Below are 112648 nucleotides of genomic sequence, written 5' to 3'. Positions count from 1 at the left end.
CGAACGGATGGCGTTGACGATGACGATACCGAACACCAGCGCACCGAGGGTATCCATGGTCAGGTAACCATTGATGAAGCCCTGGGAGAACGGCGCGGCGACGTAAGCAGGCTGCGCTTCACCGATACCACCGGCTGGCAGCATGAACGCGGCGATACCGAGCGCGGCCAGGGCGATGATCTTCAGCGGTGCGAGGAAGCGGCCGACGGTGTCGAGCAGCTTGCCCGGGTACATGGACACCGCCAGTACCACCAGGAAGTACACCAGGCTGTAGATGAACAGGGCCAGCGGGCTTTCACCGGTCAGCGGTGCAACACCTACTTCGAAGGATACGGTGGCGGTACGCGGGGTGGCGAACAGCGGGCCTACCGAGAGGTAGCACACCGCCGCCAGCAGGCCGCCGGCGACCTTGCCGATCGGGCTGCTCAGGGCATCCATGCCGCCGCCGACCTTGGCCAGGGCAATGACAGTGATGACCGGCAGGCCCACAGCAGTGATCAGGAAACCCAGCGCCGCCATCCACACGTGTGGACCGGATTGCAGACCGACGATAGGTGGGAAAATGATATTGCCCGCGCCGACGAACAAAGCGAACGTCATAAAACCAAGTGCCAGGATGTCCTGGCCTTTCAAAACTTTCATTAAGGAAATACCACACTGCTGAAATCGGGATTTAGAGAGGGATTTCCCCTTGGGTGAGGGAAATGCTGCCTGGCTGGATGAGCCAGACCCGTTTAGCGTGTCGTTCCCTTTTGGGGAGCGGGCACAAAATGAGTGCATAGGTTAACGAATTTGACACAGAAACGCACTGCTGCAGGGCTGCTTGTCCGATGTGTGAATATGCGTGTCGCTTGCGCGACAGCTCCAAGCCGCAAGTTACAAGCCGCAAGCTTGCCGCAACACCCTCTTGCAGCTTGAAGCTTGTCGCTTGAAGCTGCTGCCCAGTAAACAAAAAAGGCCACCCGAAGGTGGCCTTTCTTGTTTACTGGGCAGTGATTACTTCTTCACTTCCCAGCCAGTCAGCTCGGCCAGGGCCTTGCCGATGTCTGCCAGCGAACGCACGGTTTTCACACCAGCGTCCTGCAGCGCAGCGAATTTCTCGTCTGCAGTGCCTTTGCCGCCGGAGATGATGGCGCCAGCGTGGCCCATACGCTTGCCCGCAGGAGCGGTAACACCAGCGATGTAGGAAACTACAGGCTTGGTCACGTGAGCCTTGATGTAGGCAGCCGCTTCTTCTTCAGCCGAACCGCCGATCTCGCCGATCATAACGATCGCTTCGGTCTTCGGGTCTTCCTGGAACAGCTTCAGGATGTCGATGAAGTTGGAGCCCGGAATCGGGTCGCCACCGATACCGACGCAGGTGGACTGACCGAAACCGGCGTCAGTGGTCTGCTTGACCGCTTCGTAGGTCAGGGTGCCGGAACGCGAAACGATACCGACCTTGCCTGGCAAGTGAATGTGACCTGGCATGATGCCGATCTTGCACTCGCCCGGAGTGATGACGCCTGGGCAGTTAGGGCCGATCAGGGTAACACCCAGCTCGTCGCACTTGACCTTGGCATCGAGCATGTCCAGGGTAGGAATGCCTTCGGTGATGCAGACGATCAGCTTGATGCCGCCGAAGGCAGCTTCCAGGATCGAGTCCTTGCAGAAAGGAGCCGGAACGTAGATGACCGACGCGTCAGCGCCGGTAGCTTCTACGGCTTCTTTCACAGTGTTGAACACTGGCAGGCCCAGGTGGGTGGTACCACCCTTGCCTGGGGTCACGCCGCCGACCATCTTGGTGCCGTAGGCGATGGCTTGCTCGGAGTGGAAAGTACCTTGCGAGCCGGTGAAGCCCTGGCAGATGACTTTGGTGTCTTTATTGATCAGGACGCTCATTACTTGCCCTCCGCAGCTTTGACAACTTGTTGAGCAGCGTCGGTCAGGCTGGTTGCCGCAATGATGTTCAAACCGCTTTCTGCCAGTACTTTAGCACCCAGTTCAGCGTTGTTACCTTCCAGGCGAACAACAACCGGTACTTTAACGCCGACTTCTTTCACAGCGCCGATGATGCCTTCGGCAATCATGTCGCAGCGAACGATGCCGCCGAAGATGTTGACCAGAACGGCCGCGACATTGCTGTCGGACAGAATGATCTTGAAGGCTTCGGTAACGCGCTCTTTGGTAGCACCACCACCTACGTCGAGGAAGTTGGCTGGCTTGCCGCCGTGCAGGTTGACGATGTCCATGGTACCCATGGCCAGGCCAGCACCGTTGACCATGCAGCCGATGTTGCCTTCCAGGGCCACGTAGTTCAGCTCGAAGCTGGCAGCGTGGGCTTCACGAGGGTCGTCTTGCGACGGGTCGTGGAAGGTTTTCAGCTTAGGCTGACGGTACATGGCGTTTGCGTCGATGTTGATCTTGGCATCGAGGCAGTGCAGGTCGCCGTCGGCCTTGATGACCAGCGGGTTTACTTCCAGCAGGGCCAGGTCGTGTTCTTTGAACAGCTTGGCCAGGCCTACGAAAATCTTGGCGAACTGAGCAACTTGCTTGCCTTCCAGACCCAGCTGGAATGCCAGTTCACGACCCTGGAATGGCTGAGCGCCAACCAGTGGATCGATAGTAGCCTTGATGATCTTCTCAGGAGTCTCGTGAGCGACTTTCTCGATGTCCACGCCACCTTCGGTGGAGGCCATGAACACGATACGGCGGCTCGAACGGTCGACTACAGCGCCCAGGTACAGCTCTTTGGCGATGTCAGTGCAGGATTCGACCAGGATCTTGGTCACTGGCTGACCGTTGGCGTCGGTCTGGTAGGTCACCAGACGCTTGCCCAACCATTGCGCAGCGAACGCCTTGGCGTCTTCCTTGCTGCGAACCAGCTTGACGCCGCCCGCTTTACCGCGACCACCGGCGTGGACCTGGGCTTTGACAACCCACTCGGTGCCACCGATCTTGTCGCAGGCTTCTGCGGCAGCTTCAGGGGTGTCGACTGCGAAACCCTTGGAAACTGGCAGGCCGTATTCAGCGAACAGCTGCTTACCCTGATACTCGTGAAGATTCATGCTTTTTACCGTCTTCGTTAGGTACTGCGCTTCGGCGCTGCGCTCCGTGGGAGTGCCGCGCCACCTGTGACCACTTGCCCCCGGTATGCTCCGGGAGTTCGAGTCCGGCGGACTTTCCGCGGTGAGTCATGCACGCAAGACTCACGACGGGCCACCCGCCGTGGTTTCTTATTGTTTAACGCTTCTTACGGTTGGCGACGTGAATGGCACCGCCATTCACAGCCAGCGCGGCTTCATGCAGCGCTTCGGACAGGGTCGGATGGGAGAAAACCATCATGCCCAGGTCTTCGGCGCTGGTGCCGAATTCCATTGCGATTGCACCCTGCTGCACCAGTTCGGCAGCCGATGGGCCAATCACGTGTACACCCAGAACGCGGTCGGTCTTGGCATCGGCGATGACCTTGACGAAACCACCGGTGTCGTTGGCAGCCATCGCACGGCCGCTGGCCGCGAACGGGAAGGTGCCCACGTTAACCTCAACGCCTTCGGCCTTCAAGGTCTGTTCGGTTTTACCGACCCATGCGATTTCCGGGTGGGTGTAGATAACCGACGGGATCAGGTCGTAGTTCATCTGGGCTTTGTGGCCCTTGATGCGCTCGACAACCATGATGCCCTCTTCCGAGGCCTTGTGCGCCAGCATCATGCCACGAACCACGTCACCAATGGCGTAGACGCCCGGTACGCTGGTCGCGCAGTGATCGTCGACGAAGATGAACCCACGCTCGTCGATGGTCACGCCGCTGTCGGCAGCCAGCAGATCGGTGGTCACCGGGCGACGGCCGACCGCAACGATCAGCTTGTCGAAAGTGATTTTCTGCTCGCCATTGGCGTCGGTGTAGGTCACTTCGACCTCAGCGCCGTTGACCTTGGAGCCGGTCACGCGAGCGCCCAGCTTGATGTCCAGACCTTGCTTGGTCAGGGTTTTCAGCGCTTCCTTGGAGACAGCGGCGTCAGCGGCCATCAGGAAGGTGTCCAGGGCTTCCAGGACGGTGACTTCAGCACCCAGGCGAGCCCAGACCGAACCCAGTTCCAGACCGATTACGCCGGCACCGATAACGCCCAGGCGCTTCGGTACGGCCTGGAATTCCAGGGCGCCGGTGGAGTCGACGATGACGTTCTGGTCGACCGGAGCCGGTGGAATGTCGATCGGACGCGAACCGGAGGCCAGGATGACGTTCTCGGCTTCGATGATTTCGGTGGTGCCGTCAGCCTTGGTGACTTCGACCTTCTTGCCAGCCAGCAGCTTGCCGTGGCCCTGGATCGAAGTTACGCCGTTGGCCTTGAACAGGGTGGCAACACCGCCGGTCAGGTTCTTGACGATGCCGGCCTTGCGGCCAACCATCGCGGCGACGTCCATCTTCACTTCACCGGTGGAGATACCGTGGACGTTGAAGCTCTCTTTGGCTTCCTTGTACTTCCAGGAGCTGTCCAGCAGCGCCTTGGAAGGAATGCAACCCACGTTCAGGCAGGTACCGCCGAGGGCCAGCTTGCCTTCGCCGTCAGTGTACTTCTCGATACAGGCAGTGCTCAGACCGAGTTGCGCGGCCTTGATGGCAGCTACGTAGCCGCCAGGACCTGCGCCAATCACTACCACATCAAATTTTTGCGACATTCAGAAAATCCTCTTTAAAGCTGCAAGCGATAAGCTGCAAGCCACAAGTTCAAGCGCAAACCGTTCAGGCTTGCCGCTTGAAGCTTGCAGCTTGCAGCTGCTCAATCAGATATCCAGCAGCAGACGAGCCGGGTCTTCCAGCAGGTTCTTGATGGTCACCAGGAAGGTCACGGCTTCTTTACCGTCGATCAGACGGTGGTCGTAGGACAGTGCCAGGTACATCATCGGACGGATCACGACCTGACCGTTGACGGCCATAGGACGCTGGATGATGTTGTGCATGCCCAGGATCGCGGCCTGTGGCGGGTTGACGATCGGGGTCGACATCATCGAACCAAAGGTACCACCGTTGGTGATGGTGAAGGTACCACCGGTCATTTCGTCGATCGACAGTTTGCCATCACGGGCTTTCTTGCCGAAGGTGGCGATGCCGTTCTCGATTTCAGCCAGGCTCATCTGCTCGGCGTTGCGCAGTACCGGTACCACCAGGCCGCGGTCGCTGGAAACGGCAACGCCGATGTCCGCATAACCGTGGTAGACGATGTCGGAACCGTCGATCGAGGCGTTGACCGCCGGGAAGCGTTTCAGCGCTTCGGTGGCAGCCTTGACGAAGAACGACATGAAGCCCAGGCGGACGCCGTTGTGGGTCTTCTCGAACAGGTCCTTGTACTTCGAACGCAGGGCCATGACTTCGGTCATGTCGACTTCGTTGAAGGTGGTCAGCATGGCCATGTTCGACTGTGCTTCTACCAGGCGCTTGGCCACGGTAGCGCGCACGCGGGTCATCGGCACGCGCTTCTCGGTACGGTCGCCAGTGGCGACAACCGGGGCAGCGGCAGCAGCGGCTGGCTTGGCGGCAGGTGCGGCAGCCGGAGCGGATTTCTTCGCTTCGATGGCAGCAACCACGTCTTCCTTGGTGATGCGACCGTCTTTGCCGGTGCCCTTGATGCTGTTCAGGGCGATGCCGTTCTCTTCGGCCAGCTTGCGAGCAGCTGGCGCGCCGATGGCGTCTTCGTCGCCAGCAGCGGCGGCAGGAGCAGCGGCGGCAGCAGGAGCTGCAGCAGCGGCAGGCGCGGCAGCTGCAACGCCACCTTCCTGGATCGAACCCAGGACTTCGTCGGACAGGACGGTCTCGCCCTCGCCCTTGACGATTGCACCCAGTACGCCGTCAGCGGTAGCCAGTACTTCCAGGACAACCTTGTCGGTTTCGATGTCGACGATCAGCTCGTCACGCTTGACGGCTTCGCCCGGCTGCTTGTGCCAGGTGGCAACGGTGCCATCGGCAACCGATTCCGGGAAAGTAGGGGCTTTGATCTCGATAGCCATTATCAGTGGTTCCTTAAATTCGGTTTCTAGTGCGCGATGGCATTAAACGGTGAAGGCATCTTGCAGCAGTTTTTCCTGCTGCTCGGCGTGCATCGAAGCGTAACCACAAGCGGGTGCTGCCGAAGCATCACGACCGGCGTACTCGAGGACCAGGTCCTTGTTGTGACGGGTCAGGATACGACGCATGTGGTGTTGGCTGCTGTACCAGGCGCCCTGGTTCATCGGCTCTTCCTGGCACCACACCACATCCTTGAGATTGGTGTACGGCGCGAGGATTTCGACCAGGTCGTCTTCAGGGAACGGATACAGCTGCTCGATACGCACGATGGCGATATCTTCGCGGCCTTCGGCACGGCGTTTTTCCAGCAGATCGTAGTAGACCTTGCCGCTGCACAGGACCAGACGAGTGACGTTTTTCGGATCGAGGGTATCGATTTCCGGGATCACGGTCTGGAACGAGCCTTCGGCCAGTTCTTCCAGGGTCGAGATGGCCAGCTTGTGGCGCAGCAGCGACTTCGGCGTCAGCACGATCAGCGGCTTGCGCAGCGGACGGATGACCTGACGACGCAGCAGGTGGTAGATCTGAGCCGGAGTAGTCGGTACGCAAACCTGGACGTTGTGCTCGGCGCACAGCTGCAGGTAACGCTCCAGACGTGCCGAGGAGTGCTCAGGCCCCTGCCCTTCATAACCGTGTGGCAGCAGCATGGTCAGACCGCAAAGACGACCCCACTTGTGCTCGCCGCTGGTGATGAACTGGTCGACAACTACCTGGGCCCCGTTGGCGAAGTCGCCGAACTGCGCTTCCCAGATTACCAGTGCGTTTGGCTGGGTGGTCGAGTAGCCGTATTCGAATGCCAGGACCGCTTCTTCGGACAGGAACGAATCGTACAGGTCGAAACGTGGCTGGCCTTTGTAGAGGTTCTGCAGCGGGATATAGGTGCTGGCGTCCTTCTGGTTGTGCAACACCGCGTGGCGGTGAGAGAAGGTGCCGCGGCCGATATCCTGACCGGTCATGCGGATCGGGTGACCTTCGAATGCCAGGGTGGCGTAGGCCATGGTTTCGGCGTAGCCCCAGTTGATCGGCAAGCCACCGGCCTGCATCTTCTGGCGGTCTTCGTAGATCTTCGAAACCTGGCGCTGAACCACGAAGCCTTCCGGCAGTTCCAGCAGCTTGGCCGACAGTTCCTGCAGGGTCTTGAGGTCGAAGCGGGTGTCGTGACGCGCGGTCCAGGCGTGGCCCAGATACGGACGCCAGTCAACGAACAGCTCTTTGTTCGGCTCTTTGACCAGGCTTTTTACCACATGCAGGCCGTTGTCCAGCGCGTTGCGGTACTCGTCGACCTTGGCCTGGACGCGCTCGGCGTCAAGACGACCCGATTGGGTCAGGGCGTCGGCGTACAGCTCGCGGGTGGTGCGCTGCTTGGCGATCTGCTGGTACATCAGCGGCTGGGTGCCGTTCGGCTCGTCGGCCTCGTTGTGGCCGCGACGACGGTAGCAGACCAGGTCGATGACCACGTCACGCTTGAACTGCATGCGGTAATCGACGGCCAGCTGGGTCACGAACAGCACCGCTTCCGGATCATCACCGTTGACGTGCAGGATCGGCGCCTGAATCATCTTGGCGACGTCGGTGGCGTACTCGGTGGAACGCGAGTCCAGCGGGTTGCTGATGGTGAAACCAACCTGGTTGTTGATCACGATGTGCACGGTACCGCCGGTCTTGAAACCGCGGGTCTGCGACATCTGGAAGGTTTCCATGACCACGCCTTGACCGGCGAATGCCGCGTCACCGTGGATGGAAATCGGCAGTACCTTGTCGCCAACGGTGTCGTTGCGACGGTCCTGACGGGCACGTACCGAACCTTCAACCACTGGCGAGACGATTTCCAGGTGCGAAGGGTTGAACGCCATGGCCAGGTGAACTTCGCCACCGGCGGTCATCACGTTGGACGAGAAGCCCTGGTGGTATTTCACGTCACCGGAGCCCAGCTCGACCTTCTTCTTGCCTTCGAACTCGTCGAACAGATCGCGCGGGTTCTTGCCGAAAGTGTTGACCAGCACGTTGAGACGGCCGCGGTGGGCCATGCCGATGACAACTTCCTTGGTACCGTAGGAACCGGAGCGCTGGATCAGCTCGTCCAGCATCGGAATCAGGCTCTCGCCGCCTTCCAGGCCGAAACGCTTGGTGCCCGGGTATTTGGTACCCAGGTATTTTTCCAGACCCTCAGCGGCGGTGACGCGCTCGAGCAGGTGGCTCTGAATATCCGCGGAGAAGACTGGACGCCCACGCACGCTCTCCAGACGCTGCTGGAACCAGCTGCGCTGCTCGGAGTCGACGATGTGGGTGAATTCGGCGCCAATGGTGCGGCAATATGTCTGCTGCAAAGCGTCGAAGATTTCGCGTAGGCTCGCTTCCTCTTTGCCGATGAACAGGTCGCCGGCACGGAAGGTCGTATCAAGATCGGCATTGGTCAAGCCGTAATGATTGATCGACAGGTCTACTGGCGCAGGGCGCTGCCACAACCCCAGGGGGTCGAGCTTCGCGGCTTGGTGGCCGCGCATACGGTAGGCCTGGATCAGTCGCAGAACTTCAACCTGCTTCTTCTCGTGTTCACTGCTCACGCTCCCGGCGGAAACCGGTTGGGCGCGGCGCTGGTTCTTTGCCAGCAGTACGAAATGGTCGCGGATTGTAGAGTGCGATACATCGGTAGCGGTGCTGCCTTCGGCGGGCAACTTCTGGAAGTAAGTGCGCCACTCTTCTGGCACAGCGTTAGGGTCGTGCAGGTAAAGCTCGTAGAGCTCTTCCACATATGCAGCGTTACCACCTGAAAGGTGGGCGCTATCCCACATGCGCTGCATCACGCTTTCTTGCATGCTTGGTCACCCTCGGTTAGGGGACGGATCGGCAAGAGCCACAGCACGCCTGGAAAAGTCCTAATGCAGCGACCCAACCAAGCCACCAAGGATCCTACAGATTTTCCGGGTACCAGCCCGGAAGCCCCTGCTGGTCTCATATCTTCATAGGTAAAAGCTTGGGCTTTGTGGGCCCGAGCTCGGGTTTCACCTTGGTGCGGGCAAGGGCCCGCACCTTGGCGTACTACGGGTACAACACTTTTAAAATCAGGTACCGCTTTGCAGCAGCATGTTACGTACGTGACCGATGGCCTTGGTCGGATTCAGACCTTTAGGGCAAACGTTTACGCAGTTCATGATGCCGCGGCAACGGAACACGCTGAACGGGTCATCCAGCGAAGCCAGACGCTCCTGGGTCTTGGTGTCACGACTGTCGGCCAGGAAACGATAGGCCTGCAGCAGTGCAGCTGGACCGAGGAACTTGTCCGGGTTCCACCAGAACGACGGGCAGGAAGTCGAGCAGCAAGCGCACAGAATGCACTCGTACAGACCGTCCAGCTTTTCACGCTCTTCCGGCGACTGCAGGCGCTCGATGGCCGGAGCCGGCGTGTCGTTCTGTAGGAATGGCTTCACCTTCTCGTACTGCTTGTAGAAGATGCTCATATCGACGACCAGGTCACGAATGACCGGCAATCCAGGCAAAGGGCGGACGATCAGCTTGTTGCGCTTGACCACAGCCGAAAGCGGCGTGATGCAGGCCAGACCGTTCTTGCCGTTGATGTTCATGCCATCGGAACCGCAAACACCTTCACGGCAGGAGCGACGATACGAGAAACCTTCGTCCTGCTCTTTGATCAGTGCCAATACATCGAGAACCATCAGGTCCTTGCCGCCGGTATCGACCTGGAACACCTGCATCTTGGGTGCCGAGTCGGTATCGGGGTTGTAACGATAAACTTCGACTTGCAACATTGTGGCCACCCTTAGTAAGTCCGGACTTTAGGCTCGAACGCCGGAACGGTTTTCGGCGCGAAGTTGACGGCGCGCTTGGCGACGCGCTTCTCACCCGGGAAGTACAGGGTGTGGCACAGCCAGTTTTCGTCGTCACGGTCTTCGAAGTCTTCACGGGCGTGCGCACCGCGGGACTCTTTACGGACTTCTGCAGCGATTGCAGTGGCTTCAGCGACTTCCAGCAGGTTCTGCAGCTCCAGCGCTTCGATACGCGCGGTGTTGAAGGCCTGGGACTTGTCGTTGATCTTGACGTTGGCGATACGCTCGCGCAGACCGGCCAATTGCTCGATACCCTTCTGCATGTATTCGCCAGTGCGGAATACACCGAAGTAGTTCTGCATGCAGCTCTGCAGCTCGCGACGCAGGGTAGCCACGTCTTCACCGGTGTTGCGCTCGTTGAGCTTGTTCAGGCGGCTCAGGGCAACATCGATGTCGGTGTCGCTGGCGTCGAGGTATTCGATACCGTCGCTCAGCGCTTTTTCCAGGTGCAGGCCGGCAGCACGACCGAAGACCACCAGGTCGAGCAGCGAGTTGCCGCCCAGGCGGTTGGCACCGTGAACCGATACGCACGCCACTTCACCTACCGCGAACAGACCCGGGATGATGTGATCAACGCCATCGGCGTCCTGGGTCATCGCCTGGCCATGGATGTTGGTGGCAACGCCGCCCATCATGTAGTGGCAGGTTGGAACAACAGGAACCGGCGCGACCACAGGGTCGACGTGAGCGAAGGTCTTGGACAGTTCACAGATACCTGGCAGGCGGCTGTGCAGTACTTCTTCACCCAGGTGGTCAAGCTTGAGCATCACGTGGTCGCCGTTAGGGCCACAGCCGTTGCCGGCGATGATCTCTTTAACCATGGAACGGGCCACAACGTCACGACCAGCAAGGTCTTTGGCGTTAGGCGCGTAACGTTCCATGAAACGCTCGCCGTGCTTGTTGATCAGGTAACCGCCTTCACCACGGCAACCTTCAGTGACCAGTACACCAGCGCCGGCGATGCCGGTCGGGTGGAACTGCCACATCTCGATATCCTGGACCGGAACGCCTGCACGCAGGGCCATGCCGATACCGTCACCGGTATTGATCAGGGCGTTGGTGGTGGAGGAGTAGATACGGCCTGCACCGCCAGTGGCCAGAACGGTGGCCTTGGCCTTGATGTACAGGGTTTCGCCGGTCTCGATGCAGATTGCGATCACACCGACGAACGCGCCTTCCTGGTTCTTCACCAGGTCAACTGCGTAGTACTCGTTGAGGAAGGTGGTACCTGCCTTCAAGTTGCCCTGGTACAGGGTGTGCAGCAGCGCGTGACCGGTACGGTCGGAAGCGGCGCAGGTACGGGCGGCCTGGCCACCTTTACCGAAGTCCTTGGACTGACCGCCGAACGGACGCTGGTAGATACGGCCTTGTTCGGTACGCGAGAACGGCAGACCCATGTGGTCCAGCTCGAACACGGCAGCAGGGCCTTCCTGACACATGTATTCGATAGCGTCCTGGTCACCGATGTAGTCGGAACCCTTGACGGTATCGTACATGTGCCAGCGCCAGTCATCGTTCGGGTCGGCCGAAGCGATGGCACAGGTGATGCCACCCTGGGCCGATACAGTGTGCGAACGGGTCGGGAAGACCTTGGTGATCACGGCAGTCTTGTGACCGCCCTGAGCCAGCTGCAGCGCAGCGCGCATGCCGGCACCGCCACCACCAATGATGATGGCGTCGAATGTAATCGTAGGAATGTTAGCCATGAATCAGATACCCCAGAGAATCTGCACACCCCAGACGAAGTACGCGAACATCGCGACACCACATACCGCCTGGAACAGGAAACGTACGGCAGTCGCCGACTTGCCCAGCGCCATCGGCGTCAGGTAGTCGGTGGCAATGGTCCACATGCCGACCCAGGCGTGAGCGCCCAGGGCTACAAGGGCCAGCAGACTGAAGATACGCATCGCGTTGTTGGAGAACAGAGCGTGCCACTGGGCAAACTCGATGCCCGGGTGCGCGACCAGGTATCCGATCAGGAAAATGAAATAAGCCGCGAGAACGACCGCAGAAACGCGCTGCGCCATCCAGTCATAGAGGCCCGAACGCGAGAGGTTCGTGACGTTGGTTACCATATCCAAACTCCTGCCAGCACGATCACCACCACGGAGACGGCGATGATAATTTTCGAGCCCAGTCGGCCGCCTTCCAGCGTTTCACCGATGCCCATGTCCATGATCAAGTGGCGCACACCGGCTACCAAGTGATACAGCAAGGCGGACAGGAGGCCCCATGCCACGAACTTGGCCAGCGGACTGGTCAAGCATGCCTTCACCTCGGCGAAACCTTCCTCCGAACCCAGGGATTTGCCCAATGCATAAAGCATGAAGCCAAGGCCCAGGAAGAGGATGATGCCGGAAACACGGTGAAGAAATGACGTAACGCCGGTAATGGGGAGTTTGATGGTCCTTAGGTCTAGGTTTACAGGTCGTTGGCTTTTCACGGCTTTTTTCACACTGAAGAGCCCCTAGCAAGCAGGGCAAAGTTGTTGGTAAGTGTACTGGTCAGGTACCCACCACCCAGGGAGTGACGACCCCAGCAACACGGGCTTGCAAGCCCCTGGCGGTCGGGGGCCGATTATAGACAGTTAGGCTACTAATGACAACGCAGACACCTAGCCCAAATAGCGCATTGCCTTTAGCCAACAAAAGGCGTAAACGGGCGGTAATTTCGAGGAAAAACAGCGCCCAAAGCCCTTTACAACCGTGCTTTAGGCAAATTGACATTCGAATTTATCTCACTATAGTGGTGCGGGCCCTGCGTGGGGGGTCTGTCTGATGATTTCAAGCATTAATAGGAGGCCACATGGCTGACAAAAAAGCGCAGTTGGTCATCGAGGGCGCAGCCCCCGTCGAGCTGCCCATTTTAACCGGCACCGTTGGTCCCGATGTTATCGACGTTAGAGGGTTGGGGGCCACGGGTCACTTCACTTTCGACCCTGGTTTCATGGCGACCGCATCCTGCGAGTCGAAGATCACTTATATCGACGGCGACAAGGGTATCCTGCTGCACCGCGGCTATCCGATCGAGCAACTGGCCGAAAAATCCGACTACCTCGAGACCTGCTACCTGCTGCTCAACGGCGAATTGCCGAATGCCGAGCAGAAGGCCCAGTTCGTCAGCACCGTGAAGAACCACACCATGGTTCACGAGCAGTTGAAGTCCTTCTTCAACGGCTTCCGCCGCGACGCCCACCCGATGGCCGTCATGTGCGGCGTGGTTGGCGCCCTGTCGGCGTTCTACCACGACTCTCTGGACATCAATAACCCGCAGCACCGCGAAATCTCCGCGGTTCGCCTGGTCGCCAAGATGCCGACCCTGGCGGCGATGGTGTACAAGTACTCCATGGGCCAGCCCATGATGTACCCGCGCAACGACCTGTCGTACGCGGAAAACTTCCTGCACATGATGTTCAACACCCCGTGCGAGATCAAACCGATCAGCCCGGTACTGGCCAAGGCAATGGACCGGATCTTCATCCTCCACGCCGACCACGAGCAGAACGCATCGACCTCCACCGTCCGTCTGGCCGGCTCGTCGGGCGCCAACCCGTTCGCCTGTATCGCTGCCGGTATCGCTGCACTGTGGGGCCCTGCCCACGGCGGCGCCAACGAAGCCGTGCTGACCATGCTCGATGAAATCGGCGATGTCTCGAACATCGACAAGTTCATCGCCAAGGCCAAGGACAAGAACGATCCGTTCAAGCTGATGGGCTTCGGTCACCGCGTTTACAAGAACCGCGACCCGCGCGCCACCGTGATGAAACAGACCTGCGACGAAGTCCTGCGCGAGCTGGGCATCAAGAACGATCCGCAGCTGGAACTGGCCATGCGCCTGGAAGAGATCGCCCTCACCGATCCTTACTTCATCGAGCGCTCGCTGTACCCGAACGTCGACTTCTACTCGGGGATCATCCTCAAGGCGATCGGCATTCCAACCAGCATGTTCACCGTGATCTTCGCCCTGGCGCGGACCGTCGGCTGGATTTCGCACTGGAAAGAAATGCTCTCCAGCCCTTACAAGATCGGCCGCCCTCGCCAGCTGTACACCGGCTACGAGTCGCGCGACATCGTCAAGCTGGAAGACCGCAAGTAAGCCCTTGGGCCGAAAACGAAAAAAGGCTGCCTTCGGGCAGCCTTTTTTATTGCGCTTTCATCGCGGTTAACGCCCCTGCAGGAGCGGGCTTACCCAGCGATTATCCAACAGTTAACCAATAGCCCCTGCTCGCCACAACTGTACTTACTATTTCTCAGCCTTCGCCTTCAACGCCTTCAAAGTATTGAACGGCGCATCCACCACAAACTTGTTGGCCACCATCGACGGCACGCTGCCGCCCGGCTCGGTATGCACCTGGTAAGTCACCTCGGTACCACCGTCTTTTGGCTGCAGCTTCCAGAAGCCATCAACCTTGGCCACCCGCACGAAGCCCTTCTCTTCCGGCAGGTATTTCGGCACACCTTCAAGCTTGCGGGTCAGGCTGCCATCGGCGGCCTCGGTAGTGGTGACATGCATGACCGAATCACGCGCAGTGACCGGCCACGGGGTATTGAACTGAGTGTAGGTCCAGCTCTGGTCACCCTCGGATTTCAGCAGCTTCTGCGACTTGCACTCATGGATCCAGGCGCAGGCACCGGCGACATCTTCCTGCAGGGCCCTGACCTTCGCCAGCGGCGCCTTGATAAAGGTTACCCCGCGATAGGCCTTGTAATCGGAACCGGCCACCTCACTGAGCTCGACCTTGATCCCGCCTTCGTTCTTGGCTTGCTTCCAGTCCTCGGCATGAGCCAGCGGCACCAGCACCGCACCAAGACCCAAAACCAGTGCCACTTGCTTAAACGATCCCATTCTCTTGTTCCTTATTGTCGAAGACCCGCGTTTCAAGCTGCCGTCATTTGCTCCAGCCATCCCAGGATCCTGATTGCCTCGTCGCGGTCGTTGCCGCAGGTGTCGGCCTCCGCCTTGAAACCACCGCACACCGCCGGACGCTCGGGCTTGCCGAACAAGCCACAGAGATTGGCAACCGACAGATGCAGGCAGCGCTCACCGGCAGGCTTGCCCTTGGGCATGCCCGGTATCGGCGAGCTGATGGAGGGCGCAATGCAGCAGGCGCCACAACCTTCACGGCAATTCATGACAACAGAATCCTCGGAGTAACAAATGATGAATGAACCCGGATAGTAACCGCTTAAACAGGTGTTTGAAATTGCTCGCAGGATGAAATATCAGCTTGAACGTGATGACCGAACAGTCAGTTCCACGCTACTGCTTGAACTCGAACTCGATTGCCGCACCCTCGACATCCTTGCGACTTTCGTTGCGCAGTTGCAGTTGCATTTCGTTGCTGATCAGCCGGCCATTGAGCTGGAACGGGCTATCGGACGGCGGCTTTTCACCGAACAGGTAGGGCAGCAAGGGCTTGGGCAGCGGCGCCTGCTCCTGGGTGTCGGGCTTGAGTTCCTTGACCATGCTGGAGGGCAGGCTCAGGTCGAGCTTGGCCTTGGGCAAGGGTGCCGGTGCCGCTTTGGCGTTTTTACGCGGGGTACGCTTGGTGGCCTTGGTGGTTGCCTTCTTGCGTACCGGTGGCGCTTTTGCCTGCTTTGGCTTGACCGCAGGCTTGGCGCTTTTCGTTGCAGGGGCTTTGCCGGCTGGCGCAGTTTCGGCCACAGCTGCCGAAGAGCAAGCCAAGCCACCGAGCAGGCACAGGGACAACCCGATACAACGCAACGCTTTCATAGGCACCGACGATTATCCCTGAAAATGCTTATGCTCCCCGTTCCTGACACGACTGGCAAGCCTAGAAAAAAGCGCCCGAGGCGGACTCCTGGCACAGTTGGCTGGCCAGCATGCCCAGGGTCATCACCGCCCGCTCCGCTTCACGGCTCCACGGGATGCCACAGTTCAGGCGAATGCAGTGGTTGAACTGCTCGGTGTTACTGAAGATCAACCCCGGGGCGATACTGATGCCCTGCTGCAGCGCGCGCACATGCAACTCCTGGGTATTGACCCGCCCCGGCAGGCTGACCCAGAGAATGAAGCCGCCAGTTGGCCGGGTCATCTGCGTGCCTTCCGGGAAGTGCTGCTGTACCGCCAATTGGTAGGCACTGAGATTCTTCCGGTACTCCTGACGGATGTAGCGCAAGTGCCGGTCGTAACCGCCATTCTCCAGGTAGGACGCCACCCCCATCTGCGTCACGCTGCAGGCTGAATGGGTGGTGAAGGTCTGCAAACGCTGGATTTCCGCCTGATACTTGCCAGCGACCATCCAACCGATCCGCACACCTGGCGACAGGGTCTTGGAAAAGCTGGAGCAATAGATCACCCGCCCCAACCGATCAAAGGCCTTGAGCGACTTGGTCTTGCCCTGCTCGAACATCAGTTCGCCATAAATGTCGTCTTCAACGATCTGAATGTCGAAATCCGAGGCCAGGCGCAGCAACTGTTTCTGCCGGTCTTCCGGAATGGTGCCGCCCAGCGGATTGCTCAGGCGCGCGGTCAACACCAGCGCCTTGATCGACCACTGGTTGGCCGCCAGCTGCAGCGCCTCGAGGCTGATACCGGTGGACGGATCACTGGGGATTTCGATCACTTTCAGCCCGAGCAGGTCGGCCAGCTGCAGCAAGCCGTAGTAGGTCGGCGACTCGGCGGCGATCAGGTCGCCCGGCCGGGTCAGCACCCGCAGCGACATCTGCAGGGCATCGACGCAGCCATGGGTGACCACCACTTCACTGGGGTCGACCACCACGCCGGCATCGCGCATGCGTATGGCGATCTGCCGACGCAACGGCTCGAAACCCGGGCTGAACATGTAGCTGAAGGCCCGCGGGCTATGAAAGCGGGTGACCTTGGCCAACTGCTGGTGCAGCGCCCGCACGGGCAAATAATCGACATGGGGTACCGCCGCGCCGAAGGGGAACACCCCGTCGCGCCGAGCTTCGGTCAGAACCTGCTGGATGATGCTGCTGCGCGTCACCAGGCCGGGGCGCTCGACCCGGGCGATGTCCGGCGTCTGCGCAGTCAGGGCGGGTGTCTGGTGTACGTAGTAGCCGGACTGCGGCCGCGCGCGAATCAGGCCCTGGTCTTCGAGGTTGGCATAGGCCTGCAGCACGGTGGCATGACTGACATTGAGCTGCGAGCTCATCTTGCGCACCGACGGCACACGCTCACCTGGCTGATACACACCGCGGCGAATATCTTCGGCCAGTTGCTGGGCGATGCGCTGGTAGAGCAACAGGTTGGTCATGATCAGTTCTCGACACGCAGGCAATGTAGTTGTTTTTGTACGGCTGTTTCGAGCAAGAATACCGGAACAGTTGCGAAGTGTACTGGGACAGATTGCAGAATAGTCGACAATACAGTTGCGTGACAGAGGCAGGGGTGTGCCATTTGTCACAACCAGGGTGGGGATGTTGAGGCTGCGAGCTTATCCATTCGATGTGGCGCCGCTGCTGGCCCCTTCCGCCCTTACGGCGGGTCCCTTTTGTTCTTGGCAAAAGGAACCAAAACCGCTCGCTCCCGCATACGGCCCTACGCTGCGCTCCGGGTTCCTTCGCTACGGTGCCTCCTGAAGTCGCGAAGTTACGGGCGGCGCCTGCACTGGCGTATCTGCGAAAGCAGATGTTGGCGCAGCCAGGCTGACGCAGGAGCGGGACAAGCCCGCTGGTAAAACGAGTACCAACTTGCTTGATCTTGATCTTGATCTTGATGTTCATGCACGCATTTCCAGGCGCCGCGAAAAGCGACTTCAGGAGGCCGAGCGTAGGTGCCTGTAGGGGCGGTGCGCAGCACCTTCGGCGTCAGCCGAAGACGCGAGACGTAGACTTGGCGTAGCAAGTCGTAGGCCGCGATGCCCCGGAAGGTGCCGTAGCGAGGGGACCCGAAGCGCAGCGTAGGGCCGTATGCAGGAGCAAGCGGTTTTGCCTACCTTTTCCCAAGAGAAAAGTAGGCCGCCGTAAAGGCGGAAGGGGCCGGCAGCCGCACCACACCGAATGGATAAGCCCGCAGTTTCAAAAACCCAACCCAAGCTCCTGAAGAGCCATAAAAAACCCGGAGAGGGACACTCACCGGGTTTCTTCATCTATTACTCAGCGTGCGGCGCCGAGCTTGCCTTTTTCGTCGGAGAAGACGATCTCGACCCGACGGTTCTGCGCCCTGCCCCGCTCCGAGGCGTTAGCCTCGACCGGATACTGGTCGCCGTACCCTTCGACCTGGATGCGCTTTTCATCGACACCCAGATCGATCAGCATGTCGGCCACTGCCTGAGCCCGATCACGGGAGAGCTTGAGATTGTCTTCCGGCGCACCGGTACTGTCGGTGTAACCCTCGATACGCACGACCCGCTTGGGGTTGAGCTGGAGGAACTGCACCAGCTTGAGCACGGTACGGCTGGCGGAGTTCTTCAGCTCCGCATGGCCGGTATCGAACAGCACGTCGCCCAGGGTCATGACCAGACCACGGTCGCTCTGCTCAGTGGCCAGGCTGACGATCTGCGCCTCCAGCCACTTGCCCTGCTGCTGTACGCTGGCAAGCTTGGCTTCGCGCAGGGCCAACTGCAGGCGCTGACGCTCGAGCTCAAGTTTGGCCAGGCGCTCCTGATTGAGGACCAGGTTGCTGTGCTCGCGGGCAATGTCGCTGTAGCGCTGGCTCAGGTAGGCATAGTGGCGCACATCGGCACCGGTCCCCAGATAACTGGACAGGCGCTCGGCACGGGCCAGCGATTCACCGGCACGGATCACGTCACGCGGCGCACTGCGCAACACGTCGGAATCGTCCTTGACCGTCTGGAACTTGGCCGTGGCCTCATCCAGCGCCGTCTCGCTGCGCTGGCTGGCGCAGCCCTGCAGGCCCACTACCCCGACCAACAATAATGCCGCCAAAGGTTTGATCGAACTCACCGCTGCTCTCCCAACTGTTTACGCAGGCGATTGACCCGCGACTGCAGCAAGTCCAGCTGCTCCTTGCTCTTGACCGTCAGCACCTGGGCCTCGGCCAGGCGTGCATCGAGCTCGGCCTGCTCGGCGCGCATGCGCGCGTCGCGATAGGATTCGCTGGTCATGTTGGCGCGGGCGCGGGCCAGTTTGTCTTCAGCCAGCTTCAGCTCTGCCACTTCATCGGTGGCACCAACGGCCTTGGCCTGCTCCAGCGCCTGTTCGGACAGGCGTAGCTGTTCATTGGGGGCCGGGTCATTGGCGCATCCGGCCAGTGCCAGCAGCGCCAGGGCGGCGAATAGTGAATGAGTTCTCACGCAATCTTCCTACTGTTTAGGGGCATCCAGCGGTGCCTGCATCTGCGCTTTCCAGCGCTCGACATTACGTTGCAGTACCGCTTGGGACACGCCGGAGGCCGGCAATTCTGTCAGTTTTTTTGCCAGTTGTCCGCGTAACCAGGCGTCATTGCATGCCGAATTATGCGACAGCGCCAGGTACAGCCCAGGGCGGTCCAGGGGCAAGCCGCGGGCAATCAGCTCGTTGCTCATGCCCAGGGTCTGGGCCATGGCCATGCCGGCGTAGCGACCGGCCAGCACATAGTCGACCTGGCCGAGCAGCAGTTTCTGAAATGCCTGGGTCAGGTTCTGCGCCGGCGCCAGCTTCAACTGACTCTTGGCGTAGGCGGAAAATTCGGGTGTCAGCCGGGCTTTCTCCGACACACTGCCTTGATGCTCGTGCAAATCGGACAAGGTGTTGTAAACCAGTGGCGAATCGTGACGAGTCCAGACCACGTATTCATTGCTCAGCAACGACGGGTGAACATAGTCGACGGTGGTCAGTTCGGCCACCGCGAAGGGTGAATCGATCAACAGATCGACGCGCCCGCTGCGCACCTCTTCCAACGCCTGACTGCGGGTACCGCTGTCGAGGACTTCAATCTTCAGGCCCAACTCGCCGGCAACCTGCCTGAACAGGTCGACGTTGGCGCCAATCAGGTGCTTGGGATCCTGCGGGTCGCGCCATGAATACGGCGGGGCATCGGGGCTTCCGGTGGCCACCAGCCGCTCGCATTTACCCACCGCCCAGGCCTGCAATGGCATCAGCACCGCAGCAGCCACCAGCGCCGTGTTTATCCGGCCACGCCATCCCATGCAACGACTCCCTGATCTTTTTAGCCCGAATGAAAAAGCCCGGTCCGCCGGGCTGTGCAAGGCTGGCCTGCACAGCCCGAACGGACCGGGCTCTTTTATAAGTGAAGCGGCTGGATTAAACCAGCTTCTCCAGCTCAGGGATGGCTTCGAACAGGTCAGCCACCAGGCCGTAGTCGGCCACCTGGAAGATCGGCGCTTCTTCATCCTTGTTGATCGCAACGATCACTTTGGAGTCTTTCATGCCGGCCAGGTGCTGGATCGCGCCGGAGATACCGACGGCGATGTACAGCTGTGGTGCAACGATCTTGCCGGTCTGACCGACCTGCATGTCGTTGGGTACGAAACCTGCGTCGACCGCAGCGCGCGAAGCGCCAACGGCTGCGCCGAGCTTGTCGGCCAGGGCGTACAGGTGCTTGAAGTTTTCACCGTTCTGCATGCCGCGACCGCCGGAAACGACGATTTTGGCAGCGGTCAGCTCAGGACGGTCGGACTTGGCCAGCTCTTCGCCAACGAACGCCGATTTGCCAGCGTCGTGGGCAGCAGCGACGGCTTCAACAGCAGCCGAACCACCTTCGGCGGCAACGGCGTCGAAGCCGGTGGAACGCACGGTGATGACCTTGACGGCAGCGTTCGATTGCACGGTGGCAATGGCGTTACCGGCGTAGATCGGACGCTTGAAGGTGTCAGCCGATTCAACCGAGATGATCTCGGAGATCTGGTCGACGTCCAGCAGCGCGGCAACGCGTGGCAGGATGTTCTTGCCGTTGGAGGTGGCAGGTGCCAGCACGTGGCTGTAGCCCTTGCCCAGCTCGGCTACCAGCGGCGCGACGTTCTCTGGCAGCTGGTGAGCGTAGGCGGCGTTGTCGGCAACCAGGACCTTGGCAACGCCGGCGATCTTGGCGGCAGCTTCAGCGACGCCACCGACGTTCTGGCCAGCGACCAGCACGTGGATGTCGCCACCGATCTTGGCGGCAGCAGCAACAGTGTTCAGGGTGGCCGGGGCAACGGCACCTTTTTCGTGTTCAGCGATAACCAGGATAGTCATTTAGATTACCTTCGCCTCGTTCTTCAGTTTCTCGACCAGTTCAGCAACCGACTTGACCTTGATACCGGCGCTGCGGGCAGCCGGCGCTTCGACTTTCAGGGTCTTGTTGGTGGAGGCGGTAGAAACGCCCAGCGCGTCTGGAGTAACGGTCTCCAGCGGCTTCTTCTTGGCCTTCATGATGTTCGGCAGCGACGCGTAGCGTGGCTCGTTCAGGCGCAGGTCGGTGGTGACGATGGCTGGCAGGTTCAGCGCAACGGTCTGCAGACCGCCGTCAATTTCACGGGTGACGTTGACCTTGTCGCCAGCAACCTCGACCTTGGAGGCGAAGGTGCCCTGGGCGTAACCGCTCAGCGCAGCCAGCATCTGGCCGGTCTGGTTGTTGTCGCTGTCGATGGCTTGCTTGCCAAGGATTACCAGCTGCGGTTGCTCTTTGTCGACCACTGCCTTGAGCAGCTTGGCCACGGCCAGCGAAGTCAGCTCTTCAGCCGATTCGACCAGGATGGCGCGGTCGGCACCCAGTGCCAGGGCAGTACGCAGTTGCTCCTGGGCAGTGGCCGGGCCGACGGTAACGACGACGATCTCGCTCGCAACACCCTTCTCTTTCAGGCGTACGGCTTCTTCTACGGCGATTTCGCAGAAGGGGTTCATGGACATCTTGACGTTAGCAAGGTCGACGCCGGAGTTGTCCGCCTTGACGCGAACCTTGACGTTATAGTCGACCACTCGTTTGACAGCTACAAGAACCTTCATGGATTCCTCGTTACTCTCCGGTGAAAAGAATGTCGCCTGGGGCAAACCCGGCGATTGCGCGTGGGTACAAGGGCACCTCTAAAAACGATCACAGGTGGACGAATTTAACCCTGACCCAGCAGTCTCGATTCGGCCTGTCAGTTGCAAAACCCGTGGGGCATTATTTGTCGTGGCGTGTAAACTCCACTACAAAGCGGGTTGTGGCGTAACTGCCCTGCTTTTCGCCTGGTTTTTAGGGGTGCTCCTGCATCCGACGGTCAGCCTACGGCGAGCGCAAAACCGCTCGTATCTTGACCGTAACGCCCAATCCGGTCAATACGGCAAACCGGTCAGCTTCAAGCCGCGCTTCTTTGATTTTACTGGCCTGCGGCAAATTCAAACAAACGTTTGTATTGGACCCCGCGAGTGGTGTAGATATAATGCGCGGCCAAGAGAAAGCGGTGTAGTCCGTCATCGCTCGAGCTACAGCCCGAGCGTCTGAAAAATGACCGCCTGACACCCGCCAACAAAGAAAAACCGATGAGCCTTGAGTAGGAGAGAACCTGTGGAACGCGAATACATGGAATTCGACGTGGTCATTGTCGGCGCTGGCCCGGCTGGCCTGTCCGCCGCCTGCCGACTGAAGCAGAAGGCCGCCGAAGCCGGTAACGAAATCAGCGTCTGCGTGGTCGAGAAAGGCTCGGAAGTCGGCGCCCACATCCTCTCCGGTGCGGTGTTCGAACCGCGCGCCCTGAACGAACTGTTCCCGGACTGGAAAGAGCTCGGCGCCCCGCTCAACACCGAAGTCAAACGCGACGACATCTATGTGCTCAAGGATGCTGGCAGCTCGATCAAGGTCCCTGACCTGTTCGTGCCCAAGACCATGCACAACGAGGGCAACTACATCATCTCCCTGGGCAACCTGTGCCGCTGGCTGGCCCAGCAGGCCGAGAACCTGGGCGTGGAAATCTACCCGGGCTTCGCCGCCCAGGAAGCACTGTTCGACGAAAACGGCGTGGTCCGCGGGATCATCACCGGCGACCTGGGTGTCGACCGTGAAGGCAATCCCAAAGAAGGCCTGTACACCCCGGGCATGGAGCTGCGCGGCAAGTACACCCTGTTCGCCGAAGGCTGCCGGGGCCATATCGGCAAGCAACTGATCAAGCGCTTCAACCTCGACAGTGAGTCCGACGTTCAGCACTACGGTATCGGCCTCAAGGAAATCTGGGAAGTCGACCCGTCCAAGCACGAGCAAGGCCTGGTGGTGCACACCGCCGGCTGGCCGCTGGACGTGATAAGCGCCGAGAACACCGGCGGCTCGTTCCTCTATCACCTGGAAAACAACCAGGTGGTGGTCGGCCTGATCGTCGACCTGTCCTACAGCAACGCCTACCTGTCGCCGTTCGATGAGTTCCAGCGCCTCAAGCACCACCCGGTGATCAGCAAGTACCTCGATGGCGGCAAACGCATCAGCTATGGCGCCCGCGCCATCAGCAAAGGCGGCCTGAACTCGCTGCCGAAGATGGTCTTCAACGGTGGCGCGCTGATCGGTTGTGACCTGGGTACCCTGAACTTCGCCAAGATCAAGGGCAGCCACACCGCGATGAAGTCCGGCATGCTCGCCGCCGAAGCGGTGGCCGACGCCCTGCTGGCCGGCAGCGAAGGCGGCGACCAGCTCAACAGCTACGTCGAAGCGTTCAAGGCCAGCTGGCTGCATGAAGAGTTGTTCGCCAGCCGTAACTTCGGCCCGGCCATGCACAAGTTCGGCCCGATCTTCGGTGCGGCGTTCAACTACGTCGACCAGAACTGGTTCGGCGGCAAGCTGCCGTTCACCCTGCGCGACACCAAGCCGGACTACGCGTGCCTGAAGCTGGCCGCCGACTCGAAAAAAATCGACTATCCAAAACCGGATGGCAAGCTGAGCTTCGACAAGCTGAGCTCGGTGTTCCTCTCCAGCACCAACCATGAAGAAGAGCAGCCGTGCCACCTGAAACTGGCCGATGCGAGCATCCCGATCGGCACCAACCTGCCGCTGTACGACGAGCCGGCCCAGCGTTACTGCCCAGCGGGCGTGTACGAAGTGGTCACTCAGGAAGACGGCAGCAAGCGCTTCCAGATCAACGCCCAGAACTGCGTGCACTGCAAGACCTGTGACATCAAGGACCCTTCGCAGAACATCACCTGGGTCACCCCGGAAGGTGCCGGCGGCCCGACTTACCCGAACATGTAAGTCTGCCGGTAAATAAAAAAGCCCCCTCGCCGTTGTGGCCAGGGGGCTTTTCAATGGCCGCAATTCAGCAGCGTACAGCTTCGTCCTCGAAGGTAGTCGCTTCTCGCGCACCGAAGTACATCGCCGTCAGCAAGCCCACCGCCCCCATGATCAGACAGAAGCCCACGCACACCCATGGGCTCCACGGCATCAGGGCAATCAGCAGCAACGGAGTGGTACTCGCCCACAAGGCGTAGGCAATGTTGTAGGTGAAGGAAATGCCCGACACCCGAATCTGCGCCGGAAACAGCCCGACCATCACCGACGGCACTACCCCGACTACCCCACAGGCCAGGCCGGCCAAGGCGTAGGCCGCGCCGGTCCAGCCCCAACCACCGACCAGACTGGCATAGAGGCCGGCAATACCCAGTGGCAGCAGCAGGCTGTAGATCATCAAGGCACGCCAGGCGCCGATACGGTCGACCAGCAAGCCTGCCAGCACGCAGCCGATATTGAGGAAGACGATGCCCATGCTGCTCAAGGCGAAGGTGTGCCCGGCGCTCATGCCAAAGCGCTGTTGCATCACCGTCGGGGTGATGACTACCAGCACCACTACGGCCGAGGTCAGCACGCAGGTCAGCAGCGCCGCGGGGATCAAGGCGCGGCGATGTTCACGCAAGACGGTACGCAAGGGAAAAGCGGGCGGCTGCTCACGCCGCTCGCGCAAGGCCAGGAACACCGGTGTTTCGCTCAACCAGCGGCGCAGCCACACACCGATCACGCCAAACACGCCGCCGAGCAGAAATGGATAACGCCAGGCGTAATCGAGGATTTCCTGCGGGCTGAACAGTTGCGCCAGCGCCGTGGCGGTCAGGGCGCCGAGCAGGTAGCCGAAGGTCAGCCCCGCCTGCAGGAAGCCCAGGGCATAACCGCGCCGCCCGGCTGGCGCATGCTCGGCGACGAAGGTCCAGGCGCTTGGCACCTCGCCCCCTACCGCCGCGCCCTGAAGGATGCGCAAGGCCAAAAGGATCAGCGGCGCCGCGTAGCCGATATCGGCGTAGGTGGGCATCACACCGATCAGCAGGCACGGCAAGGCCATCATCAGGATACTCAGGCTGAACACCCGCTTGCGTCCCAGGTGGTCGGCAAAATGGGCCATCAGGATGCCGCCCAGCGGCCGCGCCAGGTAACCGGTGACGAAGATGCCGAAGCTCTGCAACAAACGCAGCCATTCGGGCATCTGCGGTGGGAAAAACAACTGGCTCAAGGTCAGGGCGAAGAACACGAAGATGATGAAATCGTAGATCTCCAGCGCCCCGCCCAGGGCTGCCAGGCCCAGGGTCTTGTGGTCGCTGCGCGACAGCCGCAGCGGGCGCGCAGGGTCAGTGGCAGTCATAGAGGTATCCGCAAGTGATCGGAGCCTGCGCGATCGCACGCGTCAGGGCAAACGCCAGAGGATAGCAAAAGCCGCCCGGCCATACCCAGCGCAAAGGCCGGTCCAGGCTCAGGATTGACGGGAAAACGCGGTCTGGGCGAAGTTCATCCGCCGCGGGGCATAGCCCTGGAGGGGGGCGTGCTCGGGGATGCCGGGCAGGCGCCCGATCACTTGGGGCGAGTCGATGATGTTCATGAAGGACTGAATGGTCTCGTTGTCCGGGACCTTGGGCAGGCTGATATTCACCGCCCGGCGCTGGTTATCGGGAATCGAGGGGATCTTCAAATGTTGCGACTCGTACAACAAGGCGTGCTGGATCTGTGGATTGACCCGGCAAAACCGCTCCAGGTCGACCCCGGCATGGCTGGCCAGGTCGATATTGCCCAGCAGCAGATTGAACGGTTGCAGTGCGCTCTGCACCAGACGCTGCAAATCTTCGAAGCTCTCGACCGGAGCGATGCGGTAATAGCCCATGCCATTGAGCATCCGCTCCAGTTGCAGCAACTGGATCGGGTGCTCGTCGGCAATCAGGATCCGCAGCGATTTGTTCGGCATCGTTTATGACCAAGGCTGAGAGCGTTAACGACGTTCCTTGACCATACTGCGCCAGATCATCAATTGCAGGCTATTGGCGGGCACTTCGCCAGATAAAGGGTCTTTACTGATAGTTGTCGGGAAATCGACATAAATCAAGCAGCGCCCCTACGGAATTTTCACAAATTCCCACGCACATCGCCTACTGCGACTCCCAATCGCGCATGCGCAGCCGGCAGTGTTTCATGGCGTTAACAATATGCTTTTCCACCACACTGCGCGAAATACCCAGGCGCTCGGCGATCTGCGGATGCGACAAGCCATCGAGCTTGCGCAACAGGAAACTTTCTCGGCAAGGCTGGCTGAGTTCGGCCAGGGCACGCTGCATCAACTCCAGGCGCTGGTTCAGGTCCATGCTCTGGGACGGCGCGGGGGAAAAGAAACGTTCATCGCTGTCGAGCACTTCAAGCGGCTCGACCTGACGCAGCAGGCCACGCCGATGGCCATCGATCACCAGGTTCAGGGCTGTGCGGTAGAGAAACGCCCGCGGGTGTTCGATTTCACTGCCACCGCTGCGTTCAAGCACGCGGATGTAGGCATCGTGAGCAATGTCTTCGGCTGCCTGCCGATTTCCCAGACGAGCACAAAGGAAACTCACCAGTTCGCGATAGTAGTTTTCCAACACAGCACCTGACCGCGACATCGAAGGGAATTCTCTGACTCAAGGGTGAGCGGATAAGGATGATGGCAGTATGCAATAATACAAATTATAATTATTCTCAGCAAGCTCAGAACCATTCCCGGTAAATTCTGCGCTAATCACCTCGTTTATCTGGGAGCTTCCCGTGCCTGTCGTGATAGGGCGACAGGCTGTAACCACGGGCCACTCTTTCTGGCTGGAAACCCCGCATGAGACGCTTCTCCAACACCCGTCGCCTGTTGCTCTGCGGCCTGGGCCTGCTCAGCCTGGGCGCCCTGCTCGCCTGGAAAACCCTGCCCACTGGCGGCGACCCGCACAGCACGGTAGCAGTGACCCGCGGCGATATCGAAAGCAGTGTCACCGCCCTGGGCACTCTGCAACCCAGGCGCTACGTAGATGTCGGTGCGCAAGCGTCCGGACAAATCCGCAAGCTGCATGTAGAAGTGGGCGATCAGGTCAAGGAAGGTCAATTGCTGGTGGAAATCGATCCCTCGACCCAGCAGGCAAAACTCGATGCCGGGCGTTTCTCGATCGACAACCTCAAGGCCCAGCTCGATGAGCAGAAAGCCCAGTACCAACTGGCCGAGCAACAGTACCAGCGCCAACGCCACCTGGCTGCCGGGGGCGCGACCCGCAATGAAGACGTGCAAAGCGCCCAAGCCCAGCTCAAGGTGACCCAGGCGCGCATCGACATGTACCGCGCACAGATCCGCCAGGCACAGGCCAACCTGCGTAGCGACGAAGCCGAACTGGGGTACACGCGGATCTACGCACCGATGTCCGGCACCGTGGTCGCCGTTGATGCCCGCGAAGGCCAGACCCTCAACGCCCAGCAGCAAACTCCGCTGATCCTGCGCATTGCCAAGTTATCGCCGATGACCGTATGGGCTCAGGTCTCCGAAGCCGATATCGGTCATGTCAAACCTGGCATGCCGGCCTACTTCACCACCCTGGCCGGCGGCAAGCGCCGCTGGACCAGCAACGTGCGGCAAATCCTGCCGGTGCCGCCAAAACCCCTGGACCAGTCCAGCCAGGGCGGCGGCAGTCCGAACAGTTCCAGTGGCAGTGGCGCCAGCAGCAAAGTGGTGCTGTACACCGTGTTGCTTGATGTCGACAACCCGGACAACGCCCTGATGGCGGAGATGACCACCCAGGTGTTCTTTGTCGCCGGGCAGGCCAGCAAGGTCCTGACGGTGCCGGTAGCGGCACTGGATGAACACGCCGATGGCAATGACCTGCGCATCGCCCAGGTGCTCGACAGCAACGGCAAGGTCAACCAGCGCCAGGTGCGCACCGGATTGAGCGACCGCCTGCGGGTGCAGGTGCTCGACGGCCTGGCCGAAGGCGAGCGCCTGCTGATCGGCGCACCTGCCGCGAGCGGGGGTTGAATGTCCACACCCCTGATTGAACTGCGCGATATCCGCAAGTCCTATGGCGGCGTCGATACGCCCAAGGTTGAGGTGGTCCGCGGCATCAGCCTGGCCATCCACCCCGGCGAGTTCGTTGCCATTGTCGGCGCCTCCGGCTCCGGCAAGTCGACACTGATGAACATCCTCGGCTGCCTGGACCGCCCCACTTCGGGCAACTATTACTTCGCCGGCAAGGACGTCGCCGAGCTCGACAGCGATGAGCTGGCCTGGCTGCGCCGCGAAGCTTTCGGTTTCGTCTTCCAGGGTTATCACCTGATTGCCTCGGGTTCGGCGCAGGAGAACGTCGAGATGCCGGCGATCTACGCCGGCACGCCCGCCGTCGAGCGCCATGCCCGCGCCGCTGCCTTGCTCGACCGCCTGGGCCTGGCCAGCCGTACCGGCAACCGTCCGCACCAATTATCCGGCGGCCAGCAGCAACGGGTGTCGATTGCCCGTGCGCTGATGAACGGCGGACACATCATCCTTGCCGACGAACCGACCGGCGCGCTGGACAGCCAGAGCGGTGCCGAGGTCATGGCTCTGCTTGACGAACTGGCCAGTCAGGGTCATGTGGTGATCCTGATTACCCACGACCGCGAAGTTGCAGCGCGGGCCAACCGGGTCATCGAGATTCGTGACGGCCTGGTGCTCAGTGACTCGGCGGCATCGCAAAACAGCCCTGCCCCCACCGCCCCTGGCTTGCAGGCCGAAGACCTGCGCCAGCGCCTGGATCAGGGCGCAACCGCAAGCGGCGCCTGGAAAGGCGAGCTGGTCGAAGCCCTGCAGGCGGCGTGGCGGATCATGTGGATCAACCGCTTCCGTACTGCCCTGACCCTGCTCGGAATCGTCATCGGCGTAGCCTCGGTGGTGGTCATGCTGGCGGTCGGCGAAGGCAGCAAGCGCCAGGTCATGGCGCAGATGGCCGCCTTCGGCTCGAACATCCTTTATCTCAGCGGCAGCGCGCCCACCTTGCGCGAACCGGCTGGCGTCATCACCCTCAATGACGTTGCCGCGGTGTCCAGCCTGCCCCAGGTGAAGATGATCATGCCGGTGATCGGCAACTCGTTGATGGTGCGCTACGGCAACAACAACCAGCAGTTCTATGTCGGCGGCAACAACACCTACTTCTCCGAGATCTTCAACTGGCCGGTGGTCGAGGGCAGCTTCTTCACCGAAGCCGACGAACAGAGCGCGGCGGCCGTGGCGGTCATCGGCCAGAAAGTGCGCGAGAAACTCTTCGGTGCCGGTATTGATCCCATCGGCCAGTACATCCTGGTCGAGAACGTGCCCTTCCAGGTGGTAGGCATTCTCGCCGGCAAAGGCGCAAGCTCGGGCGATCAGGACAGCGACGAGCGTATCGTGGTGCCCTACTCGGCCGCCGCCATCCGCCTGTTCGGCAGCCGCGACCCGGAGTACGTGACCATCGCCGCCGCCGATTCACGCCGGGTTGCCGACACCGAAGCGGCCATCGACCGCTTGATGCGCAAGCTCCACCACGGCAAGCACGACTACGAACTGACCAACGATGCCGCACTGATCCAGGCTGAAGCGCGCACCCAGAACAGCCTGTCACTGATGCTTGGCTCGATCGCCGCGATCTCGTTGCTGGTCGGCGGCATCGGGGTGATGAACATCATGTTGATGACCGTGCGCGAGCGCACCCGCGAGATCGGTATCCGCATGGCCACCGGTGCGCGCCAGCGCGACATACTGCGCCAGTTCCTCAGTGAAGCGGTGCTGCTGTCGATGGTCGGCGGCGTCACCGGCATTGCCCTGGCGCTGTTGATTGGCGGCGTGTTGCTCCTGGCCGATATTGCCGTGGCCTTCTCCTTGCCCGCCGTGCTCGGCGCCTTTGCCTGTGCAGTGATCACCGGCGTGGTGTTTGGTTTCATGCCGGCCCGCAAAGCCGCCCGCCTCGACCCGGTCAAAGCCCTAACCAGCGAATAATCCATGAACCTGCCCAGCCGTCTCAGTTTCCTGTCGATCAGTTTGGTGCTTGCCGCCTGCACGTCGACCGCCCCTACACTTTCGAGCGGCCTGCAGGCGCCAGCGCAGTGGCAAGGCCAGGCGACCAGCACCCCGCTGCCCCACGAGAACTGGTGGCGGCAGTTCTCCAGCCCCGCGCTTGATCAACTGATCGAACAGGCCAGGCGCAACAGCTTCGACCTGGCCGCTGCCGCAGCGCGTATTCGCCAGGCCCAGGCTTCGGCGGTCATTGCCGGCGCGCCGTTGTTGCCCGAGCTCAAGTTCGGCCTCGATGCCAGACGCCAACGCCTGCTGCATGGCAACGGCTTCGACCAGCTCGATGCCAGCAGTCGCGAACGCACCAGCACCTCGTTCGGCACCCGCTTGAGCGCCAGCTACGAAGTGGACTTCTGGGGCGGCAAGACTGCCGCACGCGACAGCGCCCTGTTCAACCTGGATGCCAGCCGTTTCGATCGCCAGACCGTCGAACTGACCCTGCTCAGCGGCGTCGCCAACAGCTACCTGCAGAGCCTGGCTCTGCGAGAGCAGGTGCATATTGCCCGCCTCAATCTGAGTAATGCCGAGGATGTCCTGCGCCTGGTCGAAACCCGCTATCAATCCGGCTCGGCCACCGCCCTGGAACTGGCCCAGCAACGCAGCCTGGTTGCCGGCCAGCAACGCCAGGTACCACTGTTCGAGCAGCAGTTGCAGGAGGCGCGCATCACCCTGGCGACCTTGCTCGGCGAGCCGGTGCAGGCGCTGCCCGCCCTTGAAGAATCGATCACCCGCCTGAACTGGCCGCAAATCGGCAGCGGGGTGCCCAGCGAGCTGCTTAGCCGCCGTCCGGATATTGCCACCGCCGAAGCCAGCCTGGCCGCCGCCCAGGCAGACGTGCGGGTGGCCCGCGCGGCGATGCTGCCGAGCCTGACCCTGGGCGCCGACCTGGGTTCAGGCGCCGATACCTTTGCCCAGGTGATGCGTAGCCCCTACTACACCTTGAGTGCCGGGTTGGCTGCGCCGATCTTCAACAACGGCCGCTTGCGCGCCGAACGCGACAAAGCCCGCGCCAAGCAGGATGAACTGCTGGAGAATTACCGCAGCAGCATCATCAACGGCTTTGCCGATGTCGAAAGGGCCATCAATGGCATCAGTGGCGTCGACCAGCAGCGCCAGTCGCAGGATGAGGAAGTGGAGCAGGCGCAGATCGCTTTCAGACTGTCTGAGCGACGCTACCAGGCGGGTGCCGAGACCCTGCTGACAGTACTGGAAACCCAACGCACGCTGTATCAAGCCCAGGACCAGCAGGTACAACTGCGCCTGGCCCGGTTGCAAGGCAGCGTGGCGCTGTACAAGGCATTAGGTGGCGGATGGCAGGTGGTTCGCTAAATCATTGACCTGCCTGCACAAACCCTGTGGGAGCCGGCCTTGCCGGCGATGGCCTGCAAAGCAGGCCCAACACAAGGAATCAGGAAACAATCCCGCGCAATGACAGATGCCGCGCATACCAGGGCCGTTGCGGTACCCGGCGTACCAGGTCGCCAATCTTGTCGTCGTCGCCAAAGGTAATGCGCAGGGCCAGCTTCATGGTCTCGACATCCATTTCCACCGATTTGCCCGGGAACATCCCTGGCGTAGTGCTGCAACCATGGGTCACCGGCCCCAACCACGGGTCATCGACTTCGACCCAGCGTCCCGGGGCAAACCACTGCACCCCATTGACCTCAAGGCGCCGCACCTGCCCCGGGTTATAGCGCTCATGGGCGCGGTACCAGTCCTCGATGCGGTCATCGATCCAGCCGTGAAAGCCCCAGAACACCGGATTCACATGGGACGAGAACGGGTCGCCGAGAAAGTCGTTTTCTGCTCCGTACCAGCGCCCGGCAAAATCGGCCGGATCACGGGCAAAAGGCACCGGCGCGCCGTTGACCGGATCGCGCGGCACCGAGGCCCAGCACATGTGCAGCCAATCGTGCAGGTTCATTTCCAGCTCCGAGCCGAACGCCCCGAGGGTCAGTCTCGACAGGTACAGCGGGTCCTGGTACTGCGACTCCCAGACCTGGAAGTTGCTGCAGAACGTCTCGCCGGCCTTGATCGCCGACACCCACTGCCCGTAGGCATTGTCGCCCGGCGCCCGCCAGCTTGGCGGTACGCAGTAGCCGTCGTGATTGTCGTAGTAGCGCGCAAAGCCCTGGCGGTCGAGCTCGACGCTCGGTTGCGGCAAGGGGAAATGTGTCCACGACGGCAGGTCCTGCATTGACCGGGCGGTACCGAGCATGTGCCGGTGCATGAACAGAAAGTCCACGCCCGAGCCATTGCGGTGCTTGCGCGGGCCACGGGCATCACGCTCCTTGTCACGCGGGCCGGGCTGCCAGCCCAGGCCGCGCAAGGCACCGTGCTTTTCTTCAGACAGCCGGTGCCACTTGTCACGGGTTGCATGCCAGAGCTGATGGAACAAACGGTGCTCGGCGCTGATCAGCCAAGCCTGCAACTGCGGCGTGTAGGGCAAGCGTTCACGGGCTTCGGGGAACAGGCGCTTGACCGCGACGAAATGGCTGTCGGCCAGGGGCAAGGCCATCGAGCGATCCAGCGGCTGCAAGCGGCCGCTGAGCGTGCCGCTGCCGGCATTGCCGAAACTGCCCCAGACCTCGTCCAGGCTGGCTGAACATTCGTAGCCAGGCCCACCCTGAGTGCTCATCAGCCGCCAGCGCACCGAGGCCGTGGAGGCACCGACCAGATCACCCAGCACCCGGTAGGCTGCCGGCGCATCACTGCCCAGGACGCTTTCGCTGTCCACGTACCCACGCAGGCCGCGGCCCTTGGCAGCGACGTCCAGGTACATCAGCACGCCTTCCCGGGGGACGCCTGCCAAGCCGCCATCGGCACCCGCGAAACGCAGCTCCCAGACCCCGCGCAACTGATCGGCCAATTGCTGGCCGGCAGCATCGGCCAGTTCGACACTGGCCTCACCCGGGGTAACGATGTCGTCTTCTGGATCATGGGTCAGTTGCTTGTGCGCGTAATAGGCGGCTGGCACGGTCGCGCCCGCCACTGCCAGGCCTGCTATGAATCCTCGTCGCGAAATCGTCATCGTCCTACCCGTATCAGCCATGAAGCAGGCCTTATCCAAGCTAGGACGTATGCTGGCGAGGGAAATTTAACCGCGGCGGCCGTCGGCTAATTCAGCAGCCAGGCGTTTCGTTTTCCAGGTACCCCCCTTGCCAGAGGTACCGCCCATGTCCGCCTCCACTTCACTGACCAACGCCCTGGGCAATGGTCTGCGCAAGCTGGCCGGCAAACCCGCCAAAGCCAGCGCCTACCGCCTGTTCGATGTTCAGCTCAAAGCCATCATCGCGCTCAGCCCGTCGCTCACGCGTTTCGTCTTCAGCGGTGAGGATGTCGCGCAAATGCACAGCCTGGCCGCCGATCAGCGCATCAAGATTTTCTTCCCCTCTGCGAATGGCCAGCCACCGCAGTTGCCCAAGCACGGCTCCTGGCAGGATGCCCGCCGTGGCCTGAGCGCCGAGCAGAGCCCACCGATGCGCACCTACACCATTCGGGCGCTGCGCCGCGAAGCGCAGGAGGTGGATGTCGAGTTTGTCCTGCACGGCGTCAATGGCCCCGCCTCGACCTGGGCGACCCAGGCCAGGATCGGCGATCGCTTGCAGATGGTGGCCCCGAACCTGGCCTTCGATGGTGATCCGGGCGGCTATGAATGGCGCCCGCCCAAGGCTCTGCGCAACCTGTTGCTGATCGGCGATGAAACTGCCCTGCCGGCAATTGCCGGCATACTCGAACAAATCGCCAGGGACCTGCCCGAGGTGGCAGTCCAGGCCTTTATCGAAATGCCTGGCGAAGCCGATTGCCTTGATCTGGCTTGCAGCCCGGCGACCGAGCTCAGCTGGTTGCCACGCGATGTACTGCACTGCACCCATGGCGAAGCGATGATTCACGCCAGCCGCGAACTGGCACGCCTTCCACCCACCGTGGCCGGAGCAGGCCTGAAGGTCAAACTGGAGGAGGTCGATATCGACCGGCAGATCCTCTGGGAACTGGCCAAACCCGGCAGCGGTGATTTCTATGCCTGGATCGCCGGCGAGTCTGCCGCTGTGATGAACATCCGTCGCTACCTGATCACCGAGCGCGGGCTGGACCGTAGCGCCCTGACCCTGATGGGCTACTGGCGCGCCGGTCGCACGTTCGATTGAGGGCCATAAAAAGGGCTCTTCACTGAATCCGGGGTTGGGGGGCGCGAGCTTATCCATTCGCTGTGGCGCTGCTGCTGGCCCCTTCCGCCTTTACGGCGGCCTACTTTTCTCTTGGGAAAAGGTAGGCAAAACCGCTTGCTCCTGCATACGGCCCTACGCTGCGCTTCGGGTCCCCTCGCTACGGCACCTTCGCTCGGCCTCCTGAAGTCGTCTTTCGCGGCGCCTGGAAGTACGTGCATGAACATCAAGATCAAGACCAAGCAAGTTGGTACTCGTTTTACCAGCGGGCTTGTCCCGCTCCTGCGTCAGCATGGCTTCGCCAACATCTGCTTTCGCAGATACGCCAGTGCAGGCGCCGCCCGTAACTTCGCGACTTCAGGAGGCTGAGCGTAGGTGTCTGGAGGGGGCTGGTGCGTAGCACCCTTCGGCCCAGGCCGAAGACGCGAGACGTAGACTTGGCGTAGCAAGTCGTAGGCCGCGATGCCCCTGGAAGGCACCGTAGCGAAGGAACCCGGAGCGCAGCGTAGGGCCGTATGCTGGAGCGAGCGGTTTTGGTTCCTTTTGCCAAGACAAAAGGGACCCGCCGTAAGGGCGGAAGGGGCCGGTAGCGGCGCCACATCGAATGGATAAGCCCACAGCCGTAGCCTCAACAACCCAACCCAACCCAACCCAAGGATCATAGCCCCCGGCAACCCGTGAAGAACCCAAAAAAAAGCCCCCTGTACAGGGGGCTTTTGTCTGTCAGGACTTCACCACTTGTAGCTGACTTCGGCGACGACCGAACGGCCTTCACCCATGTTGCACGCCAGCGAGAAGAAGCACGAAGCGACATAGTACTTGTCGGTCAGGTTGTTGACGTTGACGCTGGCCTGGGCCCCGCGCAGGCTCGGGTCGAGCTTGCCCAGATCGTAACGCACGGCGGCGTCATACAAGGTGTAGGAGGGCACCTTGAAGGTGTTCATGGCATCGCCGTAGGTGGAACCGGTGTACCGGGCGCCGACACCGATGCTCAGGCCTTGCAGCGGATCGAAGGGGAAGCTGTAGTCGGCCCAGACCGAGGCCAGCTTGGCCGGCACCTTGAACGGCTGCTTGCCTTCGTTGCCGCTGTTGCTCTTGGTCACTTCCACGTCGCTGTAGGAGAACGAGCCGGTGAGCTTGAGGTCCTCGGCGACGGTGGTGATGGCTTCGAACTCGACACCTTTGGAACGCACTTCGCCGGTCTGGATGCTGTAGCCGATGAACTCGGCGTCCGGCGTCAGGGCATTCTGTTTGGTCAGGTCGTACACCGACAAGGTCAGTTGCGTCTCGGTGCCCGGTGGCTGGTAACGAATGCCCGCTTCGTACTGCTTGCCGGTTTCCGGTTCGAAGGTCTTGCTGCCGCGTTGCGGCGCTCCGGTACCGGCGATCGGATTGAACGATTCGGAATAGCTCACATAGGGGGCGAAACCGTTGTCGAACAGGTACACCAGGCCGGCGCGGCCGGTGAAGGCATCCCAGTCCTGGTCAGCAGTTTCGACGTCGGTGAAGCGGTCTTCGGTGCGGTTGCGTGCGTAGTCCTGGCGACCGCCGAGGGTCAGCACCCAGCGATCCCATTTCATCTGGTCCTGGAAGTAGTAACCGACCTGGGTATTGCGCTGCACGGTATTGACCCAGGCGGTGTAGACCGAGGTGTCGACCGGGGCACCGTAGCTGGGATCGAACACGTTGATCGGCGTCGCGCGTCCCCAGCGTTCGTTACGGATCGACTTGCTCCAGCTGTAGTCCACGCCCATCAGGGTGGTGTGCGCGATCGGGCCGGTGTCGAAGCGTGCCTGCAGCTGGTTGTCGACCGTGAACAGATCGCCATAGGCATGGCGGATCTGGTAGTCGCGGTTTACCGAAGCGTTGGGTACGCCGTCGGGGCCGGTGACCAGCCCGCTGACCCGGGCCAGGTAGTTTTCCTGGTTGTCGAAGGTACTCCAGCGCAGGTTCTGGCGGACCGTCCAGGTGTCGTTGAACTCGTGGCTGAACTCGTAGCCCAGCGAGGTGCTTTCGACTTCTTCGGTGTCAAAGCCGGGTTCACCGATGAAGCGATCCATGGGCACCTTGCCGTACGGGCTGCTGCCGTTGACGGCGGCCCAGGGAATGGTGGTCGGGGCCAGGGCCTTGTTCTTCTGGTAGGCCGTGAGCACGGTCAGGCTGGTCTGCTCGTTCGGCCGCCAGGTCAGGCTCGGCGCCACGTAGGCACGGTCGTCGTCGGTATGGTCGTAGACGCCATCGGCTTCGCGGCCAAGGCCGACCAGGCGATACGACAGGGTCTTGTCTTCGTTGAGCGGGCCGCTGATGTCAAAGTTGGCCTGGCGACGATGACCGCTACCGCCGGAAATGGCGACTTCGCCACGCTCATAGTCGGTCGGGCGCTTGGAGATCGAGTTGACCATGCCGCCGGGCTCGTTCTGCCCGAAGAGGATCGAGGTCGGGCCCTTGAGTACCTCGACCCGCTCCATGCCGTAGGGCTCTTCGCCGATCATGCCGAAGAAACCCAGGGGGCGCAGGCGCAAGCCATCGCGGTAGGTGAACGAGATGGCATAGCCGCGCAGGAAAATGTTGTCGGCTGCGTTGCTCGCACCACCGGAGTCGGCACGCACGCCGGAGGTGTAGCTCAGGGCCTGGGACAGGCGCTGGGCACCGAGGTCGTCCATGCGCTCGCGGGTAATGACCGAGATGGCCTGCGGGTTTTCCAGGATCGGCGTATCGGTCTTGGTGCCGGTCAGGGTGCGGCGGGCGATATAGCCGGGAGTTTCACCGTAGGGTGAGTCGGAGACCAGGGTCGAGGAGATGACACTGGCATCCAGGTTCAGCGCGCCATCGTCGGTCTTGGCCAGCAGGGTCAGGGTGTTGCCATCGAGGGAGTAGCGCAGCGACGTGCCGTTGAACAGTTGCTGGACTGCCTGGGCCACGCTCAAGCGCCCCTGTACCCCCTGGGTACGCAGGCCCTGGACCGAATCAGGGCTGTAGAGCACCTGCAGGTTGGTCTGTTCGGCCAGTTGGTTGAGCGCCGCCGTCATCGACTGGGCAGCAATGTTGAAATCGTATTGCTGGGTCTGCGCCTGAGCTTGTACCGGTGCAGCGACGGTCATCCCCAGGACCACTGCGGCAACCGGCGCCTTGAGGTAATGCCTCAGCAGCAAGGCGTGGGTGAGGGGTGTAAGTGAATGGCGAACCTGCACGAATGAATGCTCCCAAGGTGGCAAGTGGTAATAATTTTTATTAACTTTCAATGAAACGCACGAGCGGGGCAAAACCGTACAAATATTTTTCCGGGAGTTTGCCCCGCTCCGGTCAGACGGGCTCGAGCGCCGTGCTGACGTGGCCGCGTTCCATGCGCACCAGTTGGTCGGCAACGCCGAAATAGCGATCGTCGTGGGAGATGACGATGATGGTTTTACCCAGACGCTTGAGGTCGGGCAGCAGCTCGGTATAGAAGATGCGGCGGAAGGTCGGGTCCTGGTCGGCGGCCCATTCGTCGAACACCAGGACGGGCCGCCCCTCCAGCCAGGCATTGAGCAGGGCCAGGCGCTTGCGTTGTCCGGTGGACAGGTCGGTGGTGCTGAAGGCGCCATTGTGGATACTGACCTTGTGGGCAATTTCAAGCCGCTGAAGGTACTTGTCGGCATCCTTGGGGACGCTCTGCGTGCCCTCGACCAGCTCGTCGAACAGGTAGTAGTCGGCGAAGATGGTCGTGAACAACTGGCGGTAGTCATCCCGGGTTGCCGCCACCACGGCCTCGCCGTTGACCGCGATATGCCCTTGTTGCGGTTCGTACAAGCCCAGCAGCAGCTTGATCAGGGTTGTCTTGCCGCAGCCGTTTTCGCCGACGATGAACACGATCTCCCCGGGCGCCAACTGCAGGTTTACCGGGCCGACACTGAACGGTTCGACGCCAGGGCTGGCGGGGTAGGTGTAACGCACATCGACCAGTTCCAGGCTGTGCAACGTCGTTGCGGCAGGTGCTGCAGCATCGAGCAGCAGGTGCGGCTCGGGCGACGAGAACTGCTCGGACAGCTCGGCGATGCGCCTGAAGGCAATCTGTGCGCGGCTGACAATCGGCAGGGTGGTGATCAAGTGTTCCAGCGGGCCTTTCATGTACAGCAATACCAGCACGAAACCGCTCATCACCGTCTTGTCGTTGCTCGGCCAGAGGGATTGCAGCGTCAGCGCCAGGCCGATCACGACAAAGAACAGCATCGAGCCAAGGCTCTTGGCGATGACAAAGGTGTTGATCGAACGCACCTGGGTATTGCAGATGCTGTCAGCGGTGCGACGAATGCCATCGATCAGCATGCGTTGGCGCCGGGGGCGGTGCATGCGCAGTTCCTTGGCGCCCTCGGCAACCGCATGATAATGCTTCTGCAACTGGTCCTCGGCTTCGCGCGCCGCCACGAAGCCACGGATGCCGCGTGCCCGGGCCACGTACTGGATGGCCGTGCCCAGGCCGATGGCAACCAGGATCAGCAGGAACATCGGCAGCGACAGCCAGGCCAGATAGCCCAGGCAACCCAGGGTTACCGTCAGGGAAATGGCCAGCGGGGCAAAGGCATAGGCAAAATCGCTGACAGTGTCGACGTCATGAGTCAGCACCGGGATCAGGCGGTGGCTGCGGTAGCGCTCAATTTGCTCGATGGGCGCCGACAAGACCTTCTCACCGAGGCTCTTGCGCAGCGCGGCAATGACATGCTGACCGACATAGTTGGTGCCGATGTCCGAACAGATACTACTCAGCAACGCCACCACGCAGAGTCCGCAAAAAGCCAGCACCACGCCCTGGCTGAGGCCGTTCTCGGCGTGCAGGCCATTGTTGATGGTCGCCAGCAGGGCCGTGACCGACAGGCCGCCGAGCATTCCCAGCAAGGTGGCAAGGCCAACGGTCGGCCAGAATGGCTTGAGCAGGGCAAAGAGTTGGCGGATCGCGCCGGGTGGGTGATTGCTCATGACGCGGTTCCTGTTTCAGGCGCGGGAGAGGGCGACGATGTCGGCCTGCAGGGGGACGGGCTGCGCTTTGTGCGCCAGGCTGTGATACAGCGACTGGCCGATTTCCGCTGCACGGGCAGGCAGCACCGAAAGCAAGGTATCGCTCAAGCCATGGGACGCTTCGCAGAAACCCTGCAGGTAGACCGCCGCCTGCAGGTCGGGGCTGGCCAGGGCGCGATAGTCGCGATCGACGCTGAAGTCCTCCAGGTAACCTTGCAGTGGCGCCAGCAGTTCGCGATGAGAGCGGCGCTCGTAGCCGGTCGCCAGGATCACTGCGTCATAGCGGTGGGTCTGTTGCTGGTGGGTGGCCAGGTCCTGCAGGGTCAGCTCGATGCCCTCGGCGGTGGCGGTGGCGCACTCAACCTGGCGCCGGCACAGCACGGCATGGCGGAACTGGTGCGCGACTTTCTGCCGGTAGAGGATGCCGTAGATGCGCTCGAGCAGATCGACATCGACCACCGAATAGTTGGTGTTGTGATACTCGTCGATGAGCTTCTTGCGCTCGGGGTGGCTCTGGTTGAACACCAGGTCGGTGTACATCGGCGCGAAGATCTCGTTGACGAACGGACTGTCGTCGGCCGGCTTGAGGGCCGAGGCGCGCACGATCATATCGACCTTGACCGACGGGTAGCTGTCATTGAGGTCGATGAAGGCTTCGGCGGCGCTTTGTCCCGAACCGATGATGGCGATGCGCATCGGCTTGCCCTGGGCGCAGGGCAGTGCCTCAAGGCTGCTCAGGTAGCGCGAATGGTGAAACACCCGCGGGTCATCCTTGAACGAGGTGAAGGTTGCCGGCACCTTCGGCGTACCGCCGGTGCCGACCACCACGGCGTGCGCCAGGCGGCTGTGTTCGTGGCCGTGGGCATCGCGGGAAATCACGTTCAGGTGTTGCACCTTGCCGGCCTCCAGCACCGGTTCGATCCGCGCCACTTCCTCGCCGTACTGCGCCTGGTTGGCAAAGTGCTCGGCGGCCCAGCGCAAGTAGTCGTTGTACTCCAGGCGGCAAGGATAGAAGGTGCCCAGGTTGATGAAATCGACCAGGCGCTGCTTCTGGTGCAGGTAATTGACGAAGCTGTAGGGGCTGGTGGGGTTGCGCAGCGACACCAGGTCCTTGAGGAAAGAGATCTGCAGTTCGCTCTGGGTCGCCAGGGTATTGCCGTGCCAGCGGTAATCGACCTGTTTGTCGATGAACAGCGCATCGAGGGCGTAGCCATTGGTCTCGGCGAGCTCTTCCAGGGCAATGGCCAGGGCCAGGTTGGAAGGGCCGAAGCCCACGCCGATGAGGTCGTGGACCTTCTTGGAGGTAAGGGTCTGGCTCATGCTGTGATTCCTTGAAGTGTCGAGGCGGGCGCATCGAGGAGGCGGCCCCAGGGCCTGCGGGAGTACATCGATAGGACGAGCAGGGCGGGGCACAATTTAGCCAGCGCGGCGGCTTAGAGTTCGCGTACCAGGCGTACCCCGATCCAGTCGCCACGGTTGTCCGGGACACTGGCGTTACGGTTCCCCGAGCGCGAGAAAATCGGCGCCTCGCCCCAGTCGTTGCCGCGGATCACCACCACCTTGCACTCGGCTTGTTGCCAGGCGCTGCCGTCATTCGGGGCGCCTTCGTAGCTGTCGTGATAACAGTCGGCGACCCACTCGTAGACGTTGCCGTGCATGTCATACACACCCAACGCATTGGCCGGGTAACTGCCCACTGGCGAGCTGAAACTGAAGCCGTCCTTGGGCCCGTACACGTTGGCGTTACGGCTGATCTGGTAGTCGCCATTCGGGTCCAGCTCGAACGGGAACGGCCCGCTGCTGCCGGCGCGGGCGGCGTACTCGCGCTCGGCTTCGCTGATCATCCGGTAGTGCTTGCCGGTCTTTTTCGTCAGCCAGTCGGCATAGGCCTGGACGTCGTGGTAGCTCATGCACACCGCCGGTTGCCGCGGGCCTTGTTGGTAGCGCGGCTTGCTGGCCTTGCACTCGCGACCCGGACGGCTGTCGCCGTCGGCGATCTTGACGCCGGACTCGCGCAGGTAGGCGTCCCATTCACCGGCCGTGACCTGGTAGCGGCTGATGGCGAACGGCTTGGCGAAGGTCACGCGGTGTTGCGGGCCTTCATCGGCCTGGCGGCCGGGTTCGTTTTCCGGGGTGCCCATGGTGAAGCTGCCGGCCGGCAGTACGAGCATTTCCGGGCAGCTACTTTTGCAGTCGCGAAACACCTTGCCAGGTTGTGGCGCCTCGGCGGCGTGTGCGGTAGCGATGCTGGCCACCAGGGCGAGCAGGGATAACGGGAAGCGCAGGGATGAGGACATGGGAAAGCCTTTTCAGAGTTTTTTAACCAGCAGGGCCATGGCCCGATCGATTTCCTGCTCGTTGTTGAGCAGGCCCGGCGCCATGCGCAGCACCGGGCCGACATCGCGGTGCACGGCATCGACGACAACGCGTTGTTCGTTGAGGTAGGCGGCGATGGCGTCCGGGTCGCGATCCTTGATGCGCAGGAAGGTGAAGCCGGCAGAAAATTCGCGGCTCTGCGGCGTCACCAGTTCGATGGCGCTGTGCTCCTTGAGCTGCGCCTTGAGGTAGTCGTTGAGTTGATGGATGCGTTGCTCGACATCGGCCTTGCCCAGTTGCAGGTGCAACTCGAAGGCCTTGCCCAGCGCCCAGCGGTGTTCGAAGGCGTGGTAGCCGCCGGGGGTCATGATGGTGGCGAAGTCTTCGTCTTCGGAGAAGGTCGCGAAGGTTGGCACCAGGTGCTGCATTTTCTCTGAGGCGGCGCAGATGATCCCGGTGCCGCGCGGGCCGAACATCCACTTGTGGGTGCCGGCGATAAAGTAGTCGCAGTTGAAGTCGGCGAAGTTCTGGTTCTCTACGCCGAAGCCGTGCACACCATCGATCACATACAGAATGCGCTCGTTTTCATCACGATCACGGTTGTGCTGGCGGACCAGCTTGCCAATCTCGCCGACCGGCAACTTGACCCCGCTGCCAGAGTGCACCCAGGTCATGCCGAGCACCCGGGTGTTGGGCTTGATGGCCTGGTCGAGCGTGCTCAGCAACTGGTCGGTGGACAGCTCCCGCGGCTGGTTGAACAGGCGCAGCTTGCGCACCTGGGTGCCCTGGCGCTGCTGGCGAAAGCCGAGGATCCTGTTGGTCGAGTAGTGCTCGTGCTCGGTGGTCAGGATCTCCTGGTCGGCGCGCACCTTCAGGCCGCCGTAGATCATCCCCAGGCCTTCGGTGGTGCTGCCGGTCAGGGCGATCTGCCGGGGTTTGACCTGCAGGTAACGCGCAGCCCAGTCGCGCACTTCGCCTTCGCGCTTCCACTCGCTTTGCGTCTCCCAGTCGACCCAGCTGGCGGGATGGCGGTCGATCTGCGCGCGGTAGTAATCGATGGCGTCCTGCACCGGCTTGGGGTGGGCGGTAACCAGGAAGTTGGCAAAGTGGGCATAGCTCGGGTCCAGCGGAAACAGCTGGCGCAGTTGCTGCCATTTGTCCTTGCCGCTCAGCGGCGGTGCGCCCGCAGCCAGGGCATCGGGCAGCAGCGAGCCGGCGAGTGGCAGGCTGGCGGCGAGTACCCCGGCCTGCTTGAGAAAGGTACGGCGGTCAGTCATGTCAGGCGCTTTCCGGCTCAAGGGGTGGCAGTGGTGGCAACGGGCTGGGCGCTTTTTTGCACCTGTTCCCACACGCGCAGGAAGTTGCCGGCCCAGAGCTTGCCGATATCGGCCTCGGAGTACCCGCGGGTCAGCAGTTCGGCGGTGACGTTGCGGATCTCGCTGACATCCTTGAAGCCATCCAGGCCGCCGCCGTCGTTGAAGTCGGAGCTGATGCCGACGTGGTCGATGCCGACCTTTTTCACCGTGTAGTCGATGGCGTCGACGAAGTCCTTGAGCGTGGCTTTGGGCTCTTGCTCGAGGATGCCGTAGAGGCTGCTGGCATACTCACCAAAGCGCGCCTCCGGCCAGATGGCAATTACCGCGTCGCCGGGCATCAGGGCGTTGGCCAGGCCCTGCAGCGGTTGCAGGTCGAAGCGCACGCGCAGGGCTTCGAGCTTGTCCAGGGTCGGCTTGGTCAGGGGCTTGAGGTACTGGCCGAAACCGACCACCTGGATCACCCCGCCGCTGTCCTTGATCAGTTGCATCTCTTTGTCGCTGAGGTTGCGCGGAATATCCACCAGGGCGCGCGGCGCCGAGTGCGAGGCGACGATCGGTGCATGGCTCAGGCGCGCGACGTCTTCCAGGGCCAGGGTCGACATCTGTGACACATCGATGATCACCCCCAGCTCGTTGAGGCGTTTGACCGCCTGCTCGCCCAATGGCGACAGGCCGCCGAGGGCGTCGGCGGTGTCATTGAAGAACGGCAGCGGGCGCGACGAGTCGGCCCAGTCGTTGTTGCCGGTGTAGCTGAAGCCGAACATGCGCATGCCGCGCTGGGCCCACAGGTCCAGCTGCGACAGGTCGTGGCCCAGCGGATAGGCATTGAGCATGCTGATGAACACGGCGAACTTGCCTTCGCCGTTCAGGCGGCGGAAATCATCCGGGGTGTAAGCGATGCCGACCTGGTTGGGGAAGTCGCGGACCATGTTGCTGATGATCTTGTAGCGCACTTCCTGCTGGTGCCGGGCTTCGTCGACAAAACCCGGGGTAGGGCGGTGCGGGGCATTCGGGCCGTTCCACAGTTCCGGCCAGCCGAAGATGGTCAGGGCCGCGCCGGACAAGCGTCCTTGCCCGGCCTTGACCAGGTCGAACTGGCCGTGCCCGTTCTTGTCGATTTCATTGCCGGCGCTGCCCAGGTTCAGCGGCACAGTGACATGGCTGTCGAATGACAGCATGTGTTCATGCAGGGCATTGGCTTGCTCGACGATCTGGCGCGGGTAGCCGTGCTGCGGCTTGAAGTACAGGTAGCCGGCGGTTGCAGCGGCCACTGCCAGGGCCAGGGGCAGGCCGATGTAGAGGACTTTGCGGAAACGGGATTTGGTCATTGCCATCTCGACACTGGGCTGATCGGAACGGTTTGCCCGGTGCACTGGCGTGCCGGGGGCAAAGCTCGGGTATCAGGAGGGACGAATGGCGGCAGGGCAAATTTATCCAGAGGCCCGCCTGGCTCAAGTTTCAGCCTGCGCGGCCGATAGCCGGGTTAACCCCAATACCATCAGGACGATAGAAACATGGCAGGTTTTAGCGCCGTATCAATCAACGGGACCCCACTGAACAGCGGCATCAACACCGGCATCACCGTCACCGGCCAGGAAAGGCAGGCCGGGATGGAAGCGGCGGGCGTGGTTAGCGTCGACCTGTCCAAGGTGCGTGATAGCGGCAAGGCCGAAGAGGCCAAGGAAAAGGAAGACGCCGGTGCCGGCGAAGAACCGGCACACATCAAGCAATTGCGCGAGATGATCAAGAAAATGCAAAAACAATTGGCCGAGCAGCAGAAACGCTTGCAGGAGGCCATGGCCAGCGACATGGAGCCGGTCCTCAAGGCTACGGCTGTCGCTGCCGCGCAATCGGCAGTGGGCGCGACCACGGCGTCGATCGCAAACGCCACGGCGGCGCTGCTCAAAGCGCTGACCGAAGCCGGTGGCAGCAGCTCGGGCTCGCTGGTCAGTACCAACGCCTGACGTTTGAAACAGGGCCTGTGCATGCACAGGCCCTGTCGTTTTCAGTCAGCCATCTGGCGGTTCTGCGTGCGCTCGGACTTGTAGCGCATGGCCACCGCCGGCGCCGGCTTGGTACTGCCGGTCTCCAGCCACTGGCGCATGCGGCTGGCATCGGCAAAGTGGGTGTACTTGCCGAAGGCATCGAGGATCACCATGGCCACCGGGCGGTTGTCCATCTTGGTCAACAGCACCAGGCAGTGGCCGGCATCGTTGGTGAAGCCGGTCTTGGTCAGCTTGATATCCCAGTTGCTCTTGTTGACCAGGTGGTCGGTGTTGCGAAAGCCCAGGGTGTAGTTGGGTTTTTTGAACGCCACGGTCTGCTCGCGGGTGGTGCTCAAACTGCTCAGCAGCGGGTAGTTGCGCGCCGCCATCAGCAGCTTGCTGAGGTCGCGGGCGGTGGAGACGTTGCTGGTCGACAGGCCAGTGGGCTCCACATAGCGGGTGTGGCTCATGCCCAGGGCCCTGGCCTTGGCGTTCATCGCCTTGATGAATGCGTGGTAACCGCCCGGGTAGTTGTGCGCCAGGGTCGAGGCGGCGCGGTTTTCCGACGACATCAGGGTGATCAGCAGCATGTCCTTGCGGTTGAGCTGGCTGCCCAGCTTGACCCGCGAATACACCCCTTTCATTTCCTTGTTCTGGGCGATGGTGACCGTGAGCATCTCGTCCATGTTCTGCTTGGCGTCGAGCACCACCATACCGGTCATCAGCTTGGTCACCGAAGCAATCGGCACCACCCGGTCGGGATTGTTGGCGTAGAGCACCTTGTTGGTTTGCAGATCGATCAGCAGGGCGCTGCCGGAGGCCAGGTGCAATTTCGCTGGATCGCGTTGTTGCTGGGCCGGGGGTTGAGCAGCAGCGGTCGACGTGAGGGTCGCAGTACCTGTGAGCAACAGGAGCAGGCTAAGAATCGAAAGGGAAGTTTTCACGTTGAGGCTCACTAAAAGTTGTTATGTCGTTGGCTGTGCAAGGGTTTTCCCCCAAAAAACCGCTGCATTCTGGAGTATGGCCCAGATCCTGTCGATTGCCCTGCATCCGTTGGGCGGATCATGAAAAAGATTTAATCCCGTACCCATTTTGTACCCACCAGTTGAGTATTCCAGCTTCCCGATTTTCACTATCATCAATCAACTTGCGACACAGGGAAGATCAAATGTTCAAACGTTCTGCTGCATTAGTGCTCGTGGCAATGGCGCTTTCTGCGTGCCAGCCGAAATGGAAGGAGATGACAGAAGAGGAGGTCAAGCAGCAGCGCGAGTTTGCCGAAGCGTTATGGGCCAAGGACAGGGCCAAAAACCCCAGCTATGAAGAGTGGCTCAGTGGGCAGATCAGCTCCAGCCGCTCGGCAGAACAGAACGTGGTGCAATTGATGTCCAGGTCGCTTGAAAGGTGTCTGGACAGATACGTCGAAACCTCTCCGGTCGGCTGCAGCAAGCGCTCGGTGCCCATCGTCGACAACTACTACTTTGACCATTACTACACTTCCAGCAAGAAACCACCGGCAGGGTACCTGACGGTCAGCCATGCTTACCTCAAGTGGTCCTCGGCGATGGAAGCGATCGCGCTTGAGGCATCCTGGCATGTCATTTCGGAACGCGCCCTGCAAGCGCGCGAGGCCATTTCGCGGGCATCGTTCCCAGGGCTTTGAAGGTTTGCTCCGGAGTCGTTGCTCAGTGCTGTTCAGGTTTCGATGATGTCGAGGATGGCTGGCACTGATGCGTATTTGTTACTGTCGTGACCTTCTTTGGTCAACCGGACGACCTCCTCATGACAGTCAGCATCGAGTTCACTCAAAGCCCCACCGAGCAGCACCGCGAAGCCATCCTCCAACCGTTGCGGGCCTATAACATCAGCCAGGCCGGTGAGCCTCGTTTGCAAACCATCGCCTGGTTGCTGCGCGACCCTCAGGGTGGCGAAGTCATTGGCGGGTTGTACGGCAAGATTTCTGCCGGGTGGATGTTCATCGAGCTGCTCAGCGTGCCCGAATCCTTGCGCGGCCAGGGTGTAGGACGCCAGTTGATGATCCAGGCCGAGGCGCAGGCACGAAGCACGGGCTGTACCGGTATCTGGCTGGATACCTTCAGCTTCCAGGCACCGGCGTTTTACCGCAAGCTCGGTTTTACCGTCTTCGGTGAGCTCGCCGACTATCCGTCGGGGCATACCCGCTACTTCATGCGAAAGCTGCTCTGAGACCGGTGAAAAACGATCATTGGCGGCCCAGAATCCGATCCATCACCCAGTCGGTCTTCAGCGCTTGTGCTGCGACTGCCGGGTGCCTGGCCTCACCGCGAATATGCGCATTCATGCCCAGTACATGATGCCACTGGATGTGCTCGGGGTTGGCGATCTGCAGGCTGAGCTGTTGGTCGGCGTCCAGGCGTACCGGGTATTCGTCGAATACCGAGAAGCCTATCCGGCCTTTGCTGCCGATGATATCCACGCGGTCTTCGCGTCGGTCGGCAACGAAGTTCCAGCAGCCCATGCCCAACGCGCCACTGGCGAAACGCCGGTCCAGGTCATGGCTGGCAAAGTCGGCAAAGTAGCCGCCACCGGCGATTTGCGGATCGGTGCGCCAGTTGGGGCTGGCGCTACGGTCGCCATCGGTAGGTGGTTTGGTCAGGGTCCAGCTCAGGTGCCGGACTTCGCCAATCCGGCCGTCCTGCAGCCATTGGCGGACTTGCTCAAAGCGCGGTAATGAACGCCGGTAGTAAGACACGATAGCAATCCCCGCCAAACGGATCGACCGCCCATAAAAAGCCCCGCCAAAGGGCGGGGCAAGGGGCTGTGCGGAGCAACGCACGATAAAACGGTGGCTAGCCTCAGGCTTGCAGGCCGGGGCCTTCGAGCCGGTCGGCGAGGGCCTGGGCGGCGGGCAGCGAGGTTAATGGCCCGGAGATCGCTTCGCCATTGCGCACCAGGTACCAGCAGGCCAGCAAGCCCAGCTCCCTGAGCGAGGTGGGGACGGCGCTGCCGATGACGGACATGATGTTGATAGGGGCCATTGTGGGTTCCTCCTGCGAATCATGGGCCTACCTTAACGGCCAGTGCCTGGCTGTTGAAATCAACCTGAGTGATAGTGAACATCATCGCCATGCTTGGCGTTTGGGCATAATGCCGATTCGCTTGAGGGGGAGAATCAAATGGCAACTGTTCCAGGCAAAGACACCGTGCTGTGCATCTCGCTGGCCGGGCGTCCGGGCACCTTTGGCGTGCGCTTTCATAACCATCTGTATCAGCAGTTGGGGCTGGATTACTACTACAAGGCCATGACCACCCAGGACCTGCCGGCGGCGGTCGCGGGTATTCGCGCGCTGGGTATTCGCGGTTGCGGCGTGTCGATGCCGTACAAGGAAGCCTGCATGGCCCTGGTCGATGAAATCGACCCGTCGGCGGCGGCCATCGAGTCGATCAACACCATCGTCAACACCGACGGTCATCTCAAGGCCTACAACACCGATTACCTGGCTGTACGTCAGCTGCTGGCGCAGCACCGGATCGATCCATCCACGGCCTTCGCCCTGCGCGGCAGTGGCGGTATGGCCAAGGCGGTGGCCAGTGCCTTGCGTGATGCCGGTTTCACCCAGGGCATTATCGTCGCCCGCAATGAACAGGCAGGCCGCCAGTTGGCCGATAGCTGCGGGTATCGCTGGCAGGCGCAGCTGGGCGACCTGTGCCCGCCGATGCTGGTGAATGTCACGCCGATTGGCATGGCCGGTGGGGTCGAGGCAGAACAGTTGGCGTTCGCGCCCGAGGCGATTGCGGCGGCCCAGCAGGTGTTCGATGTGGTGGCGATGCCGGCGCAGACACCGTTGATCGTCGAGGCCCAGCGCTTGGGCAAGCCGGTGATTACCGGGCTTGAGGTGATTGCCTTGCAGGCGCTGGAGCAGTTTGTGCTGTACACCGGGGTGCGGCCGACGGCGGAGCAGGTGGCGCGGGCGGTGGCGTTTGCCCGCGGGTAGTGCGTAGGCCCCATCGCCGGCAAGGCCGGCTCCCACAGTGGATCTGTGTACACCAAACCCTGTGGGAGCTGGTTTGCCACAATGGATCTGTTGGCACCAAACCCTGTGGGAGCTGGCTTTGCCAGCGATGGGCTGCAAAGCAGCCCCGGGTTTACTCGAACTGCGCCAAGCGCTCTTCCAGCGCCGCGATCCGTGCTTCCAGCGCTTCAATCCGCTCTACCGACACTGCGCCGCCGGCCGAGCGCTCCGGCCCTTGCTGACGCGCCGCCAGAATCGCCTCGATCTCGGCCGGATCCCCCAGTGCATGGGTATAGCGATCCTCTCGCTGCCCGGCCTGACGCGGCAGGTGCAGGGCAAAGCCGCGGGCGATCAGGCGCTCGAGCTGGTGCACGACCTGCTCGGCATCTTCGAACTCATGCATGCGGCTGCTGCGGGTCAGCAGTTCGTTAACGGTCTGCGGCCCGCGCAGGAACATCAGCCCGAGCAGGATCACCTGCGCCGGTACCAGCTCCAGGGCCTTGTCCACGCGTTGCTCCCAGCGGTCGGCGCGGCTGCCCATCTGCAGGCGGGTCAGGCCCTGGCCTTCCAGCGCGCGCAGGGCTTGACCGACCTGGCCCTGGCTAAGGTTCATCACCGGCTCACGGCTGGTCTTCTGGTTGCAGGCCAGCACCAGGGCGTTGAGGGTCAGGGGGTAGGTTTCCGGGCTGGTGGCCTGTTTTTCGATCAGCGAACCGAGCACGCGAATCTCGGTGCTGGTGAAGCGGGCGTCGGAAGGGGTTTCGTGTTCGGCGGACATGGCCCTGTCTCTATGCGAAGAAAGGCCTCTAGCCTAGGTGCGCAACAGGGTAAAACACAAGCAGCCGGTGCAGGACGCACCGGCTGCCGGTCAGGCTCAGGCGGCCTGGCGTTCCTCGGCCAGGCAGGCCGCGGCGGTAAACAGGACGTCGGTGGAGGAGTTCAGCGCGGTTTCCGCCGAGTCCTGCAGCACACCAATAATGAAGCCAACGGCCACCACCTGCATGGCGATCTCGCTGGGGATGCCGAACAGGCTGCAGGCCAGCGGGATCAGCAGCAGCGAACCACCGGCTACGCCCGAGGCGCCGCAGGCACACACGGCGGCGACGACGCTGAGCAGGATCGCGGTAGGGATGTCGACGGCAATGCCCAGGGTATGCACGGCGGCCAGGGTCAGCACGGTGATGGTGATGGCTGCGCCGGCCATGTTGATCGTCGCGCCCAGCGGGATCGACACCGAGTAGGTGTCTTCGTGCAGGCCGAGTTTTTCGCTCAGGGCCATGTTCACCGGGATGTTGGCCGCCGAGCTGCGGGTGAAGAAGGCGGTGATGCCGCTTTCACGCAGGCACAGCAGTACCAGCGGGAAGGGGTTGCGGCGAATCTTCCAGAAGACGATGATCGGGTTGACCACCAGCGCCACGAACAGCATGCAACCGATCAGCACGGCCAGCAGGTGCAGGTAACCGAGCAGGGCGTCCAGCCCGGACTGCGCCAGGGTCGAGGCGACCAGGCCGAAAATCCCCAGCGGCGCGAAGCGAATCACCACGCGCACGATCAGCGTCACCCCGTTGGACAGGTCGGCAACCACCGTCCGCGTGGTTTCCCCAGCATGACGAATCGCCACGCCGAGGCCGATGGCCCAGGCCAGCACGCCGATGAAGTTGGCGTTCATCAACGCGCTCACCGGGTTGTCGACCACGCTCAGCAGCAAACTCTGCAGCACTTCAGTGATACCGCCGGGTGCGCTCAGGGCAACGTCCGAGGTGCTCAGCGCCAGGTTCGAAGGGAAGGCCATGCTGGCGATCACCGCGACCACAGCGGCAGCGAAGGTGCCGAACAGGTACAGCACCAGGATCGGGCGGATATGGGTTTCCGTGCCGTGACGGTGGTTGGCGATGGAAGCCATGACCAGGATGAACACCAGGATCGGCGCCACCGCCTTCAGTGCGGAAACGAACACCTTGCCGACAAAGCCGAGGCTGGCGGCGGTGTCGGGGGCGAACACCGCCATGGCGATACCGGCGACGAGGCCGATCATGATCTGGACCACCAGGCTGGTGCGGTTCAACAGGTTTAGAACAGGGGTCATGTCAGGTGTTTCTCTGTCTTGTTCAGGGGCGGCGGGCGAACCACGGCGCTGGAGCATGGGGCACCTGGCGGGGCAGGGCCGAGAAAAAGGGCGCGACTTTAGCACAGCAGGGCACATTTAGTGATTGCGCTGTGTCAGACGGTAGGGCGGGCGTGTAGTATGCGCGCCCTTTGCAAACGGCCCTGGCCGTTTTTTGTTTAGCTGCGGAGTGTAGATGTTACTGCCTATTTTGTTGCTGGCTGCGGCCGGCTTCACTGTACTGACCACCGAGTTCGTCATCGTCGGCCTGCTGCCGGGCATTGCCCGCGACCTTGAGGTCAGCGTGTCCCAGGCGGGCCTGTTGGTGACCCTGTTCGCCTTCACCGTGGCTTGCTTCGGCCCATTCCTCACCGCCTGGGCGGCGCGCTTCGAGCGCAAGCGCCTGTTCGTCGGCATTTTGCTGGTGTTCGCCGCGTCCAACGCCCTGGCGGCCATGGCCGACAACCTCTATGTGATGGGCGTGGCGCGCTTGATCCCGGCCTTGGGTTTGCCGGTGTTCTGGGCCCTGGCCAGTGAAACGGCAGTCGACATCGTCGGCCCGGCCTATGCCGGCCGGGCCATTTCCAAGATCAGCTTCGGCGTAGTGTGCGCCACGGTGTTCGGCATTCCGGTCGGTACCCTGATCGGCGACGCCCTGGGTTGGCGCGCGGCCTTTGCGGTGCTGGCGTTGCTGGCCCTGGCCAAGGCCTTGCTGCTGTTCCTGTACCTGCCACGCACGCCCCGGCATAACCAGGCCACCTCGCTGCTTGGCCAGTTCGGCATCCTGCGCAGCCGCCTGTTGCAAGGCCATGTGCTGCTCTCGGTGCTGGTGTTCAGCGGCATGTTCACCGCCTACACCTACCTGGCCGACATGCTCGAGCGCCTGGCCGGCTTTGACGGCGCGCTGGTCGGCTGGTGCCTGATGGGCTTTGGTGCGGTCGGCCTGATCGGCAACAGCCTGGGTGGTCGCGCGGTCGATCGGCATCCGTTGAAAGCCTCGGCTGCCTTCTGTGCCCTGATGATGGTCGGCATGATCGCCGTGGTGCCAGCGATCCATACGGTGTACGGCTTGGGCCTGGCCCTGGCGATCTGGGGCATGACCCAGGCGGCGCTGTTTCTGGTCAGCCATGTACGGCTGATCAAGGCCGCGCCCCAGGCACCGGCCTTTGCCGCTTCGCTGAACATCGCCGGGGCCAACCTGGGCATAGGCCTGGGCGCGGTGATTGGCGGGCGGGTGATCGATACCCTGGGCCTGGCCAACCTCGGTTACGCCGCCGCCATCCTTATCGGCCTGTCGGTGCTGCTGGCGCTGGGGCTGACAAGCCCGCGCCTGCAACCGGCTACCAATTGAACAACTGGCGTCGGGCGCCTTCGGTGATGGCGACAATGCCCGGGTGCTTGACCTTGCGCTCCACCGAGATGGCGTAGAACGACTCGTTGACCGCGTCGGTCTGGCCGATCAGTTCGACGCCATACTGCTTGCACACCTCGTCGGCAATTACGCTGGGGGCGATGAAGATACCGCTGCCGGATTGGCCGAAGGCCTGCATCAAGGCGCTGTCGTCGAACTCGCCAACGATCCGAGGTTGCAGTTGCTGCTCGGCAAACCAACGCAGCAGGCGGCTGCGCACCACGGTTTCCTGGCCGGGGATCAGCAGCGGCGCGTGTTGCAGGCAGGCCGGGAAGTTGCGCCCGTACTGCTCGGCCAACACGGGCGTTGCAAAAAAGCTGATGCCGCATTCACCGAGCTTCTGGCTGTAGCCCTTGATGTCCAGGTGACTGGGCATGGGGCTGTCGGAAATCACCAGGTCCAGGCGCTGGATCGCCAGGTCCGCCAGCAGCCGTTCGAGTTTGTCTTCGCGGCAGCTCAGGCGCAGGGCGTCTTCCATGTGCATGGTCGGTGCCAGCAGGCGATAGACGATGGATTTGGGCACCACGTCCGCCACCCCGACCCGAAACAGGATCTGCTGCTCATCAGGCCGGGCCCGCAGCATGGCTTCGAGCTCGCCGCCAATCTGGAACATCTGTTCGGCGTAGGTCAGGGTTTGCCGGCCGCTCTCGGTCAGCTCCAGCTGCCGCCCGACCCGGCGGAACAACTCGATGCCATAGGTTTGTTCGAGTAGGGTGATCTGCCCGCTGATGGTCTGCGGGGTCAGGTTCAACTGCTCGCAGGCCCGCACGATGCTGCCGGTCTTGGCCACCACCCAGAAGTAATGCAGTTGCCGGTAATTGAGCATGCTGATTCCCGATTCGTAAAAACCGAAGTATAACCGCTGAAAATACGAATTTTCCTGATGTATTCAGCTCTTTAGAATCCCTTGCCATCACGGTGCCCCTGAATGAGCACCGATTTAATTGCACGGAGATCCACAGATGCTTCACTTCAAATCCATCGGTACACCCCTGGTGTTGCTGCTGGCCCTGCTGGCCATGAGCGGTTGCGAGCAGGCGGAAAAGTCCGCCCAGCAGATGCTCAACCAGGCGGCGGAGTCGGCCAAGGAAGCCATCGATAAAACCAACGAAGCCGCCCAGCAGGCCCTGAGCGAAGCCACCGGCTCCGAAGGCAGCGACAAGGCTGGCAAACCCGAGCGCGACGACAGCGCCCAGGACATCTGACCCACCCCTTACCCCGATGCAGGATTTGATTCATGGAATACTTGTTGGAACTCGCTGCAAGCCCGACCGCCTGGGTCGCCCTGGCCACCCTGGTGGCCATGGAGATCGTCCTCGGTATCGACAACCTGATCTTCATCTCGATCCTGACCAACAAGTTGCCTGAAGAATTTCGCTCCAAGGCGCGGCGCATTGGTATCAGCATGGCGCTGGTGATGCGCCTGGGCCTGCTCAGCACCGTGGCCTGGATCGTCCAGCTCACCGAGCCGGTTGTCGATGTGTTTGGTCATACCTTCTCCTGGAAGGACATGATCCTCATCGCCGGTGGCCTGTTCCTGCTGTGGAAAGCGACCAAGGAAATCCACGAGAGCGTCGACCCGCGCGCCCAGGCTGAAGCCAAGGCGTCGTCGACCATCACCCTGGGCTTTGCTGCGGCGATCGGGCAGATCCTGGTGCTGGACATCGTCTTCTCGATCGACAGCATCATCACCGCCGTGGGCATGACCGAGCACCTGCCGATCATGATCATCGCCGTGATCAGTGCCGTGATCGTGATGCTGGTGGCAGCCGACCCGCTGGCCCGGTTCATCAACGATAACCCGACCGTGGTGATGCTGGCCCTGGGCTTCCTGATCATGATCGGCATGACCCTGATCGCCGAAGGTTTCGGTGCTCATGTACCCAAGGGTTATGTGTATGCGGCGATGGCCTTCTCGACGGCGATCGAGGTGCTCAACATCATGTCGCGCCGGGCACGCTTGAAGCGCGAGGCGGTTGAGGGCTGATAAAGCTCATCGCGGGGCAAGCCCGCTCCTACAGTTCCTGTGGGAGCGGGCTTGCCCCGCGATGCTTTCAAACGATTCCTAATGCGCCCCGGCATGCCGGCGACTACGCCGCGCAGGTACCGCGTCCTTGCCTTCGGGCTGAATACGATGATGCGGATGATGACGCCGGGCGATGCGCAACACCCCCCAGAGCATGGCGGCGGCGACGCTCAACCAGGCGCCGACCAGCATCAAAATTGCCATTGTCAGGCTCATGTGTGCCTCCTTAGGTCCGCGGCAAGGCAACAAGGCTCGCCAACGCGGACACGTCTTCAGTCTAGCCCGTTGCATGTTGCAGGCTATTGACCGATGGTCTAGAGGCTTGGGCCGCTTTGTTCTAAGCCTGCGGCGGGCTATACCCGAGGCGCGCGCCAGCCTATGATCAGCGCTCAGGGCCGGGCAGTGGCTGCCGGCCGTCATCGAGCGAGTGTTCATGCCTCCACTGACTTCCCTAATCGGCTTCACCCCACGCCGCCTGCTGGCGGCCTGCGCGGTAGGCCTGGCCCTGGCCGGTTGCGCCAGCCAGCCGCCGTCCCAGCTTAAAAACCTGCCGCAACGGGTCGAGATCGGCTCGGTACCGTTCTACCGTGGCGAAGCCAACCAGAGCGCATCGATGGCCCTGGCGGCATTGCTGTCGCAACAGGGTGTACGCATCACCCCAGGATTGCTCGACGAGTCGTTGGGCCTGCCGGAGAACGTCGACAAACTTGAAGGCTCGATCCAGCGGGTTGGCCGCGAATACGGCATGGTGGTCTATCCGCTCGACCCGCGTCTGGAGGCCTTGCTGGCGCAAGTCGCGGCGGGTAATCCGGTATTGCTGCGCTTTCAGGAAGGTTCGGCGTTCTGGAGCGAGCCGCGCTATGCCTTGCTGGTCGGCTACGACCGCTACAAGCAGCGGGTATTGTTGCGGGCGGGGATGAACCGGCGCCTGCTGATGGAGTTCGATGACTTCGAATCAGCCTGGCAGAAGCAGGGGAGCTGGGCGGTGTTGGTCCAGCAGCCGGGCCAGTTGCCGGCCGAGGTCGACCGTCAGCGCTGGCTGAAAGCGGCCAATGACCTGGCCCAGGCGGGCCAGGAACAAGCGGCCCGGCAGGCCGTCAGCGCCCTGGGGCAGTGACGGCGCAGGCCGGGCAGGGCGATTAGAAGCCCAGACGATCGCGCAGGCTGTAGTACCAGGCGCCCAGGGCGCTGAACGGTACGCGCAGCAGTTGGCCACCTGGGAACGGGTAGTGCGGCAGCTCGGCGAAGGCATCGAAACGTTCGGCCTGGCCACGCAGGGCCTCGGCCAGCACCTTGCCCGCCAGGTGGGTGTAGGTAACGCCGTGGCCACTGCAGCCCTGGGAGTAATAGATGTTGTCGCCCAGGCGACCCACTTGCGGAAGGCGCGACAGGGTCAGCAGGAAGTTGCCGGTCCAGGCGTAGTCGATCTTCACGTCCTTGAGCTGCGGGAAGGCCTTGAGCATTTTCGGGCGGATGATCGCTTCGATGTTGGCCGGGTCACGGGCGCCGTACACCACGCCACCGCCGAAGATCAGGCGCTTGTCGCCGGTCAGGCGGTAGTAGTCGAGCAGGTAGTTGCAGTCTTCGACGCAGTAGTCTTGCGGCAGCAGGCTGCGCGCCAGGTCTTCGCTCAGTGGCTCGGTGGTGATCACCTGGGTGCCGCAGGGCATCGACTTGGCCGCCAGCTCCGGCACCAGGCCGCCGAGGTAGGCGTTACCGGCAACGATGATGAACTTGGCGCGCACTTTACCTTGTGGGGTGTGCACTACCGGGTTGGCGCCGCGCTCGATGCGGATGGCCGGCGATTGCTCGTAGATCTTGCCGCCCAGCGACTCGACCGCGGCGGCTTCGCCCAGGGCCAGGTTCAGCGGGTGGATGTGGCCGCCGCTCATGTCGAGCATGCCGCCGATATATTGGTCGCAGTCGACCACTTCACGGATGCGCTTCTGGTCCATCAGCTCCAGCTGGGTGTGGCCGAAGCGTTCCCACAGGCGCTTTTGCGATTCCAGGTGGCCCATCTGCTTGGGTGTCAGGGCGGCGAATACGCCACCGTCCTTGAGGTCGCACTGGATGTTGTATTTGGCCACGCGCTCACGGATGATGCGCCCGCCCTCGAAGGCCATGTGGCCCAGCAGTTGCGCCTGCTTGGGGCCGACGGTGCGTTCGATGACGTCGATGTCGCGGCTATAGCTGTTGACGATCTGCCCGCCGTTACGGCCCGAGGCGCCGAAGCCGACCTTGGCGGCTTCCAGCACGGTGACCTTGAAGCCGCTTTCAAGCAGGAACAGGGCGCTGGACAAGCCGGTGTAGCCGGCGCCGATCACGCAGACATCGGTCTGTACCTCTTCCTGCAGCGCCGGGCGCGGCGGAACCGGATTGGCCGATGCGGCGTAGTAGGACTGAGGGTAGGGGGTATTGGCCATGCTGCGAAACCTCTGTTTTATATTTTTTACGACTGTACCGATGCTATCAATAATAATAAACACCCGCTAGTCGTGTGTTGAAAATCCTTTACCCCGGGTTTTCGCAAATACTTTTGTTATTCAGTGGCTTAGCGTTAAAAAAAGAGTTGACACTGTTCGGCGATTGCGTAGAATGCGCCCCACAGCAGGCACATAGCTCAGTTGGTTAGAGCACCACCTTGACATGGTGGGGGTCGTTGGTTCGAGTCCAATTGTGCCTACCAAATCAAATCCGCCCCTGCTGGCGGTACTGAAAAAGGCGATCCGAAAGGGTCGCTTTTTTGTTTGCGCGGTATTTTTGCTGGCAAAGCAAAGCTGCTGATTTTTTTATGAAATTTCGCTTTACGAAGGTTAAAGACCTGCGTATTATGCGCCCCACAGCAGGCACATAGCTCAGTTGGTTAGAGCACCACCTTGACATGGTGGGGGTCGTTGGTTCGAATCCAATTGTGCCTACCAAACAAATCCACACTGCTGTGTGGTAACAGAAAGGGCGATCCGCAAGGGTCGCCCTTTTTGCATTTCAGTCCCAAGGCTGGCCAATGCCCCTGTGGGAGCTGGCTTGCCAGCGATCGAGCGCGAAGCGGTCGCAATTCAGGCGGCAACCGCGCGGGCCTCATCGCTGGCAAGCCAGCTCCCACAGTGATCGCAATAAGCCGTCGATAGTAACCATTGCCCTGCCTGCAGATGCTAAAATCCGCCGCTTGCATTCAGGAGATAGACGCGTGCGCAAAGTGGCGGTGGTAATGGCGGTGCTGGCTCTGGCCGGTTGCGAGAACGAAGTCGAAGGCGTGCACAAGCAGGTGGCCGAACACCTGCAGAACCCCAAGACAGCCAAGTTCGCCAACGTGCGATTCGACCAGCAAGGCATTATCTGCGGCCAGGTGCGTGGCAAGGATGACGCTGGCGTCTTCGTGCCGTATCGCAGCTACGTGGCGATCAAGCAGGCCGGTGGCGACTATCAGCTCATTATTGCCGACCAGGGCAGCAACCTGGCCATTCGCGAAAAATGCGGCGGCGCCGACCTGCAGCGCGCCGCCGCCGCCGCCGCTGACCAGCCAGCGCCGCAGGGCTGGGATGTCGAGATCGTCCAGGGGGCGAACATGGGCGCCTTGAGCGACATGACCGCCCGCCTGATCGAAAAGCAGATCCCGTCCTCGGTGGTCTACCGCAACGGCAAGCCGGTGGTGCTGCTCGGCCCTTATCCCGACAAGGTTCAAGCGCAAGCGCAGCAAGCCGACGTCATGGCCCGCCTGGGCACCGACTCGATCGTCATCCAGCACGACGCCCCGCGCTAGCCAGCGGCTTCCCGGTCCTCGTACACTCACGGCTCTACGCAAGGAGAGCCGTCATGAGTGATTCATCCGCCGCCATTACCCTGCAGCGTGGTACCGAACAGCATGTCGAGGGCCTGACCGCGCTGTACAACGACCCGCGGGTGGCGCGTCAGGTGCTGCAGATGCCTTACCAGTCACCGGAGATATGGCGCAAGCGACTGAGCCTGGACAACGAACGGATGCTGTTTCTGGTGGCGCTGCACCAGGGCGAAGTCATCGGCAGTTGCTCGCTGGAGCAATACGCGCGTATCCGCCGTGCCCACTGTGGCGGTATCGGCATGGGCGTGGCGCCAGCCTGGCAAGGCAAAGGTGTTGGCAGTCGCCTGCTGGAGGCGGTACTGGACGTGGCCGACAACTGGATGGGCCTGCAGCGCGTCGAGCTGACCGTGTACACCGACAATCATCCGGCGCTGGCCTTGTACAAACGCTTCGGCTTTACGGTTGAAGGTCAATTGATTGACTATGCTATGCGTGACGGTGAGTTGATCGATGTCTACAGCATGGCGCGTCTGCGACGACAGCCAGGCTGAGCAGGAGGGCCATATGTCTACGCTGGAGCGGGCCATTGCGGTTGCGGCGAGGGCACATGAAGGACAGCACGACAAAGGTGGGGCGGCCTATATCCTCCACCCGTTGCGGGTGATGCTGAGGGTGACGACGCCCGAGCAGCGCATTGTCGCGGTGCTCCACGACGTGCTCGAGGATTCACCGATGACACTCTCCGACCTTGCTCGCGAAGGCTTCGCCCTGAAGATCCTTGCGGCGGTGCAGGCGCTGAGCCGGCGAGATGACGAAAGCTACGAGGCCTTCGTTGTGCGGGTAGGCGATGACCCGCTGGCGCGGGTGGTCAAGCTGGCTGACCTTGCCGACAACAGCGACCTGTCGCGCATCAGTATCCCCAGCCCTGAAGACATTGCCCGCCTGGCCCGTTACCAGCAGGCCAGCGCCTACCTGCAGGCGCTGGCCTGAGCCTCAACCGCAGGCGCTGAGGTTCACGGGTCCGACGAACTCATTGCCATGGCCCATCACGCAGGCCACTCGCTGGTTGCGCTGGCGCTCCCAGGGCTGCGGCGGGTAGGTCTTGTTCCAGGCTTCGTACAGCTGGCGGTCCTGCTTGGACAGCTTGAGGCTGTACTGCTTGCTCATATAGAAGTAGGTGCGCGCGATCATCCCGCGAATCGACGGCCGCGGCATGACCTTCTTGGCCTTGAAGTCCACCTGGGTCAGGCACGAGCCGTATTGCCCGCGCTGCTCGGGCAGCCAGCCGAAACTGAAGTTGCTGCGATCGCCATTGACCTCGCCAATGCTCGGCACCAGGTTGTGCAGGTCGGCCTCGGCGCGTTGGTAGACCTTGTCATTGCGCGAGCAGTTCTTGCGCCCGCCGCTTTGCCAGCATTGACGCTGATGGCCGATATGCCAGGCCGGGACGATATGCTCCCACTCGATGCGCGAGGCGCGGTTGGCATTCTTGCGCGGCACATAACCGCAGGCATTCAAATCGACCTTGTTGCCGTTGTACTTGCAGCCGCAGTAGAACTCGGTGGACTGCGGCGCGTACAGGCGCCAGGCGACCTTCTTGGCTTCGCTGAAGGTGCGCGGTGCATCGGCGTGGGCGGTGGTGACACTGAACAACAGACAAGCTACTGCAAAAACCGGAAATCTCATGCGCTTTCAATCTTCCTTCGGCACAACCCAGAAAATCTGCACGCCACCGTCATCGCGGTAGGCGAGGGTGACGTTGTCGTTCTCGGCGATTTCGTCGAGCAGGGTGGCCCAGTCTTCAGGCGATTCGTGCTCCAGGCGGAAGATCAGTGCGGCCCGGGCTTTTTGCGCAGTGGGGGAATTGATGATTTTCTGGATGCGGGTGCCCAGTTGCTCGTAACTGCTGGCAGGGGCGGAAGTGGTGGCCACGAAGCGTTCCTTTTTTAGCTGTATGCGCATACAGTATTTTACTGTAAGCAATTTCGCAACAGCTCGTCGGTGAAAGAGCGCATGTGACCGCAAACCGCGCGGTTTGCTGCGGTCTGTTTAAAGTATTTTTTGCGAGGGTAGGGGAAGCAGGCTTGCCCGTCCTACAGGGCGGGCAAGCACTTGGGGGTTACTCGATCAGTATTCCCAGAAGATCCGCTGCAGCTCTTTGCTGTCCTGGGTCTTGGTCATGGCGACCATGGCCAGGATGCGGGCTTTTTGCGGGTTCAGGTCATGGGCGACGACGAAGTCATTCTTGTCGTCAGGCTGCTCGGCGTTACGCAGCACGAAGCCGCCGGCATTGACGTGGGACGAACGAATGATCTGCACGCCTTGCTTGCGCAGTTCTTGCAGGGCAGGCACTACACGCGAGGAAACCGAGCCATTGCCGGTGCCGGCGTGGATGATCGCCTTGGCGCCATTTTGCGCCAGTGCCTTGTAGGCGGTGTCGGTGACGTTGCCGTAACCATAGGCGATATCAACGGCAGGCAGGCTGCTGATCTTCTTGATGTCGAATTCCGAGTCGACGGTGTGACGCTTGGCCGGCAGGCGGAACCAGTAGGACTTGCCTTCCACGACCATGCCCAGCGGGCCCCATGGGCTCTTGAAGGCTTCGGTCTTGATGTTCACGGTCTTGCTGACGTCGCGACCCGACAGGATCTCGTCGTTCATGGTGACCAGCACGCCCTTGCCGCGCGAATCCTTGTTGCTGGCAACGGCCACGGCGTTGTACAGGTTGAGCATGCCGTCAGCCGACATCGCGGTGCCCGGGCGCATGGAGCCGACCACGACGATTGGCTTGTCGGTTTTTTCGACCAGGTTGAGGAAGTAGGCGGTCTCTTCCAGGGTGTCGGTACCGTGGGTGATGACGATGCCGTCGACGTCCTTGCTGTCGGCAAGTTCGGCAACGCGCTTGCCCAGTTGCAGCAGGTTTTCGTTGCTGATGCTTTCGGAGGCGATCTGCAGGACTTGCTCGCCGCGCACATTGGCCAGGGTGGCCAGTTCCGGGACGCCGGCGATCAGCTTGTCGACACCGACTTTGGCAGCCTGGTAGGTCGCGCTGTTGGCGGTGCTGGCGCCAGCGCCGGCGATGGTGCCACCGGTGGCGAGGATCACCACGTTGGCCAGTTTCTGTTGGTTCTCGACTTCCTTGGCGTTGACGCCTGCGGGCAGTAACAGCAGCAGGGCCAAAGCGCCCGGAACGAAGGAATTAAGCGCAGCTTTCATCGTTGATCTCTCTTCTGTCTGGAGTTCGCTGTGTAACGCGCTTACAGGAGCAGATTCCGTACCAGAACAGCCGTTCGTCGGTTTTCATCTTCAATCTATTGATTTTCATGGGCTTTGCGGGCTTTGCGAAACACCGGCAAAGCATTTTTCTATTCGGAATTCCGAATATTGTGTACAAGAGGTGTTCGGTTTTCCGGTTATTTTTAGGATAATTCCTACGCGTACTTTCCAAATGGTCTCCGGCGGTGGATTTGACAAAATTTGGTTACATTCCCATAGTGGCTTAACGCAAACGTTTGCGACCCGATAAAAATCATAAGATCCGGAGTAAACCCATGAAGCTGCCCTTTGCTGGACGCCTGCTGGCGGTCGCCGTACTTTCCTCGCTGTCCCTCGCTACCCCTTTTTCCCAAGCCCTGGCCGATGAAGCCAAGCCCAAAGTCGCGCTGGTGATGAAGTCGCTCGCCAACGAATTCTTCCGGACCATGGAAGATGGCGCCAAGGCCTATCAGAAAGATCACGCCAATGACTTCGACCTGGTGTCCAACGGCATCAAGGACGAGACCGATGCCGGCAACCAGATCCGCATCGTCGAGCAGATGATCGTCTCCGGGGTCAATGCCCTGGTCATCGCCCCGGCCGACTCCAAGGCCCTGGTGCCCGTGGTGAAAAAGGCCATGGACGCGGGTATCACCGTGATCAACATCGACAACCGCCTCGACCCCGAGGTGCTCAAGAGCAAGAACCTCAGCGTGCCGTTCGTGGGCCCCGACAACCGCAAGGGCGCACGCCTGGTAGGTGAGTACCTGGCCACGCAGAAGCTCAAGGCCGGTGACCAGGTCGCCATCATTGAAGGCGTCTCGACCACCACCAACGCCCAGCAGCGCACCGCAGGCTTCAAGGATGCGATGGAAGCGGCGCAGATCAAGGTCGTCTCGGTGCAGTCGGGCGACTGGGAAATTGCCAAGGGCAACGCCGTGGCGGCCTCCCTGCTCAACGCCAACCCTGACCTCAAGGCGCTGCTGGCCGGTAACGACAGCATGGCCCTGGGCGCTGTTTCAGCCGTGCGCGCAGCGGGGAAGGCCGGGCAGGTGCAAGTGGTTGGCTACGACAACATCAATGCGATCAAACCGATGCTCAAGGACGGCCGCGTGCTCGCCACCGCCGACCAGTACGCCGCCAAGCAGGCGGTGTTCGGCATCGAGGCGGCGCTGAAGATGCTCAAAGGCGAGAAAACCGATGTCGACGCCGACAACGTCATCCAGACGCCGGTCGAGCTGGTCACCCAATAAGTAGTCGCACTATGGGCGCCCGTCGTGCGGCGGGCGCCAGGAGAACAGGCAATGTCAGCGACTGCGGATGTCGTACTTTCAGTCAGCGCGATCGGCAAGACCTACGCCCAGCCGGTACTCGGCGATATCGACCTGAGCCTGCGCCGGGGTGAAGTGCTGGCCCTGACCGGCGAAAACGGGGCGGGCAAGAGCACCCTGTCGAAGATCATCGGCGGCCTCGAAGTGCCCACCACCGGGCACATGCTCTATCAAGGCCAGCCTTACCAGCCGGGCAGCCGCGCCGCCGCCGAGCGGCTGGGCGTGCGCATGGTCATGCAGGAGCTCAACCTGCTGCCGACCCTGACCGTGGCCGAGAACCTGTTTCTCGACAATTTGCCCGGGCGCGCCGGCTGGATCAATCGCAAGCGCCTGCGCCAACTGGCGGTGGCGGCCATGGCCCAGGTCGGCCTGGACGCCATCGACCCGGATACCCCGGTCGGCGAGCTGGGCATCGGTCATCAGCAGATGGTCGAGATCGCCCGCAACCTGATCGGCGATTGTCATGTACTGATTTTTGATGAGCCCACGGCGATGCTCACCGCCCGCGAGGTGGAGCTGCTGTTCACCCAGATCGAGCGCCTGCAGCAGCGCGGCGTGGCCATCGTCTACATCTCCCATCGCCTCGAAGAGCTCAAGCGCATCGCCCAGCGCATTGCCGTGCTGCGTGATGGCAAGCTGGTGTGTGTCGAGCCGATGCAGCGTTACAACAGCGAGCAACTGGTCAACCTGATGGTCGGCCGCGAGCTGGGCGAGCATATCGATTTGGGCGTGCGCAACATCGGCGCGCCGATCCTCAAGGTCAACGGCCTCAGTCGCAGCGATAAGGTCAAGGATGTCTCGTTCGAGGTGCGCAGCGGCGAGATTTTCGGTATCTCCGGCCTGGTCGGCGCCGGGCGCACCGAGTTGCTGCGGTTGATCTACGGTGCCGACAGCGCCGACAGTGGCAGCCTCGAGCTGGGCAAGCCCTTGCGCCCGGTGCGGGTCGATTCGCCCGTGGCCGCGGTGCGCCAGGGCATTGCCCTGATCACCGAAGACCGCAAGGGCGAAGGCCTGCTGCTGAGCCAGTCGATCAGCGCCAATATCGCCCTGGGCAACCTGCCGGCGATTTCCCGCGTTGGGGTGGTCAACAGTGGCGCCGAGCGCGAACTGGCCGAACGCCAGATCGCCGCCATGCGTATCCGCAGCTCCAGCCCCGAGCAGGTGGTCGGCGAGCTGTCGGGCGGCAACCAGCAAAAGGTGGTGATCGGCCGCTGGCTGGAGCGCGACTGTTCAGTGCTGCTGTTCGACGAACCGACCCGCGGCATCGACGTGGGCGCCAAGTTCGATATCTATGGCCTGTTGGCCGAACTGGCGCGCCAGGGCAAGGCGCTGGTGGTGGTGTCCAGCGACCTGCGCGAGCTGATGCTGATTTGCGACCGCATCGGCGTGCTCAGCGCCGGGCGCCTGATCGACACCTTCGAGCGCGACAGCTGGACCCAGGACCAACTACTGGCCGCAGCCTTTGCCGGCTATCAGAAACGTGATGCGTTGCTGCATGAAGCGGCACCCAGGACAACCCCATGAAAACCACGCAACTGGACACCGCCGCCCCCAGCGCCAAGCGCAGCGGCACCTACTTCGGCCTCGGTACCTACCTGGGCCTGGCCGGCGCCTTGCTGGCGATGATCGTGCTGTTCTCGTTGTTGAGCAGCCACTTTCTGTCGTACGCCACCTTCAGCACCCTGGCCAACCAGATCCCCGACCTGATGGTGCTGGCGGTGGGCATGACCTTCGTGCTGATTATCGGCGGCATCGACCTGTCGGTGGGCTCGGTGCTGGCCCTGGCCGGTTCCGCGGTCAGCGTGGCGATGCTCGGCTGGGGCTGGAGCGTGATGCCGGCGGCCCTGCTCGGCATGGGCGTGGCGGCGTTGGCCGGGAGCATCACCGGCTCGATCACCGTGGCCTGGCGCATCCCGTCGTTCATCGTTTCCCTCGGCGTGCTGGAAATGGCCCGGGGCATGGCCTATCAGTTGACCGATTCGCGCACCGCCTACATCGGCGACGCCTTTGCCTGGCTGTCCAACCCGCTGGCCTTCGGTATCTCGCCGTCGTTCCTGATCGCCTTGCTGGTGATCATCCTCGCCCAACTGGTCCTCACGCGCACGGTGTTTGGCCGCTACCTGATCGGTATCGGCACCAACGAAGAGGCAGTGCGCCTGGCCGGTATCGACCCGCGCCCGTACAAGATCCTGGTGTTCTCGCTGATGGGCCTGCTCGCAGGTCTTGCCGCGCTGTTCCAGATTTCCCGCCTGGAAGCCGCTGACCCCAATGCCGGCTCCGGCCTCGAACTGCAGGTGATCGCCGCCGTGGTGATCGGCGGCACCAGCCTGATGGGCGGGCGCGGCTCGGTGATCAGTACCTTCTTCGGCGTGCTGATCATTTCGGTGCTGGCCGCAGGCCTGGCGCAGATTGGCGCCTCGGAGCCGACCAAACGCATCATCACCGGGGCGGTGATCGTCATCGCCGTGGTCCTCGACACTTACCGCAGCCGGCGCGCGCGCAGGCGGAACTGAAACAATGGCAACCATCAAAGATGTTGCGGCACTGGCGGGGATTTCCTACACCACCGTGTCCCATGTACTGAACAAGACCCGCCCGGTCAGCGAGCCGGTGCGCCTTAAAGTCGAAGCGGCGATCGCCGAGCTCGACTACGTGCCCAGCGCCGTAGCGCGTTCGCTCAAGGCCCGCAGCACCGCAACCATCGGCCTGCTGGTGCCCAACAGCGTCAACCCGTACTTCGCCGAGCTGGCACGCGGTATCGAGGACGGCTGCGAGCGCAACGGCTACTGCGTGATCCTCTGCAACTCCGACGACAACCCGCAGAAGCAGCGCAGCTACCTGCGCGTGCTGCTGGAAAAACGCATCGACGGCCTGATCGTCGCTTCGGTCGGTGAAGACAGCGACCTGCTCGACAGCCTGGCCAGCGTGCGCACGCCGATGGTCATCGTCGACCGCGCGCTGGAAGGCGTGGCTGCCGACCTGGTGCGAATCGACCACGAGCAGGGTGCATACCTGGCGACCCGGCACCTGCTGGAACTGGGCCATCGCGACATCGCCTGCATTGGCGGCCCGGCCAGTACCAGCGTCGCCCAGTTGCGCCTGGCCGGTTTCCATCGGGCGCTCGCCGAAGCCGGCGTTACCCCGCGCCAGGACTGGCTGCTGAGCAGCGAATTCACCAGTATCGGTGGCTATACCGCGGCGGCGGCGCTGCTTGAAGGCGAGCGGCCGACGGCGATCTTTGCCGGCAACGACATGATCGGTATCGGCGTATTGCGTGCCGCCGCCGAGCGCAATATCTGCGTGCCCAGCGAGCTGTCGGTGATCGGCTTCGACGACATCCAGATCAGCCAGTACGTGTTCCCGGCGTTGACCACCGTCGGCCAGTCGATCCGCGAACTGGGCGAGAGCGCCGCCGAACTGCTGCTGCGGCGCATCGCCGAACCCCTGCGCGGTGCCCCGGAGCAGCGCATCGTCGCGCCGAGCATCGTCCTGCGCGAATCCACGGCGCCGCGCCCCGACCTTTTCAATGATTACCGCTGAGAACGAGCCCGCACATGCAAGCCAATGTAGTAGTGGTAGGTAGCCTGAACATGGACCTGGTGGCGCGCGCCCAGCGCCTGCCGCGCGGTGGCGAAACCCTGGTGGGTGAAACCTTCGTCACGGTGCCGGGTGGCAAGGGCGCCAACCAGGCGGTGGCGGCGGCGCGCCTGGGGGCGCAGGTGGCGATGGTTGGCTGCGTCGGTGACGATGCCTATGGCCAGCAACTGCGCCAGGCCCTGGCCGCTGAGCAGATCGACTGCCAGGCGGTGAGCATTGCCGCCGGGGTGTCCAGCGGTGTGGCGCTGATTGTGGTCGATGCTGCCAGCCAGAACGCCATCGTCATCATTGCCGGTGGCAATGGCCAGTTGCTGCCCGAGTCGGTGCAGCGCTTCGATGCCTTGCTGCAACAAGCTGACGTGATCATCTGTCAGCTGGAGGTGCCCATGGCGACCGTTGCCTACACCCTTGAGCGGGGCAGGGCGCTGGGCAAGACGGTAATCCTCAATCCGGCGCCGGCCAGCGGCCCGCTGCCGGCAGAATGGTTTGCCAATATCGACTACCTGATCCCCAACGAAAGCGAAGCCGAAGCCCTCAGCGGGCTGCCGGTCAACGACCTGGAAAGCGCCAAGGCGGCCGCCACCCGGTTGCTGGCCATGGGCGTTGGCAAGGTGATTGTCACCCTGGGGGCTCAGGGGGCATTGTTTGCCGATGCTCAGGCATTCAGGCATTTCCCGGCGCCGGTGGTGAAGCCGGTGGATACCACGGCGGCGGGCGACACCTTTGTCGGCGGTTTCGCCGCGGCCCTGGCGCGCGGCGAAGAGGAGGGTGCGGCCATCGCCTTCGGCCAACGTGCCGCGGCCCTGTCGGTCACTCGTGCGGGTGCACAGCCGTCGATTCCGCACCTCGCCGAGCTGCAGCCATGAAGAAGACGCCGTTGCTCAATATCGCCCTGTCGCGCCTGATCGCCTCCCTTGGCCATGGCGACATCCTGCTGATCGGCGACGCCGGTTTGCCGGTGCCGCCGGGTGTGGAGCTGATCGACCTGGCGCTGACGCCGGGCATTCCGGATTTCGCCAGCACCCTGCGCATAGTGCTGAGTGAAATGCAGGTCGAAAGCCACGTGCTAGCGGACGAAATCCTCCAGCATCAGCCGCCTGGTCTGACAGCGGTCGAGCAGTTGACTGCCCAGGGCGAGCTGGGCGTCCGACGCCTGCTCAGCCATGACGAGTTCAAGCACTTGAGCCGCAGTGCCCGCGCCATCGTGCGGACCGGTGAATGTCAGCCCTACAGCAATATCGCGTTGGTTGCCGGGGTGACCTTCTAGCGTTTTTCCATCTGATCATAAGGACGTGTCTCATGTTGAACTGTGCCAAACGTTTGCTCCAAGGAGTACTGCTGATGTCCATGCTGTCGGCTGGCGCCCAGGCTGCGCCCATTGACCTGATTATCGATACCGACCCCGGCGCCGATGACGTAGTGGCGCTGTTCCTGGCCATGGCTTCGCCTGATGAGCTGAAGATCCGTGCCATCACCACCGTGGCCGGCAACGTGCGCCTGGAAAAGACCTCGCGCAATGCCCGCCTGGCCCGGGAGTGGGCAGGGCGCGAAGAGATTCCGGTGTACGCCGGCGCGCCCAGGCCGTTGCTGCGCACGCCGATCTACGCCGCCGACATCCATGGCGAAGAAGGTTTACCCGGAGTGGCGGTCAGCGAGCCGCAGAAGGGGCTGGCCAACGGCAATGCGGTGCGCTACCTGATCGACACCTTGAGCAGTGCCAAGCCGCACAGCATCACCGTGGCCATGCTCGGCCCGCAGACCAACCTGGCTTTGGCGCTGATCGAGGCGCCGGAGATCGTTAACGGCATCAAGGAAGTGATCGTCATGGGCGGCGCCCACTTCAATGGCGGCAATATCACGCCGGTGGCCGAGTTCAACCTGTTTGCCGATCCCCACGCTGCCGAAGTGGTGCTCAAAAGCGGGGTCAAGCTGACTTACCTGCCGCTGGATGTCACCCACAAGGTGCTGACCAGCGAGGCGCGGCTGAAACAGATTGCTGACCTGAACAATGCGGCGAGCAAGCGCGTGGTGGATATTCTCAACGCCTACGTCAAGGCGGACATGAAGCACTACGGCATCCCCGGCGGCCCGGTGCATGACACTACGGTGATTGCCTACCTGCTCAAGCCTGAGCTGTTCACCGGCCGGCAGGTATTCATGCAGGTCGACAGCCGCGACGGGCCGACCTTTGGCCAGACCATCACCGACTGGTATGGCACCCTGAAACAGCCGGGCAATGTCACCTGGATTACAGAGGGTGATGCCCAGGGCTTTTTTGATCTGTTGAGTGCTCGTCTGGCGCGTCTGCCATGACCGGCGGCTGGGTGTAACGTTCAAAGACCTGGTCGACGTAGCTGCGCGCGTCGTCCGGGCCCAGGTCCTTGACCAGCAGATCGAGGGCGATCAGCAGCAATTCTTCGGCGCTGGCCGGGCTGTAGGCGCTCTGACCCTCAGGCCATTTGACCTTGATGTCGGCATCGATGGTGTGGCTTGTCATGAAGATTCTCGAATGAAAACTGCGCACGCTGTCGGTTCAAATGCCGGGCCCTGGCGTTTGAAGGGGAGGCTGGCCTGCACTCCGCCGATGCTTGCAGTAAATCATGCGGGCCGCTTGCCGCGCACTGCGACTTAGGCATAAGCACAGGGGCGTGGCAAACTAACGGTGTTTTAGCTTGCCGGGACAGCGCAGTGCAGATCGATTTGACCAACCCTCAAGACTTCACCCTCGATAACGTGCGGGCCCTGCTGGTGGCCGGAAATGGCGCGGTACACAACCAGCTGCGGGTCAATCGCGACGGCATCGCCTGGTTGTCCCAGGTCACCGGTGGCCGAGACCTGGACGGCCTGTCCTTTCGTCTGGAAACCTGGGCCGCGGGCTCAGGTTGCGTCGGCCCGCAGATGGCCGCCGACGAGCGCTGGATACAACAGGTGTACAACGCCCTGAAGAATAACTGGCCCAATCCGGCTAACGATTACATCGACCTGTATTGAGCGTGTGCAAAATCCGGTCACGATTGCTCTTGGCCTTGAGCGCTCTGGCTCGGGCACAATGGTCCGGTTTTGCAACGAAAAACCAGGAGTGCTGTCATATGGGCAGCATTCAAGAATTTAAGGAGGATTCATGTTCCGCACGCGTGCATCATTGGCAAGCCTGTTGGCTGTCGCTGTATTGGCAGGTTGCAGCAGCACTGGTGGCTCATCGTCGAAGGCCCCGGAAGACGTTGCCGCCAATACCGATGGCCGTTGCCAGGCCAGCGGCGCCGAGTTCGCCATCGGCAAGCCGGCCACCCCCGAGTTGCTCGAGCAGGCGCGCAAAGCCAGTGGCTCGCAACTGGCCCGTGTGCTCAAGCCTCACGACGTCATGACCCTGGAATACCGCTCCGAGCGCCTGAACCTCAACGCCGACGAAAAAGGCGTGATCACCCGCGTGAACTGCGGCTAAGCCCGGGGCCTCATCGCTGGCAAGCCAGCTCCCACAAGCCCCTGTGGGAGCTGGCTTGCCAGCGATGGGCTGCAAAGCAGCCCCAAAATACAGGCACAAAAAAACCCGCCACAAGGACGGGTTTTTTTATTCGGTCAGATCTTACTCTGGACGAACTTGTGCAGCCTGCATGCCCTTCTGGCCTTTTTCGGCAACGAAGGAGACAGTCTGGCCTTCCTTCAGGCTTTTGAAACCGTCGGTTTCGATAGCCTTGAAGTGAACGAACAGGTCGTCGCCGCCACCTTGTGGAGTGATGAAGCCGAAGCCTTTCTCATCGTTGAACCATTTTACGGTGCCGGTTTGGCGATTAGACATGGGTGTATCTCCAGGAAACATGATTTTCAGTAGTGCGGTGTTGCCGAGGCCAACAGGGTGCACGCCGACCATCATAGTCTAATTATGGGCTTGTAGCCCCTTTTACCTTCGCAGATTGCTGATCTGGAGCAAATTAGCGATGGATAACTGGCGAAAGGCCCTATTTTTTCGGGCCGCAGACCGCTGCAATATTTTTTTGCGCGCGTTCCATTACCGCCGCATCTACGCCATCCTGCAGGGTATCCAGGTCCTTGATCTCCTTCTCGCTGAGATTTTTTTCGAGCACGTCTCCGGCGCATTTGCAGTGCTGTTCGGCTTTATCCTGTGCCAGACCTTGCTTCTGCGCCTGCGTTACGCAGGTCGTCTGGTAGTTGGCGGGTAGCTTGCCAGCATGGGCTCCCAACGGCAGCAGCAGGGCAGATGCAGCCGCCAGGGCCAGAAGAGACTGAAGTCGCATAACCAAACACTCCTTGGGGTCGAGTCTCACAAGAGTAGGACGCTTCACAAACTCTGAGCGGAAAAAATCCGCGCAAGTTCACCGCCAAGGCTCAATTTCCGAATATTTCTGCCCAGCCGGTCAATCTGCCCGCAATCGCCCGAAAGCTTTGTGCTAGCATGCGTGGCTTGAGCTCGCCGCCGGCTTTTTCTTGCAGCTTGCGGCTTGCAGCTCCCAACTGTTTTTTACTATTCCAGTCACTCTGGTTCGTTCCCTGACAGGCCTTCGGGCTTCTGCCACTGTGAGGCAGGCTTTGCTTGTGCAAAGGCAGGGGCGGATCGCGTACTGGCTCATCCCAACCCACGTGACCTTTGGTAGGGGTCACCACTAGGAGAGGAGGCGCCATGCCCATTATTACTCTTCCCGATGGCAGTCAACGTTCATTCGACAAGGCAGTTTCCGTTGCCGAAGTCGCCGCATCCATTGGTGCGGGCCTCGCCAAAGCCACCGTCGCCGGCAAGGTCGACGGCAAGCTGGTCGACGCCTGCGACCTGATCGAGAACGATGCCAGCCTGCAAATCATCACGCCCAAGGACGAAGAGGGGCTGGAGATCATCCGTCACTCGTGCGCCCACCTGGTCGGCCACGCGGTCAAGCAGCTGTACCCGACTGCGCGCATGGTCATCGGTCCGGTCATCGACGAAGGCTTCTATTACGACATCGCCTACGAGCGTCCTTTCACGCCCGAAGACATGGCGGCGATCGAACAGCGCATGCAGCAGCTGATCGAAACCGAGTACGACGTCATCAAAAAGGTCACTCCGCGCGCCGAAGTGATCGAAGTGTTCAAGGCCCGCGGCGAAGACTACAAGCTGCGCCTGGTCGAGGACATGCCGGATGAACAGGCCATGGGCCTGTACTACCACGAAGAATACGTCGACATGTGCCGCGGCCCGCACGTGCCGAACACCCGTTTCCTGAAATCCTTCAAGCTGACCAAGCTGTCCGGCGCCTACTGGCGCGGCGACGCTAAAAACGAGCAGCTGCAGCGCGTCTACGGCACCGCCTGGGCCGACAAGAAGCAGCTGGCTGCTTATATTCAGCGCATCGAAGAAGCCGAAAAACGCGACCACCGTAAAATCGGCAAGCGCCTGGGCCTGTTCCACCTCCAGGAAGAAGCGCCGGGCATGGTGTTCTGGCACCCGAACGGCTGGACCCTGTACCAGGTACTGGAACAGTACATGCGCAAGGTTCAGCGCGAGAACGGCTACCTGGAGATCAAGACTCCGCAGGTTGTTGACCGTTCGCTGTGGGAAAAGTCTGGCCACTGGGCCAACTACGCCGACAACATGTTCACCACCCAGTCGGAAAACCGCGACTACGCCATCAAGCCGATGAACTGCCCATGCCACGTGCAGGTGTTCAACCAGGGCCTGAAGAGCTACCGCGAGCTGCCGCTGCGTCTGGCCGAGTTCGGTGCCTGCCACCGTAACGAGCCGTCGGGTGCGCTGCACGGCATCATGCGTGTACGTGGCTTCACCCAGGACGACGCGCACATCTTCTGCACCGAAGAGCAGATGCAGTCCGAGTCCGCCGCCTTCATCAAGCTGACCATGGATGTCTACGCCGACTTCGGCTTCAAAGACATCGAAATGAAGCTCTCGACCCGCCCTGAAAAGCGCGTCGGTTCCGATGAGCTGTGGGATCGCGCCGAAGCCGCACTGGCCGCCGCCCTCGACAGCGCCGGCCTGCCGTACGACCTGCAGCCGGGCGAAGGTGCCTTCTACGGGCCGAAGATCGAGTTCTCGCTGAAAGATTGCCTGGGCCGCGTCTGGCAGTGTGGTACCCTGCAGCTCGATTTCAACCTGCCGATCCGTCTGGGCGCCGAATTCGTTTCCGAAGACAACGGCCGCAAGCATCCCGTGATGCTGCACCGTGCAATCCTCGGTTCGTTCGAGCGTTTCGTCGGAATTCTCATCGAGCACTACGAAGGTGCATTCCCGGCCTGGCTCGCGCCAACCCAGGCGGTGATCATGAATATCACCGACAAGCAGGCCGAATTCGCCCAGAATGTTGAAAAAACTCTCAACGAAAGCGGGTTCCGTGCCAAGTCCGACTTGAGAAATGAGAAAATCGGCTTTAAAATCCGCGAGCATACTTTGCTCAAGGTCCCTTACCTTTTGGTTATAGGGGATCGCGAAGTCGAAACGCAAACCGTCGCTGTGCGTACTCGTGAAGGCGCTGACCTGGGCTCGATGCCCGTCGCTCAATTCGCTGAATTCCTCGCTCAAGCGGTTTCCCGGCGTGGTCGCCAAGAATCGGAGTAATTACTATTAAGCGTGAAATGAGAAACGATAAACGAGCTGCACCGAAGGCCCCGATCAACGAGAATATCTCGGCACGCGAGGTTCGGTTAATTGGCGCTGACGGCGAGCAGATTGGCATCGTCTCGATTGATGAAGCGCTTCGTATCGCTGAAGAAGCGAAGCTGGACCTGGTAGAGATCTCTGCCGACGCAGTACCGCCTGTCTGTAAGGTCATGGACTACGGCAAGCACCTCTTCGAAAAGAAGAAGCAAGCCAACGAGGCCAAGAAGAATCAGAAGCAGGTCCAGATTAAAGAAATCAAGTTTCGTCCAGGGACGGAGGAGGGGGATTACCAGGTAAAACTACGCAACCTGGTACGTTTCCTGAGTGATGGGGACAGGGCCAAGATTTCCTTGAGATTTCGCGGTCGTGAGATGGCCCACCAGGAGCTGGGTATGGAACTGCTGAAGCGGGTTGAAGGTGACCTCGTGGAATACGGTTCTGTCGAACAGCATCCTAAGATGGAAGGACGCCAGCTAATCATGGTCATCGCACCCAAGAAAAAGAAATAACCACCAGGGCACGGCAGGCCTTGCGGTTATGTTTATCAACTGAATGCGGAGTATCCGAACATGCCAAAAATGAAAACCAAAAGCGGTGCAGCCAAGCGTTTCTTGAAAACGGCTAACGGCATCAAGCACAAACACGCTTTCAAGAGCCACATCCTGACCAAAATGTCGACCAAGCGTAAGCGTCAACTTCGTGGTAGCAGCTTGCTGAACCCGTCGGACGTGGCAAAAGTCGAGCGCATGCTGCGCCTTCGTTAATTTTTGGTTCTAGATAGAGGAAGTTACTCATGGCTCGTGTAAAGCGTGGCGTCATCGCTCGTAAGCGTCACAAGAAAATTCTGAAACTGGCTAAAGGCTACTACGGCGCTCGCTCGCGCGTATTCCGTGTTGCCAAGCAAGCGGTCATCAAGGCAGGCCAATACGCCTACCGCGACCGTCGTCAGAAAAAACGTCAGTTCCGCGCTCTGTGGATCGCTCGTATCAACGCTGGTGCGCGTATCAACGGTCTGTCCTACAGCCGCCTGATCGCTGGCCTGAAAAAAGCGTCGATCGAAATCGACCGCAAGGTTCTGGCCGATCTGGCAGTGAACGAAAAAGCGGCGTTTGCTGCGATTGTCGAGAAAGCTAAAGCCTCGCTGGCTTAAGTACCCCCGACAATCACCTGGCGTCATTTCCGGCGCCTGGTGTTAAACGTCTTAATAGGGGAAGAGCCTGCGCTCTTCCCCTATTTCGTATCTGGAGTCTGTACATGGAAAACCTGGACGCGCTGGTCTCCCAAGCCCTGGAGGCCGTGGAACGCGCTGAAGACATCAATGCCCTGGAACAGATCCGGGTGCAATTCCTTGGCAAGAAAGGCGAACTGACCCAGGTGATGAAGACCCTGGGCAACCTGCCTGCCGAAGAGCGGCCAAAAGTTGGCGCGCTGATCAACGACGCCAAGGAACGCGTCACCGAGGTGCTCAACGCGCGCAAGGCGGCGTTTGAAGAAGCCGAGCTCAGCGCCCGTCTGGCTGCCGAGTGCATTGATGTGACCCTGCCGGGCCGTGGCCAGACCTCCGGTGGTCTGCATCCGATCACCCGTACCCTGGAACGCATCGAGCAGTTCTTCACCCACATCGGCTACGGCATCGCCGAAGGCCCTGAGGTCGAAGACGACTACCACAACTTCGAAGCGCTCAACATTCCCGGCCACCACCCGGCCCGGGCAATGCACGACACCTTCTATTTCAATGCCAACATGCTGCTGCGTACCCACACCTCGCCGGTGCAGGTGCGGACCATGGAGTCCACCCAGCCGCCCATCCGCATTGTCTGCCCGGGCCGCGTTTACCGCTGCGACTCGGACCTGACCCACTCGCCGATGTTCCACCAGGTCGAAGGCCTGTTGATCGATCGCGACATCAATTTCGCCGACCTCAAAGGCACCATCGAAGAATTCCTGCGGGTGTTCTTCGAAAAAGAGCTGGCGGTACGTTTCCGTCCGTCGTTCTTCCCCTTCACCGAGCCTTCGGCTGAAGTCGACATCCAGTGCGTCATCTGCAGCGGCAAAGGCTGCCGCGTGTGCAAGCAGACCGGCTGGCTGGAAGTCATGGGCTGCGGCATGGTTCACCCGAACGTGCTGCGCATGTCGGGCATCGACCCCGAAGAGTTCCAGGGCTTTGCCTTCGGCATGGGCGCCGAGCGCCTGGCCATGCTGCGTTACGGCGTCAACGATTTGCGCCTGTTCTTCGACAACGACTTGCGGTTCCTTGCGCAATTTCGCTAGGTCGCGCACCCGTAACGAATCTTTCAGGAGAGCAGGATGAAATTCAGTGAAAAGTGGCTGCGCGGTTGGGTCAACCCGCAGGTATCCCGTGACGATCTGGTCGCCCGTCTGTCGATGGCCGGCCTTGAGGTCGACAGCGTCACCCCGGCCGCCGGTCAGTTCAGCGGCATCATCGTCGGTGAGGTGCTGAGCACCGAACAGCACCCCGATGCCGACAAGCTGCGCGTGTGCCAGGTCAGCAGCGGCAGCGAGACCTTCCAGGTAGTGTGTGGCGCGCCTAACGTGCGCCCTGGCCTGAAGATCCCTTTCGCCATGATCGGCGCCGAACTGCCGGGCGACTTCAAAATCAAGAAAGCCAAGCTGCGTGGCGTTGAATCCAACGGCATGCTCTGCTCGGCGGCCGAGCTGCAGATCAGCGAAGAAAACGACGGCCTGCTCGAGCTGGCTGCCGATGCCCCGGTTGGCGAAGACATTCGCGTGTACCTGGACCTGGACGACGCCAGCATCGAGATCGGCCTGACCCCGAACCGTGGCGACTGCCTGTCTGTGGCGGGCCTGGCCCGTGACGTGGGTGCCTTGTACGACGTAGCGGTTACCCGTCCGCAAGTGCCGGCCGTTGCTGCTGCCCACGACGAAGTGCGTCCGGTTGAAGTGCTGGCGCCCGCGGCCTGCCCGCGCTACCTGGGCCGCGTTATCCGTAACGTCGACTTGACCAAGCCGACCCCGCTGTGGATGGTCGAGCGCCTGCGTCGCTCCGACGTGCGCAGCATCGACGCTGCCGTCGATATCACCAACTACGTGATGCTCGAGCTGGGCCAGCCGATGCACGCCTTCGATCTCGCCGAGATCAACGGCGGCATCCGCGTGCGCATGGCAGAAGAGGGCGAGAAGCTGGTACTGCTCGACGGCCAGGAAGTTACCCTGCGTCCCGACACCCTGGTGATCGCCGACCACAGCCGCGCCCTGGCCATTGCCGGCGTGATGGGTGGCGAGCACAGTGGCGTTGCCGCGGGCACCCGCGACATCTTCCTCGAGAGCGCCTTCTTCGAGCCGATCTCCGTCGCTGGCAAGGCGCGGTCCTACGGCCTGCACACCGATGCCTCGCACCGCTACGAGCGTGGCGTCGACTCGCAGCTGGCTCGCGAAGCCATCGAGCGCGCCACCGGCCTGCTGCTGGAGATCGTTGGCGGCGAAGCCGGTCCTGTGATCGACGTCACCAGCGAAGCGCACCTGCCGAAGGTTGCACCGGTCACCCTGCGCGCCGAGCGCCTGACCCAGATGCTGGGCATGGAAATGGCCAGTGCCGACGTCGAGCAGCTGCTCAACGGCCTGGGCCTGAAAACCACCGCCGGGGAAGGGCAGTGGCAGGTCGAAGTACCTAGCCATCGCTTCGACATCAGCCTGGAAGTCGACCTGATCGAAGAACTGGCGCGCCTGTACGGCTACAACCGCCTGCCGGTACGTTACCCGCAAGCGCGCCTGGCCCCGCAGGCCAAGGCTGAAGCCCGTGGCGAACTGCCAGCCCTGCGCCGCCTGCTGGTGGCCCGTGGTTACCAGGAAGCCATCACCTACAGCTTCATCGACCCGAAACTGTTCGAACTGTTCAGCCCGGGCGTCGAGCCGCTGCTGCTGGCCAACCCGATCTCCAGCGACATGGCGGCCATGCGTGCCTCCCTGTGGCCGGGCCTGGTCAAGTCGCTGCAGCACAACCTCAACCGCCAGCAAGACCGCGTGCGCATGTTCGAAAGCGGCCTGCGCTTCGTCGGCCAGCTGGGTGACCTCAAGCAGCAGCCGATGCTCGCTGGTGTGGTTTGCGGCAGCCGCCTGCCGGAAGGCTGGGCCAACGGCCGTGACAGCATCGACTTCTTCGACGTGAAAGCAGACGTTGAAGCAGTACTGGGCTTCTCCGGTTCGCTCGCCGAGTTCAGCTTCGTCCCGGGCAAACACCCGGCGCTGCACCCGGGCCAAACCGCACGCATCGAGCGTGACGGTCGCGAAGTCGGCTACCTGGGTGCCATCCACCCGGAGCTGGCCAAGACCCTGGGCCTGGACCGTCCGGTGTACGTCTTCGAGCTGGTGCTGGGCGAAGTGGCCGACGGCCGCCTGCCGAAGTTCAGCGAACTGTCGAAGTTCCCGGAAGTGCGTCGTGACCTGGCCTTGGTGGCAGGACGTGATGTTGCTTCGAGCTCGGTGCTTGAAGTAATTCGTGACAATGCAGGCGAATGGCTCACAGACCTCAGGCTGTTTGATGTTTATCAGGGTAAAGGCATTGATCCTGATAGAAAAAGCCTGGCCGTCGGCTTGACCTGGCAGCATCCATCGCGCACTCTTAATGATGAAGAGGTGAACACCGCGACGCAGAACATCCTCACCTCGCTCGAACAAAGGTTGAACACCACGTTAAGGAAATAGCGTATGGGTGCTCTGACGAAAGCTGAGATGGCCGAACGGCTGTACGAGGAGCTGGGCCTGAACAAGCGCGAGGCCAAGGAATTGGTCGAGCTGTTCTTTGAGGAAATCAGGCACGCTCTAGAAGACAACGAGCAGGTCAAATTGTCCGGATTCGGCAATTTCGACCTGCGCGACAAGCGCCAGCGGCCGGGCCGTAACCCCAAAACCGGGGAAGAAATCCCGATCACGGCACGTCGGGTTGTCACCTTTCGTCCAGGGCAGAAGTTGAAAGCCCGAGTTGAGGCCTATGCTGGAACCAAGTCATAACGACGAGCTTCCGCCGATTCCAGGCAAACGCTACTTCACCATTGGTGAAGTGAGTGAGCTTTGCGCGGTAAAACCGCACGTGCTCCGCTACTGGGAGCAGGAATTCCCGCAACTCAACCCGGTAAAGCGCCGCGGTAACCGGCGGTACTATCAGCGCCAGGACGTGCTGATGATCCGCCAGATCCGCGCGCTGCTGTACGACCAAGGCTTCACCATCGGCGGGGCGCGCCTGCGCCTCTCTGGCGATGAAGCCAAGGACGACACCACCCAGTACAAACAACTGATCCGGCAGATGATTGTCGAGTTGGAAGACGTGTTGGTGGTGCTGAAGAAGTAACCCTTATCGGGCCCGGAATTTTGGAAAAAATGCTTCCATAATTCAAAAGGTTAGGGTACATTCTTCAACGTTCTCAGCAACCAGGGGAACATGCTTCAAGCCCAGTCGGGGCGTAGCGCAGCCCGGTAGCGCACTTGCATGGGGTGCAAGGGGTCGAGTGTTCGAATCACTCCGTCCCGACCATTATTTAGAACGACTAAGCCACCTTCGGGTGGCTTTGTTGTTTTTGGGGTAGGGCACTTTTGGTTGAATTGGCCTTGTTCAATATCCCGATCTTCTGCTCAGAATGGTTAGTGCTGGTCCTCGTGAAGCAGTGGCTCACATCGTATTTGTCGCCTCTATCTACTGGTAAGCCCGGCGTCTGAATTGTGGTTGCTGATGCTCCCGTTCTTGTGATTAACCTTAATGAAAGGTCTGAGGTGCTTGGTCATCAATGTGCCGGGGTGAGTTGAATTGTGTGCCCAGTTCATTGATTTTATGAAGTATTTTTTGTTTTAAAATGTACTTGGAATACCGTTTGGAATAACACAAGAATCGGGTAGAAGGCGCGGAAACGACAGTAGGTGCCGAGTTACGCTCCATTAACTCCCAATAGTAGCCTCCCGGTGAGTCGGTGAGCTTTTCAGATTTGGAGTACGCCTGTAAGCGTAAGCAAACGTGCCGTGAGCGTTTCCTGGCCGAGATGAATGAAATCAGCACCTTAGCCGTATGTCGATACTGGCTCGAAGCTATGCAACCGGTTAAGGTGTGGGATTGATCACATATACCTCACTGGGATGCGGCGAGCACGCCCTCCCTGCTTCTGTGTAAGGAACGTGCGCGTGAACCAGCAGACCCTGGCCCCTTTCATCTGGAATATCGCAGATCTGCTTCTGGGAGCCTTCAAGCCCTCCGAGTACGGCCGCATCATCCTGCCGTTCACCGTGCTGCGTCGTCTGGAATGTGTGCTCGAACCCACCCGCGGCAAGGTACGCAGTCAGTATGAAGCGATGAAGGCCAGTGGCGTTGACATGGACCTGATCTTGCCGACCACGGCAGGCGTAACCTTCTACAACGTCTCGCAGTTTTCCCTGGACAGCGTGGGCTCTACCAGCACCCGCGCCAACCTGGAAGACTACATCGCCAAGTTCTCCGCCAACGCCCGCCAGGTGTTCGAGCACTTCGCCTTTGACCGGTGGTTGGAGAAGCTGGAGAAAGCCAACCTGCTGTACCTGGTCACGCAGAAGTTTGCAGCAGTCGATTTGCACCCGGACAAGATTAGCAATCACGAAATGGGGCTCGTCTTCGAGCACCTGATCCGCAAGTTTGCCGAGTCATCCAACGATGATGCCGGGCAGTATTTTACTCCGCGCGATGTGGTGCGTCTGGCCACCACCCTGGTGTTTGCGCCGGATCATCAGGCACTCAACGGCGATGGTGTGGTGCGCACCGTCTACGACTGCGCCGCCGGCACGGGCGGCTTTCTGTCTTCGGCCATTGAGCAGGTCTACGAGTGGAACCCCAATGCCAGGCTGGTGCCCTACGCTCAGGAACTGAACCCGGAAACCTACGCCATCTCCGTGGCGGACAAGTTGATCCAGGGCTACGACACCCGTAACATCAAACTCGGTAACACCCTGTCCGACGATCATCTGTCGCATGAGCAGTTCGACTACTGCTTGGCTAACCCGCCGTTCGGTGTGAAGTGGGAGAACGTCCAGAAGCAGGTGCAGGCCGAGCACAGCCAGCAAGGCTTCGCCGGCCGTTTTGGCGCAGGCCTGCCACGCGTGGGTGATGGTTCGCTGCTGTTCCTCATGCACCTGCTGTCCAAGCGCAAGCCGCTTGAGTTGGGCGGCAGCCGCATCGGCATCGTGCTGTCCGGTTCGCCGCTGTTCAACGGGGGGGCTGGTTCGGGCGAATCGGAGATTCGCCGCTGGATTCTGGAGAACGACTGGCTGGAGGCAATCATCGCCCTGCCAAACGACCTGTTCTACAACACCGGCATCGGTACTTATGTATGGGTGTTGTCCAACCACAAAGACGCGCTGCGCAAGGGCAAGGTGCAACTGATCGATGCTACCGCCATGCATGCGTCGATGCGCAAGAGCCTGGGCAGCAAGCGCAAATACCTCTCGGACGAGCAGATTGCCGATATCGCCAAGCTGCACGAGGGCTTAGAGGACGGCTCGAACTCCAAGATCTTCGCCAACACCGACTTTGGCTACCGCCGCATCACCGTCGAGCGCCCGCTGCGCCTGCGCTTCTCGGCCACCCCGGACAAGCTCGTCACCTATCAGAACACCAAGGGCGCCGATCAGATTGAGGCCTTTGCCGGCTTACAGGGCGAATTCGACAGCCTGGCGACCTTTCTCCAGGCGGCCGGTATCAAGAAGCTCGGCAGGGGCGCGTTGAAAGCTGCACTGGCCTGCTTCGGTGAGCGCGACGCCAATGCTCAGCCGGTTCTGGACGACAAGGGCAACCTGATGGCCGACTCCGACCTGCGCGAGTTTGAAAACGTACCGCTCAGCCAGAGCATCGCCGACTACTTCGCTCGCGAAGTGCTGCCCCATGTGCCGGATGCCTGGATCGATACCGGCAAGACGGATGCGAAGGACGGTCAGGTCGGCATCGTCGGTTATGAGATCAACTTCAATCGTTACTTCTACGTCTACCAGCCGCCGCGCTCGCTGGCTGAGATTGATGCTGACCTCAAGGCCGTGGAAGTTGAGATTGCTGCGCTGCTGGGAGTGGTAACGGCATGAGCCAATACAAGCCCTATGCGGCCTATAAGGACTCCGGGGTTGAGTGGTTGGGGCGGGTGCCGGAGCATTGGGTCACGAAGAAGCTCCTTTATTGGATTTCAGGCTACGGGAGTGGTACTACGCCCTCGAGCGAGGATGAGTACTCCACTGACGGAATCCCTTGGGTTACAACGGGAGAGCTCAGAGAGAACACCGTGTTTATTACCGAGAAGCGCGTCACTCATGATTCGCTCAAAAGTAATTCGGCATTGAAGCTCCATCCAGCAGGATCTCTGGTGATCGCCATGTATGGCGCGACAGTTGGACGGCTTGGCGTACTCGGGATTGAGGCTACTTTGAATCAGGCGTGCTTCGCCATTCACCCTAGTGAGAGGGTGCTGATTTCCTTCCTGCGTTATTGGTTCGAGGGATTTCGGACTGAGCTTGTAGGTCTGGCTACTGGAGCAGGCCAGCCAAACATAAGCGGCGATAAAATCCGCAACCTGTTACTTCCTTGCCCCCAGGAGCTATCGGAGCAAGAGGCAATAATTACTCACCTCGACCGCGAAACCGCCCGCATCGATACGCTGATTGGAAAGAAAACCCGCTTCGTCGAACTACTGCGCGAAAAGCGCTATGCGCTGATCACCCATGCCATCACCAAAGGCCTAAACCCCAGAGTTAAGATGAAAGATTCCGGCGTGGAGTGGCTGGGGGAAGTGCCGGACCATTGGTGCGTCAAGCAGCTCAAGCACGTTGTAGATCCGAACTCGTCGATCACCTACGGAATCGTTCAAGCAGGCCCCGAGTTTGAAGGCGGAGTACCGTATATCCGTACGAGTGATATGAGTAGCGATGAGCTTCCAGTAAATGGTTATCCCCTTACCTCCCCTGAAATCGATAAGTCTTATGCTCGGTCAAGGGTAAGACCAGGCGACATTGTCATGTCGATACGGGCGTCAGTCGGCAAGTGCTTACCTGTCCCGGACGAACTGAGCATCGCCAATCTCACACAGGGCACAGCAAAGGTCTCGCCAGGGCAAAAAATTACGCGAGAATTTTTGTTGGCTTTTTTGAACTCAGGTGCAGCCCAGGTGTACTTTGATTTGATGGCGAAGGGGGCGACGTTCAAGGAAATTACGCTGGATGCACTCCGGCGAACGCCGGTGTTACTGCCACCTAGAGATGAGCAGGTTGAAATTGACCGCTTTATTGCTCTGCATGTCGGGCGGCTAGACCGCCTTATCCGGTTATCAGAGCGCAGCGTTGTAATGCTAAAAGAGCGTCGCTCCGCTCTGATCACCGCCGCCGTCACTGGCCAGATCGACCTACGGGAGGCGGTGTGAATCAGGGCCGTAGTCTGCGTCTGTTTCTGGTGGATGGTACGCCCAACGGCCTGCTCACTGCCGAGATCATGAATTGGACCGGCCATGTGCTAACCGGCCCGCGTTCTAAGTTGGCCGAACTGGTGCAGCGCCCTGAGTGCGCACGCACCGGGGTGTACTTCCTGGTCGGCCCTGACCCAGACGATAATCTGCGCACCCGTGTATATATCGGCGAATCCGATGATGTGGCTCAGCGCCTCAAACAGCACAATCGCCTTGAAGAGCAGGGTGGTAAGGATTTTTGGGAGCGAGTGTGCCTGATCACCAGCAAAGATCTAAACCTCACCAAAGCCCATGTGAAATATCTGGAAAGCAAGCTGATCGGCGTAGCGATTAGCGCTGGTCGTTGCATGTTGGCAAATGGCACCGCTCACGAATATGTGGGGCTGCCGGAGTCCGACCGAGCTGACATGGCTTTTTTCCTCGAACAGATCCGCACCGTATTGCCGGTCCTGGGTTTCGATTTCCTGCGCGAGCTGATCAAGCCTTCGTCGCCAGTAGTGGAATCAGACGGTCTAGCTATTCAACACTCGCCGCGCTTCCGTCGTGCGGTTCCGAAGGAAGGCGGTGTGGCTTATGCGCAGGAAATTGACGGGGAGTTCTTCGTGCTCAAAGGCTCGCAGGCGCGAGCTCAGTGGAGCGGTGTATCGGGTGGCTACGAGTCGTTGTTCAAGCAATTGGTGTTAGAAGGTGTTTTAACTCCTGACGGCCCCAACCACATGCAGTTTGCCGATGATTACGCTTTCAGAAGTCCGAGTGCAGCGGCTGCTGTTGTGTCTGGGCGCTCTTCCAATGGCAGAAAAGCCTGGGTCGTAGATGGCACTGGCCAGACTTATGCCGAGTGGCAGAATCAACAACTGGTCGGCCTCGCTCCCGGTACTGATAACAAATAAGCCCGTCCGGGTCCTTTGCAGTCGGCAGAAGACAGGGAAGAGAAGAGAACCATGAACCAAATCCACCACGAATGCGAACTGGAACGCCATATCGTCGAGCAACTTGAAGCTGCCGGCTGGCTGGTGGGTAAGTCTGCAGACTATGACCAAGGGCGGGCGCTAGTCCCTGAAGATGTGCTGGGTTGGCTAGGAGAAAGTCAGCCGCAGGCTATGGCTAAGATTGTCGCAATGAATGATGTAGGCACGCGCGACTTGGTGCTGGACCGACTGGTCAAGCAGCTGGAGAACAGGGTAGAAGGCGGCACCGTAAATGTGCTGCGCTACGGCTTTGCCGTGGCCGGCGGCGGAACTCTAGCCATGAGCCAGTCTCTGCCTGAAGATGAGCGCAACGACACGGTGACCACTCGCTATGCGGCGAACCGTCTGCGCGTAGTGCCGCAACTGCGTTATTCGTTGCACAAGGCTGACGAAATCGATCTGGCCTTCTTTATCAACGGTATCCCGGTGGCCACGGTGGAGTTGAAGACCGACTTCACCCAGTCAGTCCAGGCCGCCATGCAGCAGTACTGCATGGACCGCCGTCCTGAGCGCAAGAGCGGTGGCCTAGAGCCGCTGCTCACCTTCAAGCGTGGCGCGGTGGTGCATTTCGCCATGAGCGATAGCGACATACGCATGACCACCAAGCTGGCTGGAGATTCGACCTTCTTCCTGCCGTTCAACCGGGGCAACGATGGCGCTGCCGGCAACCCGCCGGGTGAAAACGGTAGTTACCCGGTAAGCTACTTCTGGGAGCGGGTGCTGCAGAAGGACAACTGGCTGCACATCTTCCACCGCTTCGTGCTGCAGGAGCGTAAGGAAGCCCAGGATGTCAACGGCAAAACCTACTTCAAGGAAGGCCTAATCTTCCCGCGCTTCCATCAGTGGGAAGGTGTGACGAGGATGATCGACGCGGTGCGGGTAGAAGGGGCAGGGCAACCGTATCTGATCCAGCACAGCGCCGGCTCGGGCAAGACCAATACCATCGCCTGGACCGCGCATTCGCTGATTCGTGTGCGCCGTTCGGACGGTGAGCCGTATTTCCACAGTGTGATTGTGGTGACCGACCGCCAGGTGCTTGACCAGCAGTTGCAGGATGCCATCCAACAGATCGAGCACCAGGCCGGCGTGGTGTGCGCTATCGAACGCCAACAGTCGAGCCTGCCCAAGAGCCAGCAGTTGGCCAAGGCCATGCTCGATGGTGTGCCGATTATCGTCTGTACCCTACAGACGTTTCCCTATGCGCAGAAGGCCATCCTCGGCGAGCAGAGCCTGCGAAATCGCCGTTTCGCCATCATCATCGACGAGGCGCACAGCTCCACCGGGGGCAGCACGGCAGATGACCTGCGCTATGTACTGACCGGGCAGAGTGAGGCGGAGTGGGAGAAACTCTCCAAGACGGAGCGGTTGTCCGTGTGGCAGAGCTCGCGCTCGCGCCCAGGCAATGCCAGCTACTTCGCCTTCACCGCCACGCCCAAGCATTCGACGCTGAGCCTGTTCGGTCGCCCGCGCAATCCGGCGCGGCCCGTCAGCACCGACAACCCGCCGGCACCGTTCCACCTCTACACCATGCAGCAGGCGATCGACGAAGGCTTCATCCTCGATGTGCTGAAGAACTACACCAGCTACGAGGTGGCGTTCAAAATTGGCAGCGAGATGGTCGATGACAAGCGCGTGGACGAGAAGAGCGCCGGGCGCAAACTGGCCAAGTGGCTATCGCTCAACCCGGTGAATGTGGGACAGAAGGTCGAGCTGATCGTCGAGCACTTCCGCAAGAACGTCGCGCACCTGCTCGGTGGCCAGGCCAAGGCCATGGTTGTGACCAGCTCGCGTGCTGCGGCGGTGAAGTACCACCTGGCGCTGGAGGACTACTGCAAGCGCAAGGGCTATGACAACGTGCTGGCGATGGTGGCCTTCTCAGGTGAAGTGCCTAATACGGATGTGGAAGCGGCCAGCCTGCCCAAGGATCACCAATTCAGTGAAACCAACCTGAACCCCGGCCTGCATGGCCGCGATATGCGCAAGGTGTTCGACACTCCGGACTACCGGGTGATGATCGTCGCCAACAAGTACCAGACCGGCTTCGACCAGCCCAAGCTGGTTGCCATGTACCTGGACAAAAAAATATCCGGTGTGGAGGCCGTGCAGACCCTCTCGCGTCTGAACCGTACCTTCCCCGGAAAAGACAAGACGTTCGTCATCGACTTCGCTAACAAGGCCGACGAGATACTGGCGTCATTCAAGACTTTCTATCGTGATGCCCAGGTGGCGGATATCCAGGATCCGAACATCGTCTATGACATCAAGCAGCGCTTGGATGGCATGTTCATCTATGAGCAGGCTGAGGTTGAGGCTTTCGGTGATGCTATCGTCGATCCGAAAGTGACGCACCAGAAGCTGTTCTCGCTTACTCAGTCAGCCACTGACCGCTTCAACGGAAAGTTGAAGACGCTCAACGATGCCATCGACCAATGGGAGAAAGCCTGGGAGAAGGCCCATGACGAGGGCAGCGGCAAAGACATGGAATACGCCGATGTGCGGCGTTCGGAGTATTGCAAGGCACGCGACGAACTGATGATCTTCAGTGAGAGCCTGACCAAGTTCGTGCGCAGCTACGAGTACATCGCCCAGTTGATCGATTTCGGCGACCCAAGCCTGGAGGCTTTTGCCAGCTATGCGCGCCTGCTGCGTAAACGGCTCAAGGGCATCACTGCCGAGCAGGTGGATCTGGGGGACCTCAAACTCAGCCACTACAAGATCAAAAAGGGCAGTAACCTCAGTGGTGTCGCCGTCCTGGGTGAAACACCTGGCCTCTATGGTATGACCGATAACGGCCTGCGCGACGCCCGCGACCGCGAGAAAAAATACCTCGCCGAGCTGATTGAGAAGCTCAACAACTCCTTCGGCAAGGACATTACCGACACTGACCAGGTGGCCTTCGCGGTGCACGTATCCGAGAAGCTGCGCGCTGACAGCGTGGTAATGGCCCAAGTGCAGAACAACACGATGGAACAGACCATGAAGGCGGACCTGCCTTCAAAAGCCATCTCTGCCATCGCTGCCGCCATGAGCAGCCACACTAGTATGGCGACCAAGCTGCTCAGCGATGAGTCGACGCGCGAGGTGTTTCTGACGGTGGTATACGAGCTGTTGAAGAAAGATCCTGGGGCAGAGCTCTTTGACCTAGCGAGGCCGACTAAGTAGAGATCGGCTAGCCCTCAACCCTGAGGGGGCAAGCGGCTTTGAAAGCTATTTGCTGTCAAATCGCTGGACGCCCCTCTGGGTTAGGTAGGGTGCATTCCATCTCGTAAGGCTTGTCTCTTCAAGCTGACCTTTTCGTGTAAAAAATGCAGAATGCGACAATACTGCATTGACGTCCCGTGTCCATTCCCTTAGCATGGTCTCCAAGCCGGCTGCAGTATGATCGCATTCTGCGCTCGCGACGGATCGAATTGAATATTGGCAGACACGCAAGGAGATTGAATGAAACGAAAACGATTGAAATTAGCACCCCCGACGTATCTTTCCCTTGTGGTCTACCTTGCTCTCAGCCCCAATATCGAGGTCGGCTTCAATCGTTCGTGGCAGGTAAATGCTGATGGCAGTGAAACTAGAAGCCTGAAAGTAGATATAAAAAAATTTGAACATGGGAAGTTAATTAATGGTGGCGAAAAAAACACTCTCTCATATCGCTGATGTCTCATTAGGTCAGACTTTTCGGGAGCGAGCGGAGACAGACAGCCCCGAAAGTGGCATTAGGTTGATTCAGATAAAGGACGTCCGGGAGGGGGAGCTGAATGATATAACTTCCCTCCCTTATGCTGATATCGAGCCATCTAAATTGAAGATTAAACTCCTGGCCGGAGATTTGCTATTGCCGCTAAGAGGTACGCGAACTGAAGCCATGGTGTTTAGAGGGGGGGGCGGTAATGTCACCACAACAAACCAAGTCGCCATAATTCGCCCCAGGCAGGATGGAGAGGTAAGTTTGGAGTACCTCCATTGGTTTTTTAATTCAGCTGAGGGGAGTGTTTTGCTTGAATCCATACGAACCTCCGCAAGTATACCAAATATAAGTGTTAAGAATTTGCTTGAAATATCGGTGCCAGTTCCAAGCCTGAAAAAACAAAAGCAAATAGTTGAAATTTATCATAATTGGTGTGCGCAGAGGGCTACATTGCGTGAGTTGATTGTTAATGGAGAGAGTATGGTGGCAAGTGCTGCGCACGAAATGTTAGGTGGAGACTGATAAATATGGGTACTTCGTTTGCTGGTTTGAAAGCGTTTGTGCTGGAAAGTATTGAGCGTATGCGCCTGAGAGGGACGGATCTGGACGCGGCAAAGGTTTTATTGCTCTTTATGGTCTGCAAGAAAACGCTTGATCTACTCAAGGAGGAGCGGAGTGTCCAGGCGAGAGAGGGCTTGATTAAAGACTCAGATCTTGATGAGTTGTGCAATGTGGAGTCGTTGGCATCGGTTGTGGCGCACGTAGTTGAAAGAAATTCAAGTTCGTTTTTCTCAGACTCCATTCTAAGTATTTGGAGTGAAGTACAGCCTGTCTTCAGTTCTGATTTGTCGGAGAGGAGTGAGTTGGTTAGGCTCTGGGATGAGTTTAGGTGTTTTTCTTTTGATGAGTGTAATTGCGAAGATGGGTTGGCCTCATTTTTTGAGTGGTTCTTGGTAGAGTTGGCTGAGCGGAATTCTAATAAGGGAGGATATTTCTTTACTCCTGATGGAATAGTTAGTTTGATGGTCCAGCTTCTCGATCCTAAAAGTGGAGAAAAGCTATATGACCCGGTATGTGGCTCCGGAGAGTTTTTGATAGGAGCTATCAATAAAGTTAAGGAGTCATCGGAAAGGAATTGGCTGTATGTTTTAGGTCGAGAAAGGTCTGCTGAGACAGCTTTTATAGCGATGGCAAATGCTTATGTCCACGGAATTAGTGTGGATAGTATAGAGGTTTGTGATGCGCTAGCCCGTATGGATTATGAAGAGAAGATTTACGGAAAGTTTGATTTGGCTTTTGCAAATCCGCCTTTTTCGCTTCGTCATTGGGATGGCGAAAGATCCGTTGACTTTCTGCGCTATGGGTTGCCTCCTCAAGCTAATGCGGATTTTGCATTTATCCAGAATGTCCTTTTCAGTTTGAATGAGAATGGTCGAGCAGCAATGGTTGTGCCTATGGGGGTTTTATTCAGAGGGGGAGTAGAGAGGGAGATCAGAAGGAAGATGCTGTTAGAGAATAATGTGGATGCCATTATTTCAATTCCTCCAATGTCATTTTATGGTACTGCCGTACCGGCGAATATCTTGATAATGAGGAAATCTTCGGTATCTAGAGATGTGCTTTTTATTGATGGGTCAAGTTACTTTTCGAGAAGTCAACGCCTGAATCGTTTGGGGGGAGACGCGATAGATAAAATTGTAAGCTTGTATGCAGAGCGAAAAGCTGTTGATGGTGTTGCTTGTTGTGTTTCTGTTAAGGATTTGGAAGAGAACGACTGGAATTTGACGGTTTCCAGATATGTTTCCCCTCCTGTCATAGTGGGAGTGGAGTCTGTGGCTACACTATTGGAGCGACAAGAAAAATTGCAGTTCGAGCTAAGCGTATTACAGCAGGAGATGAGATTGTTGTTGAGTGGAGACAATACTGATTAGATTAAAGCGTGGGTTTGTTGCTTGCAGCGCGGGGGTTGAACCGGGGAGTATTTTACTGATCCGACGTTTGCCGTGGGTTTGAAGTGGCAACTTCAAACTTTGATTTCAGGTAGTAATCTGGAGAGAGTAATTGCGGATCTGTCGCGGTGTGCTTGCCTGGCCGATTCTGGCAGCCGCTCGCAGAGGAGGCCCTATCTCTTTTCAAAGATCGAAAACCCATGACGTATCCAGGCGTCGGGTGATCAGTCGAACAGTGAGCAGATAGTAATATCGTGTGCCCTCACCGCGATGTTTCAGGCTATGTTTGAGAAACCAAGCTAGATGCTTCCGTTTCCATCTCCAAGGCGACTCGCATTGCCATCGCTGTACGATTGCAGCCTGGATAATCTTCGCTTGGCGCAAGTGTCGCTGCCGCGTCGCGTGAGACCCAGTCAGCGCGGCAGCCAAGAACACCTCCATATCAAATGCCTTGGTCATATCCGTCTCCCGATGTAGGCAGCGACTACCTCAATCCGGCCATGCCCTAGCTCATAGCTGATCTGTATGCGAGCCTCACGGTCGAGGCGCGGATCGATGGCATAGCAATGACCACCGTTAATCGGTGCAGGATGTTGGGTAATCTGCTCGTAGCGCTCACAGGCATAAGCCGCGCGCAACTCATGAAACCCTTTCAGGGCGTTTTTATGCAGGACGTCCCGCGATGCCCCGGCTACTCGTTGCAATACGTTCGCATAGCTTTCGCTTGGCGCGACCATGTTACGGCTACCCTTCGGCGACACCTTTGCCGCAAACCTCAGTGCATCCCGAATATGTTCATCCACCGCAATCCAGCGTGGCGCCGAAGCACCACCTCGGCGGCCTTTCGTGCCCTCCTGGATATTGATCTTGCCGAGCCTGTCAGCCTCACGGATCAATCTGGGCAAATCAGCCAATATCGTCTCGCGCAACCGCATCCCAGTGGCACGTGCCATCTGAATCATCGCCGCCGCGCGTAGCTGTTCACGATCACAAAGCACATCGACAATCTGCTGCACCTGCGCGCGATCCTGTCCTTGCGGCAACGACTGGCGAACCCTGGTGCGCTGCATACCCAACGCCGTGCTCGAACTTGACAACTTCACGTACTGATCACCGCGAAGCGCCGCCATGGTCCTGTTAACGCTGGATAGCCGGTTTTGTGCGGTGCTGACGGCGAGGTCACCGCGCCCAACCACTTCGCGCAGATACGCCGCATAGTCGGCCAACACCTTCCGATCAATCTGCCGCGCATCGTTGATCCCGGGCCCCTGTTCGGAGCGGCACCACTTCACGAATGCTAGCCACCGATCACAGTGCGCCTTGACCGTGCCGTAGTGGCCACCGCCGAACATGTCTTTCAACGCCTGCGGCCCTGCATAGCTCAGTTGCCTGCCGTAGCCGAAATTGCGGCCACTGCGTCTACCCACCAATGCCATGTCGGTCACCTCATCTTCCGATCTCCGATCCTTGCCCCACGTCATCCCGCCAAGAATGTTGAGTGTTATCAGGGATCAAGGCCCCTGCGACCTGTGGGGAATGTCCACTACGCGGGACTGGCGGCTCCTTACGTCCGGGAGCAAGGGCATCTCATGATCTGGCCTCCTGTACACCGTTGCCGGTGGGCGGGTGGAGGCAGCACTGGCTGACGAGACCTGCGCCTAAAGATCCTGAGCCATGTGCAAGCAGCAATGCGATGACCGGGGCATACCTGACTGTCAGTCAGGTGCAGTCCATTCCCTGGTCTGCGGCACCATCATCTACAGCGCTGTTGCTGGTGACATCGGCATTTGTCACGCCGATTGTCACGAGGGGGAATGCCGCAAAGCCTTGTGCGATCAGGGCTGCAGCAGTGGTAGAAGTGCCCGTCTCTTTCCACAGAAAGAGACGGGCACAGGTTGGCGCAATATTCGGCCAAGCGGATAGGTTGCTGCAGGGCAGCGAGGTACGGTGTATCTGGCGCACGAGCGCTATATGTGTAAGAGCATCCATCACATGGGTAGTGACCGTACGAGCTGCCGGATGCGAATCGTACTTGGGCTGAGCCACCGCGGGAGCGGCGTGACCTTTAAGGCTCGGGTCACCTGGGGTGCTGTCATCGACAGCCTTTGCACGGCCAGTTCTACGCCTGTGGATAAACCCGGTCAAGGGCCGAAATTAAGCGCCCTTGAGGACGTGAAAAGCGGTTATCCATCGGTGGAATTACTTGGTAAATCCCGGACAACGTCGTGGCTTTTAGCTCTTCAAAATGAGGTCCATCCAAACAGGGCGGCTTTGCAGCCCTGTTTGGATGGACCCGCGCTGAGAAGCAGATAAGCGAGGCTGCTTGCCCCGAATCTTGGACGTTCAGTTGTTTCCGCAATTCTTGCGCCGTACAGAGCTAGCGGATCGGTACCACGTTCTTGTCTCTGACTTGACCGTATGCTGAGGCAAGCAGGCTGCCGGTGGCGGCTTTCTGGATGTACTCACTCCACCAGGCCATCATCGGCCGCCGTCGCTCGATGTAGTCGGCTCGGTTGTAGGCACTGCGCACCTCATCCTTGTCGACATGCGCCAGTGCGACCTCAATGAGTTCGGGGTCCCACCCATGTTCATTCAAGATGGTGCTGGCCATCGAGCGCATGCCGTGGCTGACCAACCGGTCCTGGAACCCCATACGTTTCAACGCCATGTTGGCGGTCTGGCTATTGGCATGGGTGCGCGGATTTCTGTCTGCCGGGAAGACGTATTCGCGATGGCCGCTGTGAGGCTTGAGTGACTCCAACAGGGCGACAGCGTGATCACTCAACGGGATGCTATGCGGACGGCGCTTCTTCATTCGCTCCGGTGGGATAGTCCAGACACGCCTTTCAAAGTCGATGTCCGCCCAGCGAGTAGTCGCCGCCTCGGCGGGGCGAGTCATTGTGTGCAACTGCCATTCGATCAGGCAGCGGGTGGTGCGTTTGATGCTGGCGTTCGCGATCTCCAGCATGAGCTCGGGGAGCTCTTCGGGTGGAAGCGCAGCCATGTTCTCTTTCTTGGGTTTCTTGAAAACCGCCCTGATCCCGCTGAGCGGGTTGGCGAAGATCAGACCGGAATTTACACCGTAGGTCATGATCTCGTTTAGCCGCTGGCTAAGCCGTTTGACCGTCTCCAGGCTGCCTTTCGCTTCTATTGGTCGAAGCAATGCGATCACCATCGGCGCTGTGATCTTCGCAAGTGGTGTCGTCTTCAAATCGGGGAATACGTGCAGTGTGAGGGACCGCCAAATGTCCTCGGCGTAGGCTGGGGTGACCGAGTCTTTCTTGAGCTCGAACCAGGCGGTGGCCACGTTCTCGAAGGTGTGTTCCGTTTCTGCGCGCTTGGCTTCATTCAACGTATTGCGCTGCACCTTTGGATCGATGCCCTGAGCGAGCAGCTCGCGAGCTTCGACTGCCTTCTTTCGTGCGTTCGCCAGTGACAGTTCGGGATAGGTCCCGAAGCCGATGTTGATGCGCTTTTTGGTCACCGGTTCGCGGTAGTTGAAATTCCACAGCAACGAGCCGTTGCTGCGTACGCGGAGCTGCAAACCGTCACCGTCCGTGAGGACATAATCCTTGGACGCGGGTTTGACTCCCTTGAGCTGTCGATCGGAGAGGCGGAGGTTTTGAGCAGGCATGAGATTGTCCTCAAGCACTGATTCGGTATTCCAAAGATTAGCACCGGGTGAGCTGGAATACCGTCTGGAATACCTGAATGGCTGGAACTCAAAAACTCTTCAAAGACCGCAAAAGCGCTGGAAGCCGCGTATTTACTGGATCGCAGGCACAAAAAAAGACGTCCATGGACGTCTTTGATTGATCATTTGGTGGAGCCGGGGGGATTTGAACCCCCGTCTTCAGCTAACTACTATACGAGAGCCCAAGCAAACCACTCCCCGCACAGACCCTAAGCAGGCCAATAAAGCCTCTTCAAAGGAACAATCCTCTTGGTCTCAGCATCCGTAGCATCGTAGTGCTCGATCAACGCTCTAACCACATGATCCAGCGTCCACAGCGATAGAGGAATCGAAGCACGATCCGCTTCGTAAAGTGCGTCCTTACTGAAACCACCTGTACTGACGTACAAGCCTCGATCGTCTTTATGTCGGCCACCGAGGAAGCTACGGATATCCTGACTACCCATCTGTCCCTTGCGGTGTTTCACCTCAACAACGATGCGCGGGTTCTCAAACCCAAATCCGTCTGGGGAAGCAACAATGTCTTTCCCACGGTCTGAACCCGGTGGTGAAACCTGAGTTTTGTAGCCCATCGCACGTAGAATCCCCGCAACCAGATGCTGCATTTCGTCCCAATCAATCTCGCTCACTCGGTCTTTGATTCGCTCGATGGCTTGAGATTCAATGTCAGCGAGTGGGTCGGCAATGGCTTCATCGGTGACGTCATCGGGCTCAGGGGCTGGGCCACCTTTTAACGCAGCCAAGACTTCTGAAACAGCTTGGGCTGGCACTTCGAAAACGGTCAGGGTAGAGCCCAAGCTGTTTTTGGTGGTTACACCCAGTTTCTCGCGTGACAGTTCTAGCGGTTGCCATCGTACTTTTCGAGCCAGCGCCATGCCTTGTTCTGCCCACTCAGGGTGGTGCTCTGCTACGCCCGTGAATGTGCCAACCAGGTAGAGGCGGTTTGCAGGAGAGTAGGTTATGACCCAATCACCACTCTGGATTTCGTTCACGAAACGCCAAACCTGAGATGCGCCTGAGACAATGGTGCCTTGTTTCATCTGAGGTTCAATTGACTGATACAAGGACATTAACTGTTTGCGGCCGACGCCTGGTTTGGCATGTGGCGCTAACTGGACCCATCCGATGGCCGCTACTTCTCTTTCGCGAAAAGCGTCGTACAAGCTTCCCCCTTCGCCGCGAACCATCCACATCCGTGTCATATCATTTGCCTTGTCAGTTGATTTTGATGCCGGGCCACTGGGGCCGTGCAGGTCAGTAGGTCTATAGCGCGGAGTTTACGCGATCTGGAAAACGCCCCCTACGCAAAACTAAATCGCTTGCGGTGCTTCTCAAGGTAGCGGCGATTGCCCTCACTCAAGGTAGGAATCGATGTGTACTGGTCCAGCCCTAGAATTTTGTGTTCCTCCGCTGCCAAATCGTCGCTGATCAGCAGTTGCCCATCCTCACCAAAAGAAATCAATCCACAGTCGAAGAGTCGATCAATGTGGGTGGCCAGCAGCAATCCGTTGTCTGTATCCAACCGGGCTTTGTTGTCGGCTAATGCCCAAGCCTGAATGTGCGAGGCGACGAGGAGGTTGGGATTTTTTAGTCCGGTCAACGCGCACTTTTTCTCCCAGCGTTTGAGCAGCCCTGTTCGAAACGCGCCCTGGCCAACTCGAGCCTTTACGAGCGCTTCTCGAGTCGTAACGGAAGGACTTTTTCCAGGCGATCCAGCATCTACGAGCTGGTCTTCGTAGTCAGCAACAACCTCGGCTTGCTCCAACAAATACAGCGCAGCATCGGCAGGCAACTGCGCCATGTAGATCTGATTCACACTGCCTTTGTTGTTGAACAACGATGGCTCCGTGCGGGCATCGAATTGCGCCTGGTAGGTGGGTGCAATGTCGTCGCTGCGCAAGAGGTGCTTGAGGTCGGTGAGGGTGATATCGACTCGGTGCCCTTGGTTGCTCCACTCGTTGAATGAGCGAGTTGGAGGGCGTTCGGCTTGGTAGGCATCGCGCTCGGCTTTGGCAATCGCGCGTAGGTAGTTGTCGTGGTAACAGAAGATCAAGTCTCCGGCTTTAACTTTACCGACGTTGTCCCAGTGGCGACGGGTTTGCACCTTGCCGGCCTGTGTACGCGAACTCAGTGGGGCCCAGAGAAAATTGCTGGCCCTGGCCTCCTTGTGCGTTGTACCTAGGTTCACCCAGAAAAATTGCATCTCGCGTCCTTACAGGTCTGGCATATCGCCAGCAACCATACCGCGAGATCCTACGAAAATGAAGGATTGGTCCTACTTGCTGTTACCAAATTGAGCGCAGGAAGGAGGTCCTCTGGCCAAGTCCTGACCTTGTCCACCATGTCTGCATCAGGCACGGAAATCGTTGGGGATCTTCGTGCCTGATGGAGCACTTAGCTAGAGGCGCAATTACAGGTGGAAATCGCCCGCAGCCTCCGGCTGGTAAAGCACTTTCCTGATCCCGATCCGGCGGGTCCGGTCAGAAACTCGCCAGTCGATGGCGTCCCCCTCCTGATAGCCCAGGATGGCGGCACCGATGTCGGAACACACGGAATACTTCCCGGCGCTGCTGTCCGCGTCTTCAGGGTAGACCAGGGCCACTTCGATCTCTTCGTCGTCCAGCTGCAGCAAGGCCCTGGAGTTCATCGTGACGACATTGCGCGCCACCTGCTGCGGCGTGACGACAATGGCGCGCTCAAGCTCATGTTCGAGCTCAACAACCGCCGGGCCTTGCTCGAGCGCGATCAGGCTCTCGAGCCTGGCCTTGTCGATTTCGGTGATGTAGATCTCAGTGGAGTCGGCCACGGCACCTTCGCGCAAGAACTGCAGATAGCGCGCCGCCGTCATGGAAAATGACTTTAATGTCGGCGTTTCGCTTTCAAGCAGAAAACCGCCGCGCACAAAGGCTTTCAGCGAGCGGGTGTTGTCGGGGTGGATCTTGGCGATGAGCTTCTCGGCGCGCATGTCGAGGAAGGCCAGTTTCATGCCTTCGCGGATTGTGCGCGCCCCAAGGTTTCGGCCCCATTTGTCGCTGTCTCCAATGACCAGGACGATCTCGCAATTGGAGCCGGTCTTGATCAGGCGGACAAAGCCCACCGGGGCATCATGCCGGTCGTAGGCCATGAAGAATCGGCCGCCCCGGTTGAATAGATGGGTCAGGATCGGCAATTGAGTTCGATCGATAACTTGCTCGATGGAGCGGGAGACATGACGCGAATCGCTCAAGTAGCAGGTAACGCGCTCATCTTCCAACCAATCCATGAGCGTCAGTGCGTGTGCCCGAGTAATTTCCGGGCACAGCGAAATGAAAGGCTTGTTCATCTTCACCACAGTTATTTGGAAAGAATGAAAGCCCTTCATGGCTATGGCCATGACGGTTCTTTCGGCAACCGGCCATTTTATGGCAAAACGCTAGTGAATGGCGAACAGCCTGCGCACTCTGGCAGGCTTTTGCCGTTCTTTTCGATGACCTTGCCGATGAAAATCCGCCCCAGCCCCAGTACCGGCGGATTTACAATCCGCAGCATCAAAATCTTCAGAATTTCCTGATTCCCTGTAGTCCGTTTCCCAATCATACTCCCACCGCCTTCAAGCCATTGCAGTGGTTCCTTCAGCGCTCTAGTCTCCGCCAGTCGTTGCCAATTCAACGACCGGTTTTGACAGACCGCAACAAATGAAACCATCTGTGCACCTGCGTAATGGCGGCTGTGCGTGGGGCACCTTCGTGTGCGCCGGGTTTCTTCGTTTACCGGTCTGTCAACCCGCGTACAGCTGCCACCTCTTTGTTTGACAGCTTGGGTGTGGCGGCTCCATCTAAACGGAGCAATACCTGATGCTAAAAATCGTCCCCGACCCACCTCATCACCCCAACCATTCCCTCGAAGACCTCTTGGTCCAGACCTCCGAATACCTGGTCTGCGCCCTGACCATCGCCCAGCAAACTGTCCTACTCCATCCCAGACCTCCCGACCAGGTCCTCACCTTGGCGACCATGCATGAAATCGAACACGCCCGTGCTCTGGTCGAAGTCGCCTTGAGCAAGGTGCAGTTACGCCACTGAGTGGCCAATAAGCAGACGCCCGCGTTGCTGACGAAATCCCTTAGCAACGCGGGCTAGCGATTTCAGCAGGAGGACCTGTCAATGGATGAGGATTTGAAGGCAGCCAGCACCTTCAAGACCGCTGGCATCGCCGCCTTCGGCGAAGGCGAAAGCGGGCATTCCACACAAAGGCTGTTCCGCGTCGAACCCGGTCACAGTGCAGCGTTCGCTCTGGAGCAATCGGCAGTGCTGATGGGCTGCGTGCATCGGCTGACCTTGCAAGCCGGGATCGAGCATGACGCGGCGTTGGTCTGGGCGGCGCATTACCTCAGCGGCATGGCCAAGGCGCTGGTGGAGGATGTGGCGCAGGGACTGCGCGGGTAAGGCGTTTTGTGCTGGACGGTAGGAAAGCGCCCCACGCAGGCGAAGGCCGGCGTGGGGCGTTGTTGCTTACTTGATGTCGACTTCGTTGAATTTCACCACGCTTTCTTCACCACGGCCTACGCGCACTTTGAGTTTGAGCGCCGGTGCCTGTTGCAGGTCGCCGCGGCCTTGTTCGAAGGCCAGGGTCACGCGGGTGGGTACGCCACGTACCAGGGGGAAGGCGTCGCGGTAGGTGAATTTGGATGAGCCGACCTGCATCTTGTCGATGCTCAGGGCGCCACCGCTTTCTTCGAACAGGGTGGTTTGCGATTCGAAGCGGAACTCGCTGTCCAGCCGGGTGTTGGTCAGCTCGAAGGCGCAGTTGGGCTGGCGACCGATTTTTTCGCAGCCCAACAGTTCGATGCGCACGCCATCGATCACTTCCAGGCGTTTGCCCAGCAGGTTGGCACCGCCGTTTTCGATGAACTTCTGTTGATCACGGGCGAAGTCGAAGCTGGGCTTGGCGTATTCCCCGCCCAGGGCGAAGAAGATGACTGCCAGGCCTGCAGCCAGGATCACCAGCATCGCGCCGTTGAGCATCTGCGGCAGGCGGTTGGCGCACCAGCCGAGAAAAATCACGCACAAGAATACGAAGGCGCTCATGAACAGGATGAGGTTTTTCCAGTTCAAAAAGCTCAGGCCGAACACGGTCGGGTCGGGGAACACGTAGGTGATCAGGCCCCACATGGTGGCCAGCAAGGCGCTGATGCCACCCATGATGCGGGTAATCAGGCCAGAGATCTTCTTGGGTGGGAGGGCAGCTTCCATTCTTGAACCTTAGGTGCGGTAGTCGACAGTTGGGTAAGCCCGGTCGAGGGTGTGCAGGCATGGGCGCCGGGTGCAGCGTGGGCTCGGCGGCCATGCGTCGCGGTCATCCCTGAGCAGCGAGCGAAGGGGGAGTGTGAGTGAATCGGTGGGTGATGGCAATGTGCTTTGGTTGTAGCCTCCATCGCGGGGCAAGCCCGCTCCCACAAAGGCCTGCGAGAGGTTAGTCCTGTGCCTCGTCTTCAAGCAGGCGCAGCAACAGCGGCTCGATATCCAGGGTGCCTTTGTCGGTAGCGTTCAGCAACGCCAGGTTCAACACCCAGTGCTTTTTCCCACGGCTCACTAGCTGAATTACCCCAAGGTCCTCAAGGATGGCAGCCAGGCGGCTCGACTCCGGCACCCGCTGTTGCCGGTTGATTGCATGGTAGTAAGCGGTACCGATGCCTTCTTCGCTGGTGCCGGCCGGCACACCGTCGGCACTGTTGGCCAGGGGGAACTTCCCGCGGCCGAACTGCCGCCACAGGTAGTTGAGGGTATCGTTGACCACCTGCAGCGGGTAGCGGGTGATGCTCGTGCCGCGGGCTTCGAAGCCCTGGTTGGTCACGCGGTAGTGAAAAGGCTTGCGATGGGTCGGCGTCCAGCATTGGACCCAGCCGACGGTTGGCGCTGTCATCGCGCTTTGGCTGGTGACCTTTGGCATAGCGGCGGTCGCAGTGCCGCCGCCCAGGTCATAGCCGATCATGAACAACGCCGCTTCCAGACGCCGCAACGGGCTGCTGCCCGAACCGTCGTCCTTGTTGAAGCCGCTGTGCTTTGCATTGTCATGGGCGAGTACCGCCGCCAGTATCTGGCTGGCCCGGATGTTCCACTGCGCGTGCAGCGTACCGCCCTGCAACGGCGGGAACTGCAAGTTGCCCTGGGACGGATCGCGCTGCTTGGATATGCCCTTGTTCGGCCTTGCCGACGCCCAGGGGAAGGCCAGCTCGGGTGGTACCTGGGTAAGTTCAGGCTCAACCTGCTTGCAGAACTTCACCACCGCCCAACCCAACGCTGCAGCAACGCGGCTGTCGTAGATCACCAACTGCTTGCAGATCAACGAGTAGACCTTGGTCATGCCGGCATTGAAGCGCAGCTCGGGGTCAAGCAGCAGTGCATGGTGCAGTGCACCGCTGTCGATCGCGTCGCGGGTGTTGATCAGCAGGTTGGCCAAGCCATCGACATTGTTGGTCAGCCAACTGACGTTACCGTTCTGTACGCCGCCCCAGATCATCACATCAATAGCCGCGCGGCTGGCGGCAAGGTCATCAGGTGTGGGCGTCAGGGCACGTTGCAGTTGCTGCTCAAGCGCCGTCAGTGCGCGGGTGTTGCTGGTGATGTCGTTGCCCTTGCCGATGTCCAGGTGCGCAATCGCCGGGTGCGGCCAGTCGTACGTTGCATAGGCGTTGAACAGGCTGCTGCAGTGCCAGTGCTCGCTACTCATGCGGTTCTGGTACCCATGGGCGAAGGTGGCGTTGTCCAGGTTGGCGCTCATCCATGCAATGAAGGCATCGAGCAGGGGCTGGGCCATGGCGGTTTCCTTGTAGGGCGGCTTGGGCGTGCTGGGGGCGGGATTTTGGGCTAATCGCCGGATAGTGGCAATGTAGTATTATCGGCAGAGGTTCGAACAAGGATGCCGACGATTGAAGTTCACTAGCAATATCGTGCCGCTGATAAAAGAACAGCTGCAAAACGACAAGGTTGATCTGAAGATTTTCTCGCCGTACCTGACCGGTTCGGCAGCGCTGGAGATTGCCCAGCTGGGTAAAAGCGCCAAGGTTTATACGTTGGTCAATGTGCAGGTGCTTGCGTCTGGCGCTTCCAGTTACAGTGCCATCAAAGCCCTCCTGAAGAAAAAGATCCCGGTTTACTACCTGCCCAATCTTCACGCGAAGATGGTCGTTGCCAAGGACCGTTTTGTGACCTTGGGCAGCCAGAATTTTACCGAGCGGGGTGCGGGTGCGAATTTTGAAACCAACGTTCGCGTTCGCGGGGTCAGCAAGGGTGTTGAGGCGCTGGTGGCGAAGATGGAGCGTAAGGCCACCTTGTTGACGCCGGGCTTTCTGGAGTCGGTTAACAATGCTGCGAAGGCGCTGGCTGGCAAATATGATGCGTTGCGCAAGCAGGCCGAAGAACTGGATCGCGACTTGATTGCTGCCGAGAAATCGCGCGCAAGTGCGCAACGCGGCGAGCGGGCAATCGATGCCGAGGTTCGCTCGGAGTTGGCCAAGCGGCCGCAGTCCAATCCCAGAAAGTGCACCATCGTTTCTCGCTACGATGAAAAAAACGCCAAGCTTCAACATTCGTTGAAAGGCGAAGAGCTGTTGAGCTGGTCCATCGGCAAGGCCCCCCACGAGCTCAAGCCTCAGCACCGCTATTTGTGCATATCCGGTGCCGGGAAGCTCGGCTGGGTCAGGGTGAACAGAACGGTGTACTCGTTCATTGAAAACCAGATCGATATGGAACGAGGTGAAATCAGAGGCCAGGTGCACTGGGAGGTTGGCGTTGATGCAACCGAGCAGGCGTGCAAGGCGAGGAGGGGCGGGTACAACTTGCGTGTGGCGGTTGCTGACCACCAGGGTAAGGAGCTGTGCCATGTGTTCATGCGCTACAACACCGAAGACCTTGATATCGATCCTGCCGTCTTGCTCAGGAGCACAGACACGCCCAAAGCGCCGATTGCCGAACGACGCAAGGCAGCCGAATGGATCAACGCCAATACCGAGAGCTTCAAGGAGGATATCAAGCGGATTATCACTACACCGTTCAAGTTCCAGGAAAAACTGACCGGCGATCGAGCGGACAAGTTCTTCGGCGGTGATGGAACTTCGCACCTGCTCTGCCTGGTCGAACTGAGCTCAAACGTAGCGTTGCGGGTGATTGACCCGGTGGAAACAACGGCTGGGTAATACGTCTACAAGAGCCTCAATGGTTTCTTCCTACAAGGCATTGTTTTTATTCTTGTTTTGAATGTGTAGGACGACATACCCGGCAAAAATACGCTTCTGAAACGTTGATTTTTAGCTGCTAAAACTAGGCCGCTCAAGCGCCTGCGACCTTCGGGTTTGCGGGCGCTTTCACGTTTCAGGAGACCCCCATGAACGACTCAAGGATGAGCGGGCTTGGCGCGAGCCCGTCGCAGTACTTTGCGCGCCAGCGGATTGAAAGCCTGGTCAATGTGCCGAGGTTGTTTGCAGCGATTGATGCCGACCCCGGGATTGTCGGGGCAGGGGTAGTGTACATCGATGCGGACTACAACGTGGTGACGTTGCGGGAGTTTCGGCCGATTTGTAGTGTGTTGCCCAAGCGGGTGGTGTTGCGGGAGGTGAAGCGACACTTGGCACCAATGCAATACGTGGATCAATTGGTGCATCACCCCAGAGAGTCACAGGTTGTAACGGAAGCGTTGAAAGCTTCCGCGACATGCGCTGGGGCGGTAATAGCGTTACGGGCTGTACTTGATGGTCCGGCAGTGAAGTTGTTTTCGCCCCCTATTGCATTGGCGATCAAGATCGTCGGGACGGTGGTCGCGGGCGCTGGGTTAATACTGTGTGGCATTGGTTCAGTCAGTACTGCTCTAGAGATTCATGATCCTGAGCTCAATGACAAGATGATGGAGCAGGAGTGGTATCGAACGATAGTCCCTCTGCTCGATTCGATTTCTTTGTTGGGGGCTGCCGTCTCAACGCATGTGATCTTGCGATACCTTCAAATGCGAAAGGCTGCCACAGGGAACAGCTGGTTTGATCTTAGTAGGCCGCTGAGTCGTCAACAACGCAAAGCGTTGACCAAGGAAATTCTATCGATTCGCCATCCGTCATTGACTGCTAATCAGTTGAAGCTGAAAAAGCACTTGGAATCGCTTCCGAAGCGTTACTCCAATACAGAGCTAAATAACACCACCCTTTCGATGATCAGAGACGCAGTTGGAGTGGCCTTGGCAGTACCGGGGAGCGCGATTTTGTACAGCATAGTCGTTGCATTGTATGAGGAATTTGAATCGTGACTTATCCCGTGAGGAACAAGAAATTTCTGAATCGGTACTTTCCCGTGTACGCCGCAGCATTGATGCTGAGCTGCTTTTCCTTCGCACTGGCGATAGCACTCGCGAGCCTGCTTCATTTCAAGACCCATCCCGACCTACCCGAGTACATCATTTCTTCAATCGTGGTCTGCTCTTTGCTGCTGAGCGTGGGCAACATGCTTCAGCTTCGAGGGCGGCGCTCCGGCATGTGGCTTGTCGTCATGGTGCTTGGCGCGTGCATGCTGCTAACCCTTTCCACATATGGCCCCCGCACGCCCATGCCACTTTTTACATTGGCGCTGTTAGCACCCTTGCTGGCTCTGCTTTTGTTCAACAGTGAACGACACCGCGAGATGCGGCGGCGGTTGATGAGGTTGCGGCAGAGGGAAAACCGATGAAGGGACGGGGCCACTTAGCAAGTCCGGCAAGGAGAGCGAGCTAGTGCTAGATCTAACGCAATTGCCGGCTTTTATACGTCGCTACTACCTCACGCTGTGGACCGGATTTTTCCTCGCAGTTATATCCCTCACCTGCGCATCCATTCGCGCTGGAGAGACCATCTTCTCAGGCAACCCCGCCGAGCCCGGATACATCGTCGCTTTTATCATGCTGGGCTCATTCACCCTCGGCATCGGCCAATTCGTCGTGATCCGCGGCTATTCAGCCGGGAACCGGGCGGTGGTTGGGCTGTTGCTCATTTGCCTTATTGCCGGCGTGGTGACCTATCCCTTTTCTCACGATGCACTCCTGGCAGTGGTTTCAGTGATCGCCCCCTTGTTGTCGTTGCTGGCGTATAACAGCCGCCGTTATCGGGAGATGAGCAAAACCCTGTCGGATATCCGGCGCAATCGCTTCAAGCCTGTATCTGGCAAACGATAAAATCGAACCCCACCAACAAAGGTTCACGGATGAATCACCAAGAACAAATCAACGCCTGTCTACGCCGCAATTTCCCGCTCCTGACTTTGAGCTGGTTGCTGTCAGTTGCCTCCCTCATGAGCCTGATGCTGGTGATTAACGGGACACACTCACCGAGCGCCATGAGTTCATCCGACATCCTGCGCAACGTGAAAAACGGCGTGGTTATCCCGACCATGCTGCACCTCTTGCTGGTGTGGGGGAGCACCCGGTTGATCTGGTGGCTGGCGGCACTGCTGGTGTGTTGCTTACTGGTCACTTTGGGGTTGTATACCCAGCGTCCACCTGGGCTGATTTATTACCTGGCGCTTTTCTGTCCCTTGGCTGGCCTGCTGGTGCTCAACAGCCAGGGTTATCGGCGGATATATGCAAGGCTCGTCGAGATCAGCAAGGCGCCCCGCGCCAAGCGCTTGCCGGGTGAACCTGTGGATGTGCTGCGGTATCCGGGGATGGCGGCGTTTTTAAGGCGTTACATGGGCCGATCTTTCGCCGCATTTTTCTTGACCATGGCCTCCATTGCGCTGGCAACGGTGCAGGTGGAGTACGCCTATTTTGCCCAGCATCTCGAGAACATGGGGTATGTGGTGATTGTGATTCTGGTCGGGGCGGCTGTGTGTGGCGTAGGCGCCGGTCTGATCGCCAACGGTTTTGCCTGGGGAGTGTGGTGTCTCGTCGCGGTTGCGGTGACGAGTCTGCTCATGGCCATCGCAAGTGTTGCAGCAGGAATCCATCCGTTTTTTACCGCGACGTCAATTGCGCTGCCGTTGGTGGCGCTGGTTTTGATGAACAGTCATCACCATCGGCAGTTTTGTAAGCGCTTTGCGGTGGTGCGGCGGTTGCGGTTGCGTAAGGCTGGTAGGTGATTTGATGGCCTCATCGCGGGGCAAGCCCGCTCCTACCGGGGCGGTGTGCGATTTGTGGCCTAGCGCATCTGGAACAGTTCCTGATGGAAGTCTTTCGGCTTCAGCCCATGGGCCACCAGGTCTTCGCGCAGGGCCTGGCCAAAGTCCGCGGGCCCGCAGTACCAGAAACTCGCCTGCTGCCAGTCGGCAACTTCCTGGCGCAGGCGTTCGCCACTGAGCCGGCCATCCTGGCCAGACACCAACACATGCAAACGCACGCCCGCAGCTGCCGCGTCGGCGCGCAAGTTGTCGATGGCGTCGGCTGCATACACGCCGCACGGATGGAACAGGTCGATACTGTGTTGCCGGTCCGGCTCCAGCGCCAGTTGCTTCAGCCGGGCCACGAAGGGCGTAATGCCAATGCCGGCACCGATCCAGACCTGCCGCGGCTTTTGGTCTTCGAAGGTGAAGCAGCCGTACGGGCCTTCCACCGTCACCCGGTCGCCTTCTTTCAGGTGCGTTGGCAGTCGGCGGGTGTGATCGCCCAGCCCTTTGGTGATAAAGCGCAGCTGCGCCGCTTGCGGGTCCCAGGCCGAGGCGATGGTGTAAGGGTGCGGCCCCTCCGACTCGGATGAGGTCACGAAGGCGAACTGGCCGGCCTGGTGCCCGGGCCAGCCCGCTTGCAGGGCGATATGGGTTTCCAGCAGGTTCGCCTCTGGGTAGCGGATCAGGGTCTGGATGTGGCCCTGGACCTTGCGCTGCTTGCCGATGCGCTTGAACAACGCCTGCAATGCCGCCAGCGTGCCGCCGATCAGCAGCAGGGCGGTGACGATGCCGATAGGTTGCAGCCAGTAGTCGAACTTGAGCAGCACCACGGTGTGGAACACCAGCACCAGATAGAGTGCCGCCAGCACAGTGTGGGTCTTGGCAAACCAGTGGTACGGGAAGCGCTTGATCAGGGCCAGGATGATCAGCACGCCGATGGCGTAGAACGCCCATTCCCCCAGGGTTTCGGCCAGGCCGCGCTGGCTGCGCAGCGCCTGCTCGATCGCGCCCAGTTCCGGCGCCGCACCGCCGCCCTTGGCCGGCTTGACCAGCCAGCCCCAGCCGACCGCCCACTTGGTGCCCTTGGCCCAGACCCAGTGCACGCTGGCGAACAGCAGGGCGCTGATGCCGAGCCACTTGTGCAGCCGGTACATCTTGTCGAGCCCGCCCAGCAGCGGCTCCGGGCGGCGCGGGCGCACGGCCAGCATCATCGCCACGCTCATGGCGGCGATGGCGATGACGCCGGTGTATTGCACCAGTACCGAACGTAGCGAGAAATAAGTCAGTGGGGTGGGCACAAAGGTATCTGCCAGTGCCCATAGCAGGGTTAACCCGATGAACAACGTCCACAACACTATCTTGATGCGCTTCAACTCTACTCTCCACCGAAAAGGGTGGAGACATTGTCGACATTAAGTGGGCAATTGCGGACATCTCTTAACTGGTTAACTAGTTAAATATTGATATGGATCAATCGCTTAGCGAATAAAGTTGAATATTTCGCTGGACTTTGCTGTGAACGTTACTCATTACGCCTTTAGGGATACGCCGATCAAGTCAGCACAGGCCATCTGACCTGTGCTGCATGACCCCGACACCGCCAAAAAGCGATCATTGGCAAGGTTCGACCCATTTCCGAGAGAACGTCATTTCAACGACTGCACGCCCATATATACCGCCAAGGAGATGAACGTCACGCCGACCACCACGTTAAACGTATAACTGTAACGTACCAATATGTCCTTCAGGTACTTCATGAAATACGCATAAACGAGATGAACCAGCAAGGTGATCAGCAACAGTAGCGCCAACAGCAACAGCATTTGCGAGAGCGCACTTTTTGTCGGATCGATGAACACCGGGAAGAACGACGTGAAGAACAACAGCGTTTTCGGGCTGGCAAAGGTTACAACCGCTCCGTGCCTGAAATTTCGCCAGTTACCACTGTCGTCATGCTGGGCAATGATTTCAACACCCTGCCGGGCATAGCGGATGGAGGAAACGCCCAGATAAGCAATGTACAAGGCCCCCACCAGTTGCAGGGTAACGAACAACAGCGGAGACGAAATCAACACAGCGGCAACACCGGAAAGCGCCAGTCCCGCCATGGCCAGCATGCCAACCTGAATACCGAGGATGACCGGAAGGGTTCTACGCCACCCGAGGAAGGCGCTGTAGGTAATCACGCTGATTGTCCCAGGGCCTGGGGTGGCTGCCGCCACTGCACAGGTCAGGAAGTAGGTCAGAAGTGTTGACGCAAGCATCATTCGTAACCTGGCAGCGCAGAGCTGGTCATCATCGTCATCGGCCAATCCAGGCTCAAGCCGTCATCGGTATCCCGCACGCCAAGATAGTGCTTGGCCGCAGCGACCGAGTCAGCCTCGGAGAAGGAAGCTTTATTGGCCAACAGCAGCCCCAGAAAACGCCCCAGGTGCTGTTCGTTTTCAAAGCTCCACTTCAAGTCGATGTCATGAAACTCGGGTTCACGCCAGCCGGTATTTGCACACAGGCTGGTCGCGAAGTCTTTGCTCAGGTAAGAGACTTCATGGCCCGTCACGCAAGACCTCGCGACGAACCCATCTCTTCCGCGCCCTGCGCCAGAATGATCATGTTGGCCGATTGTTGTTCCAGCACAGATTGAAGTTGCTCAATGGAGGGGTCTGTTACATACAACAGCCCTTGCTCGCCAATCCCACGCGAGATGGGGAAGCTAAAGAATCCAGAGCCTGCTCCCACCTCCAGAATATTGTCACCAGGTTCCGGATCGAGATACGCATACATGGCATCCAGATCCTCATCCCACACACGCCCTATCGACCCAACGGCCGCTCTATAATTATCGGAGCGTGACTTTGCAAACTCGTACCTTGCACCATCTGACTCAATGTACATAAGTGTTCCTTCACTTGTATTGAGCAACATCGGGGATATATCGCCGGCTTACCCTGGTAAATGCCTCCATTTCTAGCGCTTGACAGAAACACGCGCTAGGCCATTAGGGGGCGCTAGAGAAAACGGAAATAAACGTCCTGAATTCATAGAATAAGTGCAACGCAGCGTTTTGCAAGGTCATTTCCGCGATGCTGAATCGGCAGGAAGCGCTGTACGAACTCACCTTGATGCACCAGTTTGTCCAACTGACGCTCAGCGCCCGAAAGCGAGTTGGCCTGAATCAGCAAACCGCTCACTGCCGTTTGCTGAGCAACTGCTTCGGCGTTTCCTTAGCGGATCGCCACCGGGTTGATATTCACCTGGGTCGAGCCTTTGTACAGGGGCTGGCCCAGCACAAACAGAAACTCGAAAGCCTTGTCGCGCACCAGCGCGCGGGTGTCGATCAGTTCGAGGTTGTAGATGCCGCGTTTGGCCAGCATGAACTGGTTGACCGGGAACTCTTCGCCCGACGGGTTCGGGTACACCTCCGAAGCCCAGGTATCACCGCCAAAGGCGACGATGCCCTGGTCGGCCAGCCACTGCGCGGCGGGCATGTCGATGCCGGGTTCGGTGGCGAGGAACTGCTGGTGGTCCTTGCCGATCAGTTCCAGCCAGCCGGTGTTGAACAGCACCACATCGCCCTTGCGCAGGGTGATGTTCTGTTGCTTCAGCACCGCTTTGACGTCTTCCACGGTGAATACCGTGCCGCCCGGGACGATGGCTTTGCCGTAGTGGGCGGTCATGTCCAGTACCACGCCGCGGGTGACCATGGGCGGGACTTTTTCGATGCCGAGTTTAGTGACGCCTTCGACGGTGACGAAGTCGGCGGACTTGTGGCCGTTGTAGTAGACGTTGTCGATACCGATATGGCCGATGCCGTTGAGCTGGGTGCCGACGCCGGTCCAGCCGTTGACCAGTTCGTCGTTGAAGGTGAATTTGTTTTTGCCCAGGGTCTGCCCGGCTTGTTCACCCGGCTGGATGTTGTAGAGGTGGAAGCTACGGTGGCGGAAGGCCGGGAGGTCTTTGCTCACCGGTACGCCGAGGGCGTAAGTCTTGCCGGTGGTGACCAGGCCGATGGCGTTTTTGACCACTTCAGGGGTGAGCAGGTTGGCGGCGCCGATTTCGTCGTTGGCGCCGTAGGCGGAAGGGTACCAGTCGGCGGCCAGGGTGGTTTGGATGGTGATGGCCAGAGCGGTGGCGAGGAGCAGGGGCTTGAGAGGCTTCATGAGTCGGTCCTGTGCAATTGAGGGGGCCGATTCTGTGCAAGGTGGGGCCGGGGAAACAGCCGGGTTGGGGACAATCAGTTTTGCGCTGGGGGCACGGATGGGTGAGTTTTGCTGTGCTATGGCAAGGCTGATAGCATTGGGCCATATTCTAGGGAGGGAATGCTGTGGCGCGTTGTTTTTCCGGGCGGGTAGGGTTGGCCCTGGTACTGGTGTTGGCGGCGTCCACTGCGTTGGCGGCCAACAAGCCTTGCTCCGGGCGCAAGGGTGGGATTGCCGGGTGTGATGGCGATCTGTTTTTGTGTAATGACGGGTCGATCAGTGCGTCGAAACGTAGTTGCACGGCGTACATGGGCGGCAGTGCTGCACGGCCTGCGTTGCAGCCATTGCGCGGGGCGAGTGAGGGTTGTGGTTGTGGGACCGGGAACTTCTGCACTGGGCCGCGGGGTGGGGTGTATTGCCTGACGCCCAGTGGCAAGAAGAGTTATCGGCGGCGGTGAGAGGGTGCATTGGCTGCTGGCCTCATCGCTGGCAAGCCAGCTCCCACAGTGGATTTGTGCATGTAGGCGACCTGTGGGAGCTGGACTTGCCAGCGATCGAGCGCGCAGCGGTCGCAATCCTAGCCTCATCGCGGGTCAAGTCGAGTCGTCGCACCGCCGCTCCCACAGGAGAGCGTTACACCCGGAACATCTGCATCAACCCCTGCTGATGATTGGCCAGCCGGTTCAACGCCTGGCTGATCTGCGCCGACTCCTCCGCTTGCCCCGACAGCGACTCGGTCACATCCCGAATCCCCGCTACGTTGCGGTTCACTTCTTCCGCCACGGCGCTTTGCTCCTCGGCCGCCGAGGCGATCTGCAGGTTCATGTCGGTGATCACCGTCACCGCTTCGCCAATACGCTGCAAGGCCGGTAGCGCCTGTTCGGCCTGGGCCACGCTGTCCTGGGCCTGGCGGTGGCTGCTGTGCATGGCCTCGACCACTTCGCGGGTGCCTTGTTGCAGGCCTTCGATCACCACGCGAATTTCGTCTACCGAGTCCTGGGTGCGTTTGGCCAGGTTGCGCACTTCATCGGCCACCACGGCAAAGCCGCGCCCGGCTTCACCGGCACGCGCTGCTTCAATGGCGGCGTTGAGGGCCAGCAGGTTGGTCTGCTCGGCGATGGCGCGGATCACTTCCAGCACCGAGCCGATCTGCTCGCTGCGGCTGGCCAGGTGCTGGACTTCTTCCATGCCGGCGGTCATTTCATTGGCCAGGCGTTCGATGGCCTGGGTGGTGTTGCGGATCATGCTCAAGCCTTCGCGGCTGGCCAGGTCCGCGCCACGCGCCGCTTCCGCCGCTTGTGCGGCGTTGCGGGCGACGTCCTGGGCGGTGGCGCTCATTTCCTGGGAGGCGGTGGCCACCTGGTCGACTTCGCGGTATTGCTGCTGCATGCCGGCGCTGGTCTGGCTGGCAATCGCCGCCGATTGGTCGGCGGTGCTGCGCGCGTCGTGCACCGAGGCTTTGACGTCGGCAATCACCGGTTGCAGCTTGTCGAGGAAGCGGTTGAACCAGTTGGTCAGCTCGCCGAGTTCGTCCTTGTTGGCGTAGTCCAGGCGCTGGGTCAGGTCGCCTTCGCCGCTGGCGATGTCCTTGAGCATCGCCGCCACACCCAAGATTGGTCGAGTGACGCCACGGGCGGTCAGCCAGATCACCACCAGGCCCAGCACCGCGGCAGCCAGGGCCATCAGCAGGCTGCTGAGGTTGGCGCTGCTGTTGTGCGCGTCCAGGCGCGCGTTGAGTTCAATGGCCGGAGCCTGCAGCACTTGTTCCGGCACTTCCAGCAACACGCTCCACGGCTGCGCGCCGGGCACCGGGGCGAACGACTGGCTGACCTGCAGCAAGCCGTTATCGCTGAACTCCGCTGCTTTGCCGGCACGCATCTGCGCGGCCAGGGCGCTGGCGTGCTGGCCGAACACCTCTTCGAATTTCTTGCTCAGTTGCGTGGCATCGCGGCTATGCCCGGCCAGCAAGCCGGCGGGGCTGACGATGCTGACCTGGCCGTTACCGTCGAACAGCTCCTTGCGCCCGTCCAGGCTCAGTTGCTGCAGGTTGTCGAGGCTGATGTCCAGGCCCATCACGCCGACGATCTTGCCGTCCTGTTTGAGCGGGAAGGCGACGCTGGTCATCAGCGGCGTGCGGTCGCCGACGCTGTCGAAGTACGGATCGACTACGCAGGCCTCGCCGGTTTCCAGCGGGCAGGTGAGCCAGCGGTTGTAGGCCGAGCCGTTGGCCGACAGGCTGGTGTCGGCGAGCATCGATTCGGGCATGGCTTCGGATTCCAGCTCGCCGGGCTTGGGCTGCGACCAGTACAGCGAGAAACGCCCGTTTTCGTTGCTGCCCACGGCGGCCTGGTCGACGAAGGCGGCGTCCTTGCTGTCCAGGGCGTTGGGCAGGAACACCAGGTACAGGCCGAGCAGGTCGGGGTTTTTGCCCAGGGCTTTGCGCGCCTGTTCGGTCAGGTCCTGGCGCAGGTTGTCGTTGCCTTGGGCCTTCAAGAACATCACCAACTGCGCGACGCCATCGCCATACAAATACGCGTCACGAAAGTAGCGCTGGATGTTCGCCGCCTGCAGCTGGGCCGAGGTGTGCAGGCGCAGCCGTGCGTTGTGGTCGAGCATCTGCGTGTTCGCGCTGTTGACCAGGGCGGCGCTGCGGCTCGACTGCATCAGCGTGGCCGCCATCAGCACCACCACGATGGCCAGCAGGCACAGGCCGGCGAGCAAGGTGATCTTCCATTGAATGAGCAGGCGGCGCAGCAGCATGGGGATGTCCTTGTTTTGTTTGTGAAAATAAGAAGAGTGACAGAGGCGTGTCAATTAAATTTTCACGAAGTGTTTCAGGCTTATGTCGAGCTTTTACGGGGTTTCTGATCTGGGTGGCTCTAGTTTGCCGGTTTCAGCGAAATTAGCCTGTTTATAAAAACAGACGGCCTTAAGGAAATTTTTGTAGATCGCCGATTTATATCGACAATATCCGCTGCACCTATTGCCGCCGCCCATGCTTGACCAGCAACTTCTCCAGCTTCTCCCACAACGCAGGCTCGGTGCTGAACGCCACGTTGAAACGCATCCACCCGGTCGCCTGTGAATCGACCATGAACAACTGCCCGGGGCCGAGCATGATGCCCTGCGCCAGGGCGTCATCCACCAGCGCCGCGCTGTCGGCGATGGCCGGGTGGCGGGTCCACAGGTACATGCCTTCGTCGCCTTCGATAAAACGCTCGAAACCCAGCCGCGTGAGCTGTTCGCTGACCTGCTGCTGAGCCTCGGCCAGGCGCTGGCGCAGGCGCTTGAGGTGCTTGCGCCAGCGGCCGTCGGTGATGGCGGCGTACACCACCCGTTCCATCACCTGCGAGGTGGTCAGGCCCGAGCGCATTTTCAGTTGCAGCAGTTGCTGCATCAGTTCGGGATTGGCCAGCATGAAGCCGACCCGCACGTTCGGCGAGATGCTTTTCGAGTAGCTGCCGACGTACACCACCTGCTGCAAATGATCGAGGCTGGTCAGGCACGGCAGCGGTTCGCTGATCATGTCGGCGTAGAGGTTGTTCTCCACCAGGCGAAAGCCGTGGCGCGCCGCCAGTTGCAGCAGGCGGTGCAATTGCGCCAGCGGCGTGCGCGAGGCGGTCGGGCTGTGCAGGTGCGGCTGGGTGAAGAACACCGTCGGACGATGGTGTTCAAGCAGCCGCTCCAGGTGATCGAGGTCGTAGCCGTTTGGCGTGCGCGGTACGCCGAGCAAGGTCGCGCCCTGAAAGCGCAGGATGCTCATCAGGTTGGGGTAGCCGGGGTCGTCCACCAGCACCACGTCACCGGGGCGCACCAGGGTACGCACGGCCAGGTCCAGGGCCTGGCTGGCGCCGTGGGTGAGCATCAGCTGGTTGGGGTTGGCGACGATGCGCAGGTCCTGCTGCAGGTTCTGCGCGGTGAGGGTGCGCAGCTCCAGCAGGCCCATGGGGTCGCCGTAGCCGCTCAGTTCCAGCACGCTGCTGGCGACCTGGCGCATGCCCCGGCGCAGGCCGTCTTCGAACATCCAGTCGTTGGGCAGCCAGCCGCAGCCGGGCTTGAACTCGAGCTGGCGGCTTTCGAAGATCTGCTGCAGGTACCACTCGGAGTTGAATTCCGGCTTGCCCGGCGCAGGTTCGCTGGCCTGGCTTTCGATCAGCTCGACCGCCGAGCGGTTGACGAAGAACCCGGCATTGCCGCGGCTGACCAGCAACCCCTGGGCGACCAGGCGGTCGTAGGCCTCGACCACGGTGAAGGTGCTGACCGAATAGGTGGCGGCGAAGGCGCGGATCGAGGGGACCTTGGCACCGGGTTTGAGGGTCTGGTTCTCGATCAACTCACGCAGCCCGTTGATGATCTGGTTGACCAGCGGGGGCGATGCGTCGGGTCGTAATTCAAGCATGGGGAAGCTGTGCCTTCAGGTGTGCGTAACGCCGGGCGCCTGCAGGAAATCGCGGTGTACTGCATCGGCGGCCTGTACAGTGCAGTGGATTTTTCATCGCGCTGTGCATGGCTCTATTTGTCGGACATTTTTACATTAGGGGTCTGTTATCGCTAGCTAAAGCACGTTGAAGCAGTATGAATAATCACAATGACACTGATGCTTTTACCCTTGGGCGCCGCCCAACCGCTCCTTGCGCACAGATGGCACTGACCCGCCATCGCGCCATTGCACCGTTCAATCCGACCAGAGGCACTCCGCTGGCCCCGTGA

Annotated in this window: 108 protein-coding genes, 3 tRNA genes and 1 pseudogene (1 of these 112 only partly in view); 53 read left to right on the top strand and 59 right to left on the bottom strand. The window is 60.2% G+C overall.

Annotated elements, in window-relative coordinates; all coding sequences use genetic code 11:
- The 10 genes from brnQ to sdhC form a co-directional block, all read right to left on the bottom strand.
- Positions 1-642, bottom strand: partial view of a branched-chain amino acid transport system II carrier protein gene (gene brnQ, locus JV241A_RS13880; protein ID WP_115087939.1) — the beginning only. Its footprint begins 672 nt before the window's first position; the window shows 642 of its 1314 coding nt (coding positions 1-642); its start codon is at positions 640-642; its stop codon lies beyond the left edge, outside the window.
- A 354-nt stretch (positions 643-996) separates the two neighbouring features.
- Entirely contained in the window at positions 997-1881 is an 885-nt protein-coding gene (gene sucD, locus JV241A_RS13875; RefSeq protein WP_115087940.1) for a succinate--CoA ligase subunit alpha, read from the bottom strand.
- Positions 1881-3047 carry an ADP-forming succinate--CoA ligase subunit beta gene (gene sucC / locus JV241A_RS13870; RefSeq protein ID WP_010224674.1) on the bottom strand — a complete coding sequence of 389 codons (1167 nt, stop codon included), beginning with the start codon at positions 3045-3047 and terminating at the stop codon, positions 1881-1883. Before sucC ends, sucD begins: the two co-directional genes overlap by 1 nt.
- 175 nt (positions 3048-3222) lie before the next feature.
- Positions 3223-4659 carry a dihydrolipoyl dehydrogenase gene (lpdA, locus tag JV241A_RS13865; protein WP_115087941.1) on the bottom strand — a complete coding sequence of 479 codons (1437 nt, stop codon included), beginning with the start codon at positions 4657-4659 and terminating at the stop codon, positions 3223-3225.
- Positions 4660-4764: 105 nt separating this feature from the next.
- On the bottom strand, positions 4765-5985 hold the full coding sequence (gene odhB / locus JV241A_RS13860) for a 2-oxoglutarate dehydrogenase complex dihydrolipoyllysine-residue succinyltransferase (protein ID WP_134063079.1): 1221 nt from the start codon (positions 5983-5985) through the stop codon (positions 4765-4767).
- Between the two features lie 42 nt (positions 5986-6027).
- Positions 6028-8859 (bottom strand): 2-oxoglutarate dehydrogenase E1 component, encoded by a 2832-nt coding sequence (locus JV241A_RS13855; protein WP_115087943.1) that lies wholly within the window; start codon positions 8857-8859, stop codon positions 6028-6030.
- A gap of 246 nt (positions 8860-9105) precedes the next feature.
- Positions 9106-9810, bottom strand: coding sequence for a succinate dehydrogenase iron-sulfur subunit (locus tag JV241A_RS13850; protein WP_010224678.1), 705 nt, complete (start codon positions 9808-9810; stop codon positions 9106-9108).
- Positions 9811-9821: 11 nt separating this feature from the next.
- Positions 9822-11594: a succinate dehydrogenase flavoprotein subunit gene (gene sdhA, locus JV241A_RS13845; RefSeq protein ID WP_010224679.1), complete on the bottom strand. Its 1773-nt coding sequence runs from the start codon at positions 11592-11594 to the stop codon at positions 9822-9824.
- Positions 11595-11597: 3 nt separating this feature from the next.
- Entirely contained in the window at positions 11598-11966 is a 369-nt protein-coding gene (gene sdhD, locus JV241A_RS13840; protein ID WP_028945358.1) for a succinate dehydrogenase, hydrophobic membrane anchor protein, read from the bottom strand.
- Positions 11960-12346 carry a succinate dehydrogenase, cytochrome b556 subunit gene (sdhC, locus tag JV241A_RS13835; protein ID WP_174242293.1) on the bottom strand — a complete coding sequence of 129 codons (387 nt, stop codon included), beginning with the start codon at positions 12344-12346 and terminating at the stop codon, positions 11960-11962. The genes sdhD and sdhC overlap by 7 nt, the downstream gene beginning before the upstream one ends.
- A 350-nt stretch (positions 12347-12696) precedes the next feature.
- On the opposite strand from sdhC, the gene gltA reads away from it, so the two are divergent.
- Entirely contained in the window at positions 12697-13986 is a 1290-nt protein-coding gene (gltA, locus tag JV241A_RS13830) for a citrate synthase (RefSeq protein ID WP_010224685.1), read from the top strand.
- A gap of 147 nt (positions 13987-14133) precedes the next feature.
- On the opposite strand, the gene JV241A_RS13825 is transcribed toward gltA, so the two are convergent.
- From JV241A_RS13825 to JV241A_RS13785, 9 genes are all read right to left on the bottom strand, one after another.
- Positions 14134-14736 (bottom strand): START domain-containing protein, encoded by a 603-nt coding sequence (locus JV241A_RS13825; protein WP_134063077.1) that lies wholly within the window; start codon positions 14734-14736, stop codon positions 14134-14136.
- Between the two features lie 32 nt (positions 14737-14768).
- On the bottom strand, positions 14769-15023 hold the full coding sequence (locus JV241A_RS13820) for a YkgJ family cysteine cluster protein (protein WP_115087945.1): 255 nt from the start codon (positions 15021-15023) through the stop codon (positions 14769-14771).
- 127 nt (positions 15024-15150) lie between these two features.
- On the bottom strand, positions 15151-15624 hold the full coding sequence (locus JV241A_RS13815; protein WP_115087946.1) for a translation initiation factor 2: 474 nt from the start codon (positions 15622-15624) through the stop codon (positions 15151-15153).
- Between the two features lie 61 nt (positions 15625-15685).
- Positions 15686-17131, bottom strand: a complete 1446-nt coding sequence (locus JV241A_RS13810) for a PLP-dependent aminotransferase family protein (protein WP_134063075.1) — start codon at positions 17129-17131, stop codon at positions 15686-15688.
- An 841-nt stretch (positions 17132-17972) separates the two neighbouring features.
- The gene (locus JV241A_RS13805; protein ID WP_115087947.1) at positions 17973-18782 is read right to left on the bottom strand and encodes an OmpA family protein; all 810 of its coding nucleotides are present in this window, start codon (positions 18780-18782) and stop codon (positions 17973-17975) included.
- The gene (locus JV241A_RS13800) at positions 18779-19132 is read right to left on the bottom strand and encodes a DUF4398 domain-containing protein (protein ID WP_115087948.1); all 354 of its coding nucleotides are present in this window, start codon (positions 19130-19132) and stop codon (positions 18779-18781) included. The genes JV241A_RS13805 and JV241A_RS13800 overlap by 4 nt, the downstream gene beginning before the upstream one ends.
- 9 nt (positions 19133-19141) lie before the next feature.
- Positions 19142-19966, bottom strand: a complete 825-nt coding sequence (locus JV241A_RS13795; protein ID WP_115087949.1) for a transporter substrate-binding domain-containing protein — start codon at positions 19964-19966, stop codon at positions 19142-19144.
- A gap of 115 nt (positions 19967-20081) precedes the next feature.
- Complete coding sequence (locus JV241A_RS13790; protein ID WP_115087950.1) at positions 20082-21011, bottom strand: FAD-binding protein; 930 nt, start codon at positions 21009-21011, stop codon at positions 20082-20084.
- Complete coding sequence (locus JV241A_RS13785; protein WP_010224703.1) at positions 21012-21761, bottom strand: electron transfer flavoprotein subunit beta/FixA family protein; 750 nt, start codon at positions 21759-21761, stop codon at positions 21012-21014.
- Between the two features lie 544 nt (positions 21762-22305).
- Here JV241A_RS13785 and JV241A_RS13780 point away from each other — a divergent pair.
- Positions 22306-23970, top strand: coding sequence for an electron transfer flavoprotein-ubiquinone oxidoreductase (locus JV241A_RS13780; RefSeq protein ID WP_134063073.1), 1665 nt, complete (start codon positions 22306-22308; stop codon positions 23968-23970).
- A 64-nt stretch (positions 23971-24034) separates the two neighbouring features.
- Here the strand turns inward: JV241A_RS13780 and JV241A_RS13775 are convergent, their stop codons facing one another.
- The 3 genes from JV241A_RS13775 to JV241A_RS13765 form a co-directional block, all read right to left on the bottom strand.
- Positions 24035-25345: an MFS transporter gene (locus JV241A_RS13775; RefSeq protein WP_134063070.1), complete on the bottom strand. Its 1311-nt coding sequence runs from the start codon at positions 25343-25345 to the stop codon at positions 24035-24037.
- 108 nt (positions 25346-25453) lie between these two features.
- Complete coding sequence (locus JV241A_RS13770) at positions 25454-25939, bottom strand: histidine kinase (RefSeq protein ID WP_134063068.1); 486 nt, start codon at positions 25937-25939, stop codon at positions 25454-25456.
- A gap of 181 nt (positions 25940-26120) precedes the next feature.
- A complete protein-coding gene (locus tag JV241A_RS13765; RefSeq protein WP_115087954.1) occupies positions 26121-26600 on the bottom strand; it encodes a sigma-70 family RNA polymerase sigma factor in 480 nt (159 codons plus the stop codon).
- A 227-nt stretch (positions 26601-26827) separates the two neighbouring features.
- Between JV241A_RS13765 and JV241A_RS13760 the strand changes: the two genes are divergently transcribed.
- The 3 genes from JV241A_RS13760 to JV241A_RS13750 are packed head-to-tail and all read left to right on the top strand — an operon-like array spanning position 26828 to position 31378.
- On the top strand, positions 26828-28006 hold the full coding sequence (locus JV241A_RS13760) for an efflux RND transporter periplasmic adaptor subunit (RefSeq protein WP_115087955.1): 1179 nt from the start codon (positions 26828-26830) through the stop codon (positions 28004-28006).
- A complete protein-coding gene (locus JV241A_RS13755; RefSeq protein ID WP_115087956.1) occupies positions 28007-29974 on the top strand; it encodes a MacB family efflux pump subunit in 1968 nt (655 codons plus the stop codon).
- Positions 29975-29977: 3 nt separating this feature from the next.
- A complete protein-coding gene (locus tag JV241A_RS13750; protein ID WP_115087957.1) occupies positions 29978-31378 on the top strand; it encodes an efflux transporter outer membrane subunit in 1401 nt (466 codons plus the stop codon).
- A gap of 79 nt (positions 31379-31457) precedes the next feature.
- Here JV241A_RS13750 and JV241A_RS13745 read toward each other — a convergent pair whose 3' ends face one another.
- Positions 31458-33080 carry a twin-arginine translocation signal domain-containing protein gene (locus JV241A_RS13745; protein ID WP_134063066.1) on the bottom strand — a complete coding sequence of 541 codons (1623 nt, stop codon included), beginning with the start codon at positions 33078-33080 and terminating at the stop codon, positions 31458-31460.
- A gap of 145 nt (positions 33081-33225) precedes the next feature.
- Between JV241A_RS13745 and JV241A_RS13740 the strand changes: the two genes are divergently transcribed.
- Positions 33226-34197, top strand: a complete 972-nt coding sequence (locus tag JV241A_RS13740) for a siderophore-interacting protein (RefSeq protein ID WP_134063064.1) — start codon at positions 33226-33228, stop codon at positions 34195-34197.
- Positions 34198-34434: 237 nt separating this feature from the next.
- Positions 34435-34584 (top strand): hypothetical protein, encoded by a 150-nt coding sequence (locus JV241A_RS27465; RefSeq protein ID WP_166675700.1) that lies wholly within the window; start codon positions 34435-34437, stop codon positions 34582-34584.
- 362 nt (positions 34585-34946) lie between these two features.
- Here JV241A_RS27465 and JV241A_RS13735 read toward each other — a convergent pair whose 3' ends face one another.
- The 6 genes from JV241A_RS13735 to pvdM form a co-directional block, all read right to left on the bottom strand.
- Entirely contained in the window at positions 34947-37406 is a 2460-nt protein-coding gene (locus tag JV241A_RS13735) for a TonB-dependent siderophore receptor (RefSeq protein ID WP_233674878.1), read from the bottom strand.
- 112 nt (positions 37407-37518) lie between these two features.
- Positions 37519-39168, bottom strand: coding sequence for a cyclic peptide export ABC transporter (locus JV241A_RS13730; RefSeq protein WP_134063062.1), 1650 nt, complete (start codon positions 39166-39168; stop codon positions 37519-37521).
- A gap of 15 nt (positions 39169-39183) precedes the next feature.
- On the bottom strand, positions 39184-40527 hold the full coding sequence (locus JV241A_RS13725; protein WP_134063060.1) for a SidA/IucD/PvdA family monooxygenase: 1344 nt from the start codon (positions 40525-40527) through the stop codon (positions 39184-39186).
- 113 nt (positions 40528-40640) lie between these two features.
- Positions 40641-41504, bottom strand: a complete 864-nt coding sequence (locus tag JV241A_RS13720; protein WP_134063058.1) for a formylglycine-generating enzyme family protein — start codon at positions 41502-41504, stop codon at positions 40641-40643.
- A gap of 12 nt (positions 41505-41516) precedes the next feature.
- A complete protein-coding gene (locus tag JV241A_RS13715; protein WP_115086250.1) occupies positions 41517-42800 on the bottom strand; it encodes an aminotransferase class V-fold PLP-dependent enzyme in 1284 nt (427 codons plus the stop codon).
- 17 nt (positions 42801-42817) lie between these two features.
- Positions 42818-44167 (bottom strand): pyoverdine-tailoring dipeptidase-like protein PvdM, encoded by a 1350-nt coding sequence (pvdM, locus tag JV241A_RS13710; RefSeq protein ID WP_115086251.1) that lies wholly within the window; start codon positions 44165-44167, stop codon positions 42818-42820.
- A gap of 186 nt (positions 44168-44353) precedes the next feature.
- Between pvdM and JV241A_RS13705 the strand changes: the two genes are divergently transcribed.
- Positions 44354-44803, top strand: a complete 450-nt coding sequence (locus JV241A_RS13705) for a hypothetical protein (protein ID WP_233674874.1) — start codon at positions 44354-44356, stop codon at positions 44801-44803.
- 41 nt (positions 44804-44844) lie between these two features.
- Here the strand turns inward: JV241A_RS13705 and pbpG are convergent, their stop codons facing one another.
- Positions 44845-45768, bottom strand: a complete 924-nt coding sequence (gene pbpG / locus JV241A_RS13700) for a D-alanyl-D-alanine endopeptidase (protein WP_134063056.1) — start codon at positions 45766-45768, stop codon at positions 44845-44847.
- Positions 45769-45992: 224 nt separating this feature from the next.
- Here pbpG and JV241A_RS13695 point away from each other — a divergent pair, with 224 nt between their 5' ends.
- Entirely contained in the window at positions 45993-46487 is a 495-nt protein-coding gene (locus JV241A_RS13695) for a hypothetical protein (protein WP_134063054.1), read from the top strand.
- A gap of 119 nt (positions 46488-46606) precedes the next feature.
- Positions 46607-47029, top strand: coding sequence for a GNAT family N-acetyltransferase (locus JV241A_RS13690; RefSeq protein WP_134063052.1), 423 nt, complete (start codon positions 46607-46609; stop codon positions 47027-47029).
- A 16-nt stretch (positions 47030-47045) separates the two neighbouring features.
- On the opposite strand, the pseudogene JV241A_RS13685 reads toward JV241A_RS13690, so the two are convergent.
- A pseudogene (locus JV241A_RS13685) lies at positions 47046-47570 on the bottom strand (gfo/Idh/MocA family oxidoreductase); the annotation flags it as partial.
- An 88-nt stretch (positions 47571-47658) separates the two neighbouring features.
- The gene (locus JV241A_RS13680; RefSeq protein WP_115086308.1) at positions 47659-47841 is read right to left on the bottom strand and encodes a hypothetical protein; all 183 of its coding nucleotides are present in this window, start codon (positions 47839-47841) and stop codon (positions 47659-47661) included.
- Positions 47842-47979: 138 nt separating this feature from the next.
- Between JV241A_RS13680 and JV241A_RS13675 the strand changes: the two genes are divergently transcribed.
- Positions 47980-48798 carry a shikimate 5-dehydrogenase gene (locus JV241A_RS13675; RefSeq protein ID WP_134063050.1) on the top strand — a complete coding sequence of 273 codons (819 nt, stop codon included), beginning with the start codon at positions 47980-47982 and terminating at the stop codon, positions 48796-48798.
- Positions 48799-48949: 151 nt separating this feature from the next.
- On the opposite strand, the gene JV241A_RS13670 is transcribed toward JV241A_RS13675, so the two are convergent.
- The gene (locus tag JV241A_RS13670; RefSeq protein WP_115086310.1) at positions 48950-49594 is read right to left on the bottom strand and encodes a DUF480 domain-containing protein; all 645 of its coding nucleotides are present in this window, start codon (positions 49592-49594) and stop codon (positions 48950-48952) included.
- A gap of 96 nt (positions 49595-49690) precedes the next feature.
- Positions 49691-50902, bottom strand: coding sequence for a serine/threonine transporter SstT (gene sstT, locus JV241A_RS13665; RefSeq protein ID WP_115086311.1), 1212 nt, complete (start codon positions 50900-50902; stop codon positions 49691-49693).
- A gap of 214 nt (positions 50903-51116) precedes the next feature.
- On the opposite strand from sstT, the gene JV241A_RS13660 reads away from it, so the two are divergent.
- Positions 51117-52271 carry an MFS transporter gene (locus JV241A_RS13660; RefSeq protein WP_134063048.1) on the top strand — a complete coding sequence of 385 codons (1155 nt, stop codon included), beginning with the start codon at positions 51117-51119 and terminating at the stop codon, positions 52269-52271.
- On the opposite strand, the gene nhaR is transcribed toward JV241A_RS13660, so the two are convergent.
- Positions 52261-53157 carry a transcriptional activator NhaR gene (nhaR, locus tag JV241A_RS13655; protein WP_115086313.1) on the bottom strand — a complete coding sequence of 299 codons (897 nt, stop codon included), beginning with the start codon at positions 53155-53157 and terminating at the stop codon, positions 52261-52263. The two genes, JV241A_RS13660 and nhaR, sit on opposite strands and share 11 nt — an antisense overlap.
- A gap of 136 nt (positions 53158-53293) precedes the next feature.
- Between nhaR and JV241A_RS13650 the strand changes: the two genes are divergently transcribed.
- Together JV241A_RS13650 and JV241A_RS13645 are read left to right on the top strand one after the other, a co-directional pair.
- Entirely contained in the window at positions 53294-53536 is a 243-nt protein-coding gene (locus tag JV241A_RS13650) for a hypothetical protein (protein WP_115086314.1), read from the top strand.
- A gap of 32 nt (positions 53537-53568) precedes the next feature.
- Positions 53569-54318 (top strand): TerC family protein, encoded by a 750-nt coding sequence (locus JV241A_RS13645; RefSeq protein WP_134063046.1) that lies wholly within the window; start codon positions 53569-53571, stop codon positions 54316-54318.
- A gap of 78 nt (positions 54319-54396) precedes the next feature.
- Here JV241A_RS13645 and JV241A_RS27460 read toward each other — a convergent pair whose 3' ends face one another.
- Positions 54397-54573, bottom strand: coding sequence for a hypothetical protein (locus JV241A_RS27460; protein WP_166675699.1), 177 nt, complete (start codon positions 54571-54573; stop codon positions 54397-54399).
- A 217-nt stretch (positions 54574-54790) separates the two neighbouring features.
- Between JV241A_RS27460 and JV241A_RS13640 the strand changes: the two genes are divergently transcribed.
- Positions 54791-55474, top strand: a complete 684-nt coding sequence (locus JV241A_RS13640; protein WP_134063044.1) for a peptidase C39 family protein — start codon at positions 54791-54793, stop codon at positions 55472-55474.
- Positions 55475-55496: 22 nt separating this feature from the next.
- Here JV241A_RS13640 and JV241A_RS13635 read toward each other — a convergent pair whose 3' ends face one another.
- Positions 55497-56780, bottom strand: a complete 1284-nt coding sequence (locus JV241A_RS13635; protein ID WP_115086317.1) for an FAD-binding oxidoreductase — start codon at positions 56778-56780, stop codon at positions 55497-55499.
- 186 nt (positions 56781-56966) lie between these two features.
- Between JV241A_RS13635 and JV241A_RS13630 the strand changes: the two genes are divergently transcribed.
- The 5 genes from JV241A_RS13630 to JV241A_RS13610 all read left to right on the top strand — a co-directional run bounded on the left by JV241A_RS13630 (position 56967) and on the right by JV241A_RS13610 (position 59125).
- Positions 56967-57043: transfer RNA gene (locus JV241A_RS13630), tRNA-Val, on the top strand.
- 158 nt (positions 57044-57201) lie between these two features.
- A tRNA-Val gene (locus JV241A_RS13625) sits at positions 57202-57278 on the top strand.
- Between the two features lie 266 nt (positions 57279-57544).
- The gene (locus JV241A_RS13620; protein ID WP_134063042.1) at positions 57545-58117 is read left to right on the top strand and encodes an SPOR domain-containing protein; all 573 of its coding nucleotides are present in this window, start codon (positions 57545-57547) and stop codon (positions 58115-58117) included.
- A gap of 53 nt (positions 58118-58170) precedes the next feature.
- The gene (locus JV241A_RS13615; RefSeq protein WP_134063040.1) at positions 58171-58686 is read left to right on the top strand and encodes a GNAT family N-acetyltransferase; all 516 of its coding nucleotides are present in this window, start codon (positions 58171-58173) and stop codon (positions 58684-58686) included.
- A gap of 13 nt (positions 58687-58699) precedes the next feature.
- On the top strand, positions 58700-59125 hold the full coding sequence (locus JV241A_RS13610; protein WP_115086320.1) for a bifunctional (p)ppGpp synthetase/guanosine-3',5'-bis(diphosphate) 3'-pyrophosphohydrolase: 426 nt from the start codon (positions 58700-58702) through the stop codon (positions 59123-59125).
- Positions 59126-59128: 3 nt separating this feature from the next.
- On the opposite strand, the gene JV241A_RS13605 is transcribed toward JV241A_RS13610, so the two are convergent.
- The 3 genes from JV241A_RS13605 to JV241A_RS13595 all read right to left on the bottom strand — a co-directional run bounded on the left by JV241A_RS13605 (position 59129) and on the right by JV241A_RS13595 (position 61351).
- Positions 59129-59821 (bottom strand): endonuclease I family protein, encoded by a 693-nt coding sequence (locus JV241A_RS13605; RefSeq protein WP_134063038.1) that lies wholly within the window; start codon positions 59819-59821, stop codon positions 59129-59131.
- Positions 59822-59827: 6 nt separating this feature from the next.
- Positions 59828-60097 carry a DUF1654 domain-containing protein gene (locus JV241A_RS13600; RefSeq protein WP_038994566.1) on the bottom strand — a complete coding sequence of 90 codons (270 nt, stop codon included), beginning with the start codon at positions 60095-60097 and terminating at the stop codon, positions 59828-59830.
- A gap of 165 nt (positions 60098-60262) precedes the next feature.
- Entirely contained in the window at positions 60263-61351 is a 1089-nt protein-coding gene (locus JV241A_RS13595) for an asparaginase (RefSeq protein WP_134063036.1), read from the bottom strand.
- 335 nt (positions 61352-61686) lie between these two features.
- On the opposite strand from JV241A_RS13595, the gene JV241A_RS13590 reads away from it, so the two are divergent.
- From JV241A_RS13590 to JV241A_RS13560, 7 genes are read left to right on the top strand one after another with little or no spacing between them, the layout of a single operon-like run.
- Positions 61687-62643 carry a sugar ABC transporter substrate-binding protein gene (locus JV241A_RS13590; RefSeq protein WP_115086324.1) on the top strand — a complete coding sequence of 319 codons (957 nt, stop codon included), beginning with the start codon at positions 61687-61689 and terminating at the stop codon, positions 62641-62643.
- A gap of 51 nt (positions 62644-62694) precedes the next feature.
- Positions 62695-64245, top strand: coding sequence for a sugar ABC transporter ATP-binding protein (locus JV241A_RS13585; RefSeq protein ID WP_134063034.1), 1551 nt, complete (start codon positions 62695-62697; stop codon positions 64243-64245).
- Positions 64242-65234 (top strand): ABC transporter permease, encoded by a 993-nt coding sequence (locus JV241A_RS13580; RefSeq protein WP_115086326.1) that lies wholly within the window; start codon positions 64242-64244, stop codon positions 65232-65234. The genes JV241A_RS13585 and JV241A_RS13580 overlap by 4 nt, the downstream gene beginning before the upstream one ends.
- A 4-nt stretch (positions 65235-65238) precedes the next feature.
- Complete coding sequence (locus JV241A_RS13575; RefSeq protein ID WP_115086327.1) at positions 65239-66261, top strand: LacI family DNA-binding transcriptional regulator; 1023 nt, start codon at positions 65239-65241, stop codon at positions 66259-66261.
- A gap of 14 nt (positions 66262-66275) precedes the next feature.
- On the top strand, positions 66276-67184 hold the full coding sequence (gene rbsK, locus JV241A_RS13570; protein WP_115086328.1) for a ribokinase: 909 nt from the start codon (positions 66276-66278) through the stop codon (positions 67182-67184).
- A complete protein-coding gene (gene rbsD, locus JV241A_RS13565; RefSeq protein WP_115086329.1) occupies positions 67181-67585 on the top strand; it encodes a D-ribose pyranase in 405 nt (134 codons plus the stop codon). Before rbsK ends, rbsD begins: the two co-directional genes overlap by 4 nt.
- Before the next feature lie 32 nt (positions 67586-67617).
- Positions 67618-68631: a nucleoside hydrolase gene (locus JV241A_RS13560; protein WP_115086330.1), complete on the top strand. Its 1014-nt coding sequence runs from the start codon at positions 67618-67620 to the stop codon at positions 68629-68631.
- Here the strand turns inward: JV241A_RS13560 and JV241A_RS13555 are convergent.
- On the bottom strand, positions 68567-68815 hold the full coding sequence (locus tag JV241A_RS13555) for a hypothetical protein (RefSeq protein ID WP_115086331.1): 249 nt from the start codon (positions 68813-68815) through the stop codon (positions 68567-68569). The two genes, JV241A_RS13560 and JV241A_RS13555, sit on opposite strands and share 65 nt — an antisense overlap.
- A 191-nt stretch (positions 68816-69006) precedes the next feature.
- On the opposite strand from JV241A_RS13555, the gene JV241A_RS13550 reads away from it, so the two are divergent.
- Both JV241A_RS13550 and JV241A_RS13545 read left to right on the top strand, forming a co-directional pair.
- The gene (locus JV241A_RS13550) at positions 69007-69309 is read left to right on the top strand and encodes a hypothetical protein (RefSeq protein ID WP_134063032.1); all 303 of its coding nucleotides are present in this window, start codon (positions 69007-69009) and stop codon (positions 69307-69309) included.
- A 130-nt stretch (positions 69310-69439) separates the two neighbouring features.
- Positions 69440-69760, top strand: a complete 321-nt coding sequence (locus tag JV241A_RS13545) for an I78 family peptidase inhibitor (RefSeq protein WP_115086333.1) — start codon at positions 69440-69442, stop codon at positions 69758-69760.
- A 141-nt stretch (positions 69761-69901) separates the two neighbouring features.
- On the opposite strand, the gene JV241A_RS13540 is transcribed toward JV241A_RS13545, so the two are convergent.
- Together JV241A_RS13540 and JV241A_RS13535 are read right to left on the bottom strand one after the other, a co-directional pair.
- The gene (locus JV241A_RS13540) at positions 69902-70114 is read right to left on the bottom strand and encodes a cold-shock protein (RefSeq protein ID WP_007956027.1); all 213 of its coding nucleotides are present in this window, start codon (positions 70112-70114) and stop codon (positions 69902-69904) included.
- A gap of 160 nt (positions 70115-70274) precedes the next feature.
- A complete protein-coding gene (locus JV241A_RS13535) occupies positions 70275-70571 on the bottom strand; it encodes a hypothetical protein (protein ID WP_115086334.1) in 297 nt (98 codons plus the stop codon).
- A 383-nt stretch (positions 70572-70954) separates the two neighbouring features.
- Between JV241A_RS13535 and thrS the strand changes: the two genes are divergently transcribed.
- From thrS to JV241A_RS13455, 16 genes are all read left to right on the top strand, one after another.
- Positions 70955-72877 (top strand): threonine--tRNA ligase, encoded by a 1923-nt coding sequence (gene thrS / locus JV241A_RS13530; RefSeq protein WP_115086335.1) that lies wholly within the window; start codon positions 70955-70957, stop codon positions 72875-72877.
- Complete coding sequence (gene infC, locus JV241A_RS13525) at positions 72877-73428, top strand: translation initiation factor IF-3 (protein ID WP_177414878.1); 552 nt, start codon at positions 72877-72879, stop codon at positions 73426-73428. Before thrS ends, infC begins: the two co-directional genes overlap by 1 nt.
- Positions 73429-73488: 60 nt before the next feature.
- Positions 73489-73683, top strand: a complete 195-nt coding sequence (gene rpmI, locus JV241A_RS13520) for a 50S ribosomal protein L35 (RefSeq protein WP_045194535.1) — start codon at positions 73489-73491, stop codon at positions 73681-73683.
- A gap of 29 nt (positions 73684-73712) precedes the next feature.
- Complete coding sequence (gene rplT, locus JV241A_RS13515; protein ID WP_010222414.1) at positions 73713-74069, top strand: 50S ribosomal protein L20; 357 nt, start codon at positions 73713-73715, stop codon at positions 74067-74069.
- A gap of 104 nt (positions 74070-74173) precedes the next feature.
- Positions 74174-75190 (top strand): phenylalanine--tRNA ligase subunit alpha, encoded by a 1017-nt coding sequence (gene pheS / locus JV241A_RS13510; protein WP_038994580.1) that lies wholly within the window; start codon positions 74174-74176, stop codon positions 75188-75190.
- Positions 75191-75226: 36 nt separating this feature from the next.
- Positions 75227-77602, top strand: coding sequence for a phenylalanine--tRNA ligase subunit beta (gene pheT, locus JV241A_RS13505; RefSeq protein WP_134063030.1), 2376 nt, complete (start codon positions 75227-75229; stop codon positions 77600-77602).
- A gap of 3 nt (positions 77603-77605) precedes the next feature.
- A complete protein-coding gene (gene ihfA, locus JV241A_RS13500) occupies positions 77606-77908 on the top strand; it encodes an integration host factor subunit alpha (protein WP_002553164.1) in 303 nt (100 codons plus the stop codon).
- A complete protein-coding gene (locus JV241A_RS13495) occupies positions 77889-78245 on the top strand; it encodes a MerR family transcriptional regulator (protein ID WP_010222411.1) in 357 nt (118 codons plus the stop codon). The genes ihfA and JV241A_RS13495 overlap by 20 nt, the downstream gene beginning before the upstream one ends.
- Positions 78246-78351: 106 nt before the next feature.
- Positions 78352-78428, top strand: a tRNA-Pro gene (locus tag JV241A_RS13490).
- Between the two features lie 638 nt (positions 78429-79066).
- A complete protein-coding gene (locus tag JV241A_RS13485; protein ID WP_134063028.1) occupies positions 79067-80986 on the top strand; it encodes a class I SAM-dependent DNA methyltransferase in 1920 nt (639 codons plus the stop codon).
- Positions 80983-82311: a restriction endonuclease subunit S gene (locus JV241A_RS13480; RefSeq protein WP_134063026.1), complete on the top strand. Its 1329-nt coding sequence runs from the start codon at positions 80983-80985 to the stop codon at positions 82309-82311. Before JV241A_RS13485 ends, JV241A_RS13480 begins: the two co-directional genes overlap by 4 nt.
- Positions 82308-83243 (top strand): GIY-YIG nuclease family protein, encoded by a 936-nt coding sequence (locus JV241A_RS13475; RefSeq protein ID WP_134063024.1) that lies wholly within the window; start codon positions 82308-82310, stop codon positions 83241-83243. The genes JV241A_RS13480 and JV241A_RS13475 overlap by 4 nt, the downstream gene beginning before the upstream one ends.
- 51 nt (positions 83244-83294) lie before the next feature.
- Positions 83295-86483, top strand: a complete 3189-nt coding sequence (locus JV241A_RS13470; protein ID WP_134063088.1) for a DEAD/DEAH box helicase family protein — start codon at positions 83295-83297, stop codon at positions 86481-86483.
- 279 nt (positions 86484-86762) lie between these two features.
- A complete protein-coding gene (locus JV241A_RS13465; protein WP_134063022.1) occupies positions 86763-86975 on the top strand; it encodes a hypothetical protein in 213 nt (70 codons plus the stop codon).
- 145 nt (positions 86976-87120) lie between these two features.
- Positions 87121-87528 (top strand): restriction endonuclease subunit S, encoded by a 408-nt coding sequence (locus JV241A_RS13460; protein WP_166675698.1) that lies wholly within the window; start codon positions 87121-87123, stop codon positions 87526-87528.
- 5 nt (positions 87529-87533) lie between these two features.
- The gene (locus JV241A_RS13455; RefSeq protein WP_134063018.1) at positions 87534-88937 is read left to right on the top strand and encodes an N-6 DNA methylase; all 1404 of its coding nucleotides are present in this window, start codon (positions 87534-87536) and stop codon (positions 88935-88937) included.
- A 201-nt stretch (positions 88938-89138) separates the two neighbouring features.
- On the opposite strand, the gene JV241A_RS27650 is transcribed toward JV241A_RS13455, so the two are convergent.
- The 7 genes from JV241A_RS27650 to JV241A_RS13415 all read right to left on the bottom strand — a co-directional run bounded on the left by JV241A_RS27650 (position 89139) and on the right by JV241A_RS13415 (position 96333).
- Positions 89139-89414: a hypothetical protein gene (locus tag JV241A_RS27650; RefSeq protein ID WP_134063016.1), complete on the bottom strand. Its 276-nt coding sequence runs from the start codon at positions 89412-89414 to the stop codon at positions 89139-89141.
- The gene (locus JV241A_RS13445) at positions 89411-90391 is read right to left on the bottom strand and encodes an integrase domain-containing protein (protein WP_134063014.1); all 981 of its coding nucleotides are present in this window, start codon (positions 90389-90391) and stop codon (positions 89411-89413) included. Before JV241A_RS13445 ends, JV241A_RS27650 begins: the two co-directional genes overlap by 4 nt.
- 941 nt (positions 90392-91332) lie before the next feature.
- A complete protein-coding gene (locus tag JV241A_RS13435) occupies positions 91333-92589 on the bottom strand; it encodes an integrase domain-containing protein (RefSeq protein ID WP_134063012.1) in 1257 nt (418 codons plus the stop codon).
- Between the two features lie 269 nt (positions 92590-92858).
- Positions 92859-93851, bottom strand: a complete 993-nt coding sequence (locus JV241A_RS13430) for a restriction endonuclease (protein ID WP_134063010.1) — start codon at positions 93849-93851, stop codon at positions 92859-92861.
- Between the two features lie 98 nt (positions 93852-93949).
- Positions 93950-94852, bottom strand: coding sequence for an HNH endonuclease signature motif containing protein (locus JV241A_RS13425; protein WP_134063008.1), 903 nt, complete (start codon positions 94850-94852; stop codon positions 93950-93952).
- A 207-nt stretch (positions 94853-95059) separates the two neighbouring features.
- Entirely contained in the window at positions 95060-96022 is a 963-nt protein-coding gene (locus JV241A_RS13420) for a bifunctional GNAT family N-acetyltransferase/nucleoside diphosphate kinase regulator (RefSeq protein ID WP_134063006.1), read from the bottom strand.
- Positions 96023-96048: 26 nt separating this feature from the next.
- Entirely contained in the window at positions 96049-96333 is a 285-nt protein-coding gene (locus JV241A_RS13415) for a hypothetical protein (protein ID WP_134063004.1), read from the bottom strand.
- Between the two features lie 149 nt (positions 96334-96482).
- Between JV241A_RS13415 and JV241A_RS13410 the strand changes: the two genes are divergently transcribed.
- Together JV241A_RS13410 and JV241A_RS13405 are read left to right on the top strand one after the other, a co-directional pair.
- Positions 96483-96710 carry a hypothetical protein gene (locus JV241A_RS13410; protein ID WP_134063002.1) on the top strand — a complete coding sequence of 76 codons (228 nt, stop codon included), beginning with the start codon at positions 96483-96485 and terminating at the stop codon, positions 96708-96710.
- An 81-nt stretch (positions 96711-96791) separates the two neighbouring features.
- A complete protein-coding gene (locus JV241A_RS13405) occupies positions 96792-97073 on the top strand; it encodes a DUF3077 domain-containing protein (protein WP_134063000.1) in 282 nt (93 codons plus the stop codon).
- 66 nt (positions 97074-97139) lie between these two features.
- Here JV241A_RS13405 and JV241A_RS13400 read toward each other — a convergent pair whose 3' ends face one another.
- Together JV241A_RS13400 and JV241A_RS27545 are read right to left on the bottom strand one after the other, a co-directional pair.
- Positions 97140-97880: a hypothetical protein gene (locus tag JV241A_RS13400; protein WP_134062998.1), complete on the bottom strand. Its 741-nt coding sequence runs from the start codon at positions 97878-97880 to the stop codon at positions 97140-97142.
- 220 nt (positions 97881-98100) lie between these two features.
- Positions 98101-99444 (bottom strand): hypothetical protein, encoded by a 1344-nt coding sequence (locus JV241A_RS27545; RefSeq protein WP_177414875.1) that lies wholly within the window; start codon positions 99442-99444, stop codon positions 98101-98103.
- A 112-nt stretch (positions 99445-99556) separates the two neighbouring features.
- Between JV241A_RS27545 and JV241A_RS13390 the strand changes: the two genes are divergently transcribed.
- The 5 genes from JV241A_RS13390 (at position 99557) to JV241A_RS13370 (ending at position 103718) form a co-directional block, all read left to right on the top strand.
- The gene (locus JV241A_RS13390) at positions 99557-100822 is read left to right on the top strand and encodes a phospholipase D-like domain-containing protein (protein WP_134062996.1); all 1266 of its coding nucleotides are present in this window, start codon (positions 99557-99559) and stop codon (positions 100820-100822) included.
- A gap of 188 nt (positions 100823-101010) precedes the next feature.
- Positions 101011-101919 carry an NAD synthetase gene (locus JV241A_RS13385; RefSeq protein ID WP_134062995.1) on the top strand — a complete coding sequence of 303 codons (909 nt, stop codon included), beginning with the start codon at positions 101011-101013 and terminating at the stop codon, positions 101917-101919.
- Positions 101916-102335 carry a hypothetical protein gene (locus tag JV241A_RS13380; RefSeq protein ID WP_134062993.1) on the top strand — a complete coding sequence of 140 codons (420 nt, stop codon included), beginning with the start codon at positions 101916-101918 and terminating at the stop codon, positions 102333-102335. Before JV241A_RS13385 ends, JV241A_RS13380 begins: the two co-directional genes overlap by 4 nt.
- A 43-nt stretch (positions 102336-102378) precedes the next feature.
- Positions 102379-102816 carry a hypothetical protein gene (locus tag JV241A_RS13375; RefSeq protein ID WP_134062991.1) on the top strand — a complete coding sequence of 146 codons (438 nt, stop codon included), beginning with the start codon at positions 102379-102381 and terminating at the stop codon, positions 102814-102816.
- A 29-nt stretch (positions 102817-102845) separates the two neighbouring features.
- Positions 102846-103718, top strand: a complete 873-nt coding sequence (locus JV241A_RS13370) for a hypothetical protein (protein ID WP_134062989.1) — start codon at positions 102846-102848, stop codon at positions 103716-103718.
- 59 nt (positions 103719-103777) lie between these two features.
- Here the strand turns inward: JV241A_RS13370 and JV241A_RS13365 are convergent, their stop codons facing one another.
- From JV241A_RS13365 to JV241A_RS13345, 5 genes are all read right to left on the bottom strand, one after another.
- A complete protein-coding gene (locus tag JV241A_RS13365) occupies positions 103778-105115 on the bottom strand; it encodes a ferric reductase-like transmembrane domain-containing protein (protein ID WP_134062987.1) in 1338 nt (445 codons plus the stop codon).
- A gap of 273 nt (positions 105116-105388) precedes the next feature.
- Positions 105389-106006 (bottom strand): LysE family translocator, encoded by a 618-nt coding sequence (locus JV241A_RS13360; protein ID WP_166675697.1) that lies wholly within the window; start codon positions 106004-106006, stop codon positions 105389-105391.
- A complete protein-coding gene (locus JV241A_RS13355) occupies positions 106006-106299 on the bottom strand; it encodes a hypothetical protein (protein WP_134062983.1) in 294 nt (97 codons plus the stop codon). The genes JV241A_RS13360 and JV241A_RS13355 overlap by 1 nt, the downstream gene beginning before the upstream one ends.
- On the bottom strand, positions 106296-106523 hold the full coding sequence (locus JV241A_RS27455; protein ID WP_166675696.1) for a hypothetical protein: 228 nt from the start codon (positions 106521-106523) through the stop codon (positions 106296-106298). Before JV241A_RS27455 ends, JV241A_RS13355 begins: the two co-directional genes overlap by 4 nt.
- A 440-nt stretch (positions 106524-106963) precedes the next feature.
- Positions 106964-107899: a cyclase family protein gene (locus JV241A_RS13345; RefSeq protein WP_134062979.1), complete on the bottom strand. Its 936-nt coding sequence runs from the start codon at positions 107897-107899 to the stop codon at positions 106964-106966.
- Between the two features lie 164 nt (positions 107900-108063).
- Here JV241A_RS13345 and JV241A_RS27645 point away from each other — a divergent pair, with 164 nt between their 5' ends.
- Positions 108064-108396, top strand: coding sequence for a hypothetical protein (locus JV241A_RS27645; RefSeq protein WP_134062977.1), 333 nt, complete (start codon positions 108064-108066; stop codon positions 108394-108396).
- A 175-nt stretch (positions 108397-108571) separates the two neighbouring features.
- Here JV241A_RS27645 and JV241A_RS13335 read toward each other — a convergent pair whose 3' ends face one another.
- Both JV241A_RS13335 and JV241A_RS13330 read right to left on the bottom strand, forming a co-directional pair.
- Complete coding sequence (locus tag JV241A_RS13335) at positions 108572-110698, bottom strand: methyl-accepting chemotaxis protein (RefSeq protein WP_134062975.1); 2127 nt, start codon at positions 110696-110698, stop codon at positions 108572-108574.
- A 220-nt stretch (positions 110699-110918) separates the two neighbouring features.
- Entirely contained in the window at positions 110919-112337 is a 1419-nt protein-coding gene (locus JV241A_RS13330; RefSeq protein ID WP_115087517.1) for a PLP-dependent aminotransferase family protein, read from the bottom strand.
- Positions 112338-112648: the final 311 nt, after the last annotated feature.

This window comes from Pseudomonas sp. JV241A (assembly GCF_900275665.1).
Lineage (GTDB): Bacteria > Pseudomonadota > Gammaproteobacteria > Pseudomonadales > Pseudomonadaceae > Aquipseudomonas > Aquipseudomonas wadenswilerensis.
This window is presented reverse-complemented; position numbering and strand designations above follow the sequence as displayed.

Excerpts from the sequence above, each read along its gene's own strand:
- JV241A_RS13585 (WP_134063034.1), top strand. The coding sequence starts at position 62,695 with ATGTCAGCGACTGCGGATGTCGTACTTTCAGTCAGCGCGATCGGCAAG.
- pheT (WP_134063030.1), top strand. The coding sequence starts at position 75,227 with ATGAAATTCAGTGAAAAGTGGCTGCGCGGTTGGGTCAACCCGCAGGTA.
- pvdM (WP_115086251.1), bottom strand. The coding sequence starts at position 44,167 with ATGACCAAATCCCGTTTCCGCAAAGTCCTCTACATCGGCCTGCCCCTG.
- JV241A_RS13555 (WP_115086331.1), bottom strand. The coding sequence starts at position 68,815 with ATGACAAGCCACACCATCGATGCCGACATCAAGGTCAAATGGCCTGAG.
- pheS (WP_038994580.1), top strand. The coding sequence starts at position 74,174 with ATGGAAAACCTGGACGCGCTGGTCTCCCAAGCCCTGGAGGCCGTGGAA.
- JV241A_RS13695 (WP_134063054.1), top strand. The coding sequence starts at position 45,993 with ATGTTCAAACGTTCTGCTGCATTAGTGCTCGTGGCAATGGCGCTTTCT.
- JV241A_RS13790 (WP_115087950.1), bottom strand. The coding sequence starts at position 21,011 with ATGACTATCCTGGTTATCGCTGAACACGAAAAAGGTGCCGTTGCCCCG.
- JV241A_RS13370 (WP_134062989.1), top strand. The coding sequence starts at position 102,846 with ATGAATCACCAAGAACAAATCAACGCCTGTCTACGCCGCAATTTCCCG.
- JV241A_RS13600 (WP_038994566.1), bottom strand. The coding sequence starts at position 60,097 with ATGCGCATACAGCTAAAAAAGGAACGCTTCGTGGCCACCACTTCCGCC.
- rbsK (WP_115086328.1), top strand. The coding sequence starts at position 66,276 with ATGCAAGCCAATGTAGTAGTGGTAGGTAGCCTGAACATGGACCTGGTG.
- JV241A_RS13635 (WP_115086317.1), bottom strand. The coding sequence starts at position 56,780 with ATGGCCAATACCCCCTACCCTCAGTCCTACTACGCCGCATCGGCCAAT.
- JV241A_RS13850 (WP_010224678.1), bottom strand. The coding sequence starts at position 9,810 with ATGTTGCAAGTCGAAGTTTATCGTTACAACCCCGATACCGACTCGGCA.
- JV241A_RS13645 (WP_134063046.1), top strand. The coding sequence starts at position 53,569 with ATGGAATACTTGTTGGAACTCGCTGCAAGCCCGACCGCCTGGGTCGCC.
- JV241A_RS13770 (WP_134063068.1), bottom strand. The coding sequence starts at position 25,939 with ATGCCGAACAAATCGCTGCGGATCCTGATTGCCGACGAGCACCCGATC.
- JV241A_RS27455 (WP_166675696.1), bottom strand. The coding sequence starts at position 106,523 with ATGTATGCGTATCTCGATCCGGAACCTGGTGACAATATTCTGGAGGTG.
- JV241A_RS13545 (WP_115086333.1), top strand. The coding sequence starts at position 69,440 with ATGTTCCGCACGCGTGCATCATTGGCAAGCCTGTTGGCTGTCGCTGTA.
- JV241A_RS13810 (WP_134063075.1), bottom strand. The coding sequence starts at position 17,131 with ATGACCAACCTGTTGCTCTACCAGCGCATCGCCCAGCAACTGGCCGAA.
- JV241A_RS13660 (WP_134063048.1), top strand. The coding sequence starts at position 51,117 with ATGTTACTGCCTATTTTGTTGCTGGCTGCGGCCGGCTTCACTGTACTG.
- JV241A_RS13705 (WP_233674874.1), top strand. The coding sequence starts at position 44,354 with ATGGCAGGTTTTAGCGCCGTATCAATCAACGGGACCCCACTGAACAGC.
- JV241A_RS13495 (WP_010222411.1), top strand. The coding sequence starts at position 77,889 with ATGCTGGAACCAAGTCATAACGACGAGCTTCCGCCGATTCCAGGCAAA.
- JV241A_RS27460 (WP_166675699.1), bottom strand. The coding sequence starts at position 54,573 with ATGAGCCTGACAATGGCAATTTTGATGCTGGTCGGCGCCTGGTTGAGC.
- JV241A_RS13580 (WP_115086326.1), top strand. The coding sequence starts at position 64,242 with ATGAAAACCACGCAACTGGACACCGCCGCCCCCAGCGCCAAGCGCAGC.
- JV241A_RS13425 (WP_134063008.1), bottom strand. The coding sequence starts at position 94,852 with ATGCAATTTTTCTGGGTGAACCTAGGTACAACGCACAAGGAGGCCAGG.
- JV241A_RS13595 (WP_134063036.1), bottom strand. The coding sequence starts at position 61,351 with ATGAAAGCTGCGCTTAATTCCTTCGTTCCGGGCGCTTTGGCCCTGCTG.
- JV241A_RS27545 (WP_177414875.1), bottom strand. The coding sequence starts at position 99,444 with ATGGCCCAGCCCCTGCTCGATGCCTTCATTGCATGGATGAGCGCCAAC.
- JV241A_RS13400 (WP_134062998.1), bottom strand. The coding sequence starts at position 97,880 with ATGGAAGCTGCCCTCCCACCCAAGAAGATCTCTGGCCTGATTACCCGC.
- JV241A_RS13750 (WP_115087957.1), top strand. The coding sequence starts at position 29,978 with ATGAACCTGCCCAGCCGTCTCAGTTTCCTGTCGATCAGTTTGGTGCTT.
- JV241A_RS13680 (WP_115086308.1), bottom strand. The coding sequence starts at position 47,841 with ATGGCCCCTATCAACATCATGTCCGTCATCGGCAGCGCCGTCCCCACC.
- JV241A_RS13465 (WP_134063022.1), top strand. The coding sequence starts at position 86,763 with ATGAAACGAAAACGATTGAAATTAGCACCCCCGACGTATCTTTCCCTT.
- JV241A_RS13610 (WP_115086320.1), top strand. The coding sequence starts at position 58,700 with ATGTCTACGCTGGAGCGGGCCATTGCGGTTGCGGCGAGGGCACATGAA.
- ihfA (WP_002553164.1), top strand. The coding sequence starts at position 77,606 with ATGGGTGCTCTGACGAAAGCTGAGATGGCCGAACGGCTGTACGAGGAG.
- JV241A_RS13745 (WP_134063066.1), bottom strand. The coding sequence starts at position 33,080 with ATGACGATTTCGCGACGAGGATTCATAGCAGGCCTGGCAGTGGCGGGC.
- JV241A_RS13590 (WP_115086324.1), top strand. The coding sequence starts at position 61,687 with ATGAAGCTGCCCTTTGCTGGACGCCTGCTGGCGGTCGCCGTACTTTCC.
- JV241A_RS13715 (WP_115086250.1), bottom strand. The coding sequence starts at position 42,800 with ATGACTGACCGCCGTACCTTTCTCAAGCAGGCCGGGGTACTCGCCGCC.
- JV241A_RS13650 (WP_115086314.1), top strand. The coding sequence starts at position 53,294 with ATGCTTCACTTCAAATCCATCGGTACACCCCTGGTGTTGCTGCTGGCC.
- sucD (WP_115087940.1), bottom strand. The coding sequence starts at position 1,881 with ATGAGCGTCCTGATCAATAAAGACACCAAAGTCATCTGCCAGGGCTTC.
- JV241A_RS13410 (WP_134063002.1), top strand. The coding sequence starts at position 96,483 with ATGCTAAAAATCGTCCCCGACCCACCTCATCACCCCAACCATTCCCTC.
- JV241A_RS13775 (WP_134063070.1), bottom strand. The coding sequence starts at position 25,345 with ATGACTGCCACTGACCCTGCGCGCCCGCTGCGGCTGTCGCGCAGCGAC.
- JV241A_RS13740 (WP_134063064.1), top strand. The coding sequence starts at position 33,226 with ATGTCCGCCTCCACTTCACTGACCAACGCCCTGGGCAATGGTCTGCGC.
- nhaR (WP_115086313.1), bottom strand. The coding sequence starts at position 53,157 with ATGCTCAATTACCGGCAACTGCATTACTTCTGGGTGGTGGCCAAGACC.
- JV241A_RS13615 (WP_134063040.1), top strand. The coding sequence starts at position 58,171 with ATGAGTGATTCATCCGCCGCCATTACCCTGCAGCGTGGTACCGAACAG.
- JV241A_RS13470 (WP_134063088.1), top strand. The coding sequence starts at position 83,295 with ATGAACCAAATCCACCACGAATGCGAACTGGAACGCCATATCGTCGAG.
- JV241A_RS13690 (WP_134063052.1), top strand. The coding sequence starts at position 46,607 with ATGACAGTCAGCATCGAGTTCACTCAAAGCCCCACCGAGCAGCACCGC.
- JV241A_RS13335 (WP_134062975.1), bottom strand. The coding sequence starts at position 110,698 with ATGCTGCTGCGCCGCCTGCTCATTCAATGGAAGATCACCTTGCTCGCC.
- JV241A_RS13755 (WP_115087956.1), top strand. The coding sequence starts at position 28,007 with ATGTCCACACCCCTGATTGAACTGCGCGATATCCGCAAGTCCTATGGC.
- JV241A_RS13415 (WP_134063004.1), bottom strand. The coding sequence starts at position 96,333 with ATGGTTTCATTTGTTGCGGTCTGTCAAAACCGGTCGTTGAATTGGCAA.
- JV241A_RS13720 (WP_134063058.1), bottom strand. The coding sequence starts at position 41,504 with ATGTCCTCATCCCTGCGCTTCCCGTTATCCCTGCTCGCCCTGGTGGCC.
- JV241A_RS13605 (WP_134063038.1), bottom strand. The coding sequence starts at position 59,821 with ATGAGATTTCCGGTTTTTGCAGTAGCTTGTCTGTTGTTCAGTGTCACC.
- thrS (WP_115086335.1), top strand. The coding sequence starts at position 70,955 with ATGCCCATTATTACTCTTCCCGATGGCAGTCAACGTTCATTCGACAAG.
- JV241A_RS13795 (WP_115087949.1), bottom strand. The coding sequence starts at position 19,966 with ATGGGATGGCGTGGCCGGATAAACACGGCGCTGGTGGCTGCTGCGGTG.
- JV241A_RS13640 (WP_134063044.1), top strand. The coding sequence starts at position 54,791 with ATGCCTCCACTGACTTCCCTAATCGGCTTCACCCCACGCCGCCTGCTG.
- JV241A_RS13785 (WP_010224703.1), bottom strand. The coding sequence starts at position 21,761 with ATGAAGGTTCTTGTAGCTGTCAAACGAGTGGTCGACTATAACGTCAAG.
- sucC (WP_010224674.1), bottom strand. The coding sequence starts at position 3,047 with ATGAATCTTCACGAGTATCAGGGTAAGCAGCTGTTCGCTGAATACGGC.
- JV241A_RS13360 (WP_166675697.1), bottom strand. The coding sequence starts at position 106,006 with ATGCTTGCGTCAACACTTCTGACCTACTTCCTGACCTGTGCAGTGGCG.
- JV241A_RS13385 (WP_134062995.1), top strand. The coding sequence starts at position 101,011 with ATGAACGACTCAAGGATGAGCGGGCTTGGCGCGAGCCCGTCGCAGTAC.
- odhB (WP_134063079.1), bottom strand. The coding sequence starts at position 5,985 with ATGGCTATCGAGATCAAAGCCCCTACTTTCCCGGAATCGGTTGCCGAT.
- JV241A_RS13405 (WP_134063000.1), top strand. The coding sequence starts at position 96,792 with ATGGATGAGGATTTGAAGGCAGCCAGCACCTTCAAGACCGCTGGCATC.
- JV241A_RS27465 (WP_166675700.1), top strand. The coding sequence starts at position 34,435 with ATGAACATCAAGATCAAGACCAAGCAAGTTGGTACTCGTTTTACCAGC.
- JV241A_RS13760 (WP_115087955.1), top strand. The coding sequence starts at position 26,828 with ATGAGACGCTTCTCCAACACCCGTCGCCTGTTGCTCTGCGGCCTGGGC.
- JV241A_RS13675 (WP_134063050.1), top strand. The coding sequence starts at position 47,980 with ATGGCAACTGTTCCAGGCAAAGACACCGTGCTGTGCATCTCGCTGGCC.
- JV241A_RS13855 (WP_115087943.1), bottom strand. The coding sequence starts at position 8,859 with ATGCAAGAAAGCGTGATGCAGCGCATGTGGGATAGCGCCCACCTTTCA.
- JV241A_RS13480 (WP_134063026.1), top strand. The coding sequence starts at position 80,983 with ATGAGCCAATACAAGCCCTATGCGGCCTATAAGGACTCCGGGGTTGAG.
- JV241A_RS13670 (WP_115086310.1), bottom strand. The coding sequence starts at position 49,594 with ATGTCCGCCGAACACGAAACCCCTTCCGACGCCCGCTTCACCAGCACC.
- JV241A_RS13820 (WP_115087945.1), bottom strand. The coding sequence starts at position 15,023 with ATGAATTGCCGTGAAGGTTGTGGCGCCTGCTGCATTGCGCCCTCCATC.
- JV241A_RS13345 (WP_134062979.1), bottom strand. The coding sequence starts at position 107,899 with ATGAAGCCTCTCAAGCCCCTGCTCCTCGCCACCGCTCTGGCCATCACC.
- gltA (WP_010224685.1), top strand. The coding sequence starts at position 12,697 with ATGGCTGACAAAAAAGCGCAGTTGGTCATCGAGGGCGCAGCCCCCGTC.
- JV241A_RS13730 (WP_134063062.1), bottom strand. The coding sequence starts at position 39,168 with ATGAGCAATCACCCACCCGGCGCGATCCGCCAACTCTTTGCCCTGCTC.
- rbsD (WP_115086329.1), top strand. The coding sequence starts at position 67,181 with ATGAAGAAGACGCCGTTGCTCAATATCGCCCTGTCGCGCCTGATCGCC.
- JV241A_RS13435 (WP_134063012.1), bottom strand. The coding sequence starts at position 92,589 with ATGCCTGCTCAAAACCTCCGCCTCTCCGATCGACAGCTCAAGGGAGTC.
- sdhD (WP_028945358.1), bottom strand. The coding sequence starts at position 11,966 with ATGGTAACCAACGTCACGAACCTCTCGCGTTCGGGCCTCTATGACTGG.
- JV241A_RS13330 (WP_115087517.1), bottom strand. The coding sequence starts at position 112,337 with ATGCTTGAATTACGACCCGACGCATCGCCCCCGCTGGTCAACCAGATC.
- JV241A_RS13430 (WP_134063010.1), bottom strand. The coding sequence starts at position 93,851 with ATGACACGGATGTGGATGGTTCGCGGCGAAGGGGGAAGCTTGTACGAC.
- JV241A_RS13535 (WP_115086334.1), bottom strand. The coding sequence starts at position 70,571 with ATGCGACTTCAGTCTCTTCTGGCCCTGGCGGCTGCATCTGCCCTGCTG.
- JV241A_RS13725 (WP_134063060.1), bottom strand. The coding sequence starts at position 40,527 with ATGAGCCAGACCCTTACCTCCAAGAAGGTCCACGACCTCATCGGCGTG.
- rplT (WP_010222414.1), top strand. The coding sequence starts at position 73,713 with ATGGCTCGTGTAAAGCGTGGCGTCATCGCTCGTAAGCGTCACAAGAAA.
- JV241A_RS13540 (WP_007956027.1), bottom strand. The coding sequence starts at position 70,114 with ATGTCTAATCGCCAAACCGGCACCGTAAAATGGTTCAACGATGAGAAA.
- lpdA (WP_115087941.1), bottom strand. The coding sequence starts at position 4,659 with ATGTCGCAAAAATTTGATGTGGTAGTGATTGGCGCAGGTCCTGGCGGC.
- JV241A_RS13575 (WP_115086327.1), top strand. The coding sequence starts at position 65,239 with ATGGCAACCATCAAAGATGTTGCGGCACTGGCGGGGATTTCCTACACC.
- sstT (WP_115086311.1), bottom strand. The coding sequence starts at position 50,902 with ATGACCCCTGTTCTAAACCTGTTGAACCGCACCAGCCTGGTGGTCCAG.
- JV241A_RS13825 (WP_134063077.1), bottom strand. The coding sequence starts at position 14,736 with ATGGGATCGTTTAAGCAAGTGGCACTGGTTTTGGGTCTTGGTGCGGTG.
- JV241A_RS13420 (WP_134063006.1), bottom strand. The coding sequence starts at position 96,022 with ATGGCCATAGCCATGAAGGGCTTTCATTCTTTCCAAATAACTGTGGTG.
- JV241A_RS13560 (WP_115086330.1), top strand. The coding sequence starts at position 67,618 with ATGTTGAACTGTGCCAAACGTTTGCTCCAAGGAGTACTGCTGATGTCC.
- JV241A_RS27650 (WP_134063016.1), bottom strand. The coding sequence starts at position 89,414 with ATGACCAAGGCATTTGATATGGAGGTGTTCTTGGCTGCCGCGCTGACT.
- rpmI (WP_045194535.1), top strand. The coding sequence starts at position 73,489 with ATGCCAAAAATGAAAACCAAAAGCGGTGCAGCCAAGCGTTTCTTGAAA.
- JV241A_RS13815 (WP_115087946.1), bottom strand. The coding sequence starts at position 15,624 with ATGAAAGCGTTGCGTTGTATCGGGTTGTCCCTGTGCCTGCTCGGTGGC.
- JV241A_RS13445 (WP_134063014.1), bottom strand. The coding sequence starts at position 90,391 with ATGGCATTGGTGGGTAGACGCAGTGGCCGCAATTTCGGCTACGGCAGG.
- JV241A_RS13455 (WP_134063018.1), top strand. The coding sequence starts at position 87,534 with ATGGGTACTTCGTTTGCTGGTTTGAAAGCGTTTGTGCTGGAAAGTATT.
- sdhA (WP_010224679.1), bottom strand. The coding sequence starts at position 11,594 with ATGGCTAACATTCCTACGATTACATTCGACGCCATCATCATTGGTGGT.